The 111,861-nt window shown below is 56.0% G+C and carries 123 protein-coding genes (1 of these 123 only partly in view); 97 read left to right on the top strand and 26 right to left on the bottom strand.

Annotated elements, in window-relative coordinates; genetic code table 11:
• The coding region (locus tag P7A97_RS07230) for a hypothetical protein (RefSeq protein WP_277689251.1) at window positions 1-583 on the top strand (583 nt) is incomplete at its 5' end.
• A 23-nt stretch (window positions 584-606) separates the two neighbouring features.
• On the opposite strand, the gene P7A97_RS07235 is transcribed toward P7A97_RS07230, so the two are convergent.
• On the bottom strand, window positions 607-1,713 hold the full coding sequence (locus tag P7A97_RS07235) for a hypothetical protein (protein ID WP_277689252.1): 1,107 nt from the start codon (window positions 1,711-1,713) through the stop codon (window positions 607-609).
• A 163-nt stretch (window positions 1,714-1,876) separates the two neighbouring features.
• On the opposite strand from P7A97_RS07235, the gene P7A97_RS07240 reads away from it, so the two are divergent.
• Window positions 1,877-3,514, top strand: coding sequence for a DUF4942 domain-containing protein (locus P7A97_RS07240; protein WP_277689253.1), 1,638 nt, complete (start codon window positions 1,877-1,879; stop codon window positions 3,512-3,514).
• 44 nt (window positions 3,515-3,558) lie between these two features.
• Here the strand turns inward: P7A97_RS07240 and P7A97_RS07245 are convergent, their stop codons facing one another.
• Window positions 3,559-4,314, bottom strand: coding sequence for a hypothetical protein (locus P7A97_RS07245; RefSeq protein WP_277689254.1), 756 nt, complete (start codon window positions 4,312-4,314; stop codon window positions 3,559-3,561).
• A gap of 191 nt (window positions 4,315-4,505) precedes the next feature.
• Here P7A97_RS07245 and P7A97_RS07250 point away from each other — a divergent pair, with 191 nt between their 5' ends.
• Both P7A97_RS07250 and P7A97_RS07255 read left to right on the top strand, forming a co-directional pair.
• On the top strand, window positions 4,506-5,420 hold the full coding sequence (locus P7A97_RS07250) for a S49 family peptidase (protein WP_277689538.1): 915 nt from the start codon (window positions 4,506-4,508) through the stop codon (window positions 5,418-5,420).
• 125 nt (window positions 5,421-5,545) lie between these two features.
• A complete protein-coding gene (locus P7A97_RS07255) occupies window positions 5,546-6,028 on the top strand; it encodes a hypothetical protein (RefSeq protein ID WP_277689255.1) in 483 nt (160 codons plus the stop codon).
• Between the two features lie 6 nt (window positions 6,029-6,034).
• Here P7A97_RS07255 and P7A97_RS07260 read toward each other — a convergent pair whose 3' ends face one another.
• Window positions 6,035-6,421 carry a hypothetical protein gene (locus tag P7A97_RS07260; RefSeq protein WP_277689256.1) on the bottom strand — a complete coding sequence of 129 codons (387 nt, stop codon included), beginning with the start codon at window positions 6,419-6,421 and terminating at the stop codon, window positions 6,035-6,037.
• 371 nt (window positions 6,422-6,792) lie between these two features.
• Here P7A97_RS07260 and P7A97_RS07265 point away from each other — a divergent pair, with 371 nt between their 5' ends.
• Both P7A97_RS07265 and P7A97_RS07270 read left to right on the top strand, forming a co-directional pair.
• Window positions 6,793-8,277 (top strand): DUF87 domain-containing protein, encoded by a 1,485-nt coding sequence (locus P7A97_RS07265; RefSeq protein WP_277689257.1) that lies wholly within the window; start codon window positions 6,793-6,795, stop codon window positions 8,275-8,277.
• A gap of 36 nt (window positions 8,278-8,313) precedes the next feature.
• On the top strand, window positions 8,314-8,580 hold the full coding sequence (locus P7A97_RS07270; protein WP_277689258.1) for a hypothetical protein: 267 nt from the start codon (window positions 8,314-8,316) through the stop codon (window positions 8,578-8,580).
• 37 nt (window positions 8,581-8,617) lie between these two features.
• Here the strand turns inward: P7A97_RS07270 and P7A97_RS07275 are convergent, their stop codons facing one another.
• Window positions 8,618-8,851, bottom strand: a complete 234-nt coding sequence (locus P7A97_RS07275) for a hypothetical protein (protein ID WP_277689259.1) — start codon at window positions 8,849-8,851, stop codon at window positions 8,618-8,620.
• Between the two features lie 159 nt (window positions 8,852-9,010).
• Here P7A97_RS07275 and P7A97_RS07280 point away from each other — a divergent pair, with 159 nt between their 5' ends.
• Window positions 9,011-9,841 carry a hypothetical protein gene (locus P7A97_RS07280; RefSeq protein ID WP_277689260.1) on the top strand — a complete coding sequence of 277 codons (831 nt, stop codon included), beginning with the start codon at window positions 9,011-9,013 and terminating at the stop codon, window positions 9,839-9,841.
• Between the two features lie 640 nt (window positions 9,842-10,481).
• Window positions 10,482-11,252 (top strand): hypothetical protein, encoded by a 771-nt coding sequence (locus P7A97_RS07285; RefSeq protein WP_277689261.1) that lies wholly within the window; start codon window positions 10,482-10,484, stop codon window positions 11,250-11,252.
• A gap of 48 nt (window positions 11,253-11,300) precedes the next feature.
• Here the strand turns inward: P7A97_RS07285 and P7A97_RS07290 are convergent, their stop codons facing one another.
• Window positions 11,301-12,374: a hypothetical protein gene (locus P7A97_RS07290; protein WP_277689262.1), complete on the bottom strand. Its 1,074-nt coding sequence runs from the start codon at window positions 12,372-12,374 to the stop codon at window positions 11,301-11,303.
• A 51-nt stretch (window positions 12,375-12,425) separates the two neighbouring features.
• Window positions 12,426-12,896, bottom strand: coding sequence for a hypothetical protein (locus P7A97_RS07295; RefSeq protein WP_277689263.1), 471 nt, complete (start codon window positions 12,894-12,896; stop codon window positions 12,426-12,428).
• Between the two features lie 124 nt (window positions 12,897-13,020).
• On the opposite strand from P7A97_RS07295, the gene P7A97_RS07300 reads away from it, so the two are divergent.
• From P7A97_RS07300 to P7A97_RS07310, 3 genes are all read left to right on the top strand, one after another.
• Window positions 13,021-13,863, top strand: coding sequence for a SprT-like domain-containing protein (locus tag P7A97_RS07300; RefSeq protein ID WP_277689264.1), 843 nt, complete (start codon window positions 13,021-13,023; stop codon window positions 13,861-13,863).
• 312 nt (window positions 13,864-14,175) lie between these two features.
• Window positions 14,176-14,574 carry a hypothetical protein gene (locus P7A97_RS07305; RefSeq protein ID WP_277689265.1) on the top strand — a complete coding sequence of 133 codons (399 nt, stop codon included), beginning with the start codon at window positions 14,176-14,178 and terminating at the stop codon, window positions 14,572-14,574.
• A gap of 2 nt (window positions 14,575-14,576) precedes the next feature.
• Window positions 14,577-15,062 carry a hypothetical protein gene (locus P7A97_RS07310; RefSeq protein ID WP_277689266.1) on the top strand — a complete coding sequence of 162 codons (486 nt, stop codon included), beginning with the start codon at window positions 14,577-14,579 and terminating at the stop codon, window positions 15,060-15,062.
• 79 nt (window positions 15,063-15,141) lie between these two features.
• On the opposite strand, the gene P7A97_RS07315 is transcribed toward P7A97_RS07310, so the two are convergent.
• Window positions 15,142-15,603 carry a hypothetical protein gene (locus tag P7A97_RS07315; RefSeq protein ID WP_277689267.1) on the bottom strand — a complete coding sequence of 154 codons (462 nt, stop codon included), beginning with the start codon at window positions 15,601-15,603 and terminating at the stop codon, window positions 15,142-15,144.
• A gap of 175 nt (window positions 15,604-15,778) precedes the next feature.
• On the opposite strand from P7A97_RS07315, the gene P7A97_RS07320 reads away from it, so the two are divergent.
• The 7 genes from P7A97_RS07320 (at window position 15,779) to P7A97_RS07350 (ending at window position 20,050) form a co-directional block, all read left to right on the top strand.
• A complete protein-coding gene (locus P7A97_RS07320; RefSeq protein WP_277689539.1) occupies window positions 15,779-16,195 on the top strand; it encodes a hypothetical protein in 417 nt (138 codons plus the stop codon).
• Window positions 16,196-16,212: 17 nt separating this feature from the next.
• Window positions 16,213-16,539, top strand: a complete 327-nt coding sequence (locus tag P7A97_RS07325; protein WP_277689268.1) for a hypothetical protein — start codon at window positions 16,213-16,215, stop codon at window positions 16,537-16,539.
• A 133-nt stretch (window positions 16,540-16,672) separates the two neighbouring features.
• On the top strand, window positions 16,673-17,590 hold the full coding sequence (locus tag P7A97_RS07330; protein ID WP_277689269.1) for a hypothetical protein: 918 nt from the start codon (window positions 16,673-16,675) through the stop codon (window positions 17,588-17,590).
• Between the two features lie 283 nt (window positions 17,591-17,873).
• Complete coding sequence (locus P7A97_RS07335) at window positions 17,874-18,026, top strand: hypothetical protein (RefSeq protein ID WP_277689270.1); 153 nt, start codon at window positions 17,874-17,876, stop codon at window positions 18,024-18,026.
• Window positions 18,027-18,091: 65 nt separating this feature from the next.
• The gene (locus tag P7A97_RS07340; RefSeq protein WP_277689271.1) at window positions 18,092-18,379 is read left to right on the top strand and encodes a hypothetical protein; all 288 of its coding nucleotides are present in this window, start codon (window positions 18,092-18,094) and stop codon (window positions 18,377-18,379) included.
• A gap of 1 nt (window position 18,380) precedes the next feature.
• Window positions 18,381-18,641: a hypothetical protein gene (locus P7A97_RS07345; RefSeq protein WP_277689272.1), complete on the top strand. Its 261-nt coding sequence runs from the start codon at window positions 18,381-18,383 to the stop codon at window positions 18,639-18,641.
• A 134-nt stretch (window positions 18,642-18,775) separates the two neighbouring features.
• Window positions 18,776-20,050: a hypothetical protein gene (locus P7A97_RS07350; protein WP_277689273.1), complete on the top strand. Its 1,275-nt coding sequence runs from the start codon at window positions 18,776-18,778 to the stop codon at window positions 20,048-20,050.
• 8 nt (window positions 20,051-20,058) lie between these two features.
• On the opposite strand, the gene P7A97_RS07355 is transcribed toward P7A97_RS07350, so the two are convergent.
• Window positions 20,059-21,141, bottom strand: coding sequence for an Ada metal-binding domain-containing protein (locus tag P7A97_RS07355; RefSeq protein WP_277689274.1), 1,083 nt, complete (start codon window positions 21,139-21,141; stop codon window positions 20,059-20,061).
• A 17-nt stretch (window positions 21,142-21,158) separates the two neighbouring features.
• The gene (locus tag P7A97_RS07360) at window positions 21,159-22,103 is read right to left on the bottom strand and encodes a recombination-associated protein RdgC (RefSeq protein ID WP_277689275.1); all 945 of its coding nucleotides are present in this window, start codon (window positions 22,101-22,103) and stop codon (window positions 21,159-21,161) included.
• A gap of 243 nt (window positions 22,104-22,346) precedes the next feature.
• Between P7A97_RS07360 and P7A97_RS07365 the strand changes: the two genes are divergently transcribed.
• Window positions 22,347-22,748 carry a TraR/DksA family transcriptional regulator gene (locus P7A97_RS07365; protein ID WP_277689276.1) on the top strand — a complete coding sequence of 134 codons (402 nt, stop codon included), beginning with the start codon at window positions 22,347-22,349 and terminating at the stop codon, window positions 22,746-22,748.
• Between the two features lie 99 nt (window positions 22,749-22,847).
• Window positions 22,848-23,426, top strand: coding sequence for a hypothetical protein (locus P7A97_RS07370; protein ID WP_277689277.1), 579 nt, complete (start codon window positions 22,848-22,850; stop codon window positions 23,424-23,426).
• Window positions 23,427-23,479: 53 nt separating this feature from the next.
• Here P7A97_RS07370 and P7A97_RS07375 read toward each other — a convergent pair whose 3' ends face one another.
• Both P7A97_RS07375 and P7A97_RS07380 read right to left on the bottom strand, forming a co-directional pair.
• Window positions 23,480-23,689, bottom strand: coding sequence for a hypothetical protein (locus P7A97_RS07375; RefSeq protein WP_277689278.1), 210 nt, complete (start codon window positions 23,687-23,689; stop codon window positions 23,480-23,482).
• A 201-nt stretch (window positions 23,690-23,890) separates the two neighbouring features.
• Window positions 23,891-24,736 carry a hypothetical protein gene (locus tag P7A97_RS07380; protein WP_277689279.1) on the bottom strand — a complete coding sequence of 282 codons (846 nt, stop codon included), beginning with the start codon at window positions 24,734-24,736 and terminating at the stop codon, window positions 23,891-23,893.
• A 280-nt stretch (window positions 24,737-25,016) separates the two neighbouring features.
• On the opposite strand from P7A97_RS07380, the gene P7A97_RS07385 reads away from it, so the two are divergent.
• Window positions 25,017-25,913 (top strand): thioredoxin domain-containing protein, encoded by an 897-nt coding sequence (locus tag P7A97_RS07385; RefSeq protein WP_277689280.1) that lies wholly within the window; start codon window positions 25,017-25,019, stop codon window positions 25,911-25,913.
• A 55-nt stretch (window positions 25,914-25,968) separates the two neighbouring features.
• On the opposite strand, the gene P7A97_RS07390 is transcribed toward P7A97_RS07385, so the two are convergent.
• The gene (locus P7A97_RS07390) at window positions 25,969-27,423 is read right to left on the bottom strand and encodes a 3'-5' exonuclease (protein ID WP_277689281.1); all 1,455 of its coding nucleotides are present in this window, start codon (window positions 27,421-27,423) and stop codon (window positions 25,969-25,971) included.
• A gap of 146 nt (window positions 27,424-27,569) precedes the next feature.
• On the opposite strand from P7A97_RS07390, the gene P7A97_RS07395 reads away from it, so the two are divergent.
• Window positions 27,570-28,184 (top strand): 3'-5' exonuclease, encoded by a 615-nt coding sequence (locus P7A97_RS07395; RefSeq protein ID WP_277689282.1) that lies wholly within the window; start codon window positions 27,570-27,572, stop codon window positions 28,182-28,184.
• Between the two features lie 67 nt (window positions 28,185-28,251).
• On the opposite strand, the gene P7A97_RS07400 is transcribed toward P7A97_RS07395, so the two are convergent.
• From P7A97_RS07400 to P7A97_RS07410, 3 genes are read right to left on the bottom strand one after another with little or no spacing between them, the layout of a single operon-like run.
• On the bottom strand, window positions 28,252-29,085 hold the full coding sequence (locus P7A97_RS07400) for a hypothetical protein (protein WP_277689283.1): 834 nt from the start codon (window positions 29,083-29,085) through the stop codon (window positions 28,252-28,254).
• On the bottom strand, window positions 29,082-30,731 hold the full coding sequence (locus tag P7A97_RS07405; protein WP_277689284.1) for a hypothetical protein: 1,650 nt from the start codon (window positions 30,729-30,731) through the stop codon (window positions 29,082-29,084). Before P7A97_RS07405 ends, P7A97_RS07400 begins: the two co-directional genes overlap by 4 nt.
• 20 nt (window positions 30,732-30,751) lie before the next feature.
• Complete coding sequence (locus P7A97_RS07410; RefSeq protein WP_277689285.1) at window positions 30,752-32,287, bottom strand: OmpA family protein; 1,536 nt, start codon at window positions 32,285-32,287, stop codon at window positions 30,752-30,754.
• A gap of 291 nt (window positions 32,288-32,578) precedes the next feature.
• Between P7A97_RS07410 and P7A97_RS07415 the strand changes: the two genes are divergently transcribed.
• The gene (locus P7A97_RS07415; RefSeq protein ID WP_277689286.1) at window positions 32,579-33,634 is read left to right on the top strand and encodes a hypothetical protein; all 1,056 of its coding nucleotides are present in this window, start codon (window positions 32,579-32,581) and stop codon (window positions 33,632-33,634) included.
• A gap of 65 nt (window positions 33,635-33,699) precedes the next feature.
• The gene (locus P7A97_RS07420) at window positions 33,700-34,251 is read left to right on the top strand and encodes a hypothetical protein (RefSeq protein WP_277689287.1); all 552 of its coding nucleotides are present in this window, start codon (window positions 33,700-33,702) and stop codon (window positions 34,249-34,251) included.
• Here P7A97_RS07420 and P7A97_RS07425 read toward each other — a convergent pair.
• From P7A97_RS07425 to P7A97_RS07465, 9 genes are all read right to left on the bottom strand, one after another.
• Window positions 34,242-34,835 (bottom strand): hypothetical protein, encoded by a 594-nt coding sequence (locus P7A97_RS07425; protein ID WP_277689288.1) that lies wholly within the window; start codon window positions 34,833-34,835, stop codon window positions 34,242-34,244. The genes P7A97_RS07420 and P7A97_RS07425 overlap by 10 nt on opposite strands.
• Before the next feature lie 146 nt (window positions 34,836-34,981).
• On the bottom strand, window positions 34,982-35,164 hold the full coding sequence (csrA, locus tag P7A97_RS07430; RefSeq protein WP_277689289.1) for a carbon storage regulator CsrA: 183 nt from the start codon (window positions 35,162-35,164) through the stop codon (window positions 34,982-34,984).
• A 17-nt stretch (window positions 35,165-35,181) separates the two neighbouring features.
• Window positions 35,182-35,454, bottom strand: coding sequence for an HU family DNA-binding protein (locus P7A97_RS07435; protein ID WP_277689290.1), 273 nt, complete (start codon window positions 35,452-35,454; stop codon window positions 35,182-35,184).
• A gap of 72 nt (window positions 35,455-35,526) precedes the next feature.
• A complete protein-coding gene (locus tag P7A97_RS07440; protein WP_277689291.1) occupies window positions 35,527-35,718 on the bottom strand; it encodes a hypothetical protein in 192 nt (63 codons plus the stop codon).
• Entirely contained in the window at window positions 35,715-36,077 is a 363-nt protein-coding gene (locus tag P7A97_RS07445; protein ID WP_277689292.1) for a hypothetical protein, read from the bottom strand. The genes P7A97_RS07440 and P7A97_RS07445 overlap by 4 nt, the downstream gene beginning before the upstream one ends.
• A 5-nt stretch (window positions 36,078-36,082) precedes the next feature.
• Window positions 36,083-38,212 (bottom strand): type I DNA topoisomerase, encoded by a 2,130-nt coding sequence (gene topA, locus P7A97_RS07450; RefSeq protein ID WP_277689293.1) that lies wholly within the window; start codon window positions 38,210-38,212, stop codon window positions 36,083-36,085.
• A gap of 338 nt (window positions 38,213-38,550) precedes the next feature.
• The gene (locus P7A97_RS07455) at window positions 38,551-39,051 is read right to left on the bottom strand and encodes a PD-(D/E)XK nuclease family protein (protein ID WP_277689294.1); all 501 of its coding nucleotides are present in this window, start codon (window positions 39,049-39,051) and stop codon (window positions 38,551-38,553) included.
• Window positions 39,052-39,204: 153 nt separating this feature from the next.
• Window positions 39,205-40,224 carry a hypothetical protein gene (locus tag P7A97_RS07460; protein WP_277689295.1) on the bottom strand — a complete coding sequence of 340 codons (1,020 nt, stop codon included), beginning with the start codon at window positions 40,222-40,224 and terminating at the stop codon, window positions 39,205-39,207.
• A gap of 13 nt (window positions 40,225-40,237) precedes the next feature.
• Entirely contained in the window at window positions 40,238-40,438 is a 201-nt protein-coding gene (locus tag P7A97_RS07465) for a hypothetical protein (RefSeq protein WP_277689296.1), read from the bottom strand.
• A 149-nt stretch (window positions 40,439-40,587) separates the two neighbouring features.
• Here P7A97_RS07465 and P7A97_RS07470 point away from each other — a divergent pair, with 149 nt between their 5' ends.
• The gene (locus P7A97_RS07470) at window positions 40,588-41,022 is read left to right on the top strand and encodes a hypothetical protein (RefSeq protein ID WP_277689297.1); all 435 of its coding nucleotides are present in this window, start codon (window positions 40,588-40,590) and stop codon (window positions 41,020-41,022) included.
• 136 nt (window positions 41,023-41,158) lie between these two features.
• Here the strand turns inward: P7A97_RS07470 and P7A97_RS07475 are convergent, their stop codons facing one another.
• Entirely contained in the window at window positions 41,159-41,698 is a 540-nt protein-coding gene (locus tag P7A97_RS07475; RefSeq protein WP_277689298.1) for a hypothetical protein, read from the bottom strand.
• Between the two features lie 142 nt (window positions 41,699-41,840).
• Here P7A97_RS07475 and mobH point away from each other — a divergent pair, with 142 nt between their 5' ends.
• From mobH to traN, 20 genes are all read left to right on the top strand, one after another.
• A complete protein-coding gene (mobH, locus tag P7A97_RS07480; RefSeq protein ID WP_277689299.1) occupies window positions 41,841-45,458 on the top strand; it encodes a MobH family relaxase in 3,618 nt (1,205 codons plus the stop codon).
• On the top strand, window positions 45,451-47,307 hold the full coding sequence (gene traD / locus P7A97_RS07485) for a conjugative transfer system coupling protein TraD (RefSeq protein ID WP_277689300.1): 1,857 nt from the start codon (window positions 45,451-45,453) through the stop codon (window positions 47,305-47,307). Before mobH ends, traD begins: the two co-directional genes overlap by 8 nt.
• The gene (locus tag P7A97_RS07490) at window positions 47,307-47,744 is read left to right on the top strand and encodes a hypothetical protein (RefSeq protein WP_277689301.1); all 438 of its coding nucleotides are present in this window, start codon (window positions 47,307-47,309) and stop codon (window positions 47,742-47,744) included. Before traD ends, P7A97_RS07490 begins: the two co-directional genes overlap by 1 nt.
• A 3-nt stretch (window positions 47,745-47,747) precedes the next feature.
• Entirely contained in the window at window positions 47,748-48,404 is a 657-nt protein-coding gene (locus P7A97_RS07495; RefSeq protein WP_277689302.1) for a DUF4400 domain-containing protein, read from the top strand.
• A gap of 128 nt (window positions 48,405-48,532) precedes the next feature.
• Window positions 48,533-49,366, top strand: coding sequence for a thioredoxin domain-containing protein (locus P7A97_RS07500; protein ID WP_277689303.1), 834 nt, complete (start codon window positions 48,533-48,535; stop codon window positions 49,364-49,366).
• Window positions 49,363-49,644 (top strand): type IV conjugative transfer system protein TraL, encoded by a 282-nt coding sequence (gene traL, locus P7A97_RS07505; RefSeq protein WP_277689304.1) that lies wholly within the window; start codon window positions 49,363-49,365, stop codon window positions 49,642-49,644. The genes P7A97_RS07500 and traL overlap by 4 nt, the downstream gene beginning before the upstream one ends.
• Window positions 49,644-50,282, top strand: a complete 639-nt coding sequence (locus P7A97_RS07510) for a TraE/TraK family type IV conjugative transfer system protein (protein WP_277689305.1) — start codon at window positions 49,644-49,646, stop codon at window positions 50,280-50,282. Before traL ends, P7A97_RS07510 begins: the two co-directional genes overlap by 1 nt.
• Complete coding sequence (locus P7A97_RS07515) at window positions 50,272-51,387, top strand: type-F conjugative transfer system secretin TraK (RefSeq protein ID WP_277689306.1); 1,116 nt, start codon at window positions 50,272-50,274, stop codon at window positions 51,385-51,387. Before P7A97_RS07510 ends, P7A97_RS07515 begins: the two co-directional genes overlap by 11 nt.
• 10 nt (window positions 51,388-51,397) lie before the next feature.
• The gene (locus P7A97_RS07520) at window positions 51,398-52,744 is read left to right on the top strand and encodes a TrbI/VirB10 family protein (RefSeq protein ID WP_277689307.1); all 1,347 of its coding nucleotides are present in this window, start codon (window positions 51,398-51,400) and stop codon (window positions 52,742-52,744) included.
• Between the two features lie 75 nt (window positions 52,745-52,819).
• The gene (gene traV / locus P7A97_RS07525) at window positions 52,820-53,341 is read left to right on the top strand and encodes a type IV conjugative transfer system lipoprotein TraV (protein WP_277689308.1); all 522 of its coding nucleotides are present in this window, start codon (window positions 52,820-52,822) and stop codon (window positions 53,339-53,341) included.
• 136 nt (window positions 53,342-53,477) lie between these two features.
• On the top strand, window positions 53,478-53,732 hold the full coding sequence (gene traA, locus P7A97_RS07530; protein WP_347177304.1) for a TraA family conjugative transfer protein: 255 nt from the start codon (window positions 53,478-53,480) through the stop codon (window positions 53,730-53,732).
• A 73-nt stretch (window positions 53,733-53,805) separates the two neighbouring features.
• Window positions 53,806-60,576, top strand: a complete 6,771-nt coding sequence (locus P7A97_RS07535; protein WP_277689310.1) for an Ig-like domain-containing protein — start codon at window positions 53,806-53,808, stop codon at window positions 60,574-60,576.
• A 125-nt stretch (window positions 60,577-60,701) separates the two neighbouring features.
• A complete protein-coding gene (locus tag P7A97_RS07540) occupies window positions 60,702-61,400 on the top strand; it encodes a DsbC family protein (protein WP_277689311.1) in 699 nt (232 codons plus the stop codon).
• A 1-nt stretch (window position 61,401) separates the two neighbouring features.
• On the top strand, window positions 61,402-63,801 hold the full coding sequence (gene traC / locus P7A97_RS07545) for a type IV secretion system protein TraC (protein ID WP_277689312.1): 2,400 nt from the start codon (window positions 61,402-61,404) through the stop codon (window positions 63,799-63,801).
• The gene (locus P7A97_RS07550; RefSeq protein WP_277689313.1) at window positions 63,801-64,151 is read left to right on the top strand and encodes a hypothetical protein; all 351 of its coding nucleotides are present in this window, start codon (window positions 63,801-63,803) and stop codon (window positions 64,149-64,151) included. Before traC ends, P7A97_RS07550 begins: the two co-directional genes overlap by 1 nt.
• Window positions 64,141-64,641: a signal peptidase I gene (gene lepB / locus P7A97_RS07555; RefSeq protein WP_277689314.1), complete on the top strand. Its 501-nt coding sequence runs from the start codon at window positions 64,141-64,143 to the stop codon at window positions 64,639-64,641. The genes P7A97_RS07550 and lepB overlap by 11 nt, the downstream gene beginning before the upstream one ends.
• 14 nt (window positions 64,642-64,655) lie before the next feature.
• A complete protein-coding gene (locus P7A97_RS07560) occupies window positions 64,656-65,804 on the top strand; it encodes a TrbC family F-type conjugative pilus assembly protein (protein WP_277689540.1) in 1,149 nt (382 codons plus the stop codon).
• Window positions 65,801-66,529 carry an EAL domain-containing protein gene (locus P7A97_RS07565; RefSeq protein WP_277689315.1) on the top strand — a complete coding sequence of 243 codons (729 nt, stop codon included), beginning with the start codon at window positions 65,801-65,803 and terminating at the stop codon, window positions 66,527-66,529. Before P7A97_RS07560 ends, P7A97_RS07565 begins: the two co-directional genes overlap by 4 nt.
• 15 nt (window positions 66,530-66,544) lie before the next feature.
• A complete protein-coding gene (locus tag P7A97_RS07570) occupies window positions 66,545-67,609 on the top strand; it encodes a TraU family protein (RefSeq protein ID WP_277689316.1) in 1,065 nt (354 codons plus the stop codon).
• Window positions 67,609-71,007 carry a conjugal transfer protein TraN gene (traN, locus tag P7A97_RS07575; RefSeq protein WP_277689317.1) on the top strand — a complete coding sequence of 1,133 codons (3,399 nt, stop codon included), beginning with the start codon at window positions 67,609-67,611 and terminating at the stop codon, window positions 71,005-71,007. The genes P7A97_RS07570 and traN overlap by 1 nt, the downstream gene beginning before the upstream one ends.
• A gap of 126 nt (window positions 71,008-71,133) precedes the next feature.
• On the opposite strand, the gene P7A97_RS07580 is transcribed toward traN, so the two are convergent.
• Window positions 71,134-71,799 (bottom strand): hypothetical protein, encoded by a 666-nt coding sequence (locus P7A97_RS07580; RefSeq protein ID WP_277689318.1) that lies wholly within the window; start codon window positions 71,797-71,799, stop codon window positions 71,134-71,136.
• A gap of 328 nt (window positions 71,800-72,127) precedes the next feature.
• On the opposite strand from P7A97_RS07580, the gene P7A97_RS07585 reads away from it, so the two are divergent.
• From P7A97_RS07585 to P7A97_RS07840, 52 genes are all read left to right on the top strand, one after another.
• Window positions 72,128-72,259, top strand: coding sequence for a hypothetical protein (locus P7A97_RS07585; protein WP_277689319.1), 132 nt, complete (start codon window positions 72,128-72,130; stop codon window positions 72,257-72,259).
• Window positions 72,256-72,606: a hypothetical protein gene (locus tag P7A97_RS07590; protein ID WP_277689320.1), complete on the top strand. Its 351-nt coding sequence runs from the start codon at window positions 72,256-72,258 to the stop codon at window positions 72,604-72,606. Before P7A97_RS07585 ends, P7A97_RS07590 begins: the two co-directional genes overlap by 4 nt.
• An 88-nt stretch (window positions 72,607-72,694) precedes the next feature.
• The gene (locus P7A97_RS07595) at window positions 72,695-72,886 is read left to right on the top strand and encodes a hypothetical protein (RefSeq protein ID WP_277689321.1); all 192 of its coding nucleotides are present in this window, start codon (window positions 72,695-72,697) and stop codon (window positions 72,884-72,886) included.
• A 251-nt stretch (window positions 72,887-73,137) separates the two neighbouring features.
• Window positions 73,138-73,722: a single-stranded DNA-binding protein gene (gene ssb / locus P7A97_RS07600; RefSeq protein ID WP_277689322.1), complete on the top strand. Its 585-nt coding sequence runs from the start codon at window positions 73,138-73,140 to the stop codon at window positions 73,720-73,722.
• Window positions 73,723-73,792: 70 nt separating this feature from the next.
• Complete coding sequence (locus P7A97_RS07605; RefSeq protein ID WP_277689323.1) at window positions 73,793-74,938, top strand: RecT family recombinase; 1,146 nt, start codon at window positions 73,793-73,795, stop codon at window positions 74,936-74,938.
• 75 nt (window positions 74,939-75,013) lie between these two features.
• A complete protein-coding gene (locus P7A97_RS07610) occupies window positions 75,014-76,021 on the top strand; it encodes a lambda-exonuclease family protein (RefSeq protein ID WP_277689324.1) in 1,008 nt (335 codons plus the stop codon).
• A 238-nt stretch (window positions 76,022-76,259) separates the two neighbouring features.
• Window positions 76,260-77,339, top strand: coding sequence for an AAA family ATPase (locus tag P7A97_RS07615; protein ID WP_277689325.1), 1,080 nt, complete (start codon window positions 76,260-76,262; stop codon window positions 77,337-77,339).
• 15 nt (window positions 77,340-77,354) lie between these two features.
• Window positions 77,355-77,792 carry a hypothetical protein gene (locus tag P7A97_RS07620; RefSeq protein WP_277689326.1) on the top strand — a complete coding sequence of 146 codons (438 nt, stop codon included), beginning with the start codon at window positions 77,355-77,357 and terminating at the stop codon, window positions 77,790-77,792.
• Between the two features lie 60 nt (window positions 77,793-77,852).
• Window positions 77,853-78,350 (top strand): hypothetical protein, encoded by a 498-nt coding sequence (locus P7A97_RS07625; protein WP_277689327.1) that lies wholly within the window; start codon window positions 77,853-77,855, stop codon window positions 78,348-78,350.
• A 222-nt stretch (window positions 78,351-78,572) separates the two neighbouring features.
• Window positions 78,573-79,742, top strand: coding sequence for a DUF3150 domain-containing protein (locus P7A97_RS07630; RefSeq protein WP_277689328.1), 1,170 nt, complete (start codon window positions 78,573-78,575; stop codon window positions 79,740-79,742).
• A gap of 77 nt (window positions 79,743-79,819) precedes the next feature.
• Entirely contained in the window at window positions 79,820-81,670 is a 1,851-nt protein-coding gene (locus P7A97_RS07635; RefSeq protein ID WP_277689329.1) for a VWA domain-containing protein, read from the top strand.
• Between the two features lie 76 nt (window positions 81,671-81,746).
• The gene (locus P7A97_RS07640) at window positions 81,747-82,172 is read left to right on the top strand and encodes a hypothetical protein (protein ID WP_277689330.1); all 426 of its coding nucleotides are present in this window, start codon (window positions 81,747-81,749) and stop codon (window positions 82,170-82,172) included.
• A 207-nt stretch (window positions 82,173-82,379) separates the two neighbouring features.
• Window positions 82,380-83,888: a DNA cytosine methyltransferase gene (locus tag P7A97_RS07645; RefSeq protein WP_277689331.1), complete on the top strand. Its 1,509-nt coding sequence runs from the start codon at window positions 82,380-82,382 to the stop codon at window positions 83,886-83,888.
• Between the two features lie 63 nt (window positions 83,889-83,951).
• The gene (locus P7A97_RS07650) at window positions 83,952-84,167 is read left to right on the top strand and encodes a hypothetical protein (RefSeq protein ID WP_277689332.1); all 216 of its coding nucleotides are present in this window, start codon (window positions 83,952-83,954) and stop codon (window positions 84,165-84,167) included.
• A gap of 254 nt (window positions 84,168-84,421) precedes the next feature.
• Window positions 84,422-84,880, top strand: coding sequence for a hypothetical protein (locus tag P7A97_RS07655; RefSeq protein WP_277689333.1), 459 nt, complete (start codon window positions 84,422-84,424; stop codon window positions 84,878-84,880).
• Entirely contained in the window at window positions 84,880-85,071 is a 192-nt protein-coding gene (locus tag P7A97_RS07660) for a hypothetical protein (RefSeq protein WP_277689334.1), read from the top strand. Before P7A97_RS07655 ends, P7A97_RS07660 begins: the two co-directional genes overlap by 1 nt.
• 66 nt (window positions 85,072-85,137) lie before the next feature.
• Complete coding sequence (locus tag P7A97_RS07665) at window positions 85,138-85,929, top strand: hypothetical protein (RefSeq protein WP_277689335.1); 792 nt, start codon at window positions 85,138-85,140, stop codon at window positions 85,927-85,929.
• A 181-nt stretch (window positions 85,930-86,110) separates the two neighbouring features.
• On the top strand, window positions 86,111-86,461 hold the full coding sequence (locus tag P7A97_RS07670; RefSeq protein WP_277689336.1) for a hypothetical protein: 351 nt from the start codon (window positions 86,111-86,113) through the stop codon (window positions 86,459-86,461).
• A gap of 89 nt (window positions 86,462-86,550) precedes the next feature.
• Window positions 86,551-87,486 carry a hypothetical protein gene (locus P7A97_RS07675; protein ID WP_277689337.1) on the top strand — a complete coding sequence of 312 codons (936 nt, stop codon included), beginning with the start codon at window positions 86,551-86,553 and terminating at the stop codon, window positions 87,484-87,486.
• A gap of 150 nt (window positions 87,487-87,636) precedes the next feature.
• Window positions 87,637-87,954, top strand: a complete 318-nt coding sequence (locus P7A97_RS07680) for a hypothetical protein (RefSeq protein WP_277689338.1) — start codon at window positions 87,637-87,639, stop codon at window positions 87,952-87,954.
• 184 nt (window positions 87,955-88,138) lie between these two features.
• Window positions 88,139-88,690 (top strand): hypothetical protein, encoded by a 552-nt coding sequence (locus P7A97_RS07685; protein ID WP_277689339.1) that lies wholly within the window; start codon window positions 88,139-88,141, stop codon window positions 88,688-88,690.
• Between the two features lie 61 nt (window positions 88,691-88,751).
• Window positions 88,752-89,210, top strand: coding sequence for a hypothetical protein (locus tag P7A97_RS07690; RefSeq protein ID WP_277689340.1), 459 nt, complete (start codon window positions 88,752-88,754; stop codon window positions 89,208-89,210).
• Window positions 89,211-89,400: 190 nt separating this feature from the next.
• Window positions 89,401-89,886, top strand: a complete 486-nt coding sequence (locus tag P7A97_RS07695) for a hypothetical protein (protein WP_277689341.1) — start codon at window positions 89,401-89,403, stop codon at window positions 89,884-89,886.
• Between the two features lie 64 nt (window positions 89,887-89,950).
• Window positions 89,951-90,583 (top strand): hypothetical protein, encoded by a 633-nt coding sequence (locus P7A97_RS07700; RefSeq protein WP_277689342.1) that lies wholly within the window; start codon window positions 89,951-89,953, stop codon window positions 90,581-90,583.
• A 226-nt stretch (window positions 90,584-90,809) separates the two neighbouring features.
• Window positions 90,810-91,376 (top strand): hypothetical protein, encoded by a 567-nt coding sequence (locus P7A97_RS07705; protein ID WP_277689343.1) that lies wholly within the window; start codon window positions 90,810-90,812, stop codon window positions 91,374-91,376.
• 96 nt (window positions 91,377-91,472) lie between these two features.
• On the top strand, window positions 91,473-92,033 hold the full coding sequence (locus P7A97_RS07710; RefSeq protein WP_277689344.1) for a hypothetical protein: 561 nt from the start codon (window positions 91,473-91,475) through the stop codon (window positions 92,031-92,033).
• A 197-nt stretch (window positions 92,034-92,230) separates the two neighbouring features.
• Window positions 92,231-92,779: a hypothetical protein gene (locus P7A97_RS07715; protein ID WP_277689345.1), complete on the top strand. Its 549-nt coding sequence runs from the start codon at window positions 92,231-92,233 to the stop codon at window positions 92,777-92,779.
• Window positions 92,776-93,222, top strand: coding sequence for a hypothetical protein (locus P7A97_RS07720; protein ID WP_277689346.1), 447 nt, complete (start codon window positions 92,776-92,778; stop codon window positions 93,220-93,222). Before P7A97_RS07715 ends, P7A97_RS07720 begins: the two co-directional genes overlap by 4 nt.
• 92 nt (window positions 93,223-93,314) lie before the next feature.
• Entirely contained in the window at window positions 93,315-93,620 is a 306-nt protein-coding gene (locus P7A97_RS07725; RefSeq protein WP_277689347.1) for a hypothetical protein, read from the top strand.
• Window positions 93,621-93,700: 80 nt separating this feature from the next.
• The gene (locus P7A97_RS07730; RefSeq protein ID WP_277689348.1) at window positions 93,701-94,444 is read left to right on the top strand and encodes a hypothetical protein; all 744 of its coding nucleotides are present in this window, start codon (window positions 93,701-93,703) and stop codon (window positions 94,442-94,444) included.
• Window positions 94,445-95,015: 571 nt separating this feature from the next.
• Window positions 95,016-95,453: a hypothetical protein gene (locus P7A97_RS07735; protein WP_277689349.1), complete on the top strand. Its 438-nt coding sequence runs from the start codon at window positions 95,016-95,018 to the stop codon at window positions 95,451-95,453.
• Window positions 95,454-95,674: 221 nt separating this feature from the next.
• Complete coding sequence (locus tag P7A97_RS07740) at window positions 95,675-96,733, top strand: hypothetical protein (protein ID WP_277689350.1); 1,059 nt, start codon at window positions 95,675-95,677, stop codon at window positions 96,731-96,733.
• 211 nt (window positions 96,734-96,944) lie between these two features.
• On the top strand, window positions 96,945-97,829 hold the full coding sequence (locus P7A97_RS07745; protein WP_277689351.1) for a DNA adenine modification methylase: 885 nt from the start codon (window positions 96,945-96,947) through the stop codon (window positions 97,827-97,829).
• Between the two features lie 45 nt (window positions 97,830-97,874).
• On the top strand, window positions 97,875-98,720 hold the full coding sequence (locus tag P7A97_RS07750; RefSeq protein WP_277689352.1) for a hypothetical protein: 846 nt from the start codon (window positions 97,875-97,877) through the stop codon (window positions 98,718-98,720).
• Window positions 98,721-98,789: 69 nt separating this feature from the next.
• Window positions 98,790-99,062, top strand: coding sequence for a hypothetical protein (locus tag P7A97_RS07755; protein ID WP_277689353.1), 273 nt, complete (start codon window positions 98,790-98,792; stop codon window positions 99,060-99,062).
• Between the two features lie 267 nt (window positions 99,063-99,329).
• Window positions 99,330-99,617: a hypothetical protein gene (locus P7A97_RS07760; RefSeq protein WP_277689354.1), complete on the top strand. Its 288-nt coding sequence runs from the start codon at window positions 99,330-99,332 to the stop codon at window positions 99,615-99,617.
• 426 nt (window positions 99,618-100,043) lie between these two features.
• The gene (locus tag P7A97_RS07765; protein ID WP_277689355.1) at window positions 100,044-100,268 is read left to right on the top strand and encodes a hypothetical protein; all 225 of its coding nucleotides are present in this window, start codon (window positions 100,044-100,046) and stop codon (window positions 100,266-100,268) included.
• Window positions 100,269-100,348: 80 nt separating this feature from the next.
• Window positions 100,349-101,092 (top strand): hypothetical protein, encoded by a 744-nt coding sequence (locus P7A97_RS07770; RefSeq protein ID WP_277689356.1) that lies wholly within the window; start codon window positions 100,349-100,351, stop codon window positions 101,090-101,092.
• 75 nt (window positions 101,093-101,167) lie between these two features.
• A complete protein-coding gene (locus P7A97_RS07775) occupies window positions 101,168-101,461 on the top strand; it encodes a hypothetical protein (protein WP_277689357.1) in 294 nt (97 codons plus the stop codon).
• A gap of 221 nt (window positions 101,462-101,682) precedes the next feature.
• A complete protein-coding gene (locus P7A97_RS07780) occupies window positions 101,683-101,829 on the top strand; it encodes a hypothetical protein (RefSeq protein WP_277689358.1) in 147 nt (48 codons plus the stop codon).
• An 82-nt stretch (window positions 101,830-101,911) separates the two neighbouring features.
• On the top strand, window positions 101,912-102,484 hold the full coding sequence (locus tag P7A97_RS07785) for a hypothetical protein (protein WP_277689359.1): 573 nt from the start codon (window positions 101,912-101,914) through the stop codon (window positions 102,482-102,484).
• Window positions 102,485-102,548: 64 nt separating this feature from the next.
• Window positions 102,549-103,142 carry a hypothetical protein gene (locus tag P7A97_RS07790; protein ID WP_277689360.1) on the top strand — a complete coding sequence of 198 codons (594 nt, stop codon included), beginning with the start codon at window positions 102,549-102,551 and terminating at the stop codon, window positions 103,140-103,142.
• Between the two features lie 11 nt (window positions 103,143-103,153).
• Entirely contained in the window at window positions 103,154-103,402 is a 249-nt protein-coding gene (locus P7A97_RS07795; RefSeq protein WP_277689361.1) for a hypothetical protein, read from the top strand.
• A 516-nt stretch (window positions 103,403-103,918) separates the two neighbouring features.
• Window positions 103,919-106,795, top strand: a complete 2,877-nt coding sequence (locus P7A97_RS07800) for an adenosylcobalamin-dependent ribonucleoside-diphosphate reductase (protein ID WP_277689362.1) — start codon at window positions 103,919-103,921, stop codon at window positions 106,793-106,795.
• Between the two features lie 248 nt (window positions 106,796-107,043).
• Window positions 107,044-107,295, top strand: coding sequence for a hypothetical protein (locus P7A97_RS07805; protein WP_277689363.1), 252 nt, complete (start codon window positions 107,044-107,046; stop codon window positions 107,293-107,295).
• A 179-nt stretch (window positions 107,296-107,474) separates the two neighbouring features.
• The gene (locus P7A97_RS07810; protein WP_277689364.1) at window positions 107,475-107,786 is read left to right on the top strand and encodes a hypothetical protein; all 312 of its coding nucleotides are present in this window, start codon (window positions 107,475-107,477) and stop codon (window positions 107,784-107,786) included.
• A 67-nt stretch (window positions 107,787-107,853) separates the two neighbouring features.
• The gene (locus P7A97_RS07815) at window positions 107,854-108,207 is read left to right on the top strand and encodes a hypothetical protein (RefSeq protein WP_277689365.1); all 354 of its coding nucleotides are present in this window, start codon (window positions 107,854-107,856) and stop codon (window positions 108,205-108,207) included.
• An 821-nt stretch (window positions 108,208-109,028) separates the two neighbouring features.
• A complete protein-coding gene (locus P7A97_RS07820; protein WP_277689366.1) occupies window positions 109,029-109,355 on the top strand; it encodes a hypothetical protein in 327 nt (108 codons plus the stop codon).
• A 67-nt stretch (window positions 109,356-109,422) separates the two neighbouring features.
• Window positions 109,423-110,205, top strand: coding sequence for a hypothetical protein (locus P7A97_RS07825; protein ID WP_277689367.1), 783 nt, complete (start codon window positions 109,423-109,425; stop codon window positions 110,203-110,205).
• 132 nt (window positions 110,206-110,337) lie between these two features.
• A complete protein-coding gene (locus P7A97_RS07830) occupies window positions 110,338-111,462 on the top strand; it encodes a toprim domain-containing protein (protein ID WP_277689368.1) in 1,125 nt (374 codons plus the stop codon).
• A complete protein-coding gene (locus P7A97_RS07835; protein WP_277689369.1) occupies window positions 111,459-111,749 on the top strand; it encodes a hypothetical protein in 291 nt (96 codons plus the stop codon). Before P7A97_RS07830 ends, P7A97_RS07835 begins: the two co-directional genes overlap by 4 nt.
• 91 nt (window positions 111,750-111,840) lie before the next feature.
• Window positions 111,841-111,861: the start of a hypothetical protein gene (locus P7A97_RS07840; RefSeq protein WP_277689370.1), read on the top strand. 699 nt of this gene lie beyond the right edge of the window; the window shows 21 of its 720 coding nt (coding positions 1-21); it begins with the start codon at window positions 111,841-111,843; its stop codon lies off the right edge, out of view.

Here is a 111,861-nt window from a genome sequence, read left to right on the forward strand (position 1 = left end):
CGCAGCACCTACTGGCCGTCCGGCCGCAACCCACGGGGGTGTTTATCCCCTTGGGGAAAGCACCCTCTTATCGACCGAGGAGTGCTTTATGAATCCTTTCCAAAGCCGCTTGGATTCTGTTCTCGCAGAAGGCTATTCCATTCACCGCTTTTCAGACCTGGCATTGCCGTTTCAGAAGGCAATCGTTTGGTTTATGGCCGTTGATGGTGATGCTTGGGACCGAGTTGAGCTTCCATCAACTGGAGATGCTGAAGCGTTTAAGTCAGCGCTCTGGGAGCTACTTCCACAGTTCGTTGAGCATTACGGCGGTATTCAGCATGGTGGCCCGATGGGAGCTGCTGTTTGGAAAAGCCTTTATGCAGTAGTGACCCAGCGCGACGCCTCGGTCTGGATCGACAATCGGGAGCGGGGCTTCAGCCACTACACGATCGAGCGTGAGGCCGGATGCTTTGCACGGGGATTCGATGGCCTGGCCCTCGGAGCCACCATCTACTCGCAGATTCGGAAGTCTGGCGCATATCGCATCGCTGAGATCGAAAAGAGCTGCCCAGTTACCCTGCCTTCACAAGAAGTTGCTTCTTGAGGCCGTGAAAGGCCATTCCACGGTTACTCAAGCCTGACGTTGAGGGTCTTGAGCGCCAATCTGATCTGGATGAACTCCACATCATGTCCGGTTTTTTGCTGGATGGCCTCGCGGATGGGCTTCAGCTTCACCTCCTTCATGCCCTTGAGAACATTTGGAAGGTGGAGCTCAAGCAACGCCTGCTGCTCTGGGATGGCGAAGGGCTTGGCGTTGATTTTTCCCTGGGTCAGGAGCGTGCCTATCTCGATCGAGGTTTTAGCTTCGTTCCAGTTCATGGCTGCTGCTATTTCCTGCAGGTGAACTGGGCGCACCAGGCCGTGGCGTTCGACGACTTTGCTGATCGCTTGCTTCAATGTCGCAATCAGGGTCTCGTTCTTTGCCGGCTGATGGCTACTTGGAGGCGAAACGGATCCCGGGGAAGTTCTCTTGTTCCCGGTTCGTGGCCAGGTCCCCTTCCTTGGTGATTTCCCGGCCTGGCTGTCTGGGGTAATAGGCGGCACCGGGTCGGGCGCTTTTATCACCTGGTCGGGGGTGAGATAACTGCTAAGGCTGCACTGGAGCTCTGACAGGACTGCCTCGCTGCCATGGCGCCAAAGCATCGCCTCCAGCACCCTTGCGGCAACTAAGGCATCGCTGGCTTTAGACTCTACCCCATAGTGTTTCGCGGCATCAGACAGTCCGCCCTTGGCCTTGACCTGCTTCTGCCAAACATCCCTCAAGTCGATCTGATTGCGGGCCGCAATGATCGGCAGTCCGTAACGCACCATTTGTCCGTAGATAACTGGGACATCATAGAGGGCTGTGCCAAAGCCGATGACGAGGCTCGTTGCGAATGCCTTTGAAACGGTGTCATAGATCGATTGGAAGTTCAGCGAAGCTCCGGCCTCTGATGCGCGAGTTTCGGTGGCATTCACTCCGGGTGCTAGCTTGAGGTTCACCTGGCTGGCGTTGCCGCCATGGCCGATTGTCACCGCGGTGAACTCGATGATTCCGATGTCGGTACCTCGGCCGCCCCCAACTGTATTCAGCGACAAGGCGACTACTGGCATGCGGATCTGCTGCCCAAGCTTGGCCAGCAAGGGGAAGAACTCCTGCAGGCTGACGCCATTGAGATACGGGCTCGGTTTCATGAGTGTGGCTCCGGTGAGCAATTCAATAGTGCCATTCTGGACTTAAGCCAGTCGGAAAAAGGTCTGATCCCGCCCCCAAATAGGGGCTGAATCGCACGCGGGTCAAGAGACTTGCATTTCTCAATAACGCTGGAGGATGGAGCCACTACCAAAAGGGGGCTTCATGACTGCACTTCTTCCAATTAGCCAGTCCATATCTGAGGATCTTGCCGAGGCAACCTTGGCCCTAGAAGGATCCTACAAGCCGGTTGAAAGCGGGGTTGTTTATGAGCTCTTGGATCGGTACAAACAGGAGCGTCTAAACATCGTTTCCGTGGCCGAGGCAATCAATGGTCAGGGAGGGTTAAGTGGTGCCCTGTACTACTTCAACCAGGCTGCGCGTGCCCGTGAAAGTGATTGCTATTCGGTGCCATCGTCCCACTTTGATGCGGAAGCTGGCGTCAAAGCCCTTGATGCTGAGTACTGGGAAAAGGCACTGGCTGCTACTGATGTTCTGGAGTCAATGCCTCAAGCCAGGCGGTCTGAGTGGCAAGAGATTATTCGAACCCACAAAACACCTGACTTCACCAGGGATACCGTCGTTTCCACGATCATCGACCTGCTCAGCAGTCGACTGCGATATTTCTCGGAGCGTGTTGATGGAGTCTTCCGGCAGCTCTCCAAGACCCATATCAGCCAGCGCCCTGAGGGATTCACAGCTCGTTTGATTATGACTGGTGTCCTTGATAAGTACGGTTCGGTGGATAGCGAGAAGGCTGGGTACATCGAAGATCTTCGGAAGGTGATAGCTCGAATCCAGGGGGATAAAGAACCTGTGGATTGCTATACATCGCAAATGCTCTCCGTTCTGCGTCATCGATTCGGTGAGTGGGTGGAGGTTGATGGTGGTGGGTGGCGTATCAAGCTGTTCAAAAACTCCAACTGCCATATCGAAATCGGTCAGGACCTGGCTTGGCGCCTGAACGCTGTCCTGGCCAACCTCTACCCTGCAGCCATACCCAGTCAGTTGCGATCCAAGCCGAAGGCGCGGAAGAGAGCTGAGACCCCTCTGGAGCGCAAGCCTCTGCCATTTGCGGCTGTGGGGCGGATTGCTGAAATGGGGAGAAGGAACTTCCTTGGATTTCACAGTTGGGAGCAGCGCCGCTTCACCGATTGCGAGTTTGTCCGCTATTTCAAGGGCGGCTACTCCGAGCAGTGCGCGGAAATCCTGCAGCTGATTGGCGGGGTGAAGTGCAGCGAGAATGCCTTTCACTGGTTTGAGTTCGACTACGATCCGGCTGAGGTGATTGATCACCTGCTGCTGACTCGGACTATTCCAGACCACATCTCGCACCAGTTCTTCCCCACCAAGGACGAGCTTGGCGCGGCGGCGGCGGCTGAGGCCGATATTCAGCCAGGTGAAACAGTGCTGGAGCCTGAGGCCGGTCTGGGAGGCCTCGCCGAGCACTTGCCGAAAGACCAGACAACCTGCGTCGAGGTGTCCGGGCTTTTCACGAAGGTACTCGCGGCGAAGGGCTTCACTGCCATCAATGCGGACTTCATCGAGTGGGCCAAGAGCGCCCCCATGTTCGACAAGGTGGTTTCTAATCCTCCCTTCTCGAAGGGGCGGGCGCTCCTTCATGTCACAACCAGTGCCTCATTGGTGAAGCCAGGCGGGCGTTTGGTGGCAATTCTGCCTGGCTCGATGCGAGGAAAGGATCTTTTGGGGGCAGGATGGGAGACGAAGTGGTCAGACAATTTCCATGACCAGTTCGATGGTACCGGTGTTGTTGTAGCGATCATGACAGCCACCCGCATATAGCGGGTGTGGGCGGTGCATCAGATAGGGTCGGGGCTAGGCGACTCCTATGGAGCCGCGTAGGCCTCCTCGGCAAGCACCGCGGCAACAGCTCGGGACCGCCTTGAGAAGAATAGGTCTTGGGCGAGGTCTTTCTGCACCCGCTGGATCTTCTTGGTCCGAGAGCGCAACCAGTTTGCATCGGCAGTCAGGGTGGCTGCTGGATTTGCTGCCCGAAGTGCCCGGACCTTTTCTTCCACTTCTGGGGTCAGTACGACCCGTCCAAGGATGTGGAAGTCGTGATGAACCAGGAGGGCGCACTGATCTGGCGGCAGTGCGGCCTCGTTACTCGGGATGCCAGCGCAGAATCGATCTGTGCCAAGCAGTGATATCGCCTCCTGCAGGAGTTCGTGTGCCAGCAGAGCGCCCCGCTGTAGGGGCATCAAAACGCGTACGCCACTGTCGATCCAGGACCGTATGAGGTCGCGATGCATCTGCCACAGCGCCACCGTTGCATCCTGGTCGCCAACAACGTCAGGTGCCACGATGGTTACGTTCGGAGAGCCCTCAGTGGACTCTATGACGTAGTTGTATTTGCGAAACACGGTGGCCCAGTCCATCGGCTCCCCTTTGCGGAACGCAGTAAATGCGCCTGAGTCGATGAAGAGCTTGCCGCCTTCTCTGATGAAGCGCGGAATGGCGCCGAAGAGATGCTGCGTGGTCAACAGTCCGGCAACAACGCCTGCAGCAGCTCCCGTCATAACGCATGCGCGGAAGTCAGACTGAGAGGACATGCCGGAGTGATACGCTACGTTCCAGGTCATTGATATGGATTCCAAGGGGTTTCAAGACATCTTGCCTGCGCCCCCTGGAATGCAACTCACGAACTTATCTGTCCCCTCTAAGGGGCCTAACTGCCGGCTTTATCGCTTTCCAGCACGGCATGCTTACAGCATCAAAACCCTGAGCAGGTGCTGTTGTGAGCAACGAATTGCAGATTCTTCGAGAAGTGGCGATGGCCTCGGTTACCGAGCAGCGCCGTGCTCGACGCTGGAAGCTGGTTTACCGTTTCTGTGCCCTAGGCCTGGTGGGCAGCATATTTGCCTTCTCCCAGTTCAGTTCGGGCTCGGTAGATGCGACGGGCAAGCCGCATACGGCTGTGATCAACGTTCGAGGTGAAATCACCGACAACTCGATGACCAGCGCCGGGATGATCAATCAGGCCCTGCGAAACGCCTTCGAAGCAGAGAACGCGAAAGGGATCATCCTGTACATCAATAGCCCTGGTGGCAGCCCCGTACAGGCTGGCCAGGTGGCTGACGAGATTCATCGCCTGCGGGCCAAGTACCCGGCCAAGAAGCTGCACGCTGTGATCGGGGACCTGGGCGCATCGGGCGGCTACTACATGGCCGCGGCGGCAGATGACATCTACGCGGACAAGGCAAGCCTGGTCGGCTCGATTGGAGTTACTGCTGCCTCGTTCGGCTATGTCGACCTCATGAAGACGGTAGGCGTTGAGCGCCGCGCCTACACCTCCGGTGAGCACAAGGCATTCCTTGACCCATTCCAGCCTGAGAACCCTGAGGAGATCGAGTTCTGGAGCGGTGTGCTGGGGAAAACCCACCAGCAGTTCATCGGTGAGGTCATCAAGGGCCGCGGCGACCGGCTGAAGCTCGATGGCCATGATGATGTTTTTTCTGGTCTGATCTGGACGGGAGAGCAGGCCAAAGAGCTTGGGCTCATCGATGAGCTGGGGAGTGTTGAGACCGTCGCCCGTGATGTTGTGAAGGCGGAAGACCTGGTGGACTACACCGTAGAAGAAAACCGCTTCGACGTTTTTGCTCGCAAGCTGGGCGCGAGCGTAATTGCTGAAGCCGTCACTGCAGTCACTCAGCGTGTGAGCTCGTTCCAGAGCCTCGTCCTCCGCTGAATCGGTTCTCCAGTTCAATGGGCCGCTTTGCGGCCCTTTGTCTTACTGGAGATAGCCGACCGGCGCACCGGTTGCACTTTTGCCCGCCGGGGTACCCTCGGCCCATCATTCTGATTGAGGTTGTGATGCGGACGCTGGTAGACCTTCCGAAATACCTTGAGCCTCTGTCGCTCGCTTTAGGCGAAGAGGCTGTGTTCATTGACCAAATCGAGCTCGAAGGGCTTGTGATTGAGCTTGCTGGTGCTGTCTCAGACCGGCTAATTGAATTCAGTGAGGCAGGCTTCCTGGCTCATCCGCTCCTGGTCGTAGCCATTTACCCACGGTTTACCCTTGGCGTTGCCCAGATGGTGGGGATTGCGGGAGATGGCATGTCATGCCCGGCAGCGTGGAAAGCCCAGGGATTCCATCTCACTGCCTTGGCGCTTGAGAAGCTTCTGCAGGCCGCCTCCCAGGGGGTCGTTGAGTGGTCTGAGGCGGTTTTCGACCAGTCCGGAGGGTGCCCCATTGAGGCTATAGAGGCACTTACCGCTTCCAGCGGCACGGCCGACCAGATGATGACGCGGTTGAGGTTCAAGAGTTCCGGCCTGCGCTCTGTTGCCGCAGAGTAGGCTCGGTCACTCCTTGGGCCTGATTGAGCCCAGGGCGCTGTTGAATGTGATCTCTAGGGCGAGCAAGGCTCCACAAAAGGGGCAGTCCAGGTCAGCCCGCGCAGTTGTGCTTTGAGCGGGGGCGGGGACCTCCAGCACGCTCTTACAACATGGCGCTGTGAAGGCCAGCAGGTTGCGCCCCTCTTGCTTGAACTCAGCAACCTTCTGGAGGTAAGTCGATAGGGTGTCTTGTGCGTAGTTGCGGCTACAGCGGCAGTTCTTTTCGTAATACGCCGTCGCCTGCAAGTCCGTCCAGTCCGCCGGCGCTAACTGCAGTGTCTTCGCCTGGTGAATGCAGAGACAGCCTGATTCGAAGTACTTTCTCCGAAGGGCAAATGACTGGTCGTTGTCCATCTCACCCGCCACTTGCCTGGAAGATGCTCTGCTTGCACCCCAGTAGCAGTTGAACGGCAAACTGGCTAGCGGTTGATATGGCGCAAATCCCGAGTCCGTAAAGGACCGCATAAGTGATATCGATTTTCACTGGGATCAGCTCGGCTGGCGCCAGTTTCACAACGCCAAAAGCTGCTTGGCCAGGCCCCCTGACTCAACGTGTTCCATATCCGATCTGCTCCTAATCACTGCACTCAAGCTCGCAGTATAACGGCCGGCCGGGCCTCTGTACCGGTCTCTATTCGGTCCCTCTAAGGGGGCCGAATCAACCCCAACGCCCTAGTTGACCTGAGTAGTCTGGCCAAATTGAGATTGGCCGGAAATCCTCTGAGATGCAGATCCGCTTCGGAAATGAAATTAGCGCCCACAAGCGGGGCGAGAAGGCCCCAGTCATTTGGGACAGCGAGCAGTTGGTGAATGGTCATACCCTGATTATCGGTATGTCTGGCTCCGGAAAGACCTTCACGCTCCGCAAGATGATCTACCACATGCTGCAGTCCGCCGGGGCCGATGTTCCCCGGATCCACATTTTTGATGTGCACGGCGATATCCGTGTCGATGGCGCTTCATCGGTCCGCTTCTCTGAGCAAACCGACTATGGCCTCAATCCTCTGGCGGTAAACCCAGACCCCCACTTCGGTGGTGTGCGTAAGCGCATTCAGTCGTTCATGGCGACCATGAACAAGTCCATGAAAACCATGGGCGTAAAACAAGAAGCGGTGCTTCGCAATCTGCTGCTCGACCTGTACACGGCCAATGGCTTCAAGGTCGACGATCCATCTACCTGGACCGTCTACTCGAACACTGCAGTGCCGCTGACCGATGGTGATCCCAATAAGCAGTTCATCGACGTACCTATCCATGAAAAGGAAGAGGCCAAGGCATTAGGGGCGCGGTGGGGTGGGCCCCACCTGAAGTCATGGTGGGTGCCGGTATCCGCTTACGAGGGCCCTATAACCAGGTGGCCACCAAAGCTGGTCGGCAGGACGCACCCCACTATCAGCGACGCACTGCGGGTCGCGCAGAACCTGCTGCAGATGAGCTTTCTTGGTACGGGCGCTGAGGCTGTCTCCTATCTTGAAGTGGCCAATCGTGCCGCGGCGACCTACCGCAGGAAAATCATCTCGTCCTTGAAAAAGGGCGAGACCCAGCTTGAGGACGATGAGCTCACCGAGGAGTTGAAGAAGGCCAAGCAGAAGGCCATTGATGCCTATAGCAACTACGCAAATGCGATTGCCACAGGTGCTGAGCTAAATCAGCTGATGAAGTATGACAGCACAGACGTTCTTAAGTCTGTAGTGGATCGTCTTTCAAACCTCAACGCATCTGGAATCTTCAAGTCGACTCCTCCACCTTTCGATAGCTCTGCCCCGATCTGGCACTACAACATCCACGCCTTGTCGATGATCGAGCGCAAGCTCTTTGTATTGTTCAAGCTGGAGGAGCTATTCAATGCCGCTGTTCAGCGTGGTGAGCAGAGTCATATCCGCGATGTGATCATCCTCGATGAGGCCCACATCTACGCGGACGATGATGATGACAACATCATCAACACGATCGCAAAAGAGGCCAGGAAGTTCGGACTATGCCTAATTTCTGCAAGCCAAAGCCCGACCCATTTTTCTCCGGATTTCATTGCGTCTGTCGCGACGAAGATCATCCTGGGTGTCGACGAGATGTTCTGGAAGGGCGCCGCGACCAAGATGCGTCTGAAAGAAGAGGCCCTGGCTTGGATTACCCATCACGTGACCATGCTGGTTCAGATGAAGCGAAAGGGTGAGACCAAGAACGAATGGATCTGGACGGTGATCGGCTGACTGTCCTGTTTGAACTGCTAACAGAAGAGGTGAGGTATGCGGGCTGTAGTTTTGTTGATCGCGTCGCTTTTTGCTGTGACTGCTATCGCCGCTGAAGATGGCCGAGAGAATGATCGTATGAGTGATGCTTCGCTCTATTCGTCCCTCAACATCATGGCGGTCCCTGTCGGAGAACAGGGCATGATCCTCAAGGACGGCCAGGAATGCCTATGGGTCGTTCGAAATCAGGGCGAGATGCTAACCCTGGTTGCGTTGACCGGCGACGAAACTGGAGAGCAGCTTTGCGCAAAGAAGCCTGAGTAGGCGTGGCGCCAGAACCCATAGCTGAGTTCTGGTGCCCTTAGGATCCACTCCCTCTATGCGCGGCGTTGTCCGGGCAATAGAGGCGTTGACCGATGTCTGGAACATCAAAGTGGACATCGCCGAGGTCGAACTCGCACTTGATGATCTTGTCCTGAATGAACTCCCTCCATCCGAGATAAGTCCCTGCGGCGATCACCAGGCCTATCCCCAGGCACAGTGCTGCAGTGGTCATCTTGTTCGTATGTGCTGAGGTCTCTTGCATCTCAATCATTCCAGGCTCAAATGGATATCGCGGGGCTTATAGGCCTCGTTCCATCATCATCGTGCCAGATGACCATGGCCCGGAATCGGAGAACTGGCCCCTTTTGGGGGCTAGTTTGTTGGTAGTATCGGCCCGGTTGTTTGTCTTCGAACCTTCCAGATTGGGTCAATGGATTATTTCAGCGCCAGCTCTAGAAGCACTCCTTCAGCGTTCATGAAAGGCTGGTCTCATGCAGTTCTGGAGGCGGTTCCCGTCTTCCTGCGCTTGATTCCTGCCTACCTGCTGATTACGTGCTTGATGGCCTCGTTGGCTGTCGTGGTTCTGCTGATGGTGGGAAAGGCTGCCTTCCACCTTTTTTGCATGTTCTCTCCGTTGATCTTTGTTGTCTTTGGCCTTGCCCGTGGTGCGCTTGACCGCAATGATCGCTGGATGGTCGGCCCGGCTGCTTGGGCTGATGTGGCGTACCGGTTCTGGAGATATGCTGCGCCGCTGGCGATCGGCATTGGTTTGACGCTGAATCTGTTGATCCTCATGAACTTGGTGCTGGCCGACATTGCCGCTTTTCGGGCTGGAGATCTGCCGAACCTCTTGTTCCACTCAAAGCTGTTCACTGCCGATAAGCTCCCGATGCTGCCTATGCTTCTGACCACGGCGATCGAGCAGCAGATGATGTTCATGCCTATGTTCGTCATCATGGGCGGCCGGTTTGAACCGCATCTGGTCGCGCTGGTGTTGAGCCGGACAATCAGTCGGCAGGAAGCGAAGTCGATTCAGGAAGGGCTGACCCGCCGACAGAAGTTACTTCTGTCGCCACTGCGACTCCTGGTGATCCTGGGTGTTCTGCTGCAGTTCACCGCCCGTTCGATAGACGCCACGGTGAACATCGGGGGTACTGTCCTGCTGCTGGCCAGCTACTTCGGATGGCTCTTCTATGCCTGCCTGCTGGCGGTATTCAGTCGGAAGCCTCCTTTCTTCGAGGCGAAAAAAAACCCGGCCTAAGCCGGGGTCTTTTTTTCCCCTCGCGAAAGGGTGGTTGAATCAGCCTAGTCGCCCCATTCAAGGGGAACCCTGTCAAGCAGGGTGGAGGTGTTACACGCTGCCCCTTGGTCGAAACCATGAGTGCGGGTAACTGCGACTATCTTCATCTGCAGTTGTTATTCGGGCATCCCTGGCCCTAGGCACCGACTGCGGACCTAGCACATCAGCAAGCTGACGCCGCTCTTACGAGCGCTCGATTGTGGGTGAGGCGGACCCTTCTGGACGTATAGAAACTGATTCCTGGCGCACCAGGTGCATTGCTGAGCTGCAATGACGAATCCCAAGCCGAAAGCTCGGCATGGAACTGAATGATGTCTTTGAAGTGTCCGTACAGCTTAGAGCCAAAGGCTCACTACTGAGGGATTAAGGCGGGGTGACGCAAGATGTGCTGCAGGCAGCTAGTGGCCGAGGCCGAGCAGTCGAACCAAGCAACTGCAGAAGGAGCGCTGATTCTGCCGGCGCCGTTCTATTTGCGCAAGCATTTGATTGCTGTTGAGTTTCCGGCCCCGGTTAAGCCTAAGCCCCCCAAAGGGGTCAGACTTCCATCCGAACGGGCTTCAGGCCTTGCACACTAACCTCAATAAGCCTGGAGGGGTGTGCCTTGCTGAGTAATTTATTCTTTGGAGTGATGGTCTCCATTCTTGGGGTGTTTGCCCTGGTTATGTATGCGATGTCCATCGTTGACCGGCATAACGAAACGCGTGTGCAAAAGAGGGCCGCTACTGATAAGGCTATGCAGAGGATTCGCCATGTATCTGGTGCGATTCCCGCCCAGTTCATGAGTGTTGAGCTCAAGAAATTTCTCCTCAAGGTGGAGCTAGCCTTGGCCGGGCAGTTGCGTGCCCTGGGTGATAGGTCAGCACGCCGAGATACTCACATCCAGGGGCTTGTTGAAGCCCTGGCCCGTCCTGAGGAAGAGATGCGTGAAAATCGGCGCAGGCCGGTCACCAATGAGATTGTCGCTGTCGATGTCCGCAACAAGCTCAAGGTAGTCAACCGCGTTATTCGGTACGCAGCTGATGAGCGCCTATGCACTGTTGATGAACTGCAGCGCTGGACTGGCGTCCTCACCCGGCTTGGCATAATGGTGAACATCGAGCTCTATACCGGGCAAGCACTGCGCGAAATGAACGCCGGCAACCCTCGTAAGGCAGTGCTCACTATTGAGCGCGGAATTGACTATCTGGAGCGGATTCCTCACTCGGCGCAGTACAAGGTTGAGCTTGATCAGTTTGCTGTGGCGCTAGAGCGAGCTCGAAAAGAGGTAGAGCTTCTCGATGCAGAGGAGAGGGCCGGTGCCGGATGTGTCCTGTCTGAGGCTGTGGACCGCATGCTCGCCGACGATAGTGAAGTCCTTCTCAAGGCCTTCTAGCGCTTGTGTCACAGGCTGTGACACACCTGTGACAGCTTGTCAGAGTCTTCAGCCGGCAGCCGCTGTGTCTTCGCGCATGCGGCTTATGGCTGCATCGGCAGAGTTGCAGGCGTCGTAGAAATCTCCAACCGAGTTAAGGTCTTTCGGTAGCTTGTTGTCGAGCGCGATAACCCAGTTAGCCAGCTCAAAGGGGCTTGCAGCATGCGATGTTTGCCCCAGGGGCATGGCTTCATCAATCTCAACAACATAGCGGGTGCAGTCCAGGTTCTTCGTTCTGCAGACCTGATATCGCGGACCGAATTCCGAGCGGAGTCGCTTTGTTAGGCTTGCATGGCTGTATGACTCAACCTCTGCCATGAACCCCGCCAGCTGGGCGACTTTCCGGCGGATCCTTGTCCAGTACTGGTTGCTATCTCTGGCGCGTTGCTCAGCGTTCCTCTTCAGCAGTTCCACGAATGTTCCTGCAGGCCTGAGCCCATAAGTCACGTCGCTAAGGCATCGAGCCTCATCGCGGGACAGGAATTTAGAGTGAACTGAGCAGACAATTCCCTCTATGTAGCAAGCCATCGGGGTGCCCGCGAGCGATTCCAGCTTGGGCTGCATTTCTTGTAGTGGGTCGAGAAGCCCAGGTGAGCAAAGCAGATTGCTCAGCTCGACTGCCCTTCGGCAGTTGTTGCCAACGTCTTCTATCCAGTCGCACAGGTCATGAGCCGTGAAGCTCTTTGCACGAAACTCAAATGGCAATCGTGGGCAGCTATAGGCAGCATTTTTGGCCATCACGACCGGGCAGGGGAGTCGGGTGTTACGTGAACCGAATAGCTCAAATTCTGGCCCTGGAAATGTCGCCAGAGCATGGCGCTTTGCATTCTCTGCAGCAGCTATTGCCGCGGGGATAGCGGGGTGGCGCTCCAGTTGCCGGCGGATACCTTCAAACTGTGAGCGGCTGTAGTGCCCTGATTGCCAGGCAGGCAGTACAAACCAGCCCTGGTCGAATGCGGCCAGAATCTCGCCGGCGGCCCCAATGTGCATCGACAACTCTGGCGGTACTGGGCTGCCGGCCAGCAACAGTCTAGCGGTCTGCTGGGCTTCTATTGAGCAAAGGGCTGATCTGTTGAGGTGCATTGGGGTCTCCTTACACCTCAATGCTCTCACCAGTTTGAGATATGCAATGGCCTAGTTAGCTTTTGCGAAGCACAAGGCCATGCAGACGGCAAAACCGAAGCTTGTACTGATGGCCATAAGCGAGACTGTCACCCAGTCACCAATGGCGACCAGCTCATAAAGCACGCGTGTGACGATGTTGTTGTATTCGAACGGGTTGAAGCCGCCTGCCAGTGAAGGTGCAGCCAGTGCGCCGAGGAGGCAGATGGACCTCCAGAAGGTGGAGGTCGATTTAACCCTTAGACCTGCAGCTAGACGGAATGCAGCGAGGAGTCCGAGCCCAAAAGCGGTGACAATCGAGGCGTATGCCGCGCTTTGATAGGTGACCACTGACACGATCGGTGCAGGGAAGAGCTCGATACGGGGCACGCCAATACCGAGCATCCAAACAATCAGCCCAGGGAGCATGGCGAGCACTGCCCATCCGGCAAAAAATGCCGGAAGGCTGAAGTCGGAGCGTTTTTCCAGCGATATGAATTGCATATTGATCCTCCTAGGCTTGAGCCCCTAAGGATGTGCGTTCATTCGCTTCGGGTGTGGCGAGTCTGGCCCTGGTTTGGGACCGGTTTTCCCTGCTTCGAGTAGTTGGTCAGTGCATCATTTCCTTATGGACGTTGTTGTTGAAGCCCTTAGAAAAACGAATCACTGCATGCGTATTGCAGGGGAGCACTTCGCCAGAAAGTTTCTGCTTTCAGAAGTAACTTTTGACCTGAAAGGGACTTGTGCCGGCCAGGCTGTCTTCTGCAAAGATGGCAGTTTCAGGATTCGGTACAACCGTCTGTTGCTTGAGAAAAACCCCTCTTCGTTCATTGGCCGAACAGTTCCTCATGAGGTTGCTCACGTCGTGGCTCGCCAGCAGTACGGGCCAAAGATCAAACCGCACGGAGTGGAGTGGAAGGCCATCATGAGTGATGTCTTCCGAGCAGACCCCAGCCGAACGCACACCATGGACGTTTCCGGAGTAGCGGATAGGGAGTTCGTTTACCGGTGTGAGTGCAAGCCTGAAATAAGGCTCGGTAAGCGGATGCATGCGAAGGTAGTGGAGGGGAAGGTCTACGCCTGCCGGTCATGTAAGGCAGGAATATGGTTCGTTCGCCAGGACCGACAAGTGAAGATTGCCCCAGTAGCAGGCAACCTCCTTGTTTCATCCCTTGGTTCGCCGCTCACCCTCGGCCACCAAAAGAAGCTTGTCGAGCTACTTGGACCTACGCGTGTTGAGCATTTGATTGTTCAAGGGGATGCCTGCGCCGGAAAAGGTGCTGTTGAATTGGCCGGCCGGTTGGACCTCGCAATCTCGGCACTCCAGTTGCACCCGCGCCGCGACTCGATACCCGCGGATCTAACCCATGCAGTGTTTTTCGTTGATCAGCCCACTGCTATGCAGCAGGCTGCAATCGAGCGCCTGAGATCTCTCAATGTCCGGGTGCGACTACTCAAACATCCGAAATAGCAGGTCATCATGGGTAAGCGACAGGAGATCCAGCTGGACCTTTTCTCGGAGCAATTAGGCAATGATGAGGCTCCCCCGGCCAGTCCGGAGGATCGGATGGCATGTAACGAACAATTGCCTCCTGATCACATGTGCGGTGATTTATTCGTTCAGACTGGAAGCCCCTGGTCGTCATTTGGGGCCTAAATGCCTATGGCGAATGGGGCCCGCCTTGATAGTGTGGCCTCTAGGCAGCTGGCCGGCCCGGGGCTGGGCTTGCATCTCCTGGAAGTAGGGGATGATGCTCTCTAAAGCCTCACGAGAGATTTGACCATGGACCAGACGCTCGAACGCATTTCGCAGATTGTTCAGCAACTGCCAACCACGACCCTCACTCAGGACGAATACAACGATCGCCCAGCTATCTATGCGGGAGATGAGCCGATATTCCTGGTAAGAACTACAGGTGAAACGGGGCAGCTGTTCGCGGATGCTCTGGTTGAGGTTCTTCCCTTGCTCGGAGAGCTGGCCGGCGTTCAGCGCATCGAGACCACGCCGGTGATGCAGAAATCAGGTGTGAGCGCTGAAACTGAGGCTCAAGTCCGTGGCGCGATCGCTTCCGCTGTGGCGCTGCAGCCAGAAATGAAGGCGAAGTCTGAGCTCTTCAGCAAGCTGCTCTTTAGCGCAATCGCACCTTACCTGGCCGGCGCTGCCCTTGACGTGGAATCCTGAAATTGACAGAAGCTACCGTGCAGCAAAACAGAGCCCAAGCAAATGACCATGACTTCCTGAGCAGCGTTCAGGAGGTTACTCACTTCGTCATCAACTACCTTCGCGGCATCTCGATCGAGTACAAGGATCACCAGGTCGAGTCAGTGAAGAAGCCAGATGGCCAGACCAAGTATTCGGGACGTGTCGTCTTCAAAGAGGCGCCAAGCCATACGGACTCCCATAAGCAGATCGCCAGGGAATGCTTTCTGCACCTGGGATTTGCCGCTCTTGGCTCCGTGCGAGCCCTTATGACTACGGCATCAGTTCGTCAGGAGATATGGGCGAAGCTCAACAAAGCCCTTCCGGCTGGCGCACTTTCGGAGGCGGGTGAGCAGTTCACTGTCACGATGAATGACGGCACCTTTCGCCTGAAGTCCACCTCCGATGGTGCTCGTTCAGTGCTGCATGTGCGTGCGCAGTTTGCACCAGCCTTTTACGCCAAGCTTTGATCTGCCGCCTGCCGCCTGCCGCCTGCCGCCTGCCGCCTGCCGCGGGCGCGGGCGCGGAAGCGCTTTGAGTTGGCAGAAGTTACTTTGGCTGCCTAAGCCAGCGTATGGCGCTGATGGCTCGAAACTGACTAATTCCCACGGATCCGCGCTCATTCCTAGCCTTCGAGCCCGGCCGAGTAATCAGCTCAGTCACCGCTTCACGAGTGGCTTCATAGATCGCGAAGGCCTCGAAGTCCTCATCGAGTAGCACCAGCATTACGGTGTCGAAGGGCTGCTTAAGATCGATGGTGCCCATTCGGCCGGTTTTCTTCTTATTCCTCGCAATGCACCGGCCTTTGATCTGGATTCGTACTGGGTGGCCATCCTTGATTTCAATCGCGTCGAAGCCAGCCTGGCGGGCGGCTCCGAGGTCCAGTCCCAGTAGGCTCGCCGCCTCGTACTCCGCTACCTCACCGGTGATGCCAAGAGGCTTCCCTGTGAGTTGGTAATAGCGACGGCCAAGCACCTTCGCTTGCCCCAACACTTCCATTACTTCGTTCATCTACCCAGCTCCTGGTGAGCGTGGCCGCAAGCCGGCGATTCAACCGAACCCGCCCCTGTTTTGGGTGCAAATTGGCACCTTGCATAAGTCCGGACCCGTGGAAACTGTCTTCGGTGGCGCAAACAGGCGCCGTATCTATAAGAAGGATGATGATTTGAACGCTGTAAAGAAACTCATCGTTGTAGGCGGTGTTATCGCCGCACTTAATCTGACCGGTTGTGCCTCGGGCTTGAACTCGGCCCAGAAAGCAGAGCTGCGCGATTACGAGTCCAGTGGCCTGGCCGTGCGGGAAAAGAATCCAACCGCGGGCGCTGCTCTGGGCCTGCTGCCCGGAGGCGGTTCCTTCTACGGGCGTGAGTACGGTTACGGCGTGGTCAACCTCCTGTTCTGGCCGCTTTCGATCCTGTGGGACCCGGTCAGCGGCTACGAGGCCTCGCAAGAGATCAACTACTACGCCACCAAGGCGCACGTGAAGAAGCAGCACGAGAAGGAAGTCAGCGCCTTGGATGACGGCCTGGAATCAGGCGATCTTGGCATTGCTGAGTACACCCTGCAAAAGCGCAAGGTCGATAAGAAGTACGACATCAACTGAAGAAGGAAATAGCGAAAATGGAAACCCAAGTAGTCGCCGGTCAAGCGCCGCAGGATAAAACCGCCTTTTACATCTACATCCTCTATCTGGCAGGCCTGTTCCTGCCGATTACTGCGTTGATCGGCTTCGTCATGGCCTACATCAACAAGGGTAAGGACACGGTCCTCGACTCCCACTACAGCAAGCAGATCCGTACTTTCTGGATCGGGCTGGTTTGCTGCATTGTCGGCTGGGTGACCGCTGGCATTATCGTGGGCTTCTTCATCCTGCTCGCCTGGGCCATCTGGCTCATCGTCACCTGTGTTAAAGGCATGAAGGCCTTCAACAATGGTCTCCCGGCCTAATCACAATTAGGCTAGCGGTAATTTAACGGCCCGCCCTATGGCGGGTTCGTTATTTCTGTATCAGGGATCGGTCCGCCCATGGGCTTGCATCCTCCGAGAAGTGTGGAAAATAGACTCAAAAGGAGACCACACCATGATCAAATCAACTGCTATTCGAATCGCCCTGACTATCGCAAGTGCCGCGCTCCTTCATGGCTGTGCTGGCATGGGGCCGCCTGAGTTCTCCACCCAGGTTGAGGGTGTAAATGTCAGCTATCGCCCCCGGGATACCGGTCTTGATCGTTGGATCAATGCCCAGCCTGTAGATCTCAGTGTCCATGAGACTCAAACTGAAAAGGCCATGGCCCTTTTCGGGTACCCGAAGCTCAGTTGGTTCCCCGAGGGCCGTTTGACCTATAACAGCACGGTCAAGGTCGCTATCATTGAGACGCCTCTCTATATGCGTCCTACCTACGGTGGCCCGGGCGACCTAAAGCCGCAAAGTCATCAAGGCGGCCCGAATGCTGCTGATTCCATCATCACCGCTGGTCTTGGCTCGGGGAATGGCGGGCTGGCCGTATTAGGTGCGCTGGCGGGCATGAGCGCAGCTGGCGAGAATGCTGACCCCCGTACTACCTGGTCGCATTTCCTCTGCTACAAGTCGCAAGCCGATTTTGATGCCAGTGCCGCGCTGCAATCGTGCTGGAGTGATTGGCTCGGTCAAATGCGCTCTCTGCCCCATCAGCAGGTGGACAAACCTGGCCAGGGTAGTGCCAAGTTCGTAATCGAAGTTCCGACAGCATCTCAGGGCAATGGTCGTGTTGGCATGTCCTTGGCTCGTAAACGCACTCAATACTTTCAAGGCATGGCGCCGGTGCAGATGGGTGGCTTCAAGGCCCACATCTTTCACTTCTACCCGCATGTATGGGCTCTACCCGGGAGCTCTTTTACGGTCGAAGACCTTGTCGCTGAGCTTGGGAAAAACAAGCCTGCAGCACTGGTCTATCTGATCGCCGGCAAAGCCGACTCCCGTAATCGCACCGGCGTTGATCCGGTCGGTGTTGTCGACTAACCGACAACCATTGCGCCCCTGGCCGGACGTGGACAGGGGTGCTAGTTGCTGGGTATATTAGATCCAACAGCTGCGTCCCCTAGCAGCACCTCTCTGCTCCATCTGGAGCCCTGATTTTCGTGGTCTCGATGCCGAGTCCTCGAAATAGGAAGCTGGCCTTACCAGCACTTCAGTAGACCTTCCGCCTTCTCGGTGATGGTCACCCCGCAAAGAAATCTAACCCACCTGGGCAGTGCTAAGCCCGGTGGGCTTGTGCTGTCCTCCTACTCAGGAGTTCCTGCACATGATTTTGCTTCAGTACTTCCTCGCGATGATCTTGTCCTCATTCCAAACAGAGCCGGTTTTCACTTCGGCGTTGTTCCTTGGGGTCCTTGCCGTTGCGCTGTTTGTGATGTTCCTGCTCGACCGCCTGTTCGGTCGTGGCGGCTCGAACTAAATAAACCCTCGGGGGGCTTTCTCCCCTGGTGGGGGGATGCCTCTCCTTTAACCTGGAGAAGCACCATGCAAACTACGAACTATCCCGTGTCCCGTGATTATCAGGTGTCTCGTTCGGAGTCGATGAATGAGCCTGAGGTCGGTTCGATCATGAGCTACTACATCAACCTCGATGAGCGCGGTGACTTCTATGCTGACGTGCGGAACGCCTACGAAAAATCCGTATTCGAAATCTCTGGTTTTGAGATTTTCGAAGATGGGTTTATGGCGAACAAGCACGACATGGAAGGCTTGAAGGACTACCTGGTGTCGCTGGGCATCATGCAGCCGTCTCAACAGTTGCTGGAGGCTTGAAATGGATTCCTCTTTCAAGCCGATTATCGTCCACCTTAAGACAGTGGGTGTTGATAGTTTCCAGGCCACTGGTGATGAGGGAGAGTTGGTAACGATGGCTCTGGTCGATTTCGGCTTCTTGCTCCAGCCGCCGGATCTCAAGACCCATCGCTACAGCTTCGATCAGCTTGCTGATCAGATTGAGGCCAACTTCAGCCTCGACAATCCGCGCACTGCCGCGGTCGTTGAGGCTTTACGAGTGGTCCAGAATCGCAATGCTTAGCCAAAGCCGGCCCCTCGGGGCCGGTTTTTTTTCGCCCTAAAACCTCTGCCGATCTGGGCCATTTCCGGGGCGGAACTGAAGGCCTGCCTGCGATTGCCAGCGCTAAGCTGGGCTCACTTTACCGGCAGACCGATATGCTCCCACTTCGACTGACCCCAATGCTCGCGGCAATAGTGACAGCAACATTTGCTGGAGCATCCTCCGCATCCGTTATCTGCGAGTTTGAGCCAACCCCTGGCTATGACGACTGCCGCAGTTGCTTTAAGGCAGATGCTGACGGGATCGGGCTCTATCTCAACGGTGAGCTACGGGCCTCTAGTACCTCTCCCAGTAGGGCACCGACGCTCCCTGTTGATGGTCGGCTTTACAGCTTGGGCCTGGAGAAGAAGGCAGTATCGAGGCTCAATGGCAAAAGCTCTGTGTTCGAGTTTTGCTATGAAAAGTCTGCACCTATCGTTGCCGGCTCTGTGACACTGAGAATGTCGGAGCCGGATTTTGGTGAGTTCGACCTTGAGAAGAGCTTGCCTGGAATCGGCTCTGCAAGGGGCATCGAACTCGCCGGGACGGTTGCTGGTGGTGAGGCCTCAATCTTCGGCGCCAGCCTAGTATTTATGCCCGACGATGACTGGCAGGGCCGTGCGGCCATACCCTACCGAGTGCATCTTGCCGATGGCAGAAGCTCAGAGCCTGGTCTCATAACGATCCTGTCGCCTGGCGCAGAGACCCTAGAGGAGCGGGCGCAACGCAAAGCGCAGCTTGACCAGGCAAGGCGTGATGCTGAGCTGGTTGCTCAGCTGACATCAGAGCTGGCAGATCTTCAGGAAAGCCTCCTGACAGAAGTTACTTCTGCCGGTGAACTCCGCAGCCGCATCGGTGAGCTCCTGCAGGAAATCGAACAGGCAACGGATACTCTTGAAATGAGGTCGCTGGAGATTGAGCGACTGGAGGCCATTTGGGCGGCTGCAGATGCAGAGCGTCAATCCAGGAGTCGAGCTGCGTTAGCTGATGTCAAAAGACTTGAGTGGATGGATTGGCAGGCGCAGCAGTGGAGCTTCCGCTTTGAACCAGCAGTTATTGGCGGGATTGGCCCTCTGTCCCCGCTGATTGAAGCTGGAGACCGTGCCCCAGTGCATCCTGACAGAGAGAATGGCCTGTTGCGCCTTGTCTGGTGCCGGCGCCTCATGCTGGGCGTTCGTTTAGAGGAATTTGATGCTCCTGAGGGCGTTGTGCAGCGCCGGCGTAGAGCAATGAAACGGAATAATGTGAGGATGCCCCAGGCCGCTAAATCCAAGCTGCAGTTGAGGCTTGGAGCCCGTGGAGCCGCAACCACTCCACTGACTGCTCAGGTGGGTAGAGGTAAGCAGAAAGCCCCTGGGAAGACTCGCAGGGGCGTCAAAAAGTCCCGATAGTTCCACTACTACGGGCAGTTCCCGGCCAGTCTATAGCCGGCCTCAGAAGCGGCATCTTCAGTCACAAACTCAACCCGGTTCTTTGCCGATACCGCGTTGTAGCTTGGGCAGTCTGGCCGGTGGTAGATCTGCGAGTTCCTGTTCCCAATGATGGGGCTGCCAGCAGTTGCTAGAGTCGACGGCAACAAGTCGCTACCCTCGCGCTCCCGGTGCCGGAACAGTTCACTGGCCAAACCTGCCGATGCTGCTCCTGGCGAAGAGGAACTGAGTTTGACCTGGGCCAGGACAGGCGCGTGGTCTGAAACGTGCTTACGGCTCTTGGTGTGGCTCCAGCCTATCAGCCTTGGGTAGTTCAGGACGATGGATGCCTCTACTGCAGGTCCTCCTACCCGCCTTACCCAAATGTTGTCGTACAGAGATGCGAACTTCCCTTCCTTGGATGAAAGGGTGCTGGCGCCGGTGGTGATCAGGGGTTTGGCGTGGGCCTTCAATGGTCGCCAGCTGTGGTCGCTGGGAGGCATGTTGAAGTCGCCCATTAGGAACAGGTTTGGGGTGTTCTCGTAGACATCCCCCAGCCAGGACCAATAGTCGGCCAGCGCTTTGATCTCAGGTGTTCGGTCAGAAGTATCTTTGCCGTACAGGATGTGGACCGTGGCGGCGGCGAACAACTGATTGTCATCGAGGTCGCGGAATCGGGCCGAAAACGGCTCGCGCTCAAAGGTGTCCCCGCGGTCCAGGTACGTCACCGCACCGTCTTCATACGCTACGGCGTCGTCCCGCCACATGAAGGCGTAGTGCTCCTTGTAGCTGCCTCGGCCGATCGCGTGGGATTGAATGCTGGACCAACTCGTGCCGGTAATCTTTTCTACGGCTGATTCGAGTTTGGCTACGGCATCCTCGGTCATTACCTCCTGGATGGCCAGGAACTCAACCTTGCTTGCCACCTCCGCAAGCTTGGGGAAGCTCTTCTGGTTGTTATGACCCAGTCGTTGGATGTTCCAGGTGCCGATCGTTACTTCTGCAAAGGTGTAGCCGGGGGACGCAATAAGGGCCCCCGCCAGGATAGATGCCCTCAGGGCAAGGCTTAGCATGTAGTCAGGTCCTTAGCTTAGAGCGCCTGGGGCAGTTCTTCACCGCCGAGAGCCTCGATGAGCGTTGCGAGCATCAGTCGGTTGGTTTCCACCATCAGGATGAAGGAGGCTTCAAGTTGTGCGTTCATGTCGTCGCCGGCTTCTTTGCTGCTGTTGTCTACCAGCAGATCCTCGAACCTCACTTTGCTGATCGCTAGCTTGTCGTCGATGACGAAGCTCATCTTGTCTTCGAAGGCGATGGCCATCTTGGTCACGATTTTGCCGGTGCCAATCAAGGCCTTGACCTCATCAGTGGTCAGGTCCTGTGTCTTGCATATTACGGAGCCGCCATCGTCGCCAATGTCGGTGAGAGTGCAGGTGTCGAGCATGAAGAGCCCGGCCGGTATCTCCGATGTCTTGACCCAGTCGGTCAATGTCGCGGTTGGCGCCATTTTCACGGAAAGAGGGCGGACGGGCAGGGTGCCGAGTGCCTCTCGGAGCGTGCTCAGCAGGTTCTCAGCCTTCTTGTGGGAGCTTGCGTCAACGACGATGATCTGCTGATCGAGGTCGATATAGGCCATCGTAATTGAGCTGCGAGAGAACGCCCGTGGCAGGAATTCCAGAGTTACCTGGTCCTTGATGGAGTCGCGTTCTTTCTTGTACACCTTGCGCAGTTGCTCGGTTTCGATTGCTTTTACTCGGTCACCAACTTCTTCGCGAATGACGCTGCCCGGGATGTTCTTTTCCTCTTGTCGGCATGCGATCAGTACAGCCTTGCTGCTGTCAGACCACATGGACAGGGCAGGGCTCTGTTCATTTCGAACCAGCTCCTTGGTGGCGTAGGGCGAGACAAAACCAAACGTAGACAGCTCTTGGCTCTCGCACTTTCGCGCCAGCTTCGTGGCCAGGGCCTCTTCGAGTGCGGACTGCTCAAGGGCGAGGGGTTGGGTTAATCGGTAGGCAATCATGTTCCGGAAAAGCATAGGGGAGGTCCTTGCATGTTTTTGTGTGCTGCCTTCAGGTTGCCTCAGTTCGGGCCAACAGCAACGGCAATTCGACCCTTCTCAAAGGGCAGATAGAGACGAGGTGAAAACTGAGACCAATTTGGAGCGCAATTGAGCCCATCCCGGTTGCATGTGTTTGATCTAATGATTCCATGGAGCTCATGCCACGCCTGCAGGCATCGCAGGCGGCATCCACCTGTTTCCACTTTGCGAGAGGTCCGTATGGACAAAGAAGCCCTTTTGAAAATGCCCGAATCCGACTACATGGACGCTGTGCAGACTGAGTACTTCAAAGCGCTGCTGGTCAAGCTGGCTCTTGAGAAGACTGAGGCGCTGGAAGTTGCTCGTGAACAGCTCGGCGCTCTCGGCAATCCTTCGGATGTCAGTGATCTGGGCACTGTCGAAGAAACCCGCTCGATGCTCGGTCGTACAATCGATCGTGCAAACCAGTCGCTTCTCGAAATTCGAACTAGCCTTCGCGCCATTGCTGATGGCGAGTACGGATGGTGCGCTCAAACGGGCGAGGCAATTGGCCTGGAGCGGCTGATTGCGAACCCAACGGCTCGTTTGTGCGCCGATGCTCAGGCTCTGAAAGAGCAGGTACGAAAGCACCACGCGGCTTAGGCTGCAGGATCCGAAGCCGGCGTGAAGCCGGCTTTTTTGTGCCCCTTGCATATTTGAGGGGGCTGGCAAGCTGGTGGCATCGTTACAGAGATAGCCGCCATGAAGTTTGGAACTGAATTCACAACGCCGTTCTACCGCGCCTGCGGTCACAAGGTGGATGTCACCTTCAGCTACCTCAATCAGCGCCAGCGGGCGCAGCAAGAGGTAACGGCATCGCTGACCCTGTGTGATCAGTGTCGGCAGCATCTGCAGGCGCTCGTCAAGGATCATGCTGGCAAGCCGTGCGCTTCTAGCGGTGTCCTTTCAGGTCGACTTCCCCAGATGCTCGGCACGGTGAAAACCGCACCATGGGCCAATGCAATCCGGGCGGAGGCATGCAAGTACTACTTCCCGCTGCTTGAGGCGGTTGCATCCAGCGGCGTCCAGCCATGCACTGCTGCTCGCAATGTCATACGTCTCTTGTTCTCCGTTCAGGCTGCAAGCTTTTGGATCGGCGCCAGAGCGTCTCTTTGTTCGGATCGCTGGTTGATTGCTGAGGTTGAGTACATGCTGCGTGGGTCCAGAAGCGGCTCAAAGCAAGCTGACGAATGCTCGGTCATTCGCTATTGGCGTGACACCAAACCCGCCCTCATCGAGTCGGCGAGAAAGTCGGCTACGAACTCCAACCTGGCAGCTTGAGCAGGCGAAACAGGCCGGCATAAAAAAACCCCGGCACAAGGCCGGGGTTCGTTTTAGGCGGTCTTCACTGACATCCCTACGCAGATGCGGAAGTAGTGAGCAAAGTGAATTTCGGGATCACTCTCGAAGATAGACACTTTGAAACCCACTCGCTTCTGATCCGCAGGCAGGCAGTTCTTATTCCCATAGGCCAGTGCTTGCGCCTTGGTCATGGGTGGCAGAGTAGAAAGTCCGCTTTTTACCGGTAGCTTCTGTTGTTTCATGGTGTGCTCCTGCGTACGTGGAGGGAGCTCACCCCCAAAGGGGGTGGGCCCCCAGTGGGTTACGGATTAACGATCTCAAGTTCAGTGCTGGTGCGGGACACCAGGGGCTCAACGTAGAGGCAGTTGCCTCGTTCATAGATCGCATGTGGTTGCTGGGTTTTAGAAGCGGCCAACTCAGCGCGTTGCAAGGCTTCCAGAATATCAACGCACGGCATGGGCCACCTCCAGTCGAACAGGCACAGGGCTGTTAGCCTCAAGAGCCTTCGCCAGCCTGGTAGACACTTCAGCTTCCCAATCCGCAATTGCCATGCGGATAGAGCGCTTCAGCGTATCAGCACCCGGGTAACCGACATTCCCAGCTCTTGGAGCGGATAGGTCATAACGAGACCAGGCCGTCCAAAGAGTTTGCTGGCAGGTGATCAGCATGTTTCGGATCTTCAGCCACGCCTCCTGGGAGGGTTGATTCAGATACGAAAGGATCTGCTGGCGGGATTCTGCCGATAGGTCCTCAAGCATGCTGTGGCAGCCGCTAAACAGGCCTGGCAGCTTTCTCGCTGACACCAGTCGGTTTTTGCACCCAGTCCAGAACGCGACCTGGTCAACCAGCTCCTGCTTCCGCTGATTTCGGAGATCCTCAGCGGTCGGCTCAGTAACAGTCACCAGCCAGCTATCGTTGTCGATACTTGACTGGATCGCGTCGCATGCGGCTTCGAGGGAGTCGTAGTAGATGCTGGAGATGTTGATCCCCGCGCCGACCTTAACGACCTTGTCCTGGTTGATGCCCAGTTGTTCCAGATGCGGTATGAGCTTGTTTGGTGAAACCTTGTCGAGCGCATCCAGGATGATCTGGCTGCGCTCATAGCAGGTGTCACCCTTGACCTCTTTGGCGAGCATCCCGTTGGGACGAAATTCCCCCAGAAGGAACTTCTGCTGGCCGAACTGGCGTATCTCATAGAGACGGCCATTTTCGGCTTGAAAATGCCAAAGCTTTTCCTCGCTGCCTCCCTTGGGGACGCGGCGACGAATCAGGTGTGTTGGGTTAATCATGGGGTACTCCTTGGTTTAGGAGGGCCCCTGTCCCCGGCGGGGACGAAGGCCCCCGGATGGGATGATGCACTGATTTCGTAGCTGCAGAAGTTTGCAGTCGGTACCAGGCATTGGAAGGTGCTGTTTCCAGCTGATCAGCAAGCGTCATCGCTTGATGAAAGAGTGCTAAAGATACCAGTCGTGGTATGGGAAAACTATGCCCATTTTGGGCCCTAATTGGGGCTTCCCCATGGATTCAAGTGGGTAGCATGGCTGGCAACCATATAGACAGGAACCCACCATGTCCTCTTCGAACATCAAGCTGGTTCTCACCAGCGTGCTGCTATCCCAAGTCGTAACCTTCGGTGCTGTGTTTGCTTACAAGGGCGCTACCGGTAGCGTATTCCCTGGCTTCGGCTACACCCAGCAAGAGCTCAACTCTATTGTCGCCGGTGGCATGCGCCAGGCCGAGGACTCCCGTAAGGCGCAGGCCGCCGAGGCTCTACTCCAGCGTGAGATATTGGCTGAGGAGAAGGTGCCTAACGATGCTCGGGTCTTCGGCGACCTTCGGGCTCGATTCACCCTGATCGAGTTCTCGGATCTGGAGTGCCCATTCTGTAAGCGACTCCATCCCACCCTCCGTGAAGTGGTCTCCAAGTCAGGCGGCGCGGTGAACTGGCAGTGGCGCCACATGCCGCTGAGCTTCCATAACCCGGCTGCTGCTAACGGGGCCCATGCTGCAGAGTGCTATGCCGAGCAGAAAGGTAACCGTGGCTTCTGGGCGTTTCTGTCGAAGTGGTTCGAAGATTCCCGTATGAACGGCGGTGGTGTGGCCGACATGGATGAGTTCGTTTCGGAGATGGGTGCTGATCTCAACGATTTCCAGCAGTGCATGAGCTCCGGCAAGTTCAAAGACCGAATCCAGCAGCAAGCCGCGCAGGGCGCCAAAATCGGTGCTACCGGCACCCCGGCCACCGTGGTGGTAGACAACCTGACTGGCGAGAAAGAGTTCATCGCCGGCGCCCGGAACTCCCAGGACTATGTTCAGATCATGAAGCGCATGATCGAGAAGTCCGAAGAGAAGGATGCGAAGGATGCGGCCCAACAAACGCCTGAGGCTGCAGAGAAGGCGGCTCAGAATCCTCAGCCTGATGCTATGGGCCAGGCAATGGGATTGTTGATCCCGCAGTCGGAATAACGACCCAGACGAAAAAGCCCGCAGACGCGGGCTTTTCTTTGGCTGCTGAAAATGGTCAGGCTGTAACTGATGCCTGGCTGGTGTGTTCCCGAAGCATGCTGATGACGATCGTATTGAGCGCGATTGCCAGTTTGGCGCGAGTGACGGCAACGTAGATCAGGTTGATTTCCTCATTCTTCGTGTCCGCATCTACTTCCCTGTCCAGGGGGTCAATGAAGTCCTCAGCCAGATGCACGTAATCCCACTCCAGCCCCTTGCTACGGTGTGCAGTTGTGACAATGACATCTGCATCCACCTGGTTCTTTACGCTCATCTTGCGCATCTGCTGCAGGCGAGAACCTAGGTTGGTGTAGTTGTTGAGGATCTTCACGGCCCGCTTCATTTCGGGGTCGGAAGTTTCTTCTGCCATCTCAACATAGCTTTCGATGTCACCGTACTCATTCAGCAGGCGCTTGTTCTTTACCTGGTCGACCTGCTTTGAGTTGAGGCGCTGCAGGTCCTCGATGTCGCCAATCGAATACGCTTCGATGCCTCCGACCCAGAAGACTTTCTGGCCCTTACTGGTGAACGAGATCGCGGTATCGATCACCCCCATTACGGTCCTGTGGATGTAGGCCGGCTGATGTACGTCTGCGGGGAGGGCAGTCTTGATCTGGGTCCTGGCGCCTGAGCCAATTACCTTTCGCTGTTCGCCCTTGAAGGCCAAGAGACTGTTTGCCACGGTGGCCACGGCCGGGCCAAAGCGGAATGACTGTGTCAGATACAGGTCGGTGCTGCCTTCCAGGTTTGGGTGATCTAGTGCGTTGGTAGCGCCACGGAAGGAGTAAATTTGCTGGTGGCTATCGCCGCAGAAGATCAGCCGTGCAGAGGTCTGCTGCAGTACGATGGAGATGGTGACAGGATTGAGGTCTTGTGCTTCATCGATCAGGATGGCGTCGTACTTGCTGAGGTCAGGATTGGACAGCGAAAACAGCTTGAGGTACCCGTCGTGGAGCATGGGGACTTCGGTGTCTTCAGGGTCGATCATCTTCTGCCAAAGCATCTCTGCCCCGCTGAAGATGCTGTCTAGGTAGGAAAGGCGCTGTTCTTTGATGTGGTCATGACTGCGCACTGGAATGTGCTGTCCTGAAATTTCCGAGTCGGCACTGGCCATGAACCCGTTCAGGGTCTCTACCACAAGCTTGATGTGAGTCCAGTTCGAGGAGCCGATTATTCGCCCAACGTCGCTCAGTCGCAGGCTGCCGGCAAGCTTGTGTTTGTAGTTCTTCCCGATCTCTCCATAGGCAATGCCATGGGTCGTCATTGGGGTCACATTTCGGGGGAAGCGTTCCTTTGCCTCATCCCGGACTGACTTGTTGTAGGCGAGATAGAGGAACCGTACGTTGGGCCTCAGTTTGGTGTAGCCGACCAGCGACGTGGTTTTCGCGGCGCCGGCAAAGGCACGGATCCGTATTACCGGATCTTCGCATTGCAGGAACGTCACCTGCTCGTCGGTCCACTTGAAAGCCACAGAAAGGTCTCCTCTTGAGGCTTTCAGGCTATCAAGCGAATCCTGCATTATTCGGTCAATTCAGCCCCGTTTAGGCACCGGATCACCAGGCTTGTATCTGGCTTCAGTAGGGCATGATTGCCTAAGGTGGAAACAGAGAGCCTCCCATGCCGAACCTTTCGCGCTTAAAGAACCTTGAATCCAGGCTCGGCCGCTATTTGGTCGTGGTCGATCTGGAGGCTACATGCTGTAGCGAGAACACCATCCCGGTGAGCGAGATGGAGACCATTGAGGTGGGGTTGCTCGTGCTCGACCAGCATGACTCACTGCGGGTAGTGGATGAGTACTCCAGTTTCGTTCGTCCTATCAGGCATCCGCGCCTAACAAGCTTCTGCATGAGGCTGACGACGATTCAGCAGGCCGATGTCGACCGTGCTCCCTCATACACAGAAGTATCTTCTGAGGTTGAGTGCATGCTCGCTCGATACCCTGACTACTCTTGGGCCTCCTGGGGGAATTACGACCGGAACCAGATAGCCCAGGACTCACGGTTACATGGCATTGGTCAGTGCCTTCCTGAATCGCTGCACAGTAACTTCAAGGCCTTCTTCTCGTCGGTACATGGGCTCGGCAAGCAGATGGGGATGAAGCGGGCGGTTCAGCGCTGCGGGCTTGACTGGGTCGGCACGCATCACCGGGCTATCTCGGACGCGAGGAACCTGGCTGCGGTTTCCCACTTTGTTCTGGGCCGTAAGCCGCTGCCAGACCTTTCGGTCAGCTAATTTCGTCCCCCTTAGGGGCAATAAAAAACCCGCCTAGGCGGGTTTCTCTTTTAACTCAACGACCCGATTAACGCAGGTCAGTGCTCAGGCTAGGAGTGCCGAAGCCCACAAGCGTTGCGTTTGAGGTGCTCAGGTACTGGCGCCAGAAGTCGTTGAGTGCATCCATGGTCTTTCCAGATCGGTAGGCATGCTTGACCGAGTCGGTCACCAGGCCGGCGCCGGTGACGTAGACCCGCGCACCCTGTAGGTCTGCCTGCAGACCCTTGGAAGCCGCACGCTTCAGCTCATTGGCTACGTTCAGCTGCTTGATCTGATTCGACGCGTAGAAGCTGGTGTAGTCAGAATGCTCCAGCATGTCGGACATCAGGAAAACCACTCGATCATCCACGCCGTGCTCCAGCTTCATGTCCTCTCCGACCTTGCGCAGAGAGTTCATGATTTCGCTTTTCGGGATGTCTTGGCGTGCTTCACGCAAACCCTTGACGAACATCTTCCCAAAGCCGCCCTGGAAGGCCTTTTTCTGGGTTGCCAGGCACTGATCCAGGGAGCGAAGTTTCCGCTGGCTAACGTCGTCGCGTACCTCTCCCACAAGCGGCTTGTCCAGTTCGCCAGCGTATGCCAGGCGAAGGTACTCGCCGGGCAGGAAGGCCGAGAACGTGTACAGCTTCACTCGGTCACCAGGTTGCACGAAACGATCGATCTGGCCCCACGAGCTGCGCTGCAGGTCATCGGGCATGGGGATCGTTTGGTCAATGATGACCACCAACTCCCGGCCAGAGCTTGCCGGCTTGACCTCGGTCATTCCGTTACGCTCGTAGCAGCTCTGAAGGTCATTTCTGTCCGCGGCGAACGCTGCGCAAGGCAGCGCCATCGCAAGAACCAAGGCTTTAGCGAGGTTCACGATACGGTTTCCTCCTTCTTGGCCGGGAACAAGCCAATCGAACGCAGCGCGATCTGCTGGTCACGGATGTCACGCAGTTGCTCCTCAGAGAGACCGAGGCCGCGGCTGGCGGCTGCGATGCTCTCATCAGAGAGTCCGGTGACATCGTGGTAGTCGCCGGCTTTGATCGCTGGAGCCGCTGCTGGCGCCGGGGCGGAGGCAGGTGCTACGACCTCGATTTCAGGAGCAGCAGCAGGTGCGGCAGAGGCAACTTGAGCTGGTGAGTCTTCAGTCGGTTTGGTCGCAGCTGGTGCTGGTGCTGGTGCTGGTGCTGGTGCTGGAGCCTGGGCGGGGGCAATAGGCTGGTTGCGTTGGGTCACTTTGCCGGCCTTGAACTCTAGGAAGGCAAGGAAGTTGCGGTGCGAAGTGTTCTCGCCATCCAGCGCGGAGTAGACACCGTTGTCGGTCGCCTGGCGGTCGCGCATGGCCGTTTGCAGTCGTCGGATCTTGTCGTCCGCATGACTAGCGATCGCAATGCGTTTCTGGTCCATGGCCTCCATCATCTCTTCCAGCGTGGCGAACTCGTGACTCAGTCGGTAGGCGACTTTGGAGTGCACGCCGGCAAAGTGGTAACGACTTGCAAGCCAGATCGAGATGAACTGAATGGCAATGTAGATCACCGACAGCATCACGTAGGTGGTCAGGCTGGCTGCACGGATGGCGTCCATTTTGTCCTGAATGGTCTGGTCATCTGCCTCGTCATTGATCGCCTGGGATTCTTCAGGCAAATCGAATGGAGAGCCGACGCCGCTGCTGGACTGAGCTGACACTTCGGACTTCATGCTGTTGACCATTTCGGTCTCGATGCTTTCCAGAGTGGCTGAGCGCACTACGAAGGCACCAATAGCCATGAAGGTCACGAAGGCCGCGCAAGTGGCCATGGCAGTGTAGCGGCCTGTCACCTGCGGTTTTACGTTATCAACGCGGCTCAGGAGCTGCTCGTAGATCGGCTTGTCGTTGTCGTCGAAGGACTTTTCCAGATCGATCGGTGGAAGCGACTGCAGGGTACGCGAGCGCTTGGAAGGCTCTTCGCCTTGCCACCAGTGGCGAGCACGAGCCACGAGGCCGTTATGGTGAATGGCGTGGCCGGTGACTTCAGCAAGGCCGGCCGAGGCGATTGCGAGAAGCGCTGCAGTACCCGCAGTAAGCCAGTGGCGGTCATTGGTGGACGCGTCCATGTTCATCCAGCCAGCCAGAACGTATGCGAAGCCCATCGCCTCGATGAGGATTAGCACCAGCACAAGCAAAAACACCCACAACGGACGCTTGCTTCGACCGGAGTCGCCCGCCTTTGCGAGGTAATCCTTGGCTGACGTGTAGTCATTTGGCCCCTTAACGTGCTTCTTGTACTCACGGTAGTAGGCGTTGCAGAGGGTCACTTCGTGATTGATCCAGCCGTCCTGGTCAACGGTGCCGGGGCGGCGGGCCAAGCGTGCAACTGTCCCAATGAGGGGCGTGCTGTGCCACATGCGGATGAGGAAGTAGGAAACCTCTTCCCAATATTTCCAGATCACCACGGCGCTGATCAGCAGCGACACAATGCCGGCGGTCAGCATCTGGTTTGCAAGGATGAGCGCTTTGAAAGCGGCGAAGCTTAGGTCTTCCATCTTTGGATGTCCCTGTAGTTTTAGTTGGTGGCAGGTACTGGCTTGTAGGAAGCCACATAGGCTTCAGAACCCGCCGAGTAGAAGAGTGCGCCGTCGTTGACCTGGGCGTTGCCTTTGCTAAAGACAATGTCCATACAGGACACAGCCGCCTTAGCGTCTTGGGAGAAAACTCGGTACAGAACCTGGGTCTCGCCTTCGTAGGTGTTGGCAACAGCCTTGATCGACTGGGCTTTGTTTTTGGTGTTCTGGTCGTAGTTCTGGACGACCTGCAGGAGTGGCTGGCGGTCGACCTGGGCGTTGTCGCGAAGGATCGATACCGGAGACACGGTTACCAGGTGACCGTTTACGGTGTTGGCCCAAACCCTGTTGTTGTAGCCGGGCAGGTAGTCTCGGGTTGCGTGGCGCACAAGTGGCTTGTCGTTAGCCATGCTCAGGACCTCGCCGCTATTGCGAGGCATGTCGGCCTCGCAACTGGACATGGGCATTTGGCTTGCGTTGGCCGAACTGACCAGCTCAAAGCCGGAGGACTTCGGCTTGATGTTCTGAGCCAGTGTCCATCTGTAGGACGTGACCGGCTGACCGGCAAAGTCGACTTTGGGAGGCTGCTGAGTGCTTGGCTTAGCAGCTTTTGCTGCGCCGGCGGGTGATGCCTGGCCTGATGCTGGTGCTGGCTGCGTAGGGGTGGCCGCAACAGTGGTTGTTTGGCTAGCTACGCGGGGCTTGACGGTTGGGGCGGTACCGTACTGGAGGTACTTAGTGTTCCCTGCTTCCGATTGGGCGCGCATTACGAGCGCCTGCTCATTCGCCAGTTCGACGATCTCGACCCGGCGGTTTTGTCCACGGATCAGGGGGTCGCTATTGTCGGCGATAGGGCGTGAGGAACCTGCGCCCTGGTAATATATCGAGGAAGCAGGAATCCCCGCTTTCACTAGGACCTTTCCGACAGTTTTCGCCCGGCGCTCGGATAGCTTTTGGTTGAACTCAGCGCTACCAGTCGCATCACTGTGGCCAACTACGAGCAGGCGGCGCTCGGCAAGCTCTTTTGCCGCAAGAGTTGTATCAGTGGTGGCGGCTTTGGCATACATCTGAGCCAGTTTGTCTACAGCCCTTTGACCGCTAGCAGTCAGCTGATCGGAGCCATTCGCAAACATGCCGGTATCCTCGATCTGGGTTACCAGACCGGCCTCTTTGGGCACAGCTGAGACAACCGCGCCGGAAGCAACAGTAAGCTGCTCGGTCTTGATCTTCAGGTTCTCTTCTTTGGCAATGCGGTCGAGCTCCTGGAGGCGTGACTGCCAGGCATAGCCGAGTGCACAGCCGATTGCACCGCCAATTGCACCGCCGGCGGTTGTGCGCTTGAGGCGAGTGTTGGTGTCGGCATCCTTGTCTGTGGTGGCATAGCCGATCGCTGCGCCAGCGAGAACTCCTGCGCCGCATAGTGCGTAGGTGCCATATTCTTTGCCGAAGTTGTTCAGGCCTTCCATCTGTTGTGTGCTGCAGCCTGCAGCGGTGAGGAAGGCACAGCTGAGGGCTGTGAGTCGAAAACTACTATTCATGACGGCTCCTTGCCGATCAGTTATTGGCGGTAGCAAATTGACACATACCGAGTGGCCGGAAATTTACATGTAGGGATGGCATAAGGCCACTCTCTGGCTAGGAGTTTTCCCGGTTTTTTTCCTGACTGATCGGTAAGTGATCTGCAGTGGTAAAGAGCCGAGGCCCTCACCACTCACACTAACGCCATCTACGGATATGCAAGACCGCTGTCTGGCCCAGGTTTGGGGTCAAATCACCACCAGGCTTAGAGCAGCAGGGCTCATCCTTATCGCAGTTAATAGGAGAGCTCCATGTTCACTGAAGAAAGCCTGGTTTTAACGCTGCAGTACATCGCCTACATCTTTCTGCTTCCGCCAGTAGTAATCCTGGTCTTGGACCGAATCACGGGTTACCTGGCCAAGGACGTGTTCGGGGTATATCAAGCCACTGGGATCGTCGGTACTCCCATTCACGAGCTGGCCCATGCCTCTGCGTGCTTGCTGTTTGGCATGCGCATCGTCGAAATGAAGCTCTACAAGCCAAACCGTGAGACTGGCCAGCTGGGGTACGTCAACTTCGCGTACAGGCCGGGCTCAACCTTTCACGCGGTAGGGTTGGTGATCCAGGGTATTGCTCCGTTGCTTATGGCCTACGCCATCTTCATCGTGGTCATCCCATGGGGGCGGGCGCCAGAAACTCTGCTGCACGCGTTCGAGCTCTCCGATGCCTCTCCTACGTACCAGCATGCTATCGCTGGCGCCTCGGCACTCCTCATCGGGAATCTCATGGACGGTGCAAGGGGATTCTTGTGGTTTCTGATTGCCATGATCATTGGCCTTCATGCGATGCCCAGCTGGGCGGATATCCGGATAGCGTTCAAAGGAATGTGCACGCTCCTTGCTGTGGCCATCGGTTTTTCAGCCCTGTCGCAAATCGACATCAGCTTCTTGCCGCCGGGAATTCAGGATGCAATCTCGGTGATTCTTGGTCTGATCCTTAAGGGCTTCTTCTGGACGCTGGAACAGCTGACATACGCAGTTACGCTGGTGACAGCCGTGGCGGTGGTGAGTATTTTCACCTTCCTGTTTATCCCGGCCATGGTGGTGAAGTGCTATCGGCTCGTTACGGGCAAGCCTGCGCCAGTCCACGCCTCCGCTCCTGCACAAGGGCCAGTAATGGGGGGTACTCCAGTGGACCCCGGCGCTGCAGCACTTCAAGCTCTTGGAGCCATGGTTTTAGCTCAGCATGGCCAGGTGGGCAGGTCGGAACATGGCGGAATGCATGTCTCTCACTCGGGATTGGTTCCTGGGCAGACATCGGCGATCCAAAGCAAGGGCGACAGCAACCTGACCGGCCGTAACCATTGAGTTTGGCCCGCCTGCAGGGGGCAAATTAACCCTCTGCAGCGCAGGCCAGATGGCAGCATTACTCTATGAAACGACTTCTCCTTATCGCCCTATTGCCGGCTGTTGTGCTCGGTTCGGCCGAGCCTCATGTTGATGCAGCCAGAATGCTTGCCCATGGCATCTCGACCGGTGACCAGATCATCGTCGGAAACGCTCTTGCTGAACTGCGCAGTCTCTCTTGTAAGGGGGACCCGCAAGCTTCCGAACTGCTCGGGGAAAAATACTTCTCCGGGCGAGAGGAGTTTGCTGCAGACCCTAACAAGGCAGAGCTATTCCTAACGCACGCAGCTAAGCATGGAGTGAAGGGCTCCGCCATTACTCTGGTGATGCATTACCTCAAGAGCCCACCCACCGCGCAAACGCTACGTGAGGCTGCCATCTGGCTTCGCGTGGCCCGGATCGAGGAAGAGGCTGATTCGCCGCGCTACCGCCTGGCCGAAAGTGGAATGAAGGTGGCGAGTGCTGGAAATCCAAACCTTCTCCCTGTCGAGGATGAGGTTGCCAGGGAGGCAGCTTTGATCCTCCACGCGATTCGGAACGATCTTTTGGCCGGGGAGCCCGGCCCCTGTCAGACATGATCTTTATCGAGTAGCACGGCTCGCTCAATCAGATTGACCAACTCAGTCAGTCGAGTCGCGTCGAGGACCTGCTTTGTGTATGCCCGGATAGGGCGGTAGCCGAGCGAGACAAATAGATTCTGCCTGTCACGATCGGACTGGAACGCTTTCTTAGACCTGTGAAAGGCGAACCCGTCCATTTCCACGACGACATAGGGAGGGATGAAGATGTCAGCGCTAAACTCTCTGCCTGGCACCAGATCTACAGCCTCCCACTGAACTCGCCCGGGCAGCCTCGCGCAGAGCGCGTCGAAAAGTATCTTCTGCGGGGACGTTTCCTGCTCCACATAGCCCTTTGAGCCGGCGGCAAGACCTCTACCGGCGGTTCTGGCTCTGTCCTTTCCTGCTTCATCCATGATGGCGTTGGCTTGGTGGGCTTTGGATTCGCGAGCGCCCTCGCTTAAGGCCTGCAATTTTGCTTGGTTGAGGCTTGCAACTGCCTTGCTAAGGACTGGCTGGCCACGTCTGGATGTGGTCGATATCGTCTTGCCGTCGCTCGGATCAATCAGGCCGAGCCTGACAGCCTCATCTGGGGAAATGCGCATGCGTGCTCCTCTGTTTGAAGAGGAGGGTACGGAGCCCGCCAGATATGCAAGTCTGGTCAGGCATTGCAGGCAAGGGTCCATAGCCTATGGGCACAAAAAAGGCCTCAAGATGAGGCCCTCTCTGTGGATTCAACGTAACTGCCCAATTACAAATTGCCCTGGGCCTTTTCCTTTTGAATCCGCTCGTAGATTTCCTGGCGATGAACCTGGAGCTCTTTTGGGGCATGGGCCCCCAATCGCACCTGGTTGCCCTTAACGCCGAGCACCGTGATGGACACGTCATCACCAATATTGAGCGTCTCGCCGACGCGTCGAGTAAGAATCAGCATTGCTGGTGACTACTCGCTTAAGCGACGGCGTCTTTGAGCCCTTTCCCGGCCTTGAAGCCCGGAACCTTGGCACTTGCAATGGTGATCGGTTTGCCGGTAGCGGGGTTGCGGCCTGTACGCGCTGCGCGTTCTTTGACAGTGAAAGTGCCGAAGCCTACCAGGGTGACATCGTCGCCGGCCTTCAGCGTTTCAGAGATGGTTTCGATAATCGCGTTCACGGCCTTGCCAGCATCAGCCTGGGTCATATCGGCGGCGGCTGCCACGGCCTGGACGAGCTCAGTCTTGTTCATTCTCATACTCCTAGTGACCCATCACGTTGTGGGCTGTTTGATAATAAGGGGGCTGCAAAAAATGCAACTGCTCTATACGGCAATAGGCGGTCGCAAACCAAAGTGACTCAATAGGTCCGAGAACTCACGTTGGTCATCGGTGAGGCTGTCGTATTCAGATGGGCTAGGGGGAACACCCATTTGAATCTTCACGCTGAAGCGCTCAATTCTAGCGCTCAAATCCAGCAGGCGCTGAATTTTTGCCTTATCAGGGGTGTCCTTCATGTGTATGCGCCTGGTTGTAGCTGGAAAGGCTCAATGACGAATTCGAGCTCGACCGAAGCAATCGCAAAGAGGTTGTATATAGCACCCATGGTGCGCAGATTGTCGACCTTGAGCGGAGAGCTGGTGATCAGTTTGTTGATGGTCTCGCAAGCCTTGCTGGGAGGTAGGCCGCAAGCCTCAAGCTCAACGGCGGATACGGCAAGGTCATCGGATACATAATCGGCCTGAACACCCAGGTGAGCTGGATTGATAACAATCTGGTGCTCGTGGTTGGACATTGCCAGGTCAACAACCAAGGGTATTTCCGCCCCGCGGATCTCGATAAAGCCGGATGCCGCAATTGTTGTGCAAGAGCTCATTCGTTCTACTTCCGCGCAGTGATTTTCTTGGTTTCAAGGTCGGGCTTGCCGTCCTGGTCATTGAAGCTGGCCTTGCATCGCGGGAAACCTCCACAGCTCCAAAATAGACCGTTTGTTCCCTTTCGCTGCCGTAGCTTGTGCTTGCCGCACTTCGGGCAATCTTCAGCGGACTCGATGACAGGAGCTGAAGTGTCCTTGGTGCGTATCGTGGTGAGGTCGGGCTCTGGTTCCTTTCCTCGACCAGCCAGATCATTGCAGCTTGCCGTGCAGGTCGGGTAGGCAGTGCATGACCAGTAGTGGCCCGAGCTGCCCTTGCGCCGCACCAGGCTGCCTTTGCCACAGGCCGGACACTCCGTGAGGTCGCCAAATGCTTCCTTTCGGGCTGCGGCGATTGTTGCGTGGTCAAGGGTGGCATTTACCGCTTCTACCTCCCGGCTGAGAATCTCGTGCTGGTACTTCACAACTGTTAGATACGACGTTTGGCCAGCGGCGATCTTGTCCAGGCCTCCTTCCATGATTCGCGTGAAGTCCAGACTGGCAAAGCTGAACTTGTCTGAGAGCAAGTCTGCTACTTTGACGCCAAGTGGCGTAGCGTGGACTTTCTTTGCCTTCACCTCGATGTAGCCGCGATCGATGATGATCTTGATGATGCTGGCGAAGGTGGAAGGGCGGCCGATCCCGTGTCGCTCAAGTTCTCGCACAAGGCTCGCAATAGTCAGCCTGGCCGGTGGCTTTGTTGTTGCGGTGATTGCTTCTCCCTTCAAGCAAGAGACGCGGGCCCCTTCTTGAAGCTCAGGTAGGTCACTTTCCGATCCTTCATCCTCGGACTCATCTTTTTCGTTTCCATCGTCGTCTTCGCCAGGCCGCTCAGGGGTGAGTTTTAGCCAGCCCTCGGATAGAAGGGTTCGCCCCCGAGCAATGAACTGCAGGTTTTGGCCCTGGACTTTGAGGGCGCTGACCAGAATCGCGGTGGTGGAAAAGTACTTTGCTGGCTCCATTTGGGACGCCACCGCCCGCTCCCAAATCAGCCTGTAAAGTTTCCCAGCATGGCTGTCGGCCGGGAACTCAGAGGGTTGTTTGTTGCTTATGTCGGTCGGGCGTATGGCTTCGTGAGCCTCTTGGGCCCCTTCCTTTGAGTTCCAGGTGTTGCGCACATCAGGTACGCCAAACCCGTTGCTTCGAAGCCACTGCCTGATCTCTTCAGAAGCACCTTCTTCGAGGTTGAGGGAGTCTGTCCTGTGGTAGGTAACGAGCCCATGATCGAACAGCGACTGAGCTGCGGCCATCGTTTCGTCCACGCCGAGGCCTAGCTTCGTATTTGCGACTTGCTGCAGGAGGCTTGTGCTGAATGGTGACGGAGGCTTTCGGAAGGTCTCTTTGCGATCAACTTTGTAGATCATGAACTGATTTTGCTGCTGGAGAGCGCCAGCAACCTGAGTCACAAAAGCTTGGTCCGTGAAGTGCTCGGTTTCGTCCAGGCCAAGGGCCTTCTGCAGAGGCTTGTGCTGCCATGATGCGCTCCAGGTTGTCCCTTGTTTCCCTGGCCAGGGAAAGACTGCCTTGAGCTTGTAGTGGTCGATTGGCTTGAAGCCTGCAATAGCACGATCGGCCAATACCACCATGAGAACGGCCGGTGTTTGCACGCGGCCTGCAGACATGGCTGTGACGCCGCCGGTCATGGTCTTCAGCAAGGGGGATACTGTGTAGCCAACCAGTCGATCGAGTACTCGCCGAGCCTCCTGGGCCGCGACCAGGGCCATATCGATCTCGCCGGGGTTGTTGATCGCCTGTTTGATGGCGTCCTTCGTGATCGAGTTGAACTTGACCCGCTTGTAGGACTTCAGTCGCAAGCTATCCAGAAGGTGCCAGGCAATGGCTTCACCTTCGCGATCTGGGTCGGTTGCCAGTAGCACCTGGTCAGCCTCTTGAGCGGCCTTCTTCAGTCTTGCAATTACTGGTTGAGACCGTTTGGAGGCAACGTACTTAGGCCTAAAGCTTGGCGGCTCAACGCCCATTTCATCATCCGGTAGATCCCGGATGTGTCCGACTGAGGCCATGACCTTGTAACCGCTGCCAAGGTAGGACTCGATCTTCTTCGTTTTATTTGGGGACTCAACAATAATCAGGGTTGTCATGCGTACTGGCACCTCGCTTGAGAGCTAAGGTGCCATCGCTATCCCGATGAGTGTTGGTCGATTTGACCCCAAAAATGGGCTAAAGCTGCCCTGCCAGATTCTTCGTGCCCGCATTAAGGACCGCCCGAACGTGGAAGCGATCATGCTCGGCATCGCCCCGTGCACTTGCCTGGCGCATCGCGTCGGTGGCCTTGTCAGCCATGTCAATCGCAACCATCAGCTCGCACTGGCCAAGCTTTGACAGCTCGGTTGCTGACACAGACTGTGGGTGGCGTCTTTGGCTTTTCCTGTTCATGTCTCACCGTCCACTATGGGTATTCTGCTGCCGGCAGGCTGCATCAAAGTGACCTGCTGGGGATTAGCCGGCCGCGAGGGCAGTTATCCTTCTTCGGGCACATGATGCAGTGGTGCTCCGGCGCAGGCTTAGGCCTGGCTCTGAGTCCGAATTTCTTCAGCTCCCAGTAGCGGTTCCAGAGTGCAATGACCTGGCTGCCGCTGAGCAGGTTCACCGCAATGTACTGCACCTTTTTTCCACTCACGCACCGGACATAACCGGAGCTCGAAACCGGAATAGACCTGCCGAACAAGCGTGCGCTGATGCGCGACAGGATGAACGCATAAACTGACAGCTGAATGATGTCCTTCACGAATACCCGTGGCTGCTTCCGGGTTTTCGTGTCTACCGGAATCAGCCAGCCGCGGGAGTAGAAGACCTGGTCAACCCGGCCGTGCATTGGTACTGGGAGGGTTGTGCCGATATCGCTTTCTGAAAGCACCAGCCGAGCGCCGGACAGCGGCTCGGGCAGGATTTCCTGCCAAGCTCCTAAGTGTCGACTCACGGGAACACCTCAAAATTACTCTTCATGACCTGAGAGTAACGGGCATTCAAAAGATGCAACCCCTGAAGGGGTGGCAGAAGTTGCTTCTGCGGATAGGGGGTGCTGGATTAGAAGGTGAGGGCCCGCCTGAAGCCGACCCTCACTTAGGGTAGGTTAGGCCTGCAGCGCCATCTGCTTGCTGGAGTCGCCTTCGCTTTTTGAAGCCTGTTCCTGGTCGGGCTCGTCAACCATGCTGGCCAACTTCATGAAGCTCTCATACACGTCGACGGGAATCTTTACCGCAACATTGCCGCTGCTATCAGGTTTGGCAGTGGCCATCAGGTGGCTTCGAAGTTGCGACACCTTGGGCACCATTTGCTTCATGAAGGTCCTGGGCAAGGGGCGCTTCTTGAGGCTGATGTCCTTGGTTGTAATTCGCAGGGGCTGCTTGACTGTTGTAGATGCCGCCTCAGCGCTGGCCCCATCATTGGAGTCATCTTCATCATTTGCGCTTTTGGAGCCATCGACTGCACTGGAGGTTTCCTCTTCCTGCGTGCGCCTCGCAATCGCTTCGTTGAGGAGCTCAACCATGGCTGTAGCGCCATGTATGCGGTACATCTTGAGGGCAAACTGGGCATTGATAATGCCGTCCTCGATCATGGTCTGCACCTCCTGAGGGAGCGTCAGCAGCTTCATGGTTTCGCGGATGTTGGTGTCAGAGGTTTTGAGCTCTTTGGCAATCTCCAGGATCTCCCACCCCATGTTGCGAAGGCGCTGGTAGCCAACTGCACGTTGAATGGGCGTCAGCTTCAGAGAATCGTTCGAGGTGAGGAGGCGGATGTTGGCAACGTCGTCACTTCCCTTGAGCTCGATGACGCTCAAGCGTCGGATGCCGGCTCCGCGGGAGTTCGCGAGCTTGGCGGCGCGAAGTCGGCAGTGGCCATCGCGAACAAAGCAGCGGCCATCTTTGATCTTTACTTCCAGGGGCGGCATTTGATCGCCACTCGCCCATGCTTCAGCCAGGCGCTCGATGTGGGCGACAGTGTCTGGGCGATCATAGTCGCGCAGGTTGAACCCTTCTTCCTCCTCCACGAGGTCTGGCGCGAGCCAAATCAGCTTGGTATCACCGACTAAGGATGAGTCTTCGGCCTTGTGCAGTTTCCAGAAGCTTTGAAGGTCGTTGATGGCTGCCATTGTCGTGATCCCGTTAGTTTGGTTTCTTGCCGGCGATTCGAAGATAAAGCTCACGTGCCGCAATCCCCGAGCAAAGCTCGACAATTAAGGCTCCAAGGAACTCCGCGCCGTTGCTCTCATCGGCCGACAAGCTGAGCAGCCAAAAGGTCAGCGGGATTGCTGCCAGGAAAAAGCCCAGAAGAAAGGGCAGGGCACCTTGATTTGATCTTTTCAACGTATTGCCTCGTTCGTTGGTGGTCAGCGTACTGCAGATTTTGTGAATGCAAGTGCCGAGTCCCGACCCCATTTGGGGGTCAAACTAACCACCACATGGGTGTTGTTTTGTCATAGCGTCTCGACATCAATCCGACTGGCAGCGATCCAATGAAAACACGCCCATCTAATCTTGCAACCCGTGCAAGACCTACTGCCGCAAGCGTTAGCTCTGCAGAGCGGGCAATCCACGAGGGCGAGAAAACCATTGGTGAGATCTCGAAGTTAGTGAATTTTGATGACCTTGACCTGGATATTGATTTCACTCGGTCGCTTCCGACAGCAAGCCGGCGTCCGGCTGCGGCCAAGTCCGGCAATACTGGCGGGCCGTTTTCTGCTGACAGCCCCCTGAACAATGCGCCGTTGTCTGTTGTTGCGTTGCCCGATGTAGCTTTCTTCGATCAGGAACTCTGGGGCCTGCAACTGCGCGTGCTCATGCCTGCGGTGATGGGGCTGGGGTTTGCTGCAGGGATTTGCATTGGCTATGCCCTCTACGGCACGCCTATGCATGCAGCGATTATTGGTGCCTTCCCGTTCTTGGGGTGACTCGTCTACAGAAGCACCTTTTGTCCGGTCACTGGCTGGATTGGTGTGAGCGTATAGCGTCTGGGATGTAGTTCAACGCCAAAAAAAAGGGCGGCTCGTTCTCTTCAGAATTGAGCCGCCCTTTTACGTAGCGAAGTTACTTGCTGTGCATGCACTTCCCGCGCATCGATGCTGGAATGCCTTTGGGGCCGCCGAGGGCAACGATTTCCCACTCGCGCTCGGACATCTCCATGGTCGCACCCTGGCAGAATTTTCGGTACGCCCGGTTGTATTCGTCCTGGCTGGCCTGTAATGACTTGGTGTCTGCTGCCTGAACAGATGGCGCTCGGCTCAGCGCGGATGCGATCACGGCGTCTTGGCTTCCATTGAGCGGTGTGACGATTACGTCGGCCGTACTGGATGGCATGGTCGAGGGGGTCCGAAGCTCTTTGTAGTTGCCGTTTACCGTCATAACCATGTCTTCGCTGCCCATCACATGCTGATAGGCCGGTTTTCTCAGCGCGGCCCCGCCACGGCCCTGGTGCCCCCACGAACTGTAGAACTCATGAGCAAGGCGCTCGGGCACATAGATCAGCGCATCGGCGGCTTGGCTGGCTTCTGGCTGTATTTCCTTGCTTGCGCAGCCGGCTACGGCAATCGCGGCGGTCATCAGGGCGGCTAGGTGAATGTTTCGCATGAGGCCTCCAGTTGTTGATGGAGCTCATGCTACGCCCAGGAAATGGAAAACTATCTGAAGTCCCGCCCCCAAAAGGGGTGTGAACTGACGGCATCTTCGCTTGCGGTACGGGCACCATTGGTTGCAATTGGAGGCCTACATCTTGAGCATTTTCGCAAAGCTTTTATCCCGTATTGGCAGAGCCGGCGTATCTAAAGCGCCTGCTGCGGTTGCCAGTGGTCGTGCCCGTGAAGTGTCCAAGACCATCATGCGCGACGATAAGCGTGCCCTGCTGCGGCCAGGTGATGAGCAGCAGCTTGTGTTTGGCGGTATTGCCGAAGGCCTCATCGCATTTGTCACCGGTGAGGAGCTTCTAAAAGGGCACAGCGACAAGATTCAGAAGCTGATTAATGGAATCGGCTTGCCTCGGGATGAGTTCCACCGGCTGATCTACCCAGTCATTCACGCGTTCGCTGATTTCGCTCATAACGTGCCAGCGTCCAAGGCACACCACCACCGATCCTGGGGGGGTCTTCTTGAGCACTCTTTGGATGTGGCTTGCTTTGCCCTGAACAGCGCGGTACTAACGTCGTTTGACTATGGGTCTACCCCATCCCAGAGAACGCTTCGCCGCGAGCGCTGGTACGCAGCTGCAGCGATTGCTGGGCTACTGCATGACTCGGGCAAGCCCTTGAACGACATCAAGGTTCACGACGAAGGCCACTCGAACGTCTGGACTGGCTCGTTGCCTATTCACGAATGGGCTGAGCAGACTGGTGTCGAGCGCTACTTCATCACCTGGAATCCCGATCGCGGTGAGAGTCACAAGATCATCTCGTCGACGTTGTTCGAGCGGTTCATTCCCAAAGCCACGCGTGATTGGCTTCTAGAGGGCGGAATCGACATCTACCGAGCAATGGCAGATGCGATTCAGGGTCGAGACCCCAAGTCACTGCTGACTGGCATCGTCATCAAGTCTGACTCCGCTTCGGTCGATCTCAATCTGAAGACAGGGGCCGGCCTCGTCGCTGGCGGTGATGCCGCTGTTAACGTTCCCAATAACTTCACAAATGCCGCTCAGTACTTGCTTGAGAGCGGCGCCTGGACTGTCAATGCCCGGGGTGCTCGGATCTGGACAACGACAGCTGGCGTATTTGTCGCGTGGAAAAGCGCTGTACCTGAGATCGTCAATTTCTTCGATAACCACAAGATTCGAGGCTGTCCGCGTGGCTCTGACTCTCTGGGTTCTGTGCTGCTCGATCATGGTGTTTTCGAACCTCAGGAGGATGGAAGTCTTTACTGGGAGGTTGCACCAGACGCGCTGGTCGCCGCCGACTCTGGGAAAAGACTTTGGCTCAAGTGCGTCAAGCTCTCCTCATCGACAACCCTGTACCCTTTTGAAGCGGCCCCCGATCCGGTGGCTGTGTGTATCGGCAAAGAGGACAACCACACTCGCTATGATCCGGATGCTGGTAATGATGCGGGGCAGATGGTCATTGATGGCGCTGCGGTAGATCCCACTGAAGGATCTGTGTCGCCTATGTTCAGCCTGGATGGCTCGTCTGATCAGAAGCCAGTCCAGCCAGTTGCAGAAGTTGCTTCTAAGGTTGAGGTCTCAAAAGCACCTGAGAAGGCAGAAGCCCCTTCATCCAAACCTACACTCGGAAAAGCTGAAGCCAAAAGTACGATTACCTTGGGGACCGGCCCTGTTCAGAAGGCAGGAATTACGCTCGGGATCACCCTTGAATCGAATGCCGAGCCAAAGCCATCAGCGCTTGTCATCGGCGGGGCATCTAATCAGGTAAGCAAGCCGGAGAAGCAGGATAAGCCTACGGCCCAGCCCCAGGGCAGCCGTAAGAAAAAGAAGAAGGCGGGCGGTGGGGCTGCTCAGCCTGAGGCTAAAGCGCTTGCGAGCAAACCGGCACCCAAACCGGTTATAGAGAGCGGCCCTGGGATCGACGATGTCTTCGGTACAATCTCAGGTGTCAACATCGACATTCCGGAAGCCGTTGCGGAAGCTGCCCCTGCACCTATCGCGCAACTTGATGATCCATTCGGTGCGCCAGGCGCTGCAGATTCTGCTGATCCATTCAACTTTAAGCCTGTCGCCAAGCCGTCCGCACCCAAGCCTGTAGCTCAGGCTGAGCGTCAAGCCAAACTGGAACAAGTTGGCCAGCTTCCTGTTGGCCTTGAGAGGGCCAAGCCAGAACAGCCAGCGCCGGCTCTGCCGGTAGATGAGTCGCTATACGCCGGGCATTTAACAGACGCCTCTGCTGAGGCGGGCGGCAGTGCAATTCTCGACAATGACGGGCTTGCCGACTTTGATGCGGACATCATGTTGATGGTCGGCCTTAAACCGGTTCAAGGCCCGGCAACCAGCATGCCTCGGCAACCGTCCATAGATGTTGGTCTAGAAGAAATCCGCGGCCCTGTAGCCCCGCCGGCGCCGGCTGTTGAGGGGCCAATCTCCAACAGCCAGTACCGGCAGCCCTCGTCCATTCCAGCCGAATTCCGTTTTGATCTGGATGAGTCCCCTGTTGCTGCAGATATCCCGGACCTTCCTGACATAAACCCTTCGCAGTTTAAGTCTGCGCCAGAAGAAGTGAGGGTGAGGGATGCAGCGGCCACCCAACAGGCTTTGATTTCATTGCCGCCCGTTGAGGCTTTGGTCCTTGCAACCGATGAGGAGCTGAATGGCTTTGATGCGCCGAGCTTTGTCGACGGCTTCGTACTGCCTCAAGAGGTAGAAGTTGCTTTTGAGGCCCCCCTTTTGGGCGAGTCGGGCTGCCCGGAGCAGCTCCAGACATTCGATTTCGATGAGCCGGTTGTTCTGGATCCTTCAAATGCCGAAGTAACTTCTGCGCCGACTTTGCCGACTTCGCCGCCAAGGATCGAGAGAGCGCCAAAGCCTATCCCCATTGCAGTGGCTACCAGGCACCTGGATACGGATGCCATCACCATGTCACCTGCAAGTAGGGGGGATCTGGACTGGGCTGCTATCGGGTTCAACCCAGCTGAGCCAGTTACTGAGCCCTCGCTGGAAATAGGCAAGCAGGTGCACCCTGCAGCCAAGAAAGATCGGCCTAGTGAGCAAGGCAATGGGCGTGCAGAGAAAAGTCAGATCGTTAACGTGGTGAGTCAGCCTGAGCACGGTGAAGAGAGTGCTACGCCTCTTTCCTCAAAGTACTCGGCCGAAGAGGCGGCTGTCTTCGAGGGCTTCATGGCCCGTACGTCAGGCGTCAAGGAAAAGCTGACGTGGTACCTGGATCCAGATCAAGTGAAGGTTGTAACAAGCGCTATGCGTCCTTTCCTGCCGTTCAGCAAGGCGGGTGAGGGGGGCATTACTGCATCTGATGTTAAGGCTCTGAGCGAGGCCGGCTGGCTCTGGTTCAACTTTATAAATGCCGATGATCCATACGTTTCTCTCAACGAAAGGCGGTATGGCGTATTCCTGAGCGACGCAGCTGCTGACTGCATCGACTACCTCAGTGATGGTCTCGTCTACAGGCGCACCTTGAGTGGCTACGAAACGAGTTTGAGCATCGACGAAATGTCGACAGTAGCCTCCGAGCTAATTGCTCAGAGCAAGCACCACAGCATTCCGCCTGGTGGCGGGGCGCGCATCTTCAAGTTCACCAACAAGATGATCATGGCTTTTGGATCGAGTCGGCAGCTGACCACTGATGAGGTCAAGCGGTCCTTGTTCGAGCACCAGGATTGCCTGTTCACCCCTACCAATTTCTACGTGCTGGTTAAAGACGAGGTCTCAATCTATGAGTGAGTGGAGCTACGAAATGCCATGGAGGCCGAATTTTGAGGCCTACGAAGCGGCTAGCTGGTGCATTGGAATGCTTGCATCGTCTGCGGTTCATATCGCCACAGACTTGCCGAGCACCCCTTTTTATCTATCGCTCGCAGTCATGGCTGGCTTTGCTCTTCGGCGAGTCCCAAAGGCCATTCACCTGTACAGGGTCAAGCAAGGCCTGGTGGCGAAGGATGCAATCCTCATGGGGCAGGATGAGCTAATCGAGCGAATGCTGGCTGATCGCGATGCATTCTTCCTGGGCGAGGGCTTTGAGTGGCGACAAACAGAGGCGCAGCAGATTTTCGAGCTCATGAAACGTGATGTTTCGAAACTAATGCCAAAGCCAAAGGAGGGCTTCATGGGGGCGCCGTGGATTCACGGCATTTCGATGCAGCCGGATAAGCCAATCAAGTTGCCGAGGAAGCTGACCAGTCTCCATACCCTGATCGTAGGCACAACGGGCTCAGGAAAAACCCGTCTATTCGACATTTTGATCTCCCAGGCCATCCTGAGAAACGAGGCTGTAATCATCCTCGATCCGAAGGGCGATAAAGAGCTGGCAGAGAACGCAAAGAGGGCGTGTGCTCTTGCTGGCCAGCCTGGTCGCTTCAAGTACTTCCATCCGGCATTTCCCAACGAATCCGTTCGCATCTCGCCGACGAAGAACTTCGGTCGTCCAACTGAGGTTGCATCGCGAATTGCGGCGCTGATGAAAAGTGAGGGTGGTGACCCCTTCCAGGCATTCGCACAGATGGCTCTGAACAACGTCATCCAGGGCCTCCTGCTGTGTGGCATCCAGCCAACCCTGGTTGAGCTAAGGCGCTGCCTTGAGGGTGGCCTGGCTCCTCTCGTGATCAAGGCAATTCGGGTTTATGGCCAATCAGTATTGCCGGATTTTGAATCGATCGCCGGGACTTACCTTCGTAAGGCGCCAACTGATGAGATGCGTGCTCAGCAGATGCTGAAGATGTACCGGACTGAGATTTTCCCAATCAAGCCGAACTCCGACCTCGAAGGCATGCTCTCGATGTTCGAGCACGACAAGGCCCACTTCGGGAAGATGATCGCCAGTTTGTTGCCCGTCTTGAACATGCTGACATCTGGTCACATGGGTGAGCTTCTATCTCCAACCGATGATCCCGAGGATGGTCGAGAAATTACAGACTCCGGGAAGATCATTCGGATGGGCGATGTCCTGTACATGGGTCTCGACTCGCTGTCTGACTCGATGGTCGGTTCCTCGATTGGTTCGGTGTTCCTGGCTGACTTGGCTGCAGTCGCAGGTGAGCGCTACAACTTTGGTCTTGGCGATGCTGGTGCGGTAAACATCTTCGTCGATGAGGCCGCGGAAACGGTCAACGACCAGCTCGTCCAACTGCTCAACAAGGGCCGGGGAGCCGGTATGAACCTGTTTGTCGCCACCCAGACAATCGCGGACTTTGAGGCGCGGATGGGGTCGCCGGCGAAAGCACGCCAGGTGTTGGGTAACACCAACCACACGATCGCACTTCGTATCACTGACCCGGATACTCAGAAGTTCATTGCTGAAAAGATCCCGCCAACCTACTTCAAGTATGTTATGCGGACTCAGGGCAACTCGACAAAAGACGATCCCCACATGCACTCGCTCAACGTCGGTGAGCGTCTCATGGACGAGGAGGGTGAGCTTTTCCCCGCCCAACTACTGGGGTCGCTGCCCAACCTTGAGTTCCTGGCCATCCTTGCTGGTGGGCAGGTTGTGAAGGGCAAGATTCCCGTCTTGACCCAGCCAGACGACTTCGATGCTGCAGTTGTTCAGGCTGCAAAGTTGCGGGAGGCAGCTTGATGGCCGCCAACACTGTAAAGCTTGAGATAGCAAAGCTTCTGGATGACGACAAGCATCGCACGATCCTTTACCTGTTAGATGCGGACTGGCCGGCTGCGATCCAGATTGTGCCTGTCGCTATGCGCGTTGCCGGGGAGTCTGAAAGAACGCCGGAGTGCCTGCTGATCCTCAAGGAATCGCTTCGTTCCTACCACCAGAGCCTTGGGAAAACCGACCGTCAGCGGCTCAAGGCCTTCCTGGTTCCCTTCATCGATGGGCTCTGCGGTCTACTGACAGTTGAGCCCCTTGAACTCGGCGCAGTGACTGAGCTGTCCGCGGTGCTGGAGGAGGGGGTGGGCAAAAGGAGCTACAGCGCTGTGCGCGAGCGACTCATCGAACTACTCATGCCCACCAGCAGCTCGCTAGGGCGGGTTTGGCGCGTTATCAATAAGGTTTAAGCCATGGCAGATTTTGAAGAAAAATCGATCCCGACCACCCTCTGGGGTTTCTTGCTGTTCATCTTCATCGAAGTACTGATGATCGCCTGCTTCATGCCGAATCGCTTTATCGAGAGCGCAATCCTCAAAGAGCAGGCCTGGGGGGTGAGCCTTATGGGCGAGGCGCCTCAAGCGAAGCTGATGGACGATACGCGTGACCTCTACACCTTCTTGCTCATTGACTCCGGCTTCAATGAGACCGTGCGGGAGTTCTTCGTGCCCTCGGCTGAGGAGCTGGAGCGATCGAAGGGCTGGGAGAACCTGGCAAACCTGTGGTTCCCCTTCATCGAGAGTCGGGGGGAGGCGCTCTCGAACGTGATCTTCCACATTCTGTACCGGGCCTTGGCCTTGTACATGTGGCTCCCGTTCATGGTGGTTCTGCTGGTGCCTTCAGTCTTCGGAGGGTACATGTCATGGAACATCAAGCGGTACAACTTCGATCATTCCTCACCTTTCCTCAACACCTACAGCTCCAAGATCTCCTGGTTCTGTGTTGCGGCTACGCTTGTGAGCTTCCTGGCCCCCATACCGATACCTCCAATGATCATCCCCGTCGTGATCATCACGCTGATACCAATTGCCAGCAGTTTGCTGATTGGCAACCTTCCAAAGCGGCTGTGAACGCAGAAGTTACTTCGAGGCCCCGAAAGGGGCCTTTTGCTTTCTGAGGTTTGGCCCCTCTTGTGGGGCCTAACTCGGGCCATTAAACCAGTTGCAGCCGGCAACATTGCTTCATCGATAAGCAACTGATGCCGATTCTGATGAAAGCTTCCTCAACCATGCAGGCGCTCAGCGTCGCCTTCTCTGGCCTGGCCATTTTGATGTCTGGTTTCGCTCTGTACGAAATCAAGACTGCTACCTCATCCGCCGACAACGCGGCTCGGATTTCTGAGCAGGTTGTATCGGACCTGGCGCGAGTAAAGCCGTGGGCCTTTTCTCGTGACGGCCTGATTGAGGTCCTGAAGATTATTGGGCCTGGAAGCGATTTGAAGTCAGTTGTTGGGGCCAGCTCTGGCGACGATGGCACACCTGCAGTTGAAGCCGGCGAGCGTCGATACGGTGATCCGAACGCGCAATTCACTCTGATCGAGTACAGCGATTTTGAGTGCCCTGCTTGCAAGGCCTTCTATGAAATTCCGAAGTCGTTGGTTGATGGCTCGAAGGGGAACATCAGCTTGGTGTTCAAGCACGTGCCGATTCACGGCGAGGCTTCAAGGAAAGCTGCTTTTGCTGCTGAGTGCGCCGCTCACCAGGGAGGAAATGATGCCTTCTTCAAGATGTCGGCCCAGATCTTCGAAGAGACCCAGAGCAACGGCAATGGGACTCGTACCGCGCTGAAATCGATTGCTCAGCGCATCGGCCTCGATGGGCGTGAGCTCACCAAGTGTATCGATCAAAACCTCTATTACGAAAAGGTTAAGGGTGACTTCAAAGAGGCCGTGGATTTAGGCGTCAAAGTAACTCCGACCACTGTTATTCGATTCAATCCTACCGGGCAAACCGTTGATGTCGGCGGCGCAGTTGCGCCTGAAGATATCTTGAAAGCCATGTCGCAACTTGTTCAAAAGAGCCAAGCAAAATGAGTGCAATCAATATCCCGCAGTATGTAGATGACCCGCCCCATCTTCTCTTTTGGCAGGCCGACGAAGTAGCGCCAATCGGTATTGGTCTGGTTCTTGGGATGTTCACAGGGTATGCGGCAGTTTTCACTATCGGCGGAATCCTGCTAACTCGCTGGTATCGAAAGTATCGAGACGATCATCCAGACGGCTTTATGGCGCACATGATCTATTGGGGTACCGGAATTGCCGGAGCCAAGGCCAGAACAGTTCCAAACCCATTCATCAGAGAGTTCAACTAATGCTTCTTTCAAATCTCAAGAAAAGCATTGCAGGCACCCGCAGCGAAAACAACTTTTTGCGCCAGCTGGCGGTCGGGCTACTGGTTGTGAATGGTGCGCTGGTGGTAGGCCTCCTGTCTCAGGACACAGTCGTGACCATCGTCCCGCCTGCCATGACCGAGCAGGCGTGGGTAGATTCCAATGCGGCATCTGACACCTATACCGAGGCCTGGGCTCTCTATGTTGCGAATGTGGTCGGTAACGTCAATCCGCAAACCGCGACGATGATTCGCTCGACGCTGGAACCACTGCTTTCGAACGATATTTATCAGGATGTGATCAACGCAGTAGAAGAGCAGGTTGCTCAAATTCGCCAGGACCGAGTTGTTATCAAGTTCGAGGCGAAGGAAGTTCTGCGTGAAAAGCAGAACGCCAATAAGTTCTTCGTTGTTGGTCGCACAGTTATGACCGGCCCCAATGGCAGGCCAGTTCGCTCCAATACTACCTATGAGGTTGAGTTGGAGATCCGTAACTACAAGCCAACAATCACCTATCTGACTACCTACTCTGGTCGTCCAAAAACCGAGGACGTACTGCGTCGAGATAAAGCCTCGAATGAGGCTAAGCAGCGAATGGGAGCCGCACAAGATGCGAAGTAATTTTAAGTGTGCAGTATTGGCTGTAGCGGTGGCAGCGGTATTTGCCGGGCATGCGGCGGCGGACACTAATAGTTCCGTTTCTGGACTTCCGTCAGTTGCGCAAAAGTCTTCCGCCTCGAAGCTTCCTTCGGTGGCACAGCGGACAGCAGAAGTTGTCGACCCTAGCGAGTACGGCCTTGAGGAGCCATCCGGCTCCAAGGTTCGCACAGAAGTAGCTTCTGTTGGGCGAGATGACCGGGGTGGCGCTGAAGAGCCGGCGATTCTGGGCATTACCGGTGGCGGCGCATCTGATGATCTGCCGACCGTTCCTTCTTCTGTCGCTAGCAGTGCGCCGGCCAAAGAAGTAGCCCCAGTTGCTTCCCTGCAAGAGGTGCCGGTGGTGCCTGGAGTGAACACGATCATTCCGGCAGCAGTTGGACACCTAAACCGTATCGTTACGCCTTTCGAGAAGCCGATCGTTCAGACGGTTTCCGGCGCCAAGATCATGGTCAAAGAGAACGTGATCTACGTGTCCACCAAGGATGAGTCTCCGGTGACCATGTACATCACACCGAAGGAAGATGAGTCGGTGGCCATCTCTCTGACGCTTGCGCCACGTCGCGTGCCTCCGATCCAGGCTCAGCTCGTTCTGGTCGACTCCATGGCGGGTGGTGCGCTGAATGCTCCAGCGTCAGGTGGGCGCTCTGGTCACTTCCGTTACTCGGGCCAAGCTCGTAAGTGGGAGCAAGGCCAGCCGTACATGGAAACCATCAAGGGGATCATGCGCTCGATGGCTCTTGGTCAAATTCCCAGGGGTTACTCGATCGGCAAGGCCAATGGCTACGACACCATACCTGCGTGCTACCAGGAAGGAATTAATTTCGACTTCCGCGCTGGTCAGCTCCTCATGGGACATAGCTTCCAGGTCAGCGTTGGTGTGGCACGTAATACCTCAAAGCAGCCTGTCATGTTCGACGAAACAGCGTGCACTCACCCGTCTCTAGCGGCTGCAGCTGCATGGCCGCGAAACATGCTGGACCCGGGTGAGGCCACTGAAATCTATATCGTGACTCGTGTCGGGGAGGCCCCGGCAGAGGAGTCTTCTCGTCCTAGTCTGCTGCAATAAGGGGATGGCCATGGCTGGTTTTATGGATTCGTATCGCAAGCTTTCCCCGCAGCATAAGAAGTGGGCGCATATTGCAGCTGGTGTGGGCGCGGTTCTGCTTCTTGTGACGGCTCTGTCGTCCATGACTGGTGGTCAAAAGACCTCGGCTCGTGGAAAGCCCACCATCAACTCGGTCCTTACCGATAAGGATCCGCGGCAAGTTGGCTTGGACTCACTCAACAGTACTCAGGCTGAGCAAGGTCGCAAGCTTGTTGAGATCGACCGAAACCTCAAGGCGCTGGCTGACAAGTCGAGCCAGGGTAATGAGCTCAAGCAGCAGGTATCCGACCTCGCGAAAGTGGTCACCGACCTCAAGGATCAAAATGAGCTCGCAGCTCAAGACTCCGAGGCGCTGAAGGCTGCCAATGCGAAGCTTCAACAGGAGCTTGAAACGCTGCGTCGTCAGGGTGGCGTTGGTCCAAAGGCCGAGGACGAGCTGGTGAAGCGGCAGAAGAAAGCTGAAGAGGTTCAGTCTCGTCGGAAATATGAGGCCGCAGCGGTCAATCCGAATCAGAACCAGGCTGAGTTCTTTGCCAGTGCTCCGAAACCTGTTGATGAGGTTGTGAAGCCTGGTCAGGCCAACCGCAAACAAGACGACATCAAGATCGCCACCATTGGCGAAGATGCTTCTGAGGAGGAGGAAGAGGGGAAGAAAGAGCAGGAGGTCTATCTCCCTGCTGGTTCGATCATGTCCGGCGCCTTGATCACCGGTGTAGATGCGCCTACCGGTAACGGCGCTCGCCGTGATCCATTCCCTCTGCTGCTGCGTATCAAGAAGGAAGCAGTTCTACCGAACCGTTTCCGAGCTGATGTGCGCGAGTGCTTCATTATCGCGAGCGCTTTCGGAGATCTCTCCTCTGAGCGGGCCTACATGCGTGCAGAAACACTGTCATGTGTGCGTGATGACGGCGGGGTCATTGAGTCAGGTATCGACGCCTACGCTACCGGCGAAGACGGAAAGGCCGGTGTCCGTGGGCGCCTGGTTTCCAAGCAGGGCGCCATTCTTGCCCGCTCCCTGATGGCGGGGTTCATGCAGGGCGTCTCTGAAGCATTCAACGTCCAGTCCGTTCCCTCCATCAATGTTACGGGTGTTGGCGATGACGAGGAAGACTACTCACCTGTTTATGCGCAGGCCCTCAATGGCGAAGCCATGCAAGGGGCGGCTGTTTCTGGTGCAGGTAGAGCGCTTGAGCGTATTGCCGACTTCTACCTGGAGATGGCCGAGAACCTTTATCCGGTGATCGAGGTGGATGCAGCTCGCGAGATCGATTTCATCGTGAAGAAGGGCATCCAGCTGAAGCTGATCAACAAGGTCTGAGTTTCCGGAAGGCTTGATCCCATTTCGGGGCCTAATTGACCGCAATTGGCCCCTTCCAACCAGGAAGATTCACACATGAACAAAGCAAGCATGATTAAGAAAAGCATCCTCTTCGCCGGGCTGGCAGTAGTTCTTAGCCAGGTCACCGGTTGCTCGTTCCTGCAGATCGGTGAATCCGAGTACGGCTGTAAGGGCATGCCGAACGGTGTGACCTGTATGTCTGCCCGTGACGTGTACCAGATGACCGAAAGCGAGAATTTTCGTCAGCGCATGGAGCAGGACGCCAAGCTCAATCAAGCAAAGGCAGAGGGTGACGAGGATGCCGTCGAGGCTCTGGAGGCCAGCTCCAAACCAGTAATGGCCTCTGGTGAGCACTACGTCGTACCTCGCCCGGCACGCAACCCGGTTCCGATTCGCACGCAGGCCACGGTTATGCGCGTCTGGGTTGCGCCCTGGGAATCCGAAGCGGGCGACCTGAACGTGCCGGGATACATCTACACCGAGATCGAGCCTCGCCGCTGGGAAATTGGTACTCCTGCGATGAAGCCGACTCCCACGATTCGTCCGCTGACTCAAAGCAAAACCGAAACGAACTAACCCCCCCACCGCCAGAGATATCAGGAGAAACACCATGCTCTTCGGCAAAAACGCAAAACAGAAACAACTGAAATCCGCCGCCCAAATCCGCCAGGACCGCAACACCACCGCGCAAGCTCTGCTCGTTGTTGGTCTGATGTGCGCCACTCAGATGGCCATGGCCGGTACCGGCGGTGATTCCTTCGACACCATCTGGGTTACTTTGACCGACTGGATGCAGGGCACCCTCGGTCGCGTTGTCGCGGGCTCCATGGTGCTGGTAGGCATCGTTGCCGGCATCGTGCGTCAAAGCATCATGTCCTTCGCTACTGGCGTGGGCGGCGGTGTCGGTCTCTACAACACCCCGACCATCATCGAATCGATCATGACGGCCACTGTGTCGATCAACTGATCGCGATGTTTCCTGAAGCCGGCGCTGCCGGCTTTTGGCAATTCTGAGTTCGAAATAAAAGAAGAGTTTTACGATGCTGAAATGGATACCAGGTGCACTTTTCCTTCTGACGACCTCTTTTATTTCAAATGCAGCATTTGCCGATTGCGTCATGAGCAATCAGGACCTGGTCGTGTCGCCAACTGAAGCGGTGGCAGGACAAAAGGTTCAAGTTACCTACAGTGCGACGCGTGAGACCTGCTCTGGTATGGGTTCGTTCTCATACGATATTAATGTCGGCACCGGCACCTCCGGCAGTATCGGTTCCTGCGAGGGCAAAAGGACCAGTGACAGTGAGTCGTGCACTGGTGAAGCAACCCTGCCAGCTGGCTTCACGGGCAGTATCAACATTGTCGTGAAAGACACCTCTGCCCGCGTCAATGTCAGTGCTCCGCTTGATGTGCCTGCAGCGCCGGCAATCGCAATTTCCACTCCAGAAGACCAGCCCTTCGTTATCGATATGCCGGCAAACGGCGTCGACTATGCGTCCTACGAGGTGGCTGGTCAGCCGCACGATTCGCAGGGCTCAGCGTTTGTTGATGGCAAGACGATCATCTTTTCCCCGGTGAGGGACTGGAATGGGTCGGGGAGTTTCTCCTACCGCAGTATTTCTGCAGAAGGCGTTCAGTCTGATGTTGGCACCATTAGCTTCGAGGTGACTCCTGAGCCTGACGCGCCTGTCCTGTCGAAGACGGCCTTGATCGGAGTTGAGGATCGACCGCTTACTTTTGAGCCTCTTGTGGTCGATCCGGATGAGGGTGATACCTATACCCTCTTTGTTGATCAGCAGCCTGACCCCACGATTGGTGTGGTGACCATCGACGGGACAAAAGTTACTTTTACGCCTGCCAAGAACTGGAATGGGGACGTTGAGTTCTCCCTTAAGGCGGTGGACTCCTTCGGTGTTTCGTCTGAGCCGCAGTACTACAAGGCTACGTTCGAGAACGAAAACGACGCGCCTGAAGTTTCGCCGGTGATAACCAACATCCTCGAAGATGAGCCTGCCTCGGTTCCTGTCGTGTTCAACGATCCTGACGGCTCAGCTCCATTCACGATGTTCATCCACGAGCAGCCTGCAGCTGGCGGCGTGTGTTCTATTTCTGGAACCGAGGTTCGGTTTCAGCCTGATACAGATTGGAGTGGCAGCGCTGATTGCGTTGTTGCTGTAGCTGACGCCAGTGGTGCAGTAGGTCTTGGCAAATACACCTTTGCTGTGGCCGCCTCTAATGACGCGCCCTCATCCCAGGATATACAGGTCACGTTTAACCAGGGCACGTCAAAGGCTGTCTCCGTTTCGGTGTCTGATCCTGACGCCGGCGATACCCATACAGTTGAAGTCGTAACTTCTGCGGACCCGTCTTTCGGGGCTATCTCTGTTTCGGGGAAAACCATCACCTTGGCGCCGGTGGCTGGCTTCTACGGCTTTAAAAAGGTTACCTATAGGGTCCGTGATAATCGCGGGGGCGTGTCGAGTGATTACGCCATTTACGCCAAGGTTATTCCGCTCAACAAGGCGCCAGTAATGACAGCTCAGGAGTTCACGACTCCTATGGGGCAGTCCCTCTCGACAAGACTTTCTGCGATCGATCCTAACCAGGATGCGCCCCTAACCTTCAGCATTTCCGCTTCCCCTGCCGCAGGGGCTGGTACCGCAGCTATATCGGGGGATGTGCTGACATACACCCCGGCAGCTGGATTTACTGGCGTGGCAACGGTTCAGCTCAAGGCGCGGGACCCAGGCGGGCTTCTGTCCGCTGCTGTGCCATACAAATTCAACGTGACGGGAGATGTCCCAGTTGCGATCGATGTTGACGTGGGGATGCCGAGCGATAGCCACACCCTGGTGATTGTTGAGCAGCCGCCGGCCGGTGTGGGCAGCATTGCTGTGTCCGGCAGCAAAGTTACTTTTACTCCAGTCAAGGGGTTCTTCGGGAAGGCAACCTTCAAGTACAAGGTGGTCGATGCTGCAGGTGCGGCTACAGATGACCTGGTCGGCACAATTGACGTGGCCAAGTACAACTACGCCCCTACATCTGCAAGCGCAACGATCTCTGCCGTGGAGGGTAAGACAAGCTCTCCCGTTCAGCCTGTGGTCGTCGATGAGAATCCGTATGACGCGGGGAATCACACCTTCATCGTTCCAATCCAGACCATGGCTGGATTCGTGGAGGTGGTGAACAATCAGCTGGTCTACACCGCGGCCTTTGGCTATAGCGGCACCGACTCGTTTAAGTTCCTTGCTGTCGACCAGGGCGGTCTATCTGTAGTTGGCACGGCAACTGTCAGCATCGAGGCCTTTAACTACGCCCCTGATTCAGTCAGCGGTGCTGCGACGGGGCCAGAAGGTGTTTCGCTTTCCGCTCCTCTGGTAGTCGTGGACAAGAATGCTGGTGAAACCTTCACCTACGAGATTCTTGAGCAGCCGCACTCCGGCAGTGTCTCTTTGAGCGGATCCAGCTTGGTGTTCGCGCCGGCCGCAGGCTTTGTTGGGACGATGGTTGTTCCCGTGCGTGCGACCGATGCTGGCGGGCTTTCGGTTGATGGATACGTCGTCTTTACAGTCGAAAAGAACAACGTAGCGCCGACCAGTGTTGGCGGGATCATCAAGGTCTATGAGAGTGGGGTGAGCGCTCCCTTCTATCCGAAAGTGGCTGATGCCAACTTCTACGACTATGGGCGTCACGTTCTAACCGTCACTGTAGCCCCGGCATTCGGCCAGGCCGAGGTGGTTGAGAACCGAATTATTTATACCCCAAACAAGAATTACTCAGGCGCCGATCAGCTGACTGTGCGGGCTGTAGACCTCGGTGGTCTTTCGGTAGTCGGCAAGGTCGACATCGAGGTGATTCCCTACAACACAGCCCCTCTGACGACTGAGGCACTGCTCGTGGCGTATGAGGGTGAATCCTCGCGCCCCACCTGGCCGTCCGTAGAGGACCCCAATGCTTGGGATGCGCATACCTTCGAAGTTATTTCGCAGCCTGCTCACGGTGAGGTAGTGCTGACGACGGAAGGCTTTGTGTATACGCCTGAAGCCAAGTTCTACGGTGTTGATGCATTCCCGTATCGAGCTGTAGATGCCGCTGGCGATTACATAGAAGGCGTTGCTCGGGTGGTTGTATACCGCAAGAACTATGCACCAACTGGTTTTGCACCCCAGGAGTTCTACTTCTATGAGGGTGTCGGTGGGAATCTTCGCTTGAGCGCAGAAGATCCAAATCGGTGGGGTACCCACACCTTTACAGTTGCTCAGCAGCCTGAGCACGGCGAAGTGGTTGTGCGCGGCAATACGTTGGTCTTCCGGACTAAGGGTAAAGCTGCAACGCAAATGCTTCTGACAGTTACTGATCAGGCGGGCGAGTCCTTTACCGGTACTCTGAATCTAATTCCGCGGCCGATCGGTGATCTGATCGACCATCTGCCCGTCATTGATCTACCTGAACAGGAGTTCAAGACGCCGGCGATTACTCAGCCATTCAACCGTGCAGATGGCCGGCCGGGTCTGCTTTTGACTGACCCGCAAGCACTCGCCGAACTTGGTACTGAGTGGATTGCAGTTGTAGATTCCCAGTCTGAGGTGGGCCTGAATATCTCTGGCCAGGATATGGTTCCCTCTGAAGGCGGGGTGGTAGTGGTTGACTACTTGGCCGAGGATGCAATGGGCGCCAGCATCGCCGCTTTGGAGTCTGGAAAGGCCGGCAAGGCTTTCCTGAAGCTGGCCAGGGCGGACGGCACTGGTACCGTATATCGTGTGCCTTTTGTCGTATGGGCCCCGGCTGCTGAAGTAAGCCTCAGTGCCAACCCTGCGATTCAGCTCATGGATCGTGTTCGTGCAGAGCTTGTTCCTGGATCTGCCGAGTGCACTTTCAACGTCAAGGAATCCGAGGCTGCTAAAGGCAACCCTTATGATTCACCGCTCTGCTTCGTAGAGTGGACAAAATGGCCCGTTGAAACGAAGAACATTTCGTCCGGCAAGACACTGGCTTTTGAAGGGGCGGTTGAGGCTGTTGGTGCTCAGGCGGTTGAGGCTGCTGCCTTCATTGTTGGTGCTGATGGCGGGAAGCACCTGATTGGCACCTACACGACCAGCCTAGAAGTTACTTCTGTCTCCGGCGTTGTTGAGATGGGGCCGAAGTATCCGTTCACAGAAGCCTATTACATGGTCGAACAGCTCGACATCGACTTCATGCAGACGGCTGGGCCAAAGTGCGATCTGACTATCGTTGAGTTCCGGGCGAAGAACTCTGCGGCAACCAATTCAGCCCGTCCTGCTTGCCTGGTTGAGTGGGACGAGATCCCGGTTGGGTTGAAGGCGCGAGAGTACTGGGAAAAGCCTTACGTTCTTGGCGTCTCTACGTACCTGGGCAACAACGATACCAAGTGGACCCTTTCAGTGTTCACGAAGGCGGGCGAAAAGGTCGAGATCGGGAAGGGGGTCTTTAGCTACCAATCCGTCATGCCTCCAGAAATCGGGGTCGAGTTTTTGGAGAACAAGAACAAGATCGGCGACGCCTACTACACCTCGTATGTCAGCGGTCAGTATGTGACAGACGCTCAGATCACGGCTGCAGGCGCGAAGTTGATGATGACCCACAACTTCAATGAGGGCAAAGAGGCCACGGAAGAGGTTTCGCCAGGCCCTGCCCGGTCTATGGACTTCAGGCGCCGGATCAACACTGCACCGTTCGATAGTCTTTGGGAGCAGCGTGAAATCAAGGTCGAGACCAAATACGCGCAGCTGCATGACATTCAGTCCAGTGGTTCGATTCGTGTTGTCTCTATCCCGGACGCCAATGTTCTGCCGGTCATCCAGAGTGATAGCCAGCGCATTCTGTCCACAGAACTTTTGGGAGTCACAGTTAACGTAGGCGACTACTACACCAGCGATGTCGTTTATGACGCTGGCACCATGGGTGAGTGGGAGGTGCGCCTTGTGACTAAGCCAGCCTGGAACACGGTGGAGCCACTAACCGACTGGATGAAGTCTGACGGTGCCGGTGCCGCGGAATTTGAGCTGTCTGTTGCCGAGCTGGCTGGTAAGAGCCTCAGGATTTACGCTGAAGCAAAAGCTATTTCGCCTATCCCGGAATACCAGGAGACCCGTGTATCTCCGAGACCGCTGTCGATTGCCATCCTCAACGGTGCGGCTCTAGATGGCTCCATCCGAGCGCTGCGACTAACTGGTGAGGCGCCTCTGCGGGTCACTCTGTTTGCGGACGTTAACAATCGCGCTTGGACGAAAGACCTGGGCGATGTTCAGTGGGAAATTTCGACTGAGGGTGGCGCCTGGGAGCCTTTGCCCAACCCTTCACGGGCGCCTCAGCGGATCTTCAAGACCTTTGAAAAGGGCACCTACAAAGTCCGGGCAACGATGGTGAACAAAAACTCCGGGGCCACATCTCTTACGGATGAGGTGGAGATCATTGCCTATAACGTGCCTCGTGGCCTGCTGCGCGGTCCGGGGAACACCTTCCTCAATGCAGACTCTACGTTCAGGCTGAAGAGCATTGATGGCAGCGACCTCGATACGAGCAATATCGATGTGGAATGGAGCCTTGACCGCGGCGTGACCTGGACTCCTGGCGCTGACAGCGTGACATTCTCGCGAGACTCTGAGCAGCGGGTCTATGTGTATGCACGCATGAAGTACAAGGACTCCCCGACTGAGGATCCCCGGATTTGGAAGGTGCTTCGCTCGGGTGTTGCCTTCAGGAAGGTTCGCCCGCCAAGGGTGCAGCTGATTGGCCCTCGTCGGCCTGAGGTCGGCAAGGAAGCGGTTTGGGTGGCCAACATGCTTATGCCCTACCCGAACATGGATCTCACTATGGATGGCGAGTTCATCATGCCTCATGACGGGGCGGTTGTTCCCGGCCAGCAAGTGACCTATACGCCAACTGAAGAAGACCTCGACCTAGAGAAAACCGAAATCTCGTATAGGGCCTGGATTAATGGCTATCGGGACCAAGGTGGCGAGGGGATAACTACTCAGCGCATTACTTTCTGGCTATACGACTGGCCTAAGTGGGGTATCCAGCCTTCGTTCTCTTCTGAGTACGCGCCGGCGGACCTGACCCTCCGAGTCAGGAACATTGGCGAGTTCAAAGGTGTTGAAGGGGTCTATTACAACTGGGAGCTGCCAGCGCATCCTGGCCTTGATGTTGTAAAGGACGACAACATGGCGCTTCGCCTGTTGAAGGTGAATGCCCCAGATACCTACACGTTCCTTGTTCATGTCTACGACGCCAGGGGCAACTACTCGCAGGTAGAGCGGACAATGGTCTTCAAAGAGCCACCGCCTTGGCAGGTGACTCTTGCCTGGAGTGGTAGCAATACCGCCAACCGAGCGCCGCTGGATGTAATGGTTCGCCCCTACATCTCGGGAGGTCATCCAAAGGACACGATCACAAGCATTGTGTATCGGCTTGATGGTGAGGTGATCGACACAAATGGCTCCCGTTACGCTCGATCCACGCTGGGCGAGGAGGGGCAGTATCAGGTGACCATGGATATCGAGACATCTATGGGCAAGGAGGCAGGTGGTTCTGCCGACATTGAGGTTAAGAAGAACATACCGCCGACCTGTGAAATCAAAGTGACAGAGGGTGGAACGGCATGGACTGCAACTGCACGGTGCGCCGATGAGGATGGTCGAATTGCTCGCCACCGGTGGTGGCTGAACGACGCCGAGCAGGGGCTGGGTGGCGCTGTGATCACAATCTCCAAGCGCACCTACTCGACTCCGCCACACATCATCCTCGTTGGGGTTGATGACTCGGGGGACGAGTCACCACCTATAGCCTGGTGAGTTCTGCAATACAAGGGCGCCTGATGGCGCCCTTTCTATTTGACCCCTCCGGAGGGGCCTAATTCAGCTCATGCATGTGTGGATCGTCGGTAGCCTGTTTCTATTCGAACCCTGGACGGAAACCGATGAACCATATCCGAAAAGTACTTTTGTCCCTTGCCCTTGCTGCGCTGACGGCTACCGCTTCTGCTTCAGATAGTCCAGGTGCGCACAACCAAGTGGAGCCCCTGCCAATCAATGGGATGGTGGCAGCCGTCAAGAACGGAAAGCTGGCTTTTGTGTCTGCAAACGGCCGATTTGTGTTCCAGGGGTCGATGTTCGATGCCTGGGATGGGAAGAACATCGAATCGCTTGAGGACGCAAGGCGTGCATACAACTACATGAACCTCAAGAAACTCGATTTTCGTGTTGATGCTCTCGCGCCAATGACCATCGGTACCGGCCCAAGGGAGATCGTCATTTTCACCGACCCCTATTGCCCCTCGTGCCATCTCCTCATAGAGGACGCTCTGAAAGAAACGGATTACACCTTCAAATTGGTGCACATCCCCGTCCTCGGAGAAGACAGTCAGAAGGCTGTCCGCTTCGGGTTCTGCTCCCCTGACCGCGAACTGGCACAGAAGGTACTTCTGGGCCGGGTAAAGCCTAAGGATATCCCGAACCCTGAATTCAAGGACTGTGACACAACACCAGTAGCTAAGCGGGTGGTTACAACCCAGCTGCTGGGTCTGAAAGGCGTCCCCTTCCTTCTTCGCGACGATGGCCTTGTCCGCAATGGATACATGAAGGGCGATCTCCACAAATGGCTCACAGAGGGCATCTGAAGTGACTGCTTATAAACACGTTCAATACCCTCTGGCAGACCTGCTGCAGGTAGAGGCCTACGATCCCGACAGCAAGCTTTTTCTGCTCGATGACAATCAGATCGCCTTCGGCTTCCTTTGTCGCCCGCTGCCTGGCTCCGATGGCAAAGAAGGGGATCAGCTGAAGTCGGTGCTTAAGCAGGCGTGGCCTGACGGCACCCTTATTTCGTTCATTCTTTTCGGTAGTCAGAACATCAATGACCAGGTCAACGGCATGCTTCGCATGCGCCTTTCGACCGAGCAGGGTGTAGAGACTGTCGCTATCCAGAACCGTGCGCAGTATCTATTCAATGGCACGCTCAATCCGATCGACGAGCACTCCGGCATCAAAATCCGTGAGACCCATGCTCTCGTCACGGTGATTCTGCCCATCGCCGACACCTTCCCTAGCGAAAAGGAAGCCCAGCACGCTGGCGAACTGCGAGCGCAGTTCGATTCGACCTTCAACTCAGTCGGCTTTTGCCCGCGTGTCCTGGATAACGATATTTACGTAGAGCTGATGGGGTCCATCCTCAACCAGGGCCCGGATGCGTCCTGGCGCGATCGCACCGAAATGACCGCGGATGACGATAAGCCCCTGAAGTACCAAGTCTTGGACTATGACCGGACTGTCGAGGTTTTCTCCGATCACCTCATGATTGGTTCCACGCTGGTGAAGTCGTTGAGCGTTAAGCGCTTCCCGCGCACTACCTTCCAGGGCAATGCAGCCTGGTATCTCGGCGATCTACTTAACGGCCGAACCGGCATACGTGAAAACTGCATTTTCAGTTTCACTATGTATTTCCCTGATCAGCAGGGGACGAAAGACAAGCTGCAGACTAAACGCACCTGGGCCAATAACCAGGCGTACGGTCCACTGTTGAAGTTCGTTCCAATGCTCGCCGCCAAGAAGAACGGCTTTGACACCCTCTTCAAAGAGCTGGACGAGGGTGAGGCCGTCGTCCGTTGCAACATGACAGTGCTTGTATTCGCTGAGAACCGCGACAAGCTCGTACGTGCATCCTCCGAAGCGAGGAACTACCTGGGTATCCGCCAGTTCCAGGTAATGGAAGATAAGTTCTTCAACCTCCCGCTTTTCATCGGTGCGCTGCCGTTCGGGGCTGATCGCAAAGCGATTGAGGAATCGCGCCGCTATAAAACGATGGCTATCACCCACGCGCTTCCGCTGCTCCCGATCTATGGCGACTGGAAGGGGTCAGGCACACCGATGATGACCTTCGCGTCGCGGAACGGTCAGTTGATGTCCTACTGCCTTTTCGACTCGGAGACCAACTACAACGCGACCGTTGCGGCTCAGTCGGGCTCTGGTAAGTCATTCCTAACCAACTACCTAATCACTGCCTACCGATCAACCGGGGCGCAGGTGTGGGTTATTGACGTTGGGCGGTCCTACGAGAAGCTTGCTCGGGCTTTCAATGGGGACTTCGTCGAGTTCACCCCTGAGGCAAATATCTGCCTCAACCCGTTTGAATTGGTGCAGATCTACTCCGACGAAGAAGACGTGCTCATTGGTCTTCTGTCTGCGATGGCGGCGCCTACGGTTCCCCTTACCGACTTGCAGACTGCCGGCCTTCGCCGTCACACCTCTATGGTCTGGCAAATCCATGGCAATGCCATGACGGTTGACCATATCGAGCAGTCCATGCTCGGTGACGAGGATAGCCGCGTTCAAGATATCGGCCGTCAGCTCTACCCCTTCACCTCCAAGGGCATGTACGGCAAGTATTTCAACGGCAAGAACAACGTCAACTTCGAAAATCCGTTCACAGTTCTTGAGCTTGAAGAGCTGAAAGGTCGAAAGCACCTGCAGCAGGTTGTTCTCCTCCAGCTCATCTACCAGATCCAACAAGACATGTTCCTGGGCGAGCGCGATCGCAAGAAGATCGTGATCATCGACGAGGCCTGGTCCCTGCTTACTGAAGGTGACGTTGCCAAGTTCATCGAGCATGGCTATCGCCGGTTCCGTAAGTACAACGGGGCCGCAATCACGATTACTCAGTCGGTGAACGACCTGTATGCCTCACCAACCGGTCGGGCTATCGCTGAGAACTCGGCAAACACCTTCCTGCTGGGTCAGAAGGCAGAGTCAATCAACCTGATCCGCAAGGAAGGGCGCCTGACTCTGAGTGACTTCGGTTACAGCATCCTGAAGTCGGTACACACCATTCGCGGGCAGTACTCCGAGATTTTCATTAACACGGAGCGCGGCTCCGGGGTGGCGCGACTCACGGTCGATAACTTCTCGAAGCTGCTGTATTCGACGGCTCCCGACGACGTTCAGGCGATTAACAACCATATCAAGACCGGCATGGATACCTCGCAAGCGATCAATGCCGTCCTGCGTGACAGGGGGCATCTGTGATGCGTAACGCGATAATTTCATTCCTGGTTTCTGTGGCCGTCTTGGCGGCATACGAGTCGTTCTTCAGAAGCGCGGACCAGGGCCAGATGCTGGCGGTGGTCAACTATGACGCTATCCTCGGGAAGCTCGGGGATGCCGCTACGACCGAGACGGTCAACGCCGCGACCCTCGATCTGCAGCAGAAAGCAACCAAGCTGGCCGCAGCGGGCTTCGTCGTCATCGACTCTCGCGTACTGGTTAGCTATCCGGCTGAGAGTGAGGTCCCTGTCGACATCGAACGCGCAGAAGTTACTTCTGCAGGGCAGGCAGCAGGTTCGATTGTTGATCCGGAGGCCTTCGATGAAGAATAAACAGCCTCTTGGCGTGTTCCTCCTCAAAGCCTTGCCGCTGACAGCCGTCATTTCCCTCGGTGCACTCTACCTCACGGATCGTTACAGCATCGGCATCGATCCCCAGGAGCACACCTGCCTTCAGTGGCGGGTGTTCGCAATCGATAAGTACGACACGACTGTTGAGCGCGGCGAGATCTTCGCCTTCCGCTCTGGTGCGATGGAGCCTTTCTTCAAGAATGGCACCCAGATCATCAAGGTCGCCGATGGCGTACCGGGCGACCGCGTGAGCGTAGGCCTGCAGAAGGTGACCGTTAATGGCTATGAGGTGGGAGAGGGCCTGGCCCTCTCCCCGAAGTTGAAGCGCCCGCCGAGCCGCTATGTGCGTGATGAGATCGTGCCTGAGGGGAAGTACTGGTTTATGGGGAAGACCCTGGACTCGTTTGACTCCCGCTACTGGGGATACGTCCCGGCCGGCGACATCATTGGTAAGGCGTACCCGCTATGGTAAGGGCACTTTTGCTGGTGCTGCTGGTTGAGTCGAGCCTTGCTGTGGCAGGCCCTCTCGGTATTGATCAGGTGAGCCCTGATGAACAGGTGTTCGGTGCGGAAATGACCGACATCAAGGCCCATGCAGAAGCTCTGACTAAGGGGGCGCTGGATGCCGAATCTCTGGACTGGGTTAGGCGCGATGAGATCAAGGCTGTATTCCCTGACGACCTTGAAAAGATCGCCCGCAAACCGCCAGAACCAGGGAAGGCCGACGTTCTCAGCACCGGTGAGAACTTCATCATTTTCGTGTCCTGGTCCATGGGCGAGGGCCAGATCCGAGAGATGCTGAAGGAGTACGACGAATCCGGTCGGGTGACCCTGAAGTTTCGCGGCATTCCAGATGGGGCCACCATGGTTCAGGCGCTTGCCAAGATTCAGACACTTGCCATGGAAACCAAGTCTGACGTTGAGGTTCAGATCGACCCCGTCGCGTTCGTAGACAATGGGGTGACAGAGGTTCCCGCAGTGGCACGCAGGAAGGATGACAAGGTCGTCAACATTGTCCGGGGAACCTCCTCAATCGAGGTGTTCAAGGGCAAAGAAGATACTTTCGACCTTGGGACGCTCGGCGCCACTGTTGAGATTGCAGAACGAGACCTTATCGAGCTGATGAAGGAGCGGCTGGCAAACATCGATAAGGAAGAGCTCAAGAGGAAGGCCATCAAGCGCTTCTGGGCAAACCAGCAGTTTGTGGTGCTCGACGATGCACTGGAGACCAGGCTTCGAAAGCTCGATCCGTCAATAGTTGTGCCTCAAGAGATGCGGGCGCCTGACGGGACACTCATTCATGCTGCGGGGACCCGCATCAACCCGCTGGACATCCGGCCGTTCAATCAGCGTCTGCTGATCATTGATCCGGCGAAGGAATGGCAACTGACCCTTGCAAGGGGTCAAATTGAAGCCTTCGGCAAGGATCAACTCATTACGATCATTCTCACCAGCCTGCCGCGAGATTCCGGCTGGGAGGAACTAAAGCGGGTTGAGGACTATTTGAATCAACCTGCCTACCTCCTGCAGTCAGATGTGCGTGAGCGCTTTGACCTGCAGAAGGTTCCCTCAATCGTTACAGCTGACAAGGGCTTCTTCTTCATTCAGGAAGTGGCCAAGAGGGATGTGAAATGATCGTTTTGGCTACCCAATGGATGCACAGTGCAAACCACCAGCCCGAGGCGCTAGAAGTCCTGGCCAGGATGGTGCTGCCCTCGAAAAAGATAGCGGTGCCCGCTGAGTTCATGGCGATTACGGGCATGACCTGGAGTGACCTAGATGTTGAGGTTTACTCCTTGCTCAACGGTGATCAGGAGATTGCTGGGCTGAATAAGCCCATCTTCGTGAACATCAGCCCGGAAACCCTCGAAGACCCGGCGACATTCGGCCTTTGCGCGGATCTGTTGTCAGACCTGGTCGCGAGGAAGCGGGCGCGAGTTGTTGTCGAGGTACCCTGCAAAAGTCCTCTTCAGGGTGATCACCTGGCGCATGTGCTCAGTGTGCTGCATGCCGGCGATATTGCTGTGGCTATCGATGATTATGGTGTGAAGCACTCTACTCGTGAGCGACTTGACTCCCAGCATTGGGACTACTGCAAGGTCGATCTTTCAACATTGAAAATCACTCCTGACCTTGAGTGGCTTCTTCGCCTTGAGCGTACCTGCGCTGAACGCGGTACCAAAATTATTTTCGAGCGCCTTGAGCGTATTCAAGACATCGATGTGCTCAAGGTTTTTCCCAGCGCCTGGATTCAGGGCTACGCAATGTCCCGCCCAGACCTGCCGGGTGGGGTTGATGCTGCAATTCGCCGATCGGTTGCCCGCATTAAAGACTTTGACCTCCTTCCGCAGGCCATCTGATAACTCAACAGGAATATGACCGTGTTCTGCCGAATAGCACGCGCTACTGCATTGCTTGTTGCATTGATTCTTATGCCGCAACTCTCGACCGCTGACTCTACCAGTGGTGATGCGCTTTCTTGCCCGAGTGCTGAGCTATTTAGCGCAAAGCTTTTCACCGATGTTTGCTGGGCATGTATTTTTCCGATCCGGGTTGCGGGTGTATCTATTACGCCGGGCGAGCGTCCCGAAGAGTCATCTGATTTGGCGTTCTGCATGTGTAAAGACAACCTGGGTATTCCCATGCCAGGAATTGTCAATTCTATGTGGGAGCCAGCCAGGCTTATTGAGGTAGTGAGAAAGCCTGGATGTGCAATGTCTCTTGGTGGTGTTCAGTTGCCGCTGGGCAATGCTCGTCAATGGGGCACGCAGAGCACATCTAACAATGGCGACATGATCTCAAGTGAGAACCTGTCTTTTTACAGTGTTCATTACTACGCATTCCCTTTGCTGAGTATTCTTGAGCTTTATATGCCCAAGAGGTGCTCTGCTGACGGATATAAGGACTTCGATATCATCTCATTGTCCGAAATTGACCCGACTTGGAATAATAGTGAGTTAGCTTTCTTCACTCATCCCGAGTCGGCTGCAGTAGCAAACCCATTGGCACAGGCTGCGTGCACAGCTGATGCGGGGCTTGGGCTGGCAGCGCAGCAAGGTCTTACCTCCCTTTGGTGGTGCTCTGGTACTTGGGGTTCGATATACCCAATGACCGGAAACACTATTCCCGATGACTTTGGTCGAACAACGTCACTCCTTGGGGCACGGACTGTTGCCCAAATGCATCGTCGCGGAATGGCCCACCTCACTATGGGTAACGAGAACATTTGCCGTGGCCAAATTTTCCCAACTATTCCCAAAAGCCAATACAAAATGGCGATGTTCACGCCGCGGCCTGAAACCAAAGAAGCCCACTGGATTGGTCAGCATCCTATGACATGGCAAGGCGGGGAAGGGCGCGTAATTCCCAAGGTTGGCGAAGACGCGGTTTACATGATGTTTCGCTGGAACGACTGCTGTAATACCTTGGGTACAAACTAATGAACGCGTTTCTTCGCGGCACTTCAGTGATCACACTGTTCTTCTACCTGAATGCGACGACATTCCCTGCATGGGCTGATGCTGTCTCAGAATCAGCCAGTCAAGGCAATGCCTTTGCTAAAAAGGCCATGAGCGCATTCCAGGCTCCGAGCGTGACGGACAGCGCAATTGTGTTCGGGTCGGGCGCTGATTCATCCTCCATTAATCTAAGTGATGTATTCCCTGGCGCTTCCTCAACAAATGCCCCCGAGCTAGAGCATTTGTACGGCAACGACCAGGGGACTCTTGATTACGGAACTACGGCTAACGTTCGCCTCCAAGATGAATCTTCGATGGAGGGTGAAGCGTACCGGTTGATTAAAGGTACCGCCCAACTCCAGCGTCCGGATATCACTAATGACCCACTATGGACCAATACTGATACGGTCTTCAATAATCAAGACCTCTTTGAAAAAGAGTTTGCCGACTGCAGCGAAGAAAATACCTACAACAAAATTACCCTGACCAAGAGGGTTCCTGATTATAAGACCTGCGAGCGAATCAATAAGCCTGCCGGTGACTGCACAATTACTCACTCGATTGAAATTGAGCCTGAGCCAACAGATCTGTATTTCCTGATAGACAACTCGGGATCCATGGAGTCAATTATTCAGTCACTCCGCGTCAACGTGAGGCGGGTAGCTGAGCTTCTCGGTGTTAATTCAAAGGGTAAGCTGAGGCTTGGGGGTGCAGTAACCCGTAATGGGCAGTACACATATAATCACATTCCACTAACAGACAATATCAATGCTTTTCAGGCATGGATTGATAGTGTGAAGGTGAATGGCGGTGATACTGAAAACTTTAATGCTGTACGCTGGGCTATTAATAACAATGCCTGGCGTGACAATGTTAATAAGGTATTCGTGATCGTCGGTAACAAAGATGGTGGTGGCAGTGGTGGGTCCCCGCGTGAACAGATGGACGCAATGGGTTTTACGGCCTACATCTTCCATGACAACGCTGGCATCAAGTCGCTTGGCGTGGCGATGGCAAATACTTTCACTGCGGGTCAGTTGTTCAAAGTTGCACAGTTCCTGACGGTCGTTCGCGATCGGTGGGAGCCCCAGACCTGTGTTCAGTCTGCGCTTTCTACTCTTGATGGATTTTGCACAGGTGAGTACACGGCTGTTTCCGGGACGGAGTCTTGCGTAAACCTTTCCGGGTTTGATGTTTGCGAGGGGGATCCAATCTACGAGAAGCTGAGTGAGCCTCCTATTCCTAATGTGGGGAAAATGGTTCTCCGGGTCGATGTCGGCAACGTGGAATGCCCCTTCAACGTAGGCCAGATGGAGTGCTATACCGATGCCAGTGGCGTCGAACAGTGCCCTGAGAACTCAGAAGATACTTGCACCGTTACCCATCCGCTGTCTGTCGCAGAAGTACCTTTGATGGCCAGTGTTGCAGTCGAAGACATGCCTGGGACTGGCGAAAAGAACCGTGTGCGGATCACCTTTACCGATGGAAAGGCGGTAAACACAAGTCGTACCGCAGGTTTTGATTCATCGGTCCGAGCTTTGCAATTCGATAATGTCTGTAAGAAGAACGAGATGGGTGCGCTGCTTCCCCACAAGTTCGCGTTTGTGAGTGGTGTGGGTGTTTGGGCCGAGCACAGTGCAAAGCCCAAAACGAATGCCGGCGGGACGGTGAATGTCGTTCAGATGCCTTCCTGCACCAACAACCTAACGGCAATCGTTGATATCAACGATGACGGCAGTGGAACGCCGGGCAATTACTATTCTCGCGACCTCGCTTTCAAGATGATCCGTCTCGATAACGAGCAGTGGGGGCCGACCGCGTGCTTGGAGTCTGCCAAAAAAGTTGCTGACGGCACCTGCTCCGAGGGTGGGACCCTGAAGGTTACTGGTGGTGTGGAGTCTGGATGCCTTCCTGTGAAGGGTGTCCAGGTTTGCCCGGGCGATACCTTCTACAACGCGATGAAGCCATCCCCTATTAAAGGGATCGACAAGCTGGCTCAGGCAGTAAAGGTTGATGGCTGTGTCGATAACTCCCTGCGGGCCACAACCTGTGAGGAGCTTGAAAATACCTCTGGGTGCGGCTTTATCTCCACCCAGTGCATTGGCAATGCCACAGGCCAATCTGGCTACTGCTATGTCCAGGAGGAGGTTTGGGACTGCGGCGTTGATGTTCCAATCGAATCAGCTACCGCTTCCACCTCTTACCAGTGCGATGGCCAAGTTCGATGCCTTGGCACTGAGTGTTACAACCCGGTGGACGAGAAATCTAGTGACTTTGCCTATGCTGCAGCAGCCCTTCAGATTGCGCAGTTTGCTGAGCATGACCTTGATTGTGGTGAGAACCCAGAAGATGGCAGCCTCGACTGTAAGATCTGGAAGGGTGAGGTGTTCGAGTGCAAAAAGGCATTGGGCGGGTGGGTTGACTGCTGTGAGGCGCCTGATGGCGTTTCCCTCTTCGATTACATGAATCTGACCTGGAACACACTTAAGGCTGCCAGTATGACTGGTGCCTTGGGTGAAGCTGCACAATCACAAGGACTGATGAGCTATGGGGCTGATCTTGTTGTGCAGGGATACAACACCGTTGTTTCGAGCGTTTGGGCTTCAGCAGGAGAATCCGGCGCGGCCGAGATTGCCGAAACAGCAGTGTTGTCTGAGGTCAAGCAAATGATTATGGATAAGGTTGCTGCTTGGACCTATGAAACCTTTGGCCAGGCAGCGGCTCAGACGATCTTCGTTTCCACTGCTACAACCACTGCTGTAGATGGCACAACTACTGCGGCGTCGTATACCGGTTCTGGGGGCGCGGCATTTGGCCCCATGATTGCCGGTGCTTTGAGCGTGATCATGATCGCTTACATGGTCTACCAGATCGCCAATATCCTTGTGCAGATCATCTGGGAGTGTGAGGAGCGGGAGTTCGAGCTTGGAGCTAAGAAGCAGACAAAGCTTTGCCACTTCGTAGGCTCCTATTGCGCTGATGAGTCACCCTTTGGCTGCATTGAAAAGCGCGAAGCTTATTGCTGCTTTAACTCCCCGCTTGGGCGAATCATGCAGGAGCAGGCAAGGCCACAATTGGGTCGTGATTTTGGGGAGGCAGAGAACCCTGAGTGCTCCGGCCTTGAGGTCTCTGATCTGGCGAAGATTGATTGGTCGAAGATCGATATCTCTGAGTGGGTTGGCATCATGAACCTAACAGGTGTCTACCCAACGATTGGAAATATGAACCTGGACAAACTGACCGGGCAGAACTCGCGCATGAACTATTCCGGTACACGCCTGGATTCTGCAGAGCGGAACGTTCAGCGGGTAGAGAACGTTGGTGACCTCACAGAGGTCAGGAAGAATGCCGAAGACGAGATGAGGCAAACGATACAATAAAGGACTTCATTCCAAGCCCCGCTTAGCGGGGCTTTTTGTTGCTGGCCTTTGGCCGAAGTCCGGCAGCAGTCCCTACCTCTAGGCCAAAAAAAACCCCGCAGGGCGGGGCTTAGTTCGGGGGTGGGATTAGGCCGACTCAGCCAGGCCCTCGTCACCCATGACCGCGTTTGCTTCTTCAGATGCTTTCTTGTCCGAATCGTCTTCGTCCAGCACTGCCTTGAGAGCCTCGATCGCTTCAGGGGTGCCTTCAGTCTTAGCCTTCTTACGAGCCATGGAGGCTTGGTTCTGAAGTTTGCGGACAATCCGCATGACCATGCGCAACTGCTCGCCGCGGAAGGACTGCGCCTTCTTGCTGTCGATGAGGCCGACGAGCCAGAGGGTGTCGAACAGCTGGATCATCTCGTCGAACGAGACGAGGATTTTTGCGAAGCGCAGGATTTCAGGAGTGCTGATAGCGAAGGTGAACTTCTTGGCGCCCTGGTAGCGGGCGCGGGTGTCGGCCTGGTTGTTGGAGGCCAGCAGATGCTCGAAGCGGCCCTTGGCGTCGCTGATGTCTTTTTCCAGCTTGGTGATCATGATGTTGATGCTGTTCATGATCTCGCCGTGATCGAAGGACTTGTTGTTCTCGGCCAGGGCGCGGGCGATTACGTCGACGGTGAACAGGGCGCGGCCGGCGCCTTCGAAGCAGCGGTTGAAAACACGCATTGCTTGCTCGGTGTTCAGGGTGATGGCCGACTCGATGGTTGGGGTCGAGTAGTTGCTGCTCGGTACGAAAGTTTGGCCGTTAGCCATGGTGGACTCCTTTGGTTGGGGAGCACTTAACATATTTCACGGCAAGCTCAGAAAGTCGTCAGTTTGTACCCATAACAGGGTCTAGACCTCGGCACGTCAGATGATTCGTCGAGGGGGTTTACAGGCGGATTTCGTGTCGGTAATCTGAAGACTCTTCATCCAAGCAATGCTGCTTGGTGAGAAGCTCAAAGGTTTCACCTTTGAGTCCATGTGTAGCTAGGCACCTTCTAGCACTTCCTAGGTACGTCTCGCGAACGTACTTACCCGTCGGGGATAACCATCCCCTCTGGGTGTGGTTGTCTTCGGCCTCAACTCCGGAGTTCCAACCATGAAATACGCAATTCTCTTCGCTGCTGCTATCGCTATCGCTCAGTACGTTATCGTTCCGAGCCTCGATTTCAGTGCCGTTGCTGCTCAACAAACTGCCCATTTCGCAGCTATTGAGGAGGCTTCCAAGTGAACGTCTCTGACTTTGGCTCTCTGCTGATTGGCGGTCTTTTTATCGCTTTCGTTTACTGCATCGTTGCATTCAATCGTCACCAAAAGGCTCAGGCCGATAAGGTTGCGAAGGATAAGGCGCTGAAGGAAGACGATGGCGAATCCCAAGATAGCGTTCTGTCGTTCTCAGCTAAGCGTGATGATTTCGATCCGCTCGATGCTGGTTCCGCAGTCGCGCCGCAGAAAGTCTCGAAGGAGAAGCGTGTAGATGCCCCTCGTGGTGCTACCCGCGTGAAGCCGGCCGAAGTCGATTATTCGATTTTCGACCAGCCCACATACCTCCGTCGTGGCGTTCAACTCACTTGCTGAGTTGATCTGCAGGACCTCCCGTTTGGGTGGTCCACCCAAGAGCTTCTCGAAGGAGCTTTTCGGTGGACCACCTAAGCCGGAGTAAGCCATGCACACGTTAGAAGCTATGTATCTTGTTGAAGTTCAGGAACTGATGCTTGGCGATGGACAATGCGTAAAGGTGCCCCAACAGGTTGCCGATACCGTGTCCCCCGAACACCTAGATCTTCGCTTTGTGAAGAACTGGGCTACCAGGTGTCAGATCCTCACCGCTGGCGCGGACATCGGTGTAGTCGTCTGAGCTCTTCAAGAACGCGGGAGGGGGTGCGCCCCCTCCTGAAATGCTTTTCCTGTTGTCCTCAGGTGGGGACCACAGAAAAAGTTTTTCCCTCCTGTTTACCCCTCAGTTGAACCTCCCCAATTCTTGTGCAGGCCTTGGTGCCTTCACAGATGCAGCAGCTGGACTGTCTTCCAGCAAACACCAAACCATCCCCCCCTAGGGGCTCTTTTGCCCCACAGGGCAGATGGGCCTCTCTCAGCTGGAGATCACACATGGCTAAGAAAGGCGTCAATAAAGTAATCATCGTCGGTAATCTCGGCGGCGACCCTGAACTTCGCTATCTGCCTAATGGCAATCCTGTCGCAAGCGTTACGGTTGCGACTTCGGAAAGCTGGAAGGACAAGCAAACAGGGCAGCAGCAAGAGCGCACTGAATGGCACCGAGTGGTGGTGTTTGGGAAGCTCGCGGAAATCGCCGAGGAGTACTCAAGCAAGGGGTCTCAGGTGTATATCGAAGGCCGTCTTCAGACCCGTGAATGGGAAAAGGATGGCGTCAAGCGCTACACCACCGAGATCATCGTTGACCAGAATGGCACTTACCAGCTCCTGGGAAGGGCTCCTGGCTCGGCGGGCCAAGCTTCTGACTCGGCGCAGCAACAATCGCGCCCTCAGCAGCCCAGGCCGCAACAGCAACAGCGACCGCCGCAAGCGCCTCGTGCGCAGCAGCAGCCGCAACAGCCGCAACAACAGTCTCGACCTCAACAGTCGCCGGCAGGCCCTCAGCCTGATTACCCGGATTACGACTCGTTCAACGACGACATGCCCTTCGGGGCAGTGCCTTTCCTGGCAATGATCTGATCGGTAAACCAACCCTGTGGGGCCCATTCCCCACGGGGAATGTGTCCCTCTTATTGACTTGGAGGTTCACATGGCTAAAGACAAAACACCGGTTCCGAATGCTGAAATCAAGCAGCTAATCACTGCTGCTGAAGAAGGCTTCATGAAGATGGTGAAAGCCACTGGCAACGCAATTGTCTTCCAGCAGGAAGCGTTGTTTGCCATGAAGGCAATGCTCGAAAACGACTACCTGGCTCAGACTGCCAAGCGCAACCCGACAAGCCTGAAAATGGCGCTGGTCCAGATCGCAAGCTCTGGCCTGACGCTAAACCCGGCTATGAGCCTGGCCTATCTTGTCCCTCGGGATGGAAAGGTCATTGCGGACATCAGCTATCGCGGTCTGATCAAGATTGCGACTGACAGTCGGGCGGTCAATCTGGTGGTTGCAGAAGCTGTCTATTCCAACGATGCGTTTCGCTATCGCGGGAGTAGTGTGGAGCCCATCCACGACTTTGATCCGTTCTTGGCTACCAAGGATCGTGGCGAGTTCCGTGGGGTGTATGTCAAAGCCCATCTGGCGATTGGTTGCCTTCTGGTGACCTGTCTCAGTGCGGAAGAGGTGTACGCGGCCCGTGATCTCAGTTCTGCCTGGAAAAACGGCAGTGTTGGGAAAAAGGGTCCATGGGAGACGCACTTCAAGGCGATGGCGCTGAAAACCGCTATCAAGGCAGCTCGTAAGTTCTGGCCAATGACCTCGCCGATCCTCGACCAGGTGATTAGCTACCTCAACGAAGATGCTGGCGAAGGCATTGCCCCGTCTGCAGTTACCCTCGGTGTAGCTGCTGCAGAGATGGGTGCTGACCCGATGCTTGGTGCTTTGCAGATCGGTCACGAGCCAACAATCCCCATGCCAGTGATGGACGTTACGCCTCGTGCGCAAACCCCAGAGCCGGTGATGGCGAGCGTGGCTCCCCTTGCTACCGTGCAGGCCGCTCCGGAACAGGCAGCTTCGGTTGCTATTCCACCGCAGTCTTCAATCGCCAGCAATGGAGTTCCATCAGAGGTTGAGATGGACCCGAAGGTGTTAAAGCGAATCGACAATGTGCTTCAGCGTTCGATCCGTACTAACTCCTGGGAGGCCGCTTATGACTGGGCCAATGGCTATCTGGAGGGTGCAGATCTGGATTACGCACTCACGGAGTTCTCCAAGGCTCAAGCGCTGAAAAAGGCGAGTTAAGGAGTATCGAATGAACCTAACCCTATGGGGGCCAAGCCCCCTATGGGGTGCGGTCCCTCCAATCTGGAGGTGTCTATGGCAATGAGAGTCGTGGATCTTCGTCAGCGCACGCCTCAATGGCATGCATGGCGAAAAAATGGTGTAACTGCAACGTCGGCGGCTGTTGTGTTGGGTGAAAACCCTGACAAGACTGTCTGGAGGTTGTGGGCAGAGCAGACGGGGAAAATCACCCCGCCTGACCTTTCCGTAATTCCCCAGGTGCGCCTTGCGATCCTGCTGGAGTCTCATGCCTTGGCATGGTTCCAGGATCGATACGACATGACGCTGCTGCCGCTGTGTGCTGAGTCGTCCGAGCATCCGGAAATCCGGGCCAGCTTTGACGGGGTCAATGAGTACGATGAGCCGGTTGAAATCAAAGTGCTTTCTGACCGAAATTTCCTCGACGTGTCTGACATGGGCGAGGAGTCCTTCCACTACAAGCTGTATTGGTGGCAGGTGCAGCACCAGCTGTACGTTACTGAGGCGAGCAAGGGTTACCTGCTCTTCTATCACTCCCGGCTTGAGCCGATTGTCTTCGTGATTCAGCGGGACGATGCGGCTATCAAGAAAATGGTTGCCGCAGAGCTGGCCTACTTCGAGCTTGTCCGCAAGGGCAAGGAACCGGGGAAGGACAAGGAGCGCGACTACTTTCAGCCCGAAGGGGCTGATCACAAGAAGTGGGTTGATGCAGCAATGCAGCTCCGAAATCTTGAAGCGCAACGCCTCGAACTGATGGCGCAAGTGGATGGGATAGTGGGGCAGCAGAATCAGCTTCAGAAGTTACTTCTGAGCATGATGGGGGATCACATGTTGGCGGACTTTGAGGGGGTCAGAATGACCCGCTACAAACAAGCTGGCAGGGTGTCTTGGCGGAAGATCGTTGAGCTGCTCGATCCTGATTTCAAAACTTCGAAGTATCCAAACCATGTTTCGGGTGATGCCGAGCGGGTGAGGATGACCCTGGATGATGCACCGATGTCGGAGGCCACTTTGGACTACGAGCTCTCGGGAATCGCCAGTGGGGCTGATGAGTTTTGCTGCTAGGCAGAAAGGGGGGGTATCCCCCCTTGATGCACATGCCCGACCCCATCAAAGGGGTGAACTAGGGCTAGTCAGTAGCCTTAGGCAAGGTTAGGCTTTGCCTCAGTCTATTGGAATTCTCTTCTCGGCCATGTGGCCTTGGAGTGATACCCAGCTGGTGGTTTACCAGCACTCACTTAAAACCCATTGGGGACATCTATCCCCATGGGGATTGGTGTCTCCGCTTATCCGGAGTTACACCATGTCTCAAGTTCAAACCACTCAAGCTACCCCTGCAGAAGTTACTTTTGCGCTGAATGCCCCGGTCGCCATGACGGCTTTCGGTGTACAAAGCGATGCTCAGTGCAAGGCCTTTCCGCAAGGTCACGAGCACCAGGCCTTCGTTCCGCCGCGTAGTTCGTTCTACAAGTTCCGCACTGGCATTCGCATGCCGGTAATGAACTGGCTTTACTCGCCGAACGGTGACGCACTTGCTCTGACCGGTCCAACTGGTTCTGGCAAGACATCGCTCATTCGTGAGATCGCTGCAATTCTCAACTGGCCCTACATGCAGGCAAACGCCCATTCGCGCATGGAGGTGCCGGACCTGATCGGTGGTCTGCGCCTTGAGTGCGATCCGGCAACAGGAGATCAACGCACTGTATTCAGCTATGGCCCCCTAGCCCTGGCAATGAAGCATGGCTACATCTTCTGCCTGGATGAAGGTGACTTCCTCGACCCGTCGGTGATGTCCGGTCTCAACGCTATCCTTGAGGGTGCCCCTTTGGTCATCCCTGAGAATGGCGGCGAAATCATTCGTCCCCACAAGTTCTTCCGCTTCGTCATCACCTGCAACACTCGTGGCCAGGGTGATGACAATGGCTTGTACGGCGGCACCCTGGCGCAAAACCTGGCCACTTGGGATCGCTACCGTATGGTGGAAGTGCCTTACATGTCGGCAGAGGATGAGCTCGAAACTGTGCAGCATGTGCTGGGCGGGAAAGCGGGCGACATCATTGCTCGCATGGTTGAGATTGCGAACAAGGTTCGTGCTCAGTTCGTTGGAAACCCCAGTCCTACTGGTGAAACCGGCAATCTGACTGTCACGTTCTCTACTCGCACTCTGCTGCGCTGGGCCCGGATCTCTGGCTCGTATAAGCGTGCAAACGTTGAGGGTTGTGCGATGGCGCTTGCGCTTCGTGAATCCCTGACCAACCGCGCTCCGATCGACCAGCGAATCGCCATCCATACCATCGCTCAGACCGTTTTTGGACCCGAGCTGTGGAAGGGTGACGAGGTCCTTGTTGCTGCACAAGTCGTCGACACAGTCGCCGGCGCCTAATGGAGGGCAGGAGAGATGTTCTATTTCGGACTTTCTACTCCTGCTGCCAAAGAGCAAGTTCTCAGCATCCTCCAGCCTTGGCTGGAGGGTGCCGAGGGCGAACTCAAAGGCGCAGTGGTTGATGTTGTTGGCGTCATAAAATCACCGTTCAATGCGGACTACTTGGAAGGCGAGTGCTTCTACAAGATGGTCGTTGTCTTTGGGCTTCTGCTGGCGCTTCGTGGGACTTCTAGCTACGACGCTGTGACATTGTCTGATGCCGGCGGCAAAGTAATTGAGTTCGACGATGAGTTTGGCTGTAGAAGCCTTCTTCGTTCAGCTCTGACCCTAAGCGATGAGCGTGTTGATGAGGCCTGGAGCATTCTGGCCGACTTCGGCGTGATGCGTCGCAAACTTGATCTGTCGGTTCTGGGCGAAAGTCCTTCTGCGTCCGACGACGAGTTCTGTCTTTAACCCAATCGGGGCCTCCATCCCCGGCGGGGTGGGGGCTTCTCTATACCCGGAGAAGCAACTATGAAAATTCGTATTACTGACCACCTTGTTCGTGCTGTTGAGCTTTCGACGGCCTGGCTTACTGAGGCCGATGTCGAACTGCTGGGGCGCATGGCAATTGCTTACGCCGAAGGCGGCGACACGACTGGCTGCGTAATGAAGCATGAATGCGGTTTTGTGGTGTTCGTGGGTGAGCCTACCTTCGGTCACATCAAGGCAGCTGGTGCTTCTGAGCAATTGGTAAGCATCCTGGACGAGACCTTCAAGGCGGGTGACATCATGTACCTGACCTTCCACTCTGACCTCGGTGAGCTGGATGAAGAGGGTGCTGAATCCCGACCAGATGTTGAGCTCACGGCCGACCAGCTTTCCTGCAAGTACGCAGGTGAGCACGGTGCCTGGGGCGAGCATCCGGAGTATCCTCGCGGGGATTGGCAGCATGAGGTCGCCGATGGCGATACCTTGAGCGGCTACTGGGTCTGGGTCGTTTCTTGTATCGAGCGTGACCTGGTGTGTTAGATATGCGATAAATCGGTTGCGGGGAGTTTTCTCCCCGTAGTCGTTCCGAGTCTCCATTGCTATCATCGGCGATACCAATGCAGATTCTTGCAGTTTCTCGATGCCCCCATGCTGGGGTGTTGGAAAGTGTTAGCTGATCACTCAAATAATCAGCACTCAACTCAACCCATCGGGGCACTCTGTCCCCTTGGGGATCGTGTGCCTCATCTCCGGAGGTACACCATGTCTGTTTCTATCCCTAACGCTTCTGTGCTGAACCGCATCGTTCTGGTCGGTCTCGACGTGAGCATCTGGTCCGCCCGCAAGAAATTGCACCGTGACGAACTGGACGCGAGCGTTAAGCTGCCACCTGAGGAGATGTTTTCCTTGGGCTCGAAAAACGTTATCGATCTCGCTCACCTGAGCGTCTTCGAAACGCTGAAGCGTCGTGCTCTACGTGCCATCGAAGGACCTGGTGTTCGTTTGATGGGCGCCGTAGGCGTGCCTGATACCATTCACCTGGAAGTCGTGGTCGAGCTACAAAATATCCAGGCTGAGTTCAATGCCGCCAAACAGGACTTCCTCAATAACCTCGACCGTTACCATGAGGAATGGATTGAAAAATCCAAAGCCGATCCTGCCTGGCAAGCCGTTCTCCGTGCTTCTGCTACGCCTAAGGCGTATGTGGAAAAAGCGCTGAGCTTCGACTTTTCGATGTGTCGCCTGATCCCTGATCAAAGCGCCCCATCAACCACCGAAGGTCTGGAACGTCAAATCAACGGCCTGGCTGGGCAGCTGTATGCCGAGGTCGCTGCTGAGGCCTGCAAGATCATGGAGTTCATGCTGCAAAAGGACTCTGTGACCCAGAAAACTGTAAATCGCCTGAAAGGGATGCATGGCAAGCTCTGCTCCATGGCATTCGTCGACAGTGAAGTGCAGGAACTGGCCGACTACCTGGATGAACGGCTCAAGGCTCTCCCGCAAACTGGGAAGCTCGAAGGTCGTGATTTCAAGGATATGGTCAGCCTGGTGAGCAGCTTGTGCGATGAGGACCGCATCGTTGGACTTGTGAAGGCTATGGCCACCCAAGCACCTGAAGCGGTTGTTGATGAGTTCGCCGGCTTGAACGAGGCTGATGCCGAGGAAGAGCTTGTTGATCTCGCTGCGGCGCCGGCAGTCCCTGAGGCTGTTGAAGTTGTGGTTGCGCAAGAAGCCCAAGATGTTGTCACTCAGCCGCTGGCGCTTGATGAGGCCGAAAGCTTCATTGAGCAGGAAGCCGAGGCTGCTGAAGTCGATATCGCGGTTGTTCCACCAGTTGAACCTCAAGCGCCGATCCCAGAGATTTCTGTTCCGGTGCCAGGTTTGGAGTCCGATCTTGTCGTCGACGACGGCGATATCGATTTCTGCCTTTAATCATGCAACTCAATCCCAGTGGGGGTATTCACCCCGCTGGGGTGAGTACCTCTGCGGTCCTAACCCGGAGGTACACCATGAAAATTCAAACCCTGAAAAACGCACTCCCGATCGTCATGCGCTCGATGGCGGATGATGTCGGTGTTCAAGTTGTTTGGGGCGCGGACAACGCCCATACCTGGGACAGGGTGATCTACCTGCCCAACCTTCAGGAGGGTGAGGGTGTCGCTAAGCTCGCGCTTGGCTATGGCACTCACGAGTCCGCACACATCCTCTACAGCGATCAGAGCGTCTACGAGAAGGCCGGCGAAGAGCCTCCAATCGTGGTGAAGCTGATGAACGCTATGGAGGACGTGCGAATTGAAGGCCTGATGTTCCAGAAGTACCCGGCCGTTCGGCCGTGGCTGGATCACACGGTTAAGGTCGTGCTGGGAGGTGTCGAACGTTCTGACGGCCTTCCTGAAGCGGCTTTGCTCCACAACGCTGCGCTCCTCAACGGGCGCTACCGTCTTCTCAATCAGCCCCTGGCTGATGAGGCTGCCGCTTCGCTTGCCGCTATGCGGGAGGTGATGGGTGGCGGGCGTACGGTTAAGGTGATGGCTCTGCTGGGGAAGATTCCAGCATGTCCTGACACCGAGGCTGTCTACCAACTGACGCATCAGATTCTTGATGTGCTCGATGAGGAAGAGCCCGAAGACAATGACCAACAACCTGACCCTCAGGAGCAGCCGCAAGGCGGTTCCCAGGACCAGGATAACCAACCAGGTGGCGACAGCTCGCAAGGGCAATCGCAGCCGGGCGACGGTCAGGGGAATGCTGGAGATCAGCAACCAGGCGAGCAGGGTGCCCAGCAGGGTGACGCTGGCGCCGATGGCCCTGGTCAGGGTGGAAAAGATCAGTCCAAAGACGACGGCAAGGGCGCTCCTGATGATTCCTCGCAAGGGAAGCAGTCGGGTGATGCTGGTGCTGATCAGAATGGGGCTGATGGTGCATCGGGTGCTGGGGCTGGCAGTGGTAAGCCAAGTCTCAAGCAGAAGGTGTTGGCGGCGAGTGCCGGCGAACTGGACGACCTCAAGTCTGACTTGGGTGAGGCCGCCGCCAAGGTGCTTAAAGCCCACGCTTCGCCTTCGAGTGGTTCAACGCCTGCAGCTGTGTTTCATGCACCTGTTGGCAACGAGCTTCTCGGTGAGGATGTTGCTCAGAAGGGGCGTGCTGCTTCGATGGGTATGCGTCAGGTTCTCATGGGCCTGATTCAGGGGAGTCGCAATTCGCGTGTCGTGATGCGTCGTACTGGTCGCCAGGTCGAAGGCTCACGGCTCGCACGGGTGGCGGTTGGGGAAACCCGGATCTTCCGGAAATCTGAACCCGTGCAACGTACTAACGCGGCCTTCCAAGTCCTCCTCGATGCTTCTGGCTCGATGAGCAAGTGTGTGCGTGAAGCTGAAGCGGCGGTGGTTGCGGTTCTGACCTCGCTCGAAGGCTTACAGGGCGTCACTTCTGGTGCCATGGTCTTTCCGCGGTCTGGGATCGACAACGCAAAAACCTGCGTCGGTGTACTGAAGCGTCACAACCAAACCCTGGTTCGTGCGCTGAAAGAAAACCGATTCGGTGTCCTGGCTGGTGGTGGTACGCCTTTGGCGGACGCTATCTGGCCCGCCGCTGGCGACTTGCTGTCGGCTAAAGGGGAGCGAAAGGTTCTGGCTGTCATCACTGACGGTGACCCCGATCGCGTCTCTGCAGCTGAGAACATGGTTGCTCGCTGTCGTGCATCCGGTATCGATGTGTTTGCGCTTGCCTTCGGGTCGGCACGCACTGAGTTGCTGGACAAAGTATATGGACCAGGTAACTGGACCTTCCTGAGCGGCGTAGACCAGCTTCGTGCTGGCCTGAGCTCACTGGTTCAATCTGTCCTGACCAACGCAGCCTAAACGCTGCAAATCAACCCACTGGGGGTACATCACCCCCTTTGGGGGTGGTGCATCTCCGCTTGCCCGGAGTTTCACCATGAATTCACAACTCGCACTAAGCATCTTCGATGAGCTTCCTGAAGGGTTTATCCCGAAGGAGCGCCTGAGAATGCGCCGAGCTGCACGGACCTCGAACGGAAAAGTCGTAGAGATCCGCCAGCTCAGCCTTCTCGATTTGCTCAACATGAGCGATGAAGAAATCGGCCCAGTTTGCTGGACTGACGACGACATCGAAACGCTGCGTGAAGGCATTCTTCGTGAGGCCTGCCATGTTCTGCTCGACAACCGCGCAAGCATGGCTACACGTATCGAACGTTGGAAGTGGATCAACGATGACAGTTGGACTGCCTTCAGCTTCAGTGCGTGCGCTGCAGCTTGCTATGTGGGTCACGAAGAACTTCGTGAGTCGCTCATCTCGCTGCTTCGCCATCACAAGGTCCTGCATACCCTGCAGGCCGCCTGATAAACCCTTCCCCGAGCAATCGGGGAAGGCTTCAGCCCAGATTCCTTACAGGAGCCCGTTCTAAGCGCGGCCTGCTCTAAGGATTCTCTGTCCTTCAATGCGAAGGTCAGTGATACCCAGCTGGTGGTTTACCAGCACATTTCATAACCCTATGGGGGCACTAATCCCCCTTGGGGATTGGTGTCTCCGCCTAATCGGAGATACACCATGACTACAGTGATTAATGCAAAGCTGGGAACTGCGAAGGGCGGCGTGGCGCGTGTTTGGCTCGAAGGTCAAAAGCTCATTCACGCCGGCATTCGGATCGGTGCTCAGTACGTTTTGAAGGGCGATTCGACTTCGAAGCGTGTTGAGCTGGTAGCAGTGGAGCAGGGCGCTGAACTTGGTAAGGGCAAGGGGATTTTTACTGTCTCCAAGCGCGAGCGAAATGGCGTTGTGTCTCCTCTCCTTGAAGTCCGCTCTGAGCTTCTGAGTGCGTTCTTTGAGGGCTGTGAAAAGGTTCGCGTGGCGATTCGTGCGGGCCGGATTCTCATCACTGCTCGTCAGATCGATGTGAAGATTCGCGAGCGCGTGGAGCGCCTCAAGCGCAAGCTGGCTGCCCGAGAAAGACTGGCAGTTGGATCGCTCTTCCACGGCATCGGGGTCCTTGATAAAGCGCTTCACAAGGGCCTGCTGGCTGCTGGTGTTGCCGCGTTTGTTCAAGTTGGCGTTGAGCTCGAAGGCGAGTACCTGGATGCGTCCTTGAGGAACAATCCAGAGATTTGGTCGGAGGGCTCGGTAGCTATCAACAGCGACATCCGGGACGTGTATCTGGGTGGGGCTGTGCCTCAACTGGACCTAGTCTGCGGGGGCGTGCCCTGCACCGGCGCTAGCGTCAGTGGCCGGGCGAAAAACAAGTTGGTGCATGCAGAGGATCACAGCACTGCCGGCACACTCTTTTTCGACTACCTGGAGTTTGTGAAGGCGACTAATCCTGCAGTGGTTTTGCTTGAGAACGTTGTGCCCTATGCCAACACAGCTGGGATGTCAGTCATTCGTTCTGTACTGACCAGCCTTGGTTACAACCTCTTTGAGACGACTCTTTCAGGCCCGCAATTTGGGGCTATCGAGAATCGTCACCGCTTGGTGATGGTTGCCGTTTCAAAGGGCATTAGCGCGGACGAATTCGTCTTTCCCAACACCCACCATTCGGTGTTGTCAGGGGAGGTGAGCACTCTGGCTGGTGTCCTGGATGACGTTCCCCTCGATTCCCCTCGCTGGAAGTCCTATGACTACCTCGTGGAAAAAGAAGAGCGGGATATTGCCGCTGGTAAAGGGTTCCGTCGCCAGTTGGTTACAGGTGAGAGTACGACTGTCGGCACTATTGGCCGTGGTTATGCGAGGTGCAGGTCAACTGAGGCCTTTGTCCTTCATCCTGATAATCCGAAACTGTCGCGTCTGCTAACGCCTGCTGAACATGCCCGTGTAAAGGGGATTCCCGAAACCATGGGGCATGGACTGTCTGATACCACGGCCCATGAGGGCTATGGCCAGGCGGTCATCTTCAACAAGTTCGAGGCCGTAGGCGTGGCCATCGGTTCGTACCTTCGCGGCTTGCCGATGCCATCCAGCTACTACGTCCCTAAGACAATGGTTGCTGATGCCAGCGGCGGCTCTGCTGATGCTGAAGCTGTTGTGAAAGGCGAGCCTGTGCAAGCAGAGCTGCTCGTCGCTTAAACCACCCATGAGGGGCCCAGCCCCTCGGGGCTGGTGCTCCTTCCCTGTTCATAAGGAGTAACTATGAAAAGTGCAATTAACTCTGCAATCGAAGCCCTGGAAGTCGCCGCCGAATCCGGCGGGGAGATCGACCTTCAGATGTACCAGGAGAGACTCGACGAGCTGAAACAGTTCCGAGATGAGATCTTGCAGTACGACAAGCGCCTCAATGAGGCCGGGAAGGCACCGGACGGTGATGACTACAACGCTTTGATGTCGTTGACTGGACTCATCGCCTAAGTGCATTCCAGGCGCTCACAGCTTGAAATCGAAAGCGGTTCAACTGTACCTTACCCACTGTCGCTTCGGCGGCGGTGGGTGAGTCTTCTCCCGCTAGCCAGCGGTTAGCGAAAGAAGATTCTCAGACCGTCCATGAGGGCGTTCTAGAAAAAGCTGGTATCCCAGCACTCTCAACGCTGCGTCCTGCAGCAAACCCTACCGGGGGCCATTTCCCCGTTAGGGGCAGTGGTCTCCGCACAACCCGGAGATCCAACATGACTACTACCAAAAAGATCGTCTTCGAAGCGAATGTCATCAGCGATTTTCTCGTAGGCCCTACCTGCGGAATTTTCGATGATGCTGGGGAGCTTCTGAACCAAGTTCAGAGACTTAATAAGCTGGTTCTGGAGAATGGTTTGACCGAGGCCAGAATCAGCCTGAGTCCTGAATGGCTTCCATCCTCTGCTATGGAGGACATAAGCCTTGCAATCTGTGAGCTTGTTGTTACGGGGCGCTCTTTCTGGTTCGTAGATTTACCAAGTGAGGGTGGTGACAGTATTGAAACCTACTCATTGGATATCTCTAGTTTTGTTCGATTGATGGAGTCTGATGCCGAGATTCTCTTTGCTACTGACTCCCCCCGACCGAATGAAAGCCTGAAAGAAACCTACCTCGAAGCAATCTCCAAAGAGGAGGATGCTGTTGAGGGTGAAGATGGCGAGGAGGACTGCTAATGGCTTCCGCGTCGATTGAAGACGATCTGGAACTTCTGGATCAGTACCGCGAAACCGAGAATGTCGGCCAGCTGTATGACACCGACGATCGATTCGCCAGCTTTATCCGCCGGACCATCCCTGGCTTCGAATTCCCCGATTTCTCGTGGATGACGGTCAGGCAGGTGAAGGCCCACATCGCAAGACTCTAACCACCAAACCCTAACGGGGACCATGTCCCCGTCTGGGGGCATGCGTCCCCTCCATCTGGAGAACGTATGAAAACTTCTACTGCTATCGCACAACCTGGACTCTTCGCCTACGCGGAGCTTCCGGTCAACATCGCCCTCTACCCGTACTTCGATTCTGGGAAGCCGAAAAGCCGCAATCAGCACCAACTGATTGCTGGTGCACAGCAGCTCGCCAATCAGCATCGCATAAGTGACTTCGACGCTCGCCTCGGCGAGCTACGGGGCCGCGGCGAATCGCTGAGAAGCTTCCCGACTGATGCTGGATCCATCTCATGGCCTCTTGAAGGTCGAGCTGGTAACCAGGAAGTGCTTTCATACATCGAGCAAGTTTCGCGCCCTCATGGCCATGGCCATGTAGCGACACCCGCCACTGATGTCATGGGGCAAGGTCCATCGGATGATCCTTATCCTTTCGAGGCGCCGCCGATCGATGCTTCAGCATTCGGTGGCGTTGAGGTGGATCCTGAGTACGACCAGGGTATGGCGCTGCACCCTGCAGGCGAGGAGGGGCAACCCGATGTTTATGATTGGTCCGATGCAACTATCGGCAATATCACGAAGATCGGCTTCTTCCCTTACCGCTTCAAAAAGGGTGATAAAAAGACCCACATGATTCGTATCGGCACCAAAGACCATTGGGGCGTCGACCTGGAGCGTGTGGTTCGCGAGTTCAACCTGCGTGAGGGCGACAAGATCGCCCTGATGTGCATCGGCAAGCATCCTGTGGTCGTGAAAGAGCGCGTTCTTCAGAACGATGGCTCCTACAAGACCGAGGACAAAAACGCCATGCGAAACACCTGGGTTTGTAAGCGCGTGTAGTAACAGCTCCCCCGGCCGCGAAAGCGGCTGGGGAGAGTCTTCATCTGTGAGCCAACGGCTGACAAATGACGATTCATCCCCATCACATGCGTGATTGGGCTGAGCAGCTGCGCTAGCAGCATTCGACAACCGTGGAGGTGCTTGCCTCTACGGCGGCGATCCACTTCACCTGGAGTGCCGTATGGACCTTTACGCAACAAAGCGATTCATCGCAGAAGAACTGGCCCGCTTCGGGTGGGAGATGTGCGACGAAGTATCTTTGACTCACTTTTGCGGCGTTGCCACAAAGTGCTTCGAGACAGCTGTGGGCCCTAAATCAGCCCTTGTCCTTATGGAGCCCTATTTTGGGGTCCATGCTCTGAAGGCTGAGTACTGGAGCGAAGGGCGTAATGTCCTGAGCACCATGCTGTTGAAGATCGATATCCAGGCTGATCAGAAGGTGCTTGTAGAGGCCCTTCCGAAATTTGCCGAAGAGGTCGAGAAGCACGTTGGGCAGTCCTACGCTGTCCGCCTGCATCGTTCCAAGGCTTAATCCCTGACGCTTGCCGTCACTCAACCCATAGGGGGCTTCATACCCCCGCTGTGGGGGTATGGCTTCCTCATTTTGAAGGAGCTTTACCGATGAACTACACCAACCCAATCCGCTCTCTGTTCACCGCCGCTGGCGTTGTTATGCCTGTCAGCGTCGAGGCTCATCTGAACCTCATCGACAAGACTGTTGATGCTGCGCTGGATCTCGCGCTGTCGGCGGATAACGCTGGCTGCAGCGGGGAGCTGACAGTGGTGGACTCGAAGCAAATGTGCGATCTCACTGACCTGCTCAACCAGGTACGTGACACGCCCGTTGAAGTTTTCGAGACGGGGGCGCCGTGTCTGGCCGTAGGCCTGACTATTCGCGATCGCTTCGGCGAAGCGGTAGATACCAGCTCGATGCCGATTCCGGTCGGGCAGGTTACTCATGTTTTTGACCTGGTCTCTGACCTGGTGATCGACAAGCGCCTCGGCCGCACGGTAGATGATCATGTCCAGTCCTTGACTGATTGCATGATCGATTACGGGGTGGTCCAGAAGCCGGCTGAGAAGCTGACTCCTGCACACTCTGGTACCGCGGTGATCAAGGTGACCCTCAACACTGAGAATGGCGTTCAAGATGCCTACATGGCATCGGCGACCGATTCTGAAGGGAAGGGCATCCTGGTGAACTTCGACCAGATCAAGAGCTCTGGCACTGTGTTCTCGGCCGAGGGTTACATGCCCGATGTCAATCGCTATGGCTTTGCCGAGTGGGCTACCCAGAAGGGTCTAGTCGATCTGGTAGGGCGCCTGGGTCTGACCCCGAACTTGATGGCTTCCGAGATCAAGAATTCGGGCGACGACACCGAAGTCATTACGCTCGTCATGCGAGTGCCTGTGACTGCGGTTTACGAAGGCTCCCTGAGCGAGGCAAAAGAGTTCGCCGGTCTACACTGGGGCAAGCTTTTCGAGTCGCTCCCGGCCAGTGAGCAGGTCGATGTGGTGAACCGCTTCGTGTCTGCCATGAACGGCGTCGACTCCTGACCTGAAACAAGCTCGCCCTCGCAATGGGGGCGATGCAGGCATAGCCCCCGAAAGGGGGCCTGCTTCCCCTCACTTCCCCACGCTTACCCCCGACGACGAGTCGCCATCCCTAACGCTGGTTAGGCATGGCCATTCCATGAGGAAACTTCCATGAGTCAAATCACCTGTTTGCTGCAGCAGCTGGGCGCTCACCTGGCGTCGATAACCGCGGTGGAGCCGGCCAAGGCAGTGCCGAGTTTTCGCGAGATGCAGGGTTTCACGAAAGTCGTCCCTGTTGCCCTCGCATCAGCTGAGGATATCCGTGACGGATTCGCAAAATCCCTGGCCCTTTCGGTCATCACGCCGGAGGGCCGGGGCCCTGCATTTGAGCGCTGGGTTCCCGGCCTGAGAAGCCTGGGCCTGGTATCCGAGGCGGATGCTCTTGAGCGCGACCTGAATCAGGTTCGTCAGGTCCTGCTCCAGGCCTAGCCCGGAGGCTTCAATAGCCTTGTCTTGGGCGGGGCATTGGTTGAGAATAAAGATTCTTGCCTACCTCGATGTCGAGGTTGGAAAGCTAGCTGCAGACGCAGCACCTACTGGCCGTCCGGCCGCAACCCACGGGGGTGTCTATCCCCTTGGGGAAAGCACCCTCTATATCCCTGAGGAGTGCCTTATGAAATACCTACCCTACGATGCATCCCTGGAGCTCTTCGCCCATCTGCGTAAGGCAATGGGTGGGCTTGGTTATAGCCCTGAAGTTCACCCAGTCCTTCAGTGCATCACTGGTCTGCTGTACCTGCATCAGCAGGCATGCGTGATGGAAGACGCTGAGCGAGAGCCGATCATTGCCGGCCTTGTGCAAGCAATCTGCCCGCTCAACGCTAATGGCCTGTTCGAGATGGTGCTTTTGCCAGCTCTTCAGCAGAAAGCTTTGGTCTCTGAAGCGATCGAGCTATCCCGGCTTGCCGTTGATCTTCGCTCGCTGATGGCTGAGCTGGTCGCTAATCCGGTTGTTGCCCAGGTCAATGACGTGAAGCAGCAGCTGCAGGACCGTTTCGGCGACAACGACGATATCCAGCATGCCTTCGATGACATGGTCCTGGATTCGCTCTGTAACGAGGCATCCAACATCAACAACCAGGGCATGGATCACCAGATCAAGGCCTTGTTGGGTGTCGGGTTCTCCGTGCAGAACATCGTCGACAGCATTGATCAGAAAATCTAAACCCCACCGGGGCTTTCCAGCCCCCTTCGGGGCTGGTGCCTCGCTCAACTGGAGCACCATGATGAATACAGCAAAAGACCATGCCAAAGCCTTGGCTGAGTTCGGTAGTGTGAAGGCCGGCGCAGACTTCAACGGCCTGCAGGTCGTGAAGTTCTGGTTCAACGGTCGTCGCCATGAGGTCGTGATCGGGACGCCGAACTGCGAGCGCATTCGCGCCTGCTACAACGGTTCGACCGAGGACTTCGAGCGCGGCTGTGTTTCTCGTATTGGCACTGTCAGCTACGAGAACCAGCAAGCACCTGGTGATGATGTCGTGGCTTTCCTCAATCGCTGGCGCCAAGCCAGTCACGCAGAGTGGTCTGCGCGAATGCTGGAAAACCCCGATCGTTACGGCCACATGAGTCCGGATGATCCGGATCTGGTGCCGCCGGCAATCCTGGTGCCTGCGTTCTACGTCCAGGGCAAGGGCTGGCACAAAACGATGGAGGTCGATCAGGCGAAAGCCCTGGCCGGCCTGTAACGTGGATGCACCCCGGCGAAAGCCGGGGCAACTCCGAGATCACATCCCAATGCCCTGGTATTGGCATGCGATTTCTCGTCCCCGGCATGTGCTGGGTCGTGAAAGCCAGCTGCAGCTTACGCAGCACTCTCAACCCTCTGGGGCCAGCCGCCCCATTGGGGTGGTCGGCTCCCTTCAACAGGAGCTACACATGAATTCCCAAGAGATCCACTCGTTCCAGTTCATCTGTTCGTACAGAGGGACCTTCTCCTACCAGGTGCGCTTCAAGGACAACACTACTCGTCGTCTGGAGATGCGCCGCTGGCGGGACACCCGTTGCGAACACTCGAACTTCTCTCCGGAAGAGTTTGAGCGCGAAGTAAACGGGAAGATTGGGCTGATCGACGTTAAGTACTTCGATGGTGACACCGAGGCGCTTGTCGTTGCATTCAACCGCTTCTGCTTCCTTGAGCATCAGTCTCAGGTGAATCAGATGCTCGCCAATCCGGAGCGCTTTGGCCACTTCACGCCAGAGCTCTTCCCGGTGTACGTGGGCGGTGCCTACAACCTGAAGGACCGTCGTTGGGATGTCCTGCATGACTTCGACCAGGTTCGAATTAAGGCAGGTATTCCAGAGGATAAATGCCTCAACCCTCGTACCAACATGGCAGCCACCCAGCTGTCACTGGTTGCCTAACCCTTAACCCATCTGGGGCCTTTCGCCCCTGTGGGGCGTGGGCCCTCCTTATCGGAGAACGCTCATGAACTCTTCTCAAACCCTTCTTGTTGCACAGTGGCTGCTGGCAAAAGCGGGCTCTCGCCTCAAGATCAACAAACCACTGGCCGGCGGTGAAGGCTATGACCGATTCCAGGTTTTCGGACCTGGATGGCGCAAGTCGGTCGTCATGCCTGTGGTACATCAAACCACGCACGTAGCCATCCTCTCGCTCCTGCGTGAGAGCGGCACTGGCGTGAGAACCTGGCTCTTCAATGGCCAGGCTTCACGAGGCATGTCGCAGATTACCCATTACGGGCATAGCGGCGCGGTGACGGTGCGGCATTCCAAGGCAGAACTGCTCCGGATTGCGGGGAATGACCTGTCGACGATGTCGCGTCCGTTTCAAGACCTGTACCAAGTGGCGCCAGAGTCACTGACCCTTGTGGTCTTTGGGCCTGACGACCATGAGGAGCAGGTTGTGTTGCCGTCCGAGTCCGATGCTGACCTGCTGGTTGAGGCGTTGTCCTCCACCATTCCGATCAGTGTTGGTAACCGGGTCGAAGCTTTCCAGGGTCTGGTGAAGACCTTCGGTCTGGACCTGTGCTTCGGCGAGGGTGCTCTGTACGGCTTCATGTTCAGTCGTGAAACCCAGAAGGCCTCCAAGTTGGCGGCCTGATGGCTTGAAAGCCCCCCTCGCGGGGGCTTTCTCTCGTTCCATGCATCTGCTGTTCGCCTTGTCCCGTCTGGTTGCAACGCCGGCGATACACCGGCAGAATTGATGCAGCTCTTGTGTCGCCGTGCGGTGATGCAGGCCACTAGCTGATTCCAGCACTTTCTTTCACCCACCGGGGCTACCTTCCCCGATGGGGCATGTAGCTCCAGCATTTACTTAGGAGCTTCACATGCATAACCAATCTCCAGTCTCCGTAGAAACCAATCGATCTGTGACTTCGCGGCTCACTGATTCGCCTGTAGAAGTCACCTTGCCATCTGGTGAGTTGGCGTCTTGGAAGATCAGTCAAAACCTGACTGACCGTTGGGGGGATTTGAATGCCTTCATGAGCCCAAACGAGGCATATCAGTTGCTTGCGGCTGATGGTGCGCTTTTCGAATCGCTTCAGGCTCAGATGTGCGAAGAGACCACTTTCATCGTTCGTAAGGAAGGCCAGTTCGGGATCTTGTACGAGCTCGAATTCTGCACCCAGCATTCTGAGGTGGCTGTGATAGGTGAAGATGACCCTGACCTGCAAAGCCGCCTGCAGGAATACATGACCGAGGAAGAAAGTAAGGCCCGTCTGCAGACGGCAATTGCTGAACTTGCCCCGAAGTTTCCTGGTGTGGAGTTTTGCCTCCCTCCTCGTGAAGAAATGATCGAAGAGCGACTTGGCATGTGGGCCTTTGTTCCGAATGGACATCTCAATGACGTTCAGTCTCAGGTTCTAGCTGAGGCCATGTACGAGTACTACTGACCTGGCGCTTGTTTCAGGTGTCGCAATTTAAAACCTACCTCGCGGGGTCCTATCCCCTGTGGGGTTAGGCCCTGCTCCAAACCCTGGAGCACTGTAATGAACATTGAAAACCTCAAGTGGGACCTATCTACCCTGTATACCTTCTGGGAGATGCTGGGGGACATCCCAACCACGAATGACGATTCGAACGATGAAACCGGCCCTGATTGCATCGAGGAGCCCTTTCTGCATTTTCCGATCGGTACTCACCGAGAGGAAATTTGGCACTGGTTCGAGTCGGTCAATCAGCGTTTCGTTGTGGGGGAAGTGATGGAGGGCATGCGCCTGAAACCACTTACGTCACGCGCTGGTAAGTACCCTGTGTTTGATCGCAATGGAGTGCAGCTGTGCGTTGGTGACAAGTTGAAGGCCCAAATCTGCACCGGTCGGTATGGGCAGGTGGCAGTCTTTGACTTCGATGTGAATGTGCCCCACGCCATGTATGGCCAGTTAATTGCGCAGACACCGACCGGCGTGGTTACCTGCCACTTCCAATGGCTGGGGAAGCCTGATATCCCCGTCGATATCGGCTACTACAAGCACGCGGACTACGAGCATGGCCATGAAACCTGGGTTGAGGTTGTTGCCCGGACTGCGGCTTTGCCTGCTAGCGATTGAATAACTGCCTGGCCACCCGATTGGGTGGCCATGGCATTTCAGAGTCCTCTTCGGAAAGCCATTCTTTCCCGAGAAGATTCATCTGCAGACCATGTTGTCTTCAGAGAAACCCAAGCTGACGGGTAGTCAGCACTTTTAACCCTCTGGGGCAATCCGCCCCTGTGGGGTGGTGCGCTCCAGCAATCTGGAGACACATCATGACTACTCCCAAAACCACCTCTATGGCCCTGCCGCGTCTTGCGGAGGCCGTGCGTGCGGTTCGTGATCACTACATTGCTACTGGATTGGCGCCGAGCTACTACGAGATCAACAACGGACAGTGCGAAGACTTCGCCCTGGACCTGATCAAGGAGTTGCGCGGCATCACCACCGGTGCTCTGGACCTCTGCAACTTCAACTTCATGACCGGCGTGAACGGTGATGAAAGCGAAAATGAAGTCTGGGACTGGGCTTTGCTCAGTAAGCATTGGGGCATAACACCTCCTGCAGGCCTGACCGCCGATGAGATGGATCAGATCGACTTTGGCCAGCATGTCTGGATCAGCGTTGGTCGACTCCACTTTGACGCTGAATGCCCTCAGGGCGTGGAAAGCTTCTTCGACTTGCCGTTGTTTCGTCGTCCGATCGTTGTGGCCCTTCGCAAGAAGGGGATTGCGGCGGATGAGGTGCTTCCTGAGGATGTCGTGCCGCCGCCTCTGTGCCCGGTACCGAACCCCTCGGCTGCAGGCCTAGGGAGTGCAGCATGAGTCTGTACACCTACGTCATGGCGTTAGGTGGCGGTCGATCGATGGTTTATCTGTCGTCGTGCGCTGCCCCGCGCCACCGAATGAAGGTCACTCGTTGTCGAGCGCCTAGCCTGATGATTCATGAAGCTGTCCGCATTGCGGCGGCCCAGTGGAGGTCCGGCAAGGTGCGAGCTATTTCCGGTGGCGACCTTCGTCGACTGAAGTATGTCGGGCAGTTCCAGCCTGGGACTGGTCAGGTTGACCTTTCGGAGCACGAGTATCTGCTGGTCAACGACGGCAGCTACATCGTCAACTCTGGCGCTCACCTTACGGTGGAGTCGCTGGAGAAGAACCTTTTGTCCTGGTCAAGACTCATGGGAGCGAAAGTTTCCTGGTCGGTACCGAGACAGTTTCAGACTGAAATGGAGCGCAATGCTTTCCTGGCGGACCTGGTCCCCTGGTAAAGCAAAGTTACTTCTGACAGTTCATCAACCCTAGCGGGGCTTCATGTCCCCGTGGTGGGGGCATGGCTTCGCTCTCATTTGGAGCATTATCCATGACGCAAGATTCGAACGCCCCTGAAAACGTCCAATCCGAAAGCCCCGTCCATGGCGAGGTGGTTGTAATTCCACTTTCCCATTTCATCGGCTCTGGGCGCCTGCCCTGGCTGATCATTGGTCGAGTGCCCAATGATGACGACGATACCGGTTACCTGGTGCTCGCGGATGATGAATCCCAGGCCCAGGAAACTTTCAAGGATCAGCTGCACGATGACGCGGGAAATGATGAGGAGGAGCGAGCCAATATCGCTGAGAAGTATGACTCCGACACCTTCATCACTACTTCGCAACTGCTGACCTAAGTACCAACCCAAAACCCTAGCGGGGCTTCATGTCCCCGCGGTGGGGGCATGGCTTCGCTCTCTACTGAAGGAGTTAAACCATGTCTCAAACCACTCTCAGCAAGAACGTGAAGGCCATCGAAGAGCGTGCCACGCATACCATTCTGGCGGCCTTGCGCCACTGGCAACGCACCTCGCATGTGATGGAGCTCGACGAAATCGCCAGTAATGGTGGTGAAGTCGAGCCCCTGTATGACCATGAGATCGATGATCTTTGTGAACTCATCAACGGCGAGCTGTACTTGCCTGCAGATGATGTGAGTGAGCCTCAAAACACCCATGTCAGCGATCTGCTGTTCGTGGGCTGTGCAGAGGTGCGGCAGTGGCTGATTGCAGCACTCTTCTTCTGGCGACAGGAGGGGCAGTGTGATCCGGTCAACCGTACTGACGGCATTCATGCCATTGCGACGGGTAAGGATCAGTTCACCTCTGCTGCTGAAAGCGACATCGATGAGCTGCTGATCAAGCTGCATTCTGACCAAGACCCTGCTCAGTTCCTTGGGGACCTGGCCGGTGCGATTGGTGCTGGTGCTGCTAGTCATCCAGTTGTCGTCGTCGAACTAAACGGTGGCCTGATTCAGTGCATCCGTTCGAGCACTCCTGTTGATGTGGTCAAGATCGACTACGACACAGAGGGTGCTGACGAGGACGAACTGACTCAGTTATTCGATGAAGAGGCGGTGGTTTCCATGCGCCATCTCCATGAGCAAGTCACTGGCGGACACGATGGGGTAGACCCTGAGTTCTGTGAGCAGGTTGTTGAGATCGCTCTGAGCGGCCAATAACCCATTTCAAACCCCTGACGGGCATTTACCCCGTCTGGGGTACGTGCCTGTCCTCTGCACGAGGTACAGCGCGATGAATCCCATTATTCAGGCTTCTAGCTTGATGGGCCGGCGAAAGATCATGCGTCGGGCAACGGCTAAATCGGCGGAATCGACAGTCTTCCTTTGGGAGCTGGACGATGGGGCAACACTGGAGCTTGTCCGTTCGGGCACGTTCAAGAGTTGCCGGGAGCGAGGCGAAGGCTTTGACAGCTTGCTGGCTTACTACCAGCGAGGTCACTGCCGAGTCTTCAGTCCGAACTCGCACGCCGCATAGCTCTGCTGCTCGAAAGAAGACCTTTCGTTAAGCAATATTGGTTTCCGGTCTCTCTCCCGCAAGGGAGAGGGGCAGGGGGCTTTACGACTGTTCCCTATGCCCGGGTGCATTCCTAAATCCCTCTGCATCGCAATGTGCGATGTGGAAGTGCCCAGCTGGTGGTTTACCAGCACCATACGGATCGTCAGATCCATAGCCCCTGCCGGGATGTCTCTCCCGGTGGGGGAGCATGCCGGTCTCAATCGGAGATCTACCATGCACGATATTTACGAGCCCGCCGCTCCCTACGTTGCATCTCTGGAACCGATCGGAAAGGTCGACCTGGAGAAGATTCGCTGCCACTGCTACGTGAACCTGGTTATTGCCGAATCTGACCTTGCTCTGTTCGACGACATGTTCATGAAGCTCCGCGGTAAGCCGCAGTGCTACAGCGTTGCCAATCGTGGTAACTACACCTTCTACGTCCCCTTCCAGGGCGAAGAGGTGTTTGTTGATTGGCGTATCTACTGCACGTGGTCCAATACCTTCCATCTGCGTTACGAGGAAGGCTTGGTAGCCCTGGGTCTCAAGCACAGCAATCCGCACATTCATCCGACCAACCAGTTCATGCTGGCCAATTGGATGCGGCGTTTCGAGAAGTCGCCGAAGCCTCTGGCCGAGTGTGATTTCGCCGAGTACGCACGCGCCGGATAATTGCCCCGACCCGAGCCCGCCAACCGGCGGGTTCGGTGCTCAGGGGGGTTTATGAGTGGATCCCAAGTGGGTATAGTCATAAGCCTTCCCTCCATCGCAATGTGCGGTGAGGAAAGCCTAGCTGGGGCTGCCAGCACTCTTAACGGATCGCTCGATCCAAAACCCTTACCGGGATGTCTCTCCCGGTTGGGGGGGCATGCCGGTCTCTATCGGAGATAGTCATGCAAAATATTCAAGTTTTCGTCCTCCCTTCCCAAGAAGACATCGCCACCTTTCTCAGCGGCGCTAAGCCTGCGAATGTCCTGGTGCGTACCTTCGCTTCTGCTGAAGCTGTGAATGCCTACCGTAGTGCCCATGGGGCCTATTTGGACATTCACGAAGCCCTGCAACAGGTCTGTGTTAATGGCCTTGTTGTGACTCACTGGATCGCTGAGGGTGACGATATTCCGCTCCCCTGTGATACCACCTTTGAGTCGAAAGAGGCTGCTATGGCTTTCGCGCAAGGGCTTAAGGACTTCGAGGGCTTTGCAGCTCCGATGGTGGTCACTTCGGAGCAACCCGAAGACTTCGGCCGTCTGGTTCATTACTGGATCGGTGAACAGCTGAAGGTTCCAACCATCGTCGTTTACAAAACCGAGTCGCAGATTACCCGCGTGGTGTCCTCTCAAGAGGTGCGCATGCTGGTGCTGGATTCCGATGGAGTAGACCTCGAAGAGGAAGCCGGCCGCGTGATCAACGTTGGCGGTCAGGAGCTGATGGTCACAGACCTGAAGGTTGCTGGTGCTGTTGGGGGCTCTCCGTATGGTGAGCAGGGCGTGGATCCAGAGTTTGTGAAAGGTGTCGTTGCGGTTGTTCAGGGTCTGCCTGAGCCGTCTCGCGCTGAGTTCAACAAGCCTGGCGTCTATGCAGAAGCTTTCCCGGTGGTCAAATCGGTACCGGTCAAGCACTGGGATAGCTACGGCGATGCTGGCGCTCCCAAAACACACCAGATCGACTTGGACGATCAGCGCGTTTCCAATGGCCAGGTGTACCTGACCGTTGGGGCTCTGGAAGGCGAGTTGGACGACCTGATCTCTGTTACAGCAGAGGTCAACACCAGTCCGCTGAATCCGGAAGCTCAGGTGCCGTGCATGCACGTGCACTTCGACAGCGACAACCTGGCCTTCACGCTTTTCAAGGTGAAGGATCAGATCATTCTGCGGCCGGAGAAGGGGGTCACCCTCGAACCTGTCGAAATCATGAATGACAAGTCGCTGGAGCGTATGTACTCGGTCCAGTGATCCACCCCTCTTGTTCGCTTCGGCGGGCAAGAGGGCTTTCATCCAGAACACTCCCCAAAAGTTACTTTTGGAAAGTCTTCCGGTTCTTCATCCCCTGCATGCGCAGGTGGTGAGAAAGGCCAGCTGGCGCCTAGTCAGCACTCTTAAACCCTCTGGGGCATTTCATTCCCCAGCCAGGGGAGTGGTGCCTCCAACAACCTGGAGTTACACCATGAAATTTTCTTCTAGCGTTCTGTCGTTCCCTGACCGTGGTCACTGGGGGCAAAGCAAGTACCGTGGCAACTGCTCGGGGCATGTGATCAAGGGCTTCTGGGAGACCTATCACAAGCGCAAGGGCGGTTTGGCGTGTGACCCCTCGATCGGCGGCGGCACTTCGGTGGACGTTGCTCGTGAGATGGGCTTGCGCTTCATCGGTACCGATCTGCATCAAGGCTTCAACTTGCTCCTGGACGATTTCAAGTCCCACCTGGGCGAGGAAGCACACACCTGTTTTTGGCACCCAGCTTACGCAGACATGATCCAGTATTCGGGGAACATGTGGGGTGAGCCAAACAAGTGGGACATGTCCCGCATGGCCATGGGTGAGTTCACTGAAGCATTGGAACTCGCGATCATGAATATCCATGACGCAGTGGAGAAGGGGGGGCACTACGGCATTCTGATGGGGAACCTCCGTCGCAATGGCGAGTACTACAACCTCTCCTCCCTGGTGGAGCGTGTAAGCCCCGGCAAGCTGGTCGACGAGATCATCAAGGTGCAGCACAACTGCGTCAGTGACTCGCGTCAGTACGCCGGCAACATCGTCAGGATCGCGCACGAAAAGCTGATCATCCTGCGAAAGGATAAGGACTCGCTCTTTTTCCTCGGTACGGTTGAGAAGCGTGCTGCTGCAATGACTGGAATCACCTGGCGTGCTGCGATTCGTCGCGTGCTGCAGGGCGGAAAGGTCATGCATATCAAGGAAATCGAGGCACTGGTGGAGCCCTACGCTCGCACCACCCGTAACAACAATGTGGACGCGAAAGTGCGCCAGGTGGTTCAAGACGCCCGTTATTTCGAGCGTGTATCGCCCGGCACATACCGTTTAGCTGCCTGACACCCTTCACGCCTCTGCGTGGAGGCTCTGTTTCGAGGTTTCGCTATGAATTACGTGTCCAAGATCGTTGGAAAAGTGGAGGCTCTGCGCCTGGCGCAGATCTGCATCAACGGGTCCATCTTCATGGAGGTCATGCCGTTGCCGGATGACCAATATGAGGTGAGTGTTCGCAAGGACCAGGAGCGTGTGCTGTTCGACAAGTTCCTGGTGATCGGCCGCGGCAAAGAAACCCGCCTGGAAGGGGGTATCGTCTCTGCCCTGACTGAAGCTGATGCTGTGAATAGCGTCCGCTGTGGTCGTGGCTGTTATGTTGGAACGCACAACGCCGACAACACCCTCAAAGCTGACCAAGTCGAGTATGTCGACTTCATCGGTGAAGAGAGTGATGACGACGAAAATGCGGACAGTGGCTTCATCATCCGACCATACGTGGTCGATGGTGTTGTCATGAGCTACATCGGTGAAGAGTGGATGCGCGGCGATATCGTGGATACCACGACCGGTGCGTATTCTTGGGTGCGGCGCTGGATATCAGATCAGCACGTCGATCACTGGAAGCGGCGATACAGTCTGTCCAGGCTCATCGATATCTGGAATGAAGTGGTAGGGCTTCCGCTGGTTGGGGAAAAGCTCGCGGAGCCCTTCATGATTTTTCCGGTCGGTGCCAGCATGACGGATGTTTTGCTTTTTCTCCTCGACACCTGCCCGCAATTCATTTCGGTGAAAGGGAAGGTCGAAGAGGATCACTGGCTGCGTAGACAGGCTGACGCCGATTTAGGCAACTCTGCGTCGGTTGTTTGCGATAGCTGTGAGAATGAGGTGGTTGAGGTGGTTGGAAGCCCTGATGGGGCCGAGATCTGCCAAGACTGCTTCAACGCTGGTCAGCACTAAACGCTACATCAACCCCCGAGGGGCTATCCCTCGCGGGGTGGCTCCTTGGCTCAATTCCTAGGAGTTTCCATGAGCAAGCAAATTAAACCCGAAGAGCTTTCTGAGATCGTGACCAACCTGCTGACCTCTCCTGAAAAGGTAGGGGAGCTGGAAGAGTCTTCGACCTACGCCAGCTTCATGACGGCAATCGCGGAAGCGGTCGCTGATCATTGTGGTGGCGAAATCCTCCAGCCGGCCGCCGAGTTCGATGGCGTCTGGTATGTGGGGGTTCATCGCACCGATTCGTTGCCAGAAGGCTGCGATGGTGTCTGGGGCCCTTACGACAAGGACGGCGAGCTGTAAAAGGTACTTTGCCAGTCTGCTGCCACCGGGTAATCCGGTGGTGGTGAGACTGCTTTGGATAACAAACTCCAAAGCAGTTTCTGTTCGTGCCGATGTGTGCACGACTGAAAGCATCACTCAATGAGTGATGTTGGTGGCCTGCGGGTCGCTTAGCTGCTCTGCAGCACACAACCACCTGGGGGTGAGAAATCGCCCTCAGGCGAGCTCTCTGTACCCCCTCCCAGGCGGATCAATTAATGCCCGTGGGGTGGGCGTAACGGAGATGCTATGTCAAAAAAGAAAGTTCAAAAGAAGGGGCCTGTAACTACCCCGCCAGTCCAGTCAAAAGGGCCTTCACTCTTCGCTGCATTCATTGCTGCTTTGGGTGACCTAACCATCGGTACATCGGTCGGTTTTCTACTCCTACTCGTAGGTGTGTTGACCGGTACTGTGGTTGTTGGGCCGCCGATGGCAGTGTTGTATGGCGTTGCCACTGCGGTGGTGGCCATCATGCTGGCAATCGCCGGAATTGGATTGAAGGTGTATGCTGCCTTCGTGGAATCGAATCGGCCGTAAGGCCTTTTAGGAGTACGCTATGGACCCTTTCGGTTATGTAATTTTTGGTGTTCCACTGTTCCTCGTGGTGATAGGTATCGCCGGGGGACTGATAGCCAAAAAACTCGACCATCGGCTCACTGCAAAAAAGATCTGAAGGGCAGGGGTAAGTGATCTCCCTGGCCTCACGATCGTTACTCGTCATTCCTCTGCTGTCCTGCAGCAGAACGTAACTCCCTCGGCACAGCGCCGGGGGAGACTACGCCCCTCCCGATCTGCTTTACTGAGACCGAATCGGTAACCACGCGTTACCCATGCGGTTTCTGTACCTCCCAATGTGGGCGGTGCTGAAAGAGCAGCTGATCTCCCAATATCAGCACTTCATAAACCCTCGCGGCGCTCCTTCTCCGCCCGGGGGAGGGCGTCGTCTTTATCGGAGCGACACCCATGCAGATCAAAGTTGCTGTTCTCGTTATCAACGCCTCTGGCGAGCCTGACTTCTTCTACACCACGGTGCCGGATGTGACTCAGGAACAGATCGATGACGGTGAGCACTACGAATTTGCGGAACAAGCTGCCGAGGACCTTGGCTACGAACCCGTAAGGGCTTTCGACGCTAATGACTCTGCCGCCGCCAAGCTCTCTGAGATGGCTACGTACTTCGCAAGCTAAACCTGTTTCAACCAACCCCCTGCGGTGTTTCATGACCCGCTTGGGGTCATGGCACCGCTCCTAACCCTAGGAGTTACACCATGTCTAAAATCATCGTCCTCTCCGACGACAAGCACGCTTCCCTGGTCAACTACCTCAAGCTCTGCAAAGAGCGCTACATCAGTGCTGAAGAGCACGACGTGGCAGGGCTCATTGAGTCCCTGGAGGCTGTCCCCCATGGAAGTGATGTTGCAAAAGCTGCCGTCGAGAACGGGGTCACCATGATCCAGTTCATGGCTAGCTACGGTGTTCCTAAGGTTGGCAACCGCTTTGCGGAAGCTGCCGAGGACATCTACAAGCATGCCCGGGGCCAAGGTGACGACATTGAGTTCGATGACATCCTCATCGTTGATCGTGTCCTGAACGGAGCCTGGGTAACCAGCAACGTTTGGGTCTACGCCAGTGACGTTGGCGCCCTGGATATTGCCGATAACATCGAGGCCATGCGTGACTTCCTCCATGATGGGATTGCTGGTTTCGAAACGGCAGATCCATTGCTGTTCGAGAAATGCGAGCTCCTCTTGGAGCTGGCTTGGGATGGTCCCACTGGCCCCTTCGCGGGTCTGCAGCCAATTGCAGGCGAAAGTCCGAGCACCACGATTACTCTCGCCGGCGAGCTTCAGCCGGTCACCCTCTCTGGGCTGATCCGTGATGTTGCTGCTAAGGCAGAGGAGCTGGGGTACGACAAGTTCCAACTGGAGCAACTCGAACTCTGGCTTGCAGAAAACGCTGTGGCGCTTGATACCAAGTTCCACGCCGTAACCGAGGAAAAGTCGAAAGACTGATTCTCACCACAACCCTTGGCGGGCAATCACCCCGCTTGGGGTGAGCGCTCGCCTCTCACTAGAGGAGAGCTTCAAATGGAGAAGAACAAAGATTCTCCGCACAAGCCATGGTGGGCCCCTTTGGCCCATTTTCTGGGTCACTCAGTCGTAGGTACGGGCATCTTCTTAATCGTCGGCGCCCCGGCTGTATTCCTAGGCTGGATGGTTCACAAGTTGCGCGAGCTGCATGTTGCCGAATTTACCTTGACCGTCCTCCAGTTCCTGGAGCATTCGATCCTGGTAATCGACTCACTGCTGTTCCTCGCCTACCTGGCGTTCACAACGTGGTCTGCCATTCAGGAGATGGTCCATGAACGTAAATCCGAGTAAGTGCACGAGTCACGCCTCGTTTGCCGGGGAGTTTCTCTCCGCGGCTAAACAGGCTCCCACCATCTTTTTCGCGCCCATCCTGGGGGCAATTAAGGGGGTGTCTGGCCAGTGGCGTGACATGCACCGTGCTACGTTGACTGCAGCAGGGAAGGCGGCCTAGGCCGTGATGTAATCCTGTGCTGTTGGGAGTATGCTGGTCATAGAGAAGCGAGGAGCCGATCATGACCAGCATGTTCTCGATTGCACCGCTGAAGAAGTTTGGTGAAGAGGTCCTGGTCGCAGCGAAAGCTGCGCCGAAGATCTACTTTGCCCCACTGGCTGGAGCTGCCTCTGCAGTTTCGGCGCTTTGGAAGCGTCCCCAGCAGTAACCTTTCCTCGTGGCGTTCGCCACTAACCCTTTGGGGCACCTTGCCCCCTAGGGGCCTGGTGCCTCTTCAGCTTGGAGGCACCATGGCAATCATCACTGACGGTGAAGACTCTGCTTTAGCACTGACGATGTCACGAAAGTGGTTCTCGAAGGTGGATAAGGCGGTTTCTGCACACCAGCGCTGTCTCAACTACTGCATCTCGGCATTCGGCGCCGGCGTAAATTCCGGGGGCGATGTCTGTTACGTGCCATCCGACCCGCGCTACTACTTGCCGACTGAGTTCTGCGATGTCGCCACGCTCTTGTGGGATGTCGGAGCGCTGTTTCTCTTCCGGCCAGATGCGGACTTCGTAGCCAACCCGTTCGTTAAGGAGCGCGTGGCCCGACTGGATGTGTTCGACAGCAGCCTGCAGTACTTCGCATCTCCTGAATCGGTGGTCACTGTGTTTGTTCCGTTCGGACGCATAGCCGCCCCCGGCATTCCAGAGCTTGATCACCGTGCCGATAAGGCCCGGCTGAAGGAGCTTTGGGAAACGATCAGGAAGGCTCTCGACACCGGGTCCCTACCAGGCGACGACGAGCTAAAAGCAACTTTTGACGCTTCTCTCGCCGATCTCGGTTCACCTGATGAAGGTGTGTTCGAGTTTTGCGGCTAACAACCAACCCTTGCGGGCAACCACCCCGCTCGGGGTGTGCGCTCGCCTCAACCGGAGTGCACACATGAAATTGATACCTGAAGGACAGTTGTTCCGAGCTTTCACTACCTTGGCGGGCCCCACTTTGCGGTGGGCCGGAACTGAAGGTATGTCGCTAAGCGAGGACACCATGGCGCGTGTTGAATGCATCATGGAAACCTTTCCGGTCAGCCCGCCGCTGAACGGACTGGAGTTCTTTTCGTTTCCACCTGGTGATCCGCGGCAGTCCGCTGTCGGCTCCGAGGGTATTGCGGTGTTCAAGGATGTCATCGGGATCGTTCACCGCAGAACGCTCAGTTCGGCGCTGGTCATCAGTGGTGACTTGAGTAGCCTTTCCTGTCTGGTCGACAAGTACGAGCACAGCGTTCTGTTTGCTCGTGCATGGCCGATCGACTCACGGGCATTCGGGGCGCTTTACTGTTTCACGCCGGTGGTGGATATGGGGGGCATGGACTTCACTGACGCTTATTCGAGCATCGGCATGCATGGCCATCTGGCTGGCATTACTGCTGATTTCGAGTGGGCTGAGAAGGCCCTTTCAGACAGCATCTCCAATGCTTCGATGAGGCTTTCTTCCTTGGGCGAATGCGCCGAAGGTGAAGCTGAATTTTGCTGCTGAGGAGCCGCCAGATGATCCGTATCGACTGCAAGCGCAAAGGTGAAGCGCCTCTCGTGATTAACGCTGAGACCTTCATCCTGGCCGGTGAGAAGCTGTTTGATCAGTACCTCTCCTGGCCGGACTGCAACATGCCTGTGACTACCATGAACATCGAGGCCTGTAAGGTCGAGAAGCATGGTGATCTATACCGTCACATCGAGCTCTTTGGTCGTGAGCACGCACAAGCGATCAAAGAAGTTCGGCGAGGCGCAGGCCTCTGACTGGTGGCGCCCGCAAGGGCGCCATTCGTCGGCGACTGGTTAAAAACTGTTCACTTGCCAACCTTGTCTTTGTATATTTTGCGCCAGCTGCTTGCAGCACTTCTTAAGCCCGTCCTGGGCCTTGCTACACCACCTCAATACCTTCTGTTCCATCGCCGCCCCGGTTGTTGCGTGATCCGCTTTCCAGCTGATGATGCGCTGTATCACCGCCTGGCCGTTACAAAGATCCATCTCTGTAAGTTCCTGCTCCGTTCGGAGCGGTGTCCCAAATTGAACCGTCCTTCGAGAAGGCCATTTCGGCAAGGCTCAGCTTTGCCGAAGTTGCTTTCCTTCTCGCGCCATGTGGCTCGGGGGAAAAGGCAGCTGCACCTTCTGCAGCACATTAAACCCACTGGGGGCTCACTCTCCCCACTGGGGAGGGGGGTCTCCTAACCCTTGAACGGGGCCACACCACGACCCCGTATTTATTCGGATTTTCGGTGTGGTCCTGTTTGATTTGCACTGGAGATACGACCCATGAACACCAAAGTAACTTTCAACCCTGAGATCGATCTGAACCTGCCGCAAAGCATCTCTGTCGATGTGCTGATGGAGAAGTACGCCAAAGGCGATGAGAAATCTGCAGACGAGATCTTCGTCCGTGTAGCGCGAGCTATTGCTAAGGCGGAGAAAAACCCGGCCAAGTTCGAGGCGGAATTCCTGAGCGCTCTGCGCGATGGTTTTACCCCGGCAGGTCGGATCATGTCTGCAGCAGGAACGGGCATCAATGCGACGCTCGCCAACTGTTTTGTTCAGCCAGTCGGAGATAGCTTCGCAGAGGTTTGCGAGGCCACTGGCAATCCAGGTATCTACCGCGCCCTCTGGGAGGCGGGTGAAACCATGCGTCGTGGCGGGGGCGTGGGCTACAATTTCTCGCCCATCCGGCCGAAGAACAGTCTCGTCAAAGGCACACAGTCCTACGCAAGTGGGCCGGTGAGCTTCATGCACGTGTTCGACAAGTCCTGCGCTACCGTAGAGTCGGCAGGAAGCCGCCGCGGCGCCCAGATGGGTGTGCTCGACGTGTCCCACCCGGACATTCGCGAGTTCATCCGTGCCAAGCGCACTTCTGGCAGCCTCACCAATTTCAACGTGTCCGTAGGCGTCAGTGACGCTTTCATGGGGGCGGTAGAAAAAGGTGAGAGCTTTAAGCTCGTCCACAAGGCGACACCGTCTCAGATGCAAATCGACAACGGTGCTTACCAAGAGGGCGATGTCTGGGTCTATGAAGTGGTTGATGCGGTTGAGCTGTACCGTGAAATCATGGAGTTGACCTACGACTATGCTGAGCCAGGTGTTCTGTTTCTTGATAGAATGAACACGGAAAACAATCTCAGTAGCATCGGGGAATTACTCGCAACAACTAACCCGTGTGGAGAGCAACCCCTTCCGGCGTACGGTTGCTGTGACCTCGGATCGGTGAACCTCGCCCGCATGGTGAAGAACGTTTTCACCGCAGAAGCCCAGATTGATTGGGCGCTGCTGAAGCGTCTCGTAACCACTGCTGTGCGTATGCTCGATAACGTCTTGGACATCACGTTCTGGCCGTTGGAGAAGCAGCGCATCGAGGCCATGAACAAGCGCCGCATTGGTCTGGGCTTCACCGGCCTGGGTAATGCCCTGATCTTCCATTGCATCAAGTACAACTCTGAAGAGGGGCGTGCAAAGGCTGTGGAGATTCAGGAGTTCATGCGTGACAACGCCTATCGTGCTTCCATCGAGTTGGCAAAGGAGAAGGGTGCTTTCCCGCTCTTCGATGCTGACAAGTACCTGCAGTCGCCGTTTATTCAGCGTCTGCCGGAGGACATCAAGGCTGACATCCGCAAGTACGGCATTCGTAACTCCCACGTCCTGTCGATCGCCCCGACCGGGACACTGTCGCTGGCGTTCTGTGACAACAGCTCCAACGGGGTGGAGCCGGCGTTCACCTGGTCTTACCCGCGCAACAAACGTATGCCGGATGGCAGTACTGCCACCTACAGCGTGATGGATCACGCGTACCGTGTGTGGCTGGCTAATGGTGGTTCGGCAGATGCATTGCCGGATTACTTTGTCAGCGCCCTGGAGATGTCTGCCCAGGACCACATGGCCATGCTGCAGGTACTGCAGCCATACGTGGACACTTCGATCTCTAAGACCGTGAACGTGCCGGAGGATTATCCTTTCGAGCAGTTCCAGGACCTCTACATGCTTGCATGGAAAGGCGGTCTGAAGGGGCTTGCAACCTACCGTCCGAGCGCTGTGCGCGGTGCGGTTCTGGTGGCTCCCACCGAGGCGAAGAAAGAAGAAAAGCCTGACTTCGATGACACCGATCCGGATCGTCGCGTCAAGCTGGACAAGCTGCCTGAGCCTGCTCTGGCCAGTCTTCGTTGGAACAAGCGTCCGGCTCTGCCGGGTGGTAATCCGTCGTGGACCTACATGGTCAAACGTCCGGATGGCCATGACTTCGCCGTTATGGTGGGGCACGTTGAAAGCGTCAGTGGCAGCAAGCCGCAGATGCTGGAAGTCTGGGTCAATGGTTCTGATGCGCCTCGCGGTCTGGGGGCAATCGCCAAGAGCCTGAGCATGGACATGCGTAGTGAGGACACCACCTGGCTGAAAGCCAAGTTGGAATCCCTGCAGCGTGTGTCCGGGGAAGATGGTTTCGAAATGCCGTGTCCGTTTGACGGTTCGGTAAAGTACATGCCATCCAGTGTTGCCGCCCTGGCGACCGTTGTTAAGGCGCGTTGCGAGCAGTTGGGGATTTTCGAAGGTGAGAGCGCAAGCCCGATCCACGATGCCCTGATGAGCCCGAAAGAGCCGAAAACTGGCGCTGACGGCACCATGTCCTGGGCTGTTGATGTAACCAACCCGGCCACTGGTGATGACCTGTGCCTGTTCCTCAAGGAGCTGGTGCTGCCCGATGGTACCCGTCGCCCGTACTCTGTATGGCTGGCTGGTTCCTACCCGCGGGTGCTCGATGGTCTGTGCAAGAGCCTGTCGTTTGACATGCGAGTCGTCGACCCAGCTTGGGTAGGCGCCAAGCTCCGTCAAATTGCGGACTTCAGCGAAGTGCGTGGTGACTTCTTCGGCAAGGTGCCTGGCTCTGAGAAGAGCGAAAACCAGCCGTCGACCATCGCATACATCGCCAAGCTGATCCTACATCGCTATCAGATGCTGGGTGTGCTTGATGCCGAGGGTCAGCCTGTCCAGGAGCTTGGGTTCTTCTACAAGGAGAGCACTGAAGCTGCCGGCCAGGAGCCACAACTGTTGGAAATGAAGGGCAGTCTGTGCGGTGAGTGCAACAAGCTCGCCGTGATCCGCAAGGATGGCTGTAACTTCTGCACTGCATGCGGTGCAACTGGCAGCTGCGGTTAAAAAATTGGGCAGGGGGGATTTCCCCCTCTGCCCACCTTCTTTAAACTCAGAGTCGATTTCGTAAAGGGATGCCCTTTACCAAGTTGATTCCCTTTCTCTTCAAGGGGAGGGCAGTGCAGCTAAGCACTCTCTTAGCACTCATGCGCATCCTGCGCCGGCCGTATGGCCATCCAGGCACTAGCAATAGTGCATTCAACCCAGTCGGGGCTTTCCCGACCGGGCGAGCCTCATCCCATCCGGAGGCTCTTATGAAAACCACCAAACTCTCTACCGGTACCGATTCTCGCCAGGCGTTTCTCGCTGCTTGCGCCGACAATCGTGGAAAGCTCCATCAGGCCATCAAGGATGGTTTCAGTTATGTCATTCGCCTGAGGGATGAGTACCTGCTCTTCAAGTCGCAGTCCGAAATGGATTCTGTACTTGTCGCTGCAGGGGATTGTATGGGGGCGCAGCCGGCCCATGGCTCGCTCACCCATCACAATGTCTGCTGGTACGTCTGATCGCTTGTTCGTGGTTCGATGCTGGTCGCCAGGCCCGCATCATGGCCCGATGGCCATCACAAGTTTCCCGCGCCAGGTGTGATCCTGGTACGTGAAAGTCAGCTGCTACTTATGCAGCACAACACAACCCTATCGGGGCTAACCCCGATATGGGGGAGGCCTCCATCTTCGGAGGTTCCATGCATATTCAAACTCGTCTTCACCTATGCGGTATGGACTCTACAGCGCAGGCAATTGCCTTTCGTTCGGAGCGTCTCAGTCGTGTGGGCGTTGATGTCAGCGATGTTGGTCTGCTGACACACGAAGAGCGGGCAAAGCTTGAGCGTTTTGAGAGCCAAGCCCGTTCGGTAAAAGGCGTGAAGACTCGTGCTGAGTTGGAGGAGTTCGAGCGTTTGACGGTGCTGCTGGCCCGTCTTACGACCGAGTCCCTCTCCTGGCTTCGCGGTCTTTCGCTGGATCGTCTCCGTCAAATGATGGAGCGTTTTGAGTAACAACCCATTGGGGGTCAGAAGCCCCTTTTGGGGCTTCTGGCCTCCGCAAACCTGGAGGTACAAAGCAATGAATAACATCCGTCTGCAAGACGTGGATCCGCGAATCCTGATGTCTCATTTCGAAGAGCAAATTCGTGTCCGCCGGCAGAAACTTCAGCTGGAAGGCATGCAGGGTATTCAGGACATACAGCTGCTCGATGTGGCTGATCGTCCGACCTACCTGATGTGTCTCGCGGCAATCAAAGCGTTCAAGAGCCTGCACGGCCAACTGGGTATCAACACGCTTGCCGACATGGCCGAGCACATCCAGTTGGTTGAGCTTCTGTCTGCAACCCAGTCGGAAGTACTGCCAGGTGAACTGCGTACATTCAGTCTCGATCTGTTGCGCTCGATGCGTGACGGTCAGGCTGTCGCTGCCTGAAAAAACCTGGAGGGGCTTCGTCCCCTCCAGGCTTCTCACCTGCAAGGGCTTTTGATATATTCAAGTCAGCTGGTTTCACAGCACTTCTCAGCAGTCCCCCTGCACCCGCTACACCAATCTCCTCATAAAGCGTTTTCGGAAAAGATACTTTTCCAAAGGCGAATTCTCACTTGATGCATGCGCATCAGGAGAACACGTCAGCTGCGGCGTCTTTCTGCAGCAATCCCTCAAACCTTCTCGCATAAGCGTCCAAGGAGAACCATCATGGTTGAACTCATCCTCAACATCATCATCGACATCCTTTTCTCCTAATGGGGAGCGGTGTCACGCCAGCCCCAAGCCTTGGTTTGGGGGTTCTTGATCTTCGGATCCATCAGGTGCGTTTAAACAGGCAAGAGTGAAGTCGGTGCCATCTGGCCCGGCTTCATTCGAGTCCTTTGACCAATGGCTCACCATTGGCCAGAGGATTCTTGAAGTCATCGTGTGATGGCTTCTCGATAGGCAGCTGCACCTTCTGCAGCACATCAAAACCCTGCGGGCTCTTATCCCCGCCAGGGGTGGGGTCCGCCGTAACTCGGAGGTACCTCACATGAACTTTGCTTGCTTCAACATTTGGACTGCTCAGCCTGTAGGGCGCGGCTACTTCATCTGCGATGGCTACCTGGTGAAAACCAGCGGCGGCGTGGTGAAAGCTGTTACCTCGCGGTGCTTTCCCGTATGAGTTCGCATCAGAACAAGGCTCCTCGTGAGATGAGTGATGATGAGTTCATTGCTCTGATGGGCGCTTCGATTCCTACGCCGCCGGCGAAAGGAGGCTCGAAGTGAAAAAGCACTCGCGACTGGTCGAGCTACTTCGTCAATCCTTCAACCTGACGCTGACCGAAGCTGAAGGCGCCATTCGTGGTGCTGAGGCAGAGGCGGTTTCACGTTGCGGTGGGCGTCGGGCAGTAATTGAGCGAGCCTTTCGTGGTCGCCAGTTCGCAGCTTCTTCGAAGCTGAGACGCCAGTACCCCAACGCACGTGATGTGACGATGTACTGCATCGATAAGGGCTACACCGGCAAACGCCGCGTGTTGGTTCATGACGGTGTTGTTGTGTCGCATGGTCGAGCCGACTGGCATGCATTCGCTGCCAGGCTGACTCGCTAATTTCTAAACCCGCATGGGGGTATCTATCCCCTGTGGGGTAGGTACCTCTCTTAACCTGGAGGTACACATGGCGCACTCAAGTGCTGTGGAGAAGATTTTCACTCACCAACTCGAAAAGCTCGGTTACCCGACTGGCGACATTCGCTGGAGCCTGGGTTACTGCCAAGGTGACGGTGCTTCCTTTTCAGGAAAGCTGGATACCAAGGCTCTCGGCAAGCGGCTTTGCCCGCAGGTTCAAGAGGCTGTATGGGATGGTTTGCCCGATGACTTTGAGCTCTTGCTTGAACGTCGGGATCACCGCTACGTCCACGAGAATTCCACCTCCCTCAACTACGATGCCAAATGCCTTGAAGGCAGTGATGTCGAATCGTGGGGAGGTGTCGCGCAGAAGGTGGCCCTGGGCCAACTTTTGCCACTTCTTGAGGAAGAGATCTACCAGACCGGCAGCGCCTTGGCGAAGCTGGGCTACAAGATCTACGAGATGAGTCCCTACGAGAAGGAGCTGGTAAAGGCCTATCAGACTCAGAACTTCCGCGTGGAGATCCACCGGGAGCGTGACACGGACTGGTTTCTGGAGGATGTGTTCGGGGAGGACTCCCTGGATGAAATCATCGCCGACATCGAGTCTGAACGCACAGAAGTTGCTTCTATGTGCGTCAAGGTGATCCAGATCGATGAGGACGGTGATGAGCTCTGTGAGCTGCACACTGAGTACCTCGACCGTATCGCCTACGAAAAGAGTGGCCCTGTGTTTGGCAAAGGCACCGCACGCGAAGTCGTGTCGGAGGCAGTTGTTAATGCGCGGGAAATGCTGAACAAGCGGAATCGAGTAACGCTCAAAGCCGCATAAACCCCTGGGGGGACTTTCTCCCCCTGGGGTGAGGTCCCTTCAGTTCCCTTACCCCGGCTTCGGGGCTTCCTAAAGCCTCCGTTTCGGGGGTTTCAGGAAGCCCCGAGGTTGGGTCTTTGACTGGAGGAAACCATGAAAAATTTTGACGCACGTGTCGTTAAGACCGCGGCATTCGGCCAATGGGACGCAATCATTCAAAGGCTTGCCCCTGAGATCCCGGCTGCTGCATTCAAGAAGCTTGGTAAGCACGTTGCCTGCCCGATCCACTCAGGTGGTACCAAAGGCGATGGCTTCAAGCTGTTCAAAAAGGACTTCGCCGAAACCGGAGGAGGTATGTGCAATACCTGCGGTACCTTCCACGATGGTTTCAAGCTGCTCATGTGGCTGAAGGGTTGGGATTTCCCGACCACGGTGGAGGAGGTCGCGGGTGAACTTGGGTTGAAGAACTCCAATGACCAGCGTGAACAGCGGGCTATCAACAGAGACCGTGAAGCAGAGATTGCTGCAATCCGTGCGCAACGCCTGGCCGATGAAAAGGCAGAGGATGAGCGTATTCGTGGCAACCTCAAGCGAATCTGGAACGAGTCGGTACCACTGACCGATCCAATCGCTGAGCCTGCAAGGCTCTACCTGGCAAGCCGCAAGATCCGCATCTGGGATCGACCGGGGCTGGAGCGAGCTGTTCGGTTTCACCCAAGCCTCAACTGCTACAACGAGGATCAAGAGTTCGAAGGGAGTTTCCCAACGATCGTTCTCCTGGTGTGCAGTGAAGGCCGGCCGGCAACAATCCATCGTCACTACCTCACCCCCAAAGGTGAGAAGGCACCGGTGGAGAACTCGAAGAAAATGTGCGAAGTCCCTTCTGACCGTCAGGTAACAGGTGGGGCAGTGTTCACTTCGATGGCCGCCGAAGTCGCTGATGTGTGTGAGGGTCTGGAGACGGCGCTGTCGATCGAGATGGCTATGGGCATCCCGGTCTGGCCGTTGGTCAATGCCACCCTGCTTGAGCTGTTCGAGCCTCCCAAAGGGGTCAAGGCAGTTCGAATCTGGGCTGACAAAGACGTAACTGAAACTGGTATCAGGGCCGCAAACGCTCTGAAGGCCAGGCTCTGGGAGAAAGGGATCAAGTGCATGGTGATGATCCCCTCGATCAGCATCCCAGAAGGCGCCAAAGGCGTCGACTGGGCTGACGTTTGGATGACGATGGGGCTCTTTGGGTTCCCGCAGCGTCCGAAAGCAGAGCGAGTTGCGTCATGACTGGGTATAGGTCGAATCAGTTTCGTCCTGACCTGGTCGACACCAGCCCTGGTGCTTCGGCTCTTTGTCCTTTCAGCCCGCCCCCTGACTTTGAGGGGGACGGGCAGGGGTACATCGAGCTGCTCCGCCGGCGTTACAAGGACATCTCACACAAGCGTTACCTGCAGGACCGCATCGCGAGGTTCGATCGCGGCGAGGAGGTCAATATCATTGGCCCCTTTGCTGTCGAGGCCGCGAAGGTGTTGGGCTTGCTCGTATCGAATCAAAACCTGAAGAAGACCGGCTAACCCCGGTCTTTTTTTTTGCCTGAATCGAGCGTTGCAACAGGACTTGGTCGTAGTAAGGTCTGCACTCAATACACCGAAGCCCTCAACTGCCATGACTTACACCGTTGTCTCG

Origin of the sequence: Pseudomonas sp. GOM6, from assembly GCF_029537485.1 — a bacterium.
Lineage (GTDB): Bacteria > Pseudomonadota > Gammaproteobacteria > Pseudomonadales > Pseudomonadaceae > Aquipseudomonas.

Bases quoted from the DNA above. Each gene is read 5' to 3' on its own strand.
- traA (WP_347177304.1), top strand. From the start codon at position 53,478: ATGTGCGCCACTCAGATGGCCATGGCCGGTACCGGCGGTGATTCCTTC.
- P7A97_RS07395 (WP_277689282.1), top strand. From the start codon at position 27,570: ATGCCGAACCTTTCGCGCTTAAAGAACCTTGAATCCAGGCTCGGCCGC.
- P7A97_RS07680 (WP_277689338.1), top strand. From the start codon at position 87,637: ATGAGTCAAATCACCTGTTTGCTGCAGCAGCTGGGCGCTCACCTGGCG.
- P7A97_RS07300 (WP_277689264.1), top strand. From the start codon at position 13,021: ATGGACGTTGTTGTTGAAGCCCTTAGAAAAACGAATCACTGCATGCGT.
- P7A97_RS07810 (WP_277689364.1), top strand. From the start codon at position 107,475: ATGCATATTCAAACTCGTCTTCACCTATGCGGTATGGACTCTACAGCG.
- P7A97_RS07260 (WP_277689256.1), bottom strand. From the start codon at position 6,421: ATGGACAACGACCAGTCATTTGCCCTTCGGAGAAAGTACTTCGAATCA.
- P7A97_RS07765 (WP_277689355.1), top strand. From the start codon at position 100,044: ATGCAGATCAAAGTTGCTGTTCTCGTTATCAACGCCTCTGGCGAGCCT.
- P7A97_RS07635 (WP_277689329.1), top strand. From the start codon at position 79,820: ATGAAAATTCAAACCCTGAAAAACGCACTCCCGATCGTCATGCGCTCG.
- P7A97_RS07350 (WP_277689273.1), top strand. From the start codon at position 18,776: ATGCTCCCACTTCGACTGACCCCAATGCTCGCGGCAATAGTGACAGCA.
- P7A97_RS07365 (WP_277689276.1), top strand. From the start codon at position 22,347: ATGGACAAAGAAGCCCTTTTGAAAATGCCCGAATCCGACTACATGGAC.
- P7A97_RS07595 (WP_277689321.1), top strand. From the start codon at position 72,695: ATGCACACGTTAGAAGCTATGTATCTTGTTGAAGTTCAGGAACTGATG.
- P7A97_RS07755 (WP_277689353.1), top strand. From the start codon at position 98,790: ATGAGCAAGCAAATTAAACCCGAAGAGCTTTCTGAGATCGTGACCAAC.
- P7A97_RS07615 (WP_277689325.1), top strand. From the start codon at position 76,260: ATGTCTCAAGTTCAAACCACTCAAGCTACCCCTGCAGAAGTTACTTTT.
- P7A97_RS07585 (WP_277689319.1), top strand. From the start codon at position 72,128: ATGAAATACGCAATTCTCTTCGCTGCTGCTATCGCTATCGCTCAGTAC.
- P7A97_RS07535 (WP_277689310.1), top strand. From the start codon at position 53,806: ATGCTGAAATGGATACCAGGTGCACTTTTCCTTCTGACGACCTCTTTT.
- P7A97_RS07330 (WP_277689269.1), top strand. From the start codon at position 16,673: ATGATCAAATCAACTGCTATTCGAATCGCCCTGACTATCGCAAGTGCC.
- P7A97_RS07815 (WP_277689365.1), top strand. From the start codon at position 107,854: ATGAATAACATCCGTCTGCAAGACGTGGATCCGCGAATCCTGATGTCT.
- P7A97_RS07795 (WP_277689361.1), top strand. From the start codon at position 103,154: ATGATCCGTATCGACTGCAAGCGCAAAGGTGAAGCGCCTCTCGTGATT.
- P7A97_RS07785 (WP_277689359.1), top strand. From the start codon at position 101,912: ATGGCAATCATCACTGACGGTGAAGACTCTGCTTTAGCACTGACGATG.
- P7A97_RS07470 (WP_277689297.1), top strand. From the start codon at position 40,588: ATGAAAACACGCCCATCTAATCTTGCAACCCGTGCAAGACCTACTGCC.
- P7A97_RS07360 (WP_277689275.1), bottom strand. From the start codon at position 22,103: ATGCTTTTCCGGAACATGATTGCCTACCGATTAACCCAACCCCTCGCC.
- P7A97_RS07335 (WP_277689270.1), top strand. From the start codon at position 17,874: ATGATTTTGCTTCAGTACTTCCTCGCGATGATCTTGTCCTCATTCCAA.
- P7A97_RS07830 (WP_277689368.1), top strand. From the start codon at position 110,338: ATGAAAAATTTTGACGCACGTGTCGTTAAGACCGCGGCATTCGGCCAA.
- P7A97_RS07315 (WP_277689267.1), bottom strand. From the start codon at position 15,603: ATGAACGAAGTAATGGAAGTGTTGGGGCAAGCGAAGGTGCTTGGCCGT.
- P7A97_RS07695 (WP_277689341.1), top strand. From the start codon at position 89,401: ATGAATTCCCAAGAGATCCACTCGTTCCAGTTCATCTGTTCGTACAGA.
- P7A97_RS07495 (WP_277689302.1), top strand. From the start codon at position 47,748: ATGGCAGATTTTGAAGAAAAATCGATCCCGACCACCCTCTGGGGTTTC.
- P7A97_RS07570 (WP_277689316.1), top strand. From the start codon at position 66,545: ATGACCGTGTTCTGCCGAATAGCACGCGCTACTGCATTGCTTGTTGCA.
- P7A97_RS07340 (WP_277689271.1), top strand. From the start codon at position 18,092: ATGCAAACTACGAACTATCCCGTGTCCCGTGATTATCAGGTGTCTCGT.
- P7A97_RS07490 (WP_277689301.1), top strand. From the start codon at position 47,307: ATGGCCGCCAACACTGTAAAGCTTGAGATAGCAAAGCTTCTGGATGAC.
- P7A97_RS07240 (WP_277689253.1), top strand. From the start codon at position 1,877: ATGACTGCACTTCTTCCAATTAGCCAGTCCATATCTGAGGATCTTGCC.
- P7A97_RS07620 (WP_277689326.1), top strand. From the start codon at position 77,355: ATGTTCTATTTCGGACTTTCTACTCCTGCTGCCAAAGAGCAAGTTCTC.
- P7A97_RS07675 (WP_277689337.1), top strand. From the start codon at position 86,551: ATGAACTACACCAACCCAATCCGCTCTCTGTTCACCGCCGCTGGCGTT.
- P7A97_RS07245 (WP_277689254.1), bottom strand. From the start codon at position 4,314: ATGACCTGGAACGTAGCGTATCACTCCGGCATGTCCTCTCAGTCTGAC.
- P7A97_RS07540 (WP_277689311.1), top strand. From the start codon at position 60,702: ATGAACCATATCCGAAAAGTACTTTTGTCCCTTGCCCTTGCTGCGCTG.
- P7A97_RS07295 (WP_277689263.1), bottom strand. From the start codon at position 12,896: ATGCAATTCATATCGCTGGAAAAACGCTCCGACTTCAGCCTTCCGGCA.
- P7A97_RS07290 (WP_277689262.1), bottom strand. From the start codon at position 12,374: ATGCACCTCAACAGATCAGCCCTTTGCTCAATAGAAGCCCAGCAGACC.
- P7A97_RS07625 (WP_277689327.1), top strand. From the start codon at position 77,853: ATGAAAATTCGTATTACTGACCACCTTGTTCGTGCTGTTGAGCTTTCG.
- P7A97_RS07760 (WP_277689354.1), top strand. From the start codon at position 99,330: ATGTCAAAAAAGAAAGTTCAAAAGAAGGGGCCTGTAACTACCCCGCCA.
- P7A97_RS07410 (WP_277689285.1), bottom strand. From the start codon at position 32,287: ATGAATAGTAGTTTTCGACTCACAGCCCTCAGCTGTGCCTTCCTCACC.
- P7A97_RS07740 (WP_277689350.1), top strand. From the start codon at position 95,675: ATGCAAAATATTCAAGTTTTCGTCCTCCCTTCCCAAGAAGACATCGCC.
- P7A97_RS07780 (WP_277689358.1), top strand. From the start codon at position 101,683: ATGACCAGCATGTTCTCGATTGCACCGCTGAAGAAGTTTGGTGAAGAG.
- traN (WP_277689317.1), top strand. From the start codon at position 67,609: ATGAACGCGTTTCTTCGCGGCACTTCAGTGATCACACTGTTCTTCTAC.
- P7A97_RS07605 (WP_277689323.1), top strand. From the start codon at position 73,793: ATGGCTAAAGACAAAACACCGGTTCCGAATGCTGAAATCAAGCAGCTA.
- P7A97_RS07420 (WP_277689287.1), top strand. From the start codon at position 33,700: ATGAAACGACTTCTCCTTATCGCCCTATTGCCGGCTGTTGTGCTCGGT.
- P7A97_RS07805 (WP_277689363.1), top strand. From the start codon at position 107,044: ATGAAAACCACCAAACTCTCTACCGGTACCGATTCTCGCCAGGCGTTT.
- P7A97_RS07405 (WP_277689284.1), bottom strand. From the start codon at position 30,731: ATGGAAGACCTAAGCTTCGCCGCTTTCAAAGCGCTCATCCTTGCAAAC.
- P7A97_RS07265 (WP_277689257.1), top strand. From the start codon at position 6,793: ATGCAGATCCGCTTCGGAAATGAAATTAGCGCCCACAAGCGGGGCGAG.
- P7A97_RS07235 (WP_277689252.1), bottom strand. From the start codon at position 1,713: ATGAAACCGAGCCCGTATCTCAATGGCGTCAGCCTGCAGGAGTTCTTC.
- P7A97_RS07370 (WP_277689277.1), top strand. From the start codon at position 22,848: ATGAAGTTTGGAACTGAATTCACAACGCCGTTCTACCGCGCCTGCGGT.
- P7A97_RS07745 (WP_277689351.1), top strand. From the start codon at position 96,945: ATGAAATTTTCTTCTAGCGTTCTGTCGTTCCCTGACCGTGGTCACTGG.
- P7A97_RS07475 (WP_277689298.1), bottom strand. From the start codon at position 41,698: ATGCGAAACATTCACCTAGCCGCCCTGATGACCGCCGCGATTGCCGTA.
- P7A97_RS07650 (WP_277689332.1), top strand. From the start codon at position 83,952: ATGAAAAGTGCAATTAACTCTGCAATCGAAGCCCTGGAAGTCGCCGCC.
- P7A97_RS07440 (WP_277689291.1), bottom strand. From the start codon at position 35,718: ATGAAGGACACCCCTGATAAGGCAAAAATTCAGCGCCTGCTGGATTTG.
- P7A97_RS07610 (WP_277689324.1), top strand. From the start codon at position 75,014: ATGGCAATGAGAGTCGTGGATCTTCGTCAGCGCACGCCTCAATGGCAT.
- traD (WP_277689300.1), top strand. From the start codon at position 45,451: ATGAGTGAGTGGAGCTACGAAATGCCATGGAGGCCGAATTTTGAGGCC.
- ssb (WP_277689322.1), top strand. From the start codon at position 73,138: ATGGCTAAGAAAGGCGTCAATAAAGTAATCATCGTCGGTAATCTCGGC.
- P7A97_RS07510 (WP_277689305.1), top strand. From the start codon at position 49,644: ATGCTTCTTTCAAATCTCAAGAAAAGCATTGCAGGCACCCGCAGCGAA.
- P7A97_RS07730 (WP_277689348.1), top strand. From the start codon at position 93,701: ATGTCTCAAACCACTCTCAGCAAGAACGTGAAGGCCATCGAAGAGCGT.
- P7A97_RS07325 (WP_277689268.1), top strand. From the start codon at position 16,213: ATGGAAACCCAAGTAGTCGCCGGTCAAGCGCCGCAGGATAAAACCGCC.
- P7A97_RS07720 (WP_277689346.1), top strand. From the start codon at position 92,776: ATGAGTCTGTACACCTACGTCATGGCGTTAGGTGGCGGTCGATCGATG.
- P7A97_RS07705 (WP_277689343.1), top strand. From the start codon at position 90,810: ATGCATAACCAATCTCCAGTCTCCGTAGAAACCAATCGATCTGTGACT.
- P7A97_RS07280 (WP_277689260.1), top strand. From the start codon at position 9,011: ATGGATTATTTCAGCGCCAGCTCTAGAAGCACTCCTTCAGCGTTCATG.
- P7A97_RS07660 (WP_277689334.1), top strand. From the start codon at position 84,880: ATGGCTTCCGCGTCGATTGAAGACGATCTGGAACTTCTGGATCAGTAC.
- P7A97_RS07565 (WP_277689315.1), top strand. From the start codon at position 65,801: ATGATCGTTTTGGCTACCCAATGGATGCACAGTGCAAACCACCAGCCC.
- lepB (WP_277689314.1), top strand. From the start codon at position 64,141: ATGAAGAATAAACAGCCTCTTGGCGTGTTCCTCCTCAAAGCCTTGCCG.
- P7A97_RS07385 (WP_277689280.1), top strand. From the start codon at position 25,017: ATGTCCTCTTCGAACATCAAGCTGGTTCTCACCAGCGTGCTGCTATCC.
- P7A97_RS07415 (WP_277689286.1), top strand. From the start codon at position 32,579: ATGTTCACTGAAGAAAGCCTGGTTTTAACGCTGCAGTACATCGCCTAC.
- P7A97_RS07380 (WP_277689279.1), bottom strand. From the start codon at position 24,736: ATGATTAACCCAACACACCTGATTCGTCGCCGCGTCCCCAAGGGAGGC.
- P7A97_RS07700 (WP_277689342.1), top strand. From the start codon at position 89,951: ATGAACTCTTCTCAAACCCTTCTTGTTGCACAGTGGCTGCTGGCAAAA.
- P7A97_RS07770 (WP_277689356.1), top strand. From the start codon at position 100,349: ATGTCTAAAATCATCGTCCTCTCCGACGACAAGCACGCTTCCCTGGTC.
- P7A97_RS07275 (WP_277689259.1), bottom strand. From the start codon at position 8,851: ATGATTGAGATGCAAGAGACCTCAGCACATACGAACAAGATGACCACT.
- P7A97_RS07550 (WP_277689313.1), top strand. From the start codon at position 63,801: ATGCGTAACGCGATAATTTCATTCCTGGTTTCTGTGGCCGTCTTGGCG.
- P7A97_RS07445 (WP_277689292.1), bottom strand. From the start codon at position 36,077: ATGAGCTCTTGCACAACAATTGCGGCATCCGGCTTTATCGAGATCCGC.
- P7A97_RS07270 (WP_277689258.1), top strand. From the start codon at position 8,314: ATGCGGGCTGTAGTTTTGTTGATCGCGTCGCTTTTTGCTGTGACTGCT.
- P7A97_RS07425 (WP_277689288.1), bottom strand. From the start codon at position 34,835: ATGCGCATTTCCCCAGATGAGGCTGTCAGGCTCGGCCTGATTGATCCG.
- P7A97_RS07520 (WP_277689307.1), top strand. From the start codon at position 51,398: ATGGCTGGTTTTATGGATTCGTATCGCAAGCTTTCCCCGCAGCATAAG.
- P7A97_RS07435 (WP_277689290.1), bottom strand. From the start codon at position 35,454: ATGAACAAGACTGAGCTCGTCCAGGCCGTGGCAGCCGCCGCCGATATG.
- P7A97_RS07645 (WP_277689331.1), top strand. From the start codon at position 82,380: ATGACTACAGTGATTAATGCAAAGCTGGGAACTGCGAAGGGCGGCGTG.
- P7A97_RS07775 (WP_277689357.1), top strand. From the start codon at position 101,168: ATGGAGAAGAACAAAGATTCTCCGCACAAGCCATGGTGGGCCCCTTTG.
- P7A97_RS07715 (WP_277689345.1), top strand. From the start codon at position 92,231: ATGACTACTCCCAAAACCACCTCTATGGCCCTGCCGCGTCTTGCGGAG.
- P7A97_RS07345 (WP_277689272.1), top strand. From the start codon at position 18,381: ATGGATTCCTCTTTCAAGCCGATTATCGTCCACCTTAAGACAGTGGGT.
- traL (WP_277689304.1), top strand. From the start codon at position 49,363: ATGAGTGCAATCAATATCCCGCAGTATGTAGATGACCCGCCCCATCTT.
- P7A97_RS07500 (WP_277689303.1), top strand. From the start codon at position 48,533: ATGCCGATTCTGATGAAAGCTTCCTCAACCATGCAGGCGCTCAGCGTC.
- P7A97_RS07725 (WP_277689347.1), top strand. From the start codon at position 93,315: ATGACGCAAGATTCGAACGCCCCTGAAAACGTCCAATCCGAAAGCCCC.
- P7A97_RS07460 (WP_277689295.1), bottom strand. From the start codon at position 40,224: ATGGCAGCCATCAACGACCTTCAAAGCTTCTGGAAACTGCACAAGGCC.
- P7A97_RS07580 (WP_277689318.1), bottom strand. From the start codon at position 71,799: ATGGCTAACGGCCAAACTTTCGTACCGAGCAGCAACTACTCGACCCCA.
- P7A97_RS07250 (WP_277689538.1), top strand. From the start codon at position 4,506: ATGGCCTCGGTTACCGAGCAGCGCCGTGCTCGACGCTGGAAGCTGGTT.
- P7A97_RS07670 (WP_277689336.1), top strand. From the start codon at position 86,111: ATGGACCTTTACGCAACAAAGCGATTCATCGCAGAAGAACTGGCCCGC.
- P7A97_RS07790 (WP_277689360.1), top strand. From the start codon at position 102,549: ATGAAATTGATACCTGAAGGACAGTTGTTCCGAGCTTTCACTACCTTG.
- P7A97_RS07685 (WP_277689339.1), top strand. From the start codon at position 88,139: ATGAAATACCTACCCTACGATGCATCCCTGGAGCTCTTCGCCCATCTG.
- P7A97_RS07655 (WP_277689333.1), top strand. From the start codon at position 84,422: ATGACTACTACCAAAAAGATCGTCTTCGAAGCGAATGTCATCAGCGAT.
- P7A97_RS07630 (WP_277689328.1), top strand. From the start codon at position 78,573: ATGTCTGTTTCTATCCCTAACGCTTCTGTGCTGAACCGCATCGTTCTG.
- P7A97_RS07305 (WP_277689265.1), top strand. From the start codon at position 14,176: ATGGACCAGACGCTCGAACGCATTTCGCAGATTGTTCAGCAACTGCCA.
- P7A97_RS07375 (WP_277689278.1), bottom strand. From the start codon at position 23,689: ATGAAACAACAGAAGCTACCGGTAAAAAGCGGACTTTCTACTCTGCCA.
- P7A97_RS07710 (WP_277689344.1), top strand. From the start codon at position 91,473: ATGAACATTGAAAACCTCAAGTGGGACCTATCTACCCTGTATACCTTC.
- P7A97_RS07750 (WP_277689352.1), top strand. From the start codon at position 97,875: ATGAATTACGTGTCCAAGATCGTTGGAAAAGTGGAGGCTCTGCGCCTG.
- traV (WP_277689308.1), top strand. From the start codon at position 52,820: ATGAACAAAGCAAGCATGATTAAGAAAAGCATCCTCTTCGCCGGGCTG.
- P7A97_RS07690 (WP_277689340.1), top strand. From the start codon at position 88,752: ATGAATACAGCAAAAGACCATGCCAAAGCCTTGGCTGAGTTCGGTAGT.
- P7A97_RS07735 (WP_277689349.1), top strand. From the start codon at position 95,016: ATGCACGATATTTACGAGCCCGCCGCTCCCTACGTTGCATCTCTGGAA.
- P7A97_RS07255 (WP_277689255.1), top strand. From the start codon at position 5,546: ATGCGGACGCTGGTAGACCTTCCGAAATACCTTGAGCCTCTGTCGCTC.
- csrA (WP_277689289.1), bottom strand. From the start codon at position 35,164: ATGCTGATTCTTACTCGACGCGTCGGCGAGACGCTCAATATTGGTGAT.
- P7A97_RS07640 (WP_277689330.1), top strand. From the start codon at position 81,747: ATGAATTCACAACTCGCACTAAGCATCTTCGATGAGCTTCCTGAAGGG.
- P7A97_RS07825 (WP_277689367.1), top strand. From the start codon at position 109,423: ATGGCGCACTCAAGTGCTGTGGAGAAGATTTTCACTCACCAACTCGAA.
- P7A97_RS07665 (WP_277689335.1), top strand. From the start codon at position 85,138: ATGAAAACTTCTACTGCTATCGCACAACCTGGACTCTTCGCCTACGCG.
- P7A97_RS07835 (WP_277689369.1), top strand. From the start codon at position 111,459: ATGACTGGGTATAGGTCGAATCAGTTTCGTCCTGACCTGGTCGACACC.
- P7A97_RS07800 (WP_277689362.1), top strand. From the start codon at position 103,919: ATGAACACCAAAGTAACTTTCAACCCTGAGATCGATCTGAACCTGCCG.
- P7A97_RS07355 (WP_277689274.1), bottom strand. From the start codon at position 21,141: ATGCTAAGCCTTGCCCTGAGGGCATCTATCCTGGCGGGGGCCCTTATT.
- topA (WP_277689293.1), bottom strand. From the start codon at position 38,212: ATGACAACCCTGATTATTGTTGAGTCCCCAAATAAAACGAAGAAGATC.
- P7A97_RS07515 (WP_277689306.1), top strand. From the start codon at position 50,272: ATGCGAAGTAATTTTAAGTGTGCAGTATTGGCTGTAGCGGTGGCAGCG.